Below are 115,343 nucleotides of genomic sequence, written 5' to 3' on the forward strand. Positions count from 1 at the left end.
CTTCATATTCAGAATCGTACTGAAAATATATTCCGTCTGTCACGGCTTTATCAATAAGGCCAACCTTGAAGTTGCTAAATTTCATGGTATGAAAGTCGGAAGAAATTTCAATATGCCGGACAAAATTTATTTTGGGACTGAACCTTATCTCATTGAAATAGGTAATGATGTAAATATCGCTGCAGGGGTAAGATTTGTAAATCATGGAGGTACGACTACCCTTCTGAGAAAACTTCCAGGCTATGAGGATGCCAGAATTCTTGGAAGAATTAAAATCGGGAATAACAGTACAATCGGTATTAATTGCGTAATCACTCATGATGTACAGATCGGCAACAATTGCATTTTGGGGGCCAATTCAGTTTTATCACAGTCTATGCCTGACAACACCGTTTTCATTGGCAATCCGGCTCAGTTCCTTTGCACAATAGAAGATTACGGCGACATTGTTTTGAAGAGCAGTCCTGTATATCCAAGAGAACTTGAAAAAGACAGAAAAAAATTAGATGAATATATTAAGGCTAACCTCCCCTATAAATTTAAAAAAGCCAGAAGAATAAGATAAAAACACAAAAAACATAATGAACCGAAAAAAAATTCTATTTGTATATTATCAAAATATACAAATTGGCGGGGTGGCTAAAGTACTCACAAATTTGACTTCAGAACTGGTTGAAAATGGATATGATGTGGATATTCTTTTCTTAATGGACACCCATCCGGATTTTTATCCTGTCAATACAAAAATCACCAAATATTATATAGATTCTTTTGCAAATAAATACTCAAAATTTGCCACTCATATCAATAAGAAATACAAATTCATTCCTAAAATATATAATATTCATTCCTATTTCTATGATTTAGGATCGTATGTTGTTTTAAAAGATTGGATTAGAGAAAATCATCATCATTATGACACCATTGTTTCTTGCTGGTATAAACTTTCTACAATGCTTTCCGGTGAAAAGAATATCAGTCAAAAAACTATCGCCTGGGAACACTCTTCCTTTCGTGTTGGCGGTGTATTATATGATAAATTATTAAGGAAGAACTATAAAAAGCTTAAGAGCATTATCTGTATCAATAAACCTTCTGTAGCATATTACGAAAGACTTAATAAGACTTTTTTTATTCCGAATATGATTGATGAAATTTTTGAGGAGCAAAAGTCTATTACAATTGATCAAAAAGAGAATATTATAAGTTTTGTAGGCAGATTAGATAAAACAAAAAATGTCATTGAACTGGTAAAAATATTTCATGACACCCAGAAAACGTCAGATTGGAAATTACAAATTATCGGAGACGGGCCTGAAAGACAAAACATTACACAGTATATTAAAGATAATAATTTAGAAAATACTATTTTTCTATTGGGAATAAAGAACCCCTATGAAATATCTCAACTCTTAGGAAAATCTAAAATATTTGCATTCACTTCCCTAAGCGAAGCATTTGGTTTAGCACTGGTTGAGGCCATGTTTTGCAGCAATGCTATTGTTTCCTATGACTGCGAATTTGGTCCCGCTGATATCATTAACGAAAAGAATGGATTTCTGATACCTTTGCATAACCAACAACTATTTGCTGAAAAACTTGAACTCCTTATCAATAATGATCAATTATTAGACAGTCTTATACAGTCTTCATATGCTGAATCCAATACATGGAAGAAAGAAAAAATAATACAGCAATGGGAAAAAATCCTTTAGAAAAAAGCATCCATATATCTATTATCGTTCCTGTATATAATTCTGCTGATTTTTTACATCAGTGTGTCGATTCCATTTTAGGGCAGACTTACAGAGAGTTTGAATTGCTTTTAATCAATGACGGCTCCAGTGATGATTCTTTAAAAATAATGAATTCTTTTGCTGAACAGGACTCAAGAATTCAGGTCATTGATAAAGTTAAGAATAGTGGGGTGAGCGATACAAGAAATATTGGAATTTCCCTTGCTAAAGGAAAGACGATCTGTTTCATTGATTCTGATGATTGGGTTGAAAAAAACTATCTTCAGGTTTTTATTGACAATTATGTATCATCTGACATTTTACTCCTTCAGAATGTTATTCGGGATAAGCCCAGAAACTTACACTATAAAACCTATAACCTACAAAACGACTTTACAGAATTATTTCTCAGCAATAATTTATTATATTTCGGAGGTCCGTGTGGGAAATTTTTTGAAAGAGAAATAATAACAAAAAACAATATCACTTTTAACAGCGAAGTGAGCTATGGGGAAGATTTGATATTTTTCCTGGAATATATCAAACAAATTCAGGCTATAAACATTATCAATGCAGCGCTCTATCATTATGAATTTACAGAGAATTCTCTAAGCAGAACCAAACATTCTTTTGATTCTTTATTCATATTACACTCTGCCATAGCGGATTTTATTTTTTTCCATCATCAACAAACAGGAAAAAAAATAAAAAAATATATTTATCAGGTTGATTGGGACATAATTGAAGCCTGCATAGATCAAGGCATTATAGGAAAAAAACTCAATAAGGAAGATTCATATATCTGCATGAGTAAGATAAAAGCAACTATTGATAAAAATCACTTTCTATACTCCGGCTATTACCGGAAAGTTTTATTTTTGTTACTTAAAACCAAACAGTATCAATTGCTGCTACAATTAAAAAAAAGACTAAATAAATAATATCTATTATTTTGAAGAAAAAAATATTGATCCGAATTGGTTCCCTACGCCATGGTGGTGCTGAAAAAGTTCTTATCAACTTTCTCAAAAATCTTCCTGAGGACAAATATGATGTAGACCTGCTGATTAACCTTTATACAGGAATGTATATTAAGGAAGTCCCATCATGGGTCAATCTGCACTACCTGATTAAAGGGGAAATGATCACAACCAATAAGCCTCACGAAATTCCGGTGAAAGCATTCAGAGTGCTTTATCAGAAAATGTTTCTGCTATTTCCCTCTCTACTTTATAAATTTGTACTTCAAAATAAAAAATATGATGTAGAAATAGCAGCTATTCATGGGATGTACCGGGAGTTGCTTTCTAGTCCGCAAAAGGATTCAAAAAAAATCATCTGGATACAGAATGACATTTTTAATCTGAAAGAATATACTCCGGATGTGATCAGACAGCTTTTCAAATTCGACCGAATTTTGGTTATTTCCAACAAACTGAAAGAAGAAATGCAGAAGGTGGCCCGGAATGATAAAGAAAAGAAAGCGGTTATTAAAATCTTTAACCCCATTGACAAAACAGATACACTAAATAAGGCAAATACTGCCATCGATGATTATCCTTTTTCCAATGAAATCCCAACTTTCATAACCATTGGAACGGTTTATCCACAGAAAGGCTATGACAGGCTTCTGGATGTCCATAAAAAACTGATGGATGAGGGATTAAAACATCAGATCATCATTATTGGAGATGGTTTCGATTACGAAAATATTCAGACAAAACTTAATCATTTAGGGCTTCAGGAAACGGTAAAAATGTTAGGTTTCAGAAGCAATCCTTATCCTTACCTGAAAAAAGCTGATTTTTATGTGATGTCTTCGAGACATGAAGGCTTCCCTACTATTATTGCAGAAGCATTAATTTTGAATAAGCCTGTTGTATCGACAGATGTTTCCGGAATAAAAGATCTACTTCAGGAAGGAAAATTAGGAATTATTACTCCCAACTCAGAGGACGGGATCTGTGAGGGAATGAAAAAATTCCTTACGGATCCGGACCTTGCAGGCCGTTACGAAAAAGAAATTGCGGCAGCTGATCTGCCTTTTGTTCTGCAGAAATCTGTAGCGAAACTTCAGGAAATTATTGACGAATTATAAATATTTTTAGAATGGGTTATACAGTGATACAAAAAGATTTTTACAGGGAAAGCGGAAAATGGCTCTCTTCATTTGAGATCTGGAAAAAGTGTATCAATCCGAACCTGCATTTTATTTATATTCTGAGAAAAGCTCAACAATATAGCGGCAAATCAGTTTTAGGAATATTCTGGAAACTGGTTCTCCGACATTATCAAATAAAATACGGCTACCAGATCTATCCTGAAACTGAAATTGGGGAAGGTTTTTACCTGGGACACTGGGGAAGCCTGGTCATCAATCCTAAAGCTAAAATTGGGAAAAACTGTAACCTTGCTCAAGGCGTAACCATAGGTCAGCAAAATCGTGGAAAATTAAAGGGTTTTCCCACCATTGGTGATGAAGTATGGATTGGAGCAAACGCTGTCATCGTAGGCGGGATTACGATTGGAAACAATGTTTTAATTGCCCCTAATTCTTATGTTAATTTTGATGTTCCGGCAAATTCTGTAGTCCTTGGAAATCCAGGAACAATTACCCCAACAGAAAGAGCGACAGAGGCATACATCAACAATAAAGTATAAAAGTTCTTTCTATAGATTTATATCTACAGAAGTTTTTTTTCATAAAAAGTCAATTTTTCTATTGTGGGGGAAAATTATTTTATCCATTTTTGTTAAAGAAATTTTAAACACTAAAGTTTGTCTTAAATTTTAAATATTTCAAAAACACAACAAAAACTTATAAAAACACAACACATGAAAAAAACTCACAGCTTCAACATGATGCATGTTTCTGTACTGCCTCATTTTTCATCAATGCAAAAACTTATCCGGTCAGGAATCTGGTTTAACGCACAGATATAGCCTAAAATTAAAAACAGCACTTATTTTATCTATTACAGAACGTTCAGTTGCTGATCAAGTTGGGATAAAAAAACCAAACATCATCACTAAATTTGTATTGATATCATTGACTGTTATTTCATTCGGGCTGTCGTCTCTCCTATTTCGAAAAAACACACTTTTAATTTTATACGTATGAAAAAAAAATCGACACTAAAGATTTTTGCTGCAGTCTTTTGCATTGCATCGTCTCATGCTTTTTCGGGAACTATTCTTGTCCCCAAGCTCCATGAGAGAATTACTGAGCCTGATCATAGAATACCCTTGCCTCCAAGCATTTATGATCTTGATCCACTTATCGCCATTTCACAGAATGTGAATGAAAAGGGATTAGTTACAATGAAAGGTAACTTTCAAAAGCCTAATACTGCTGGAGATGTAAAGGTAACCATCAAGTACAAAGATGCTCAAAATAACTGGGTATCTGTATGGTGCAAAACCTTTGCAGGCAATTATGATTACAATGAGGATCTTACCGCTAATTTCGAGCTTCCTGAATCAACTTCGAGTACTCACTCTGTAAAAGTTGAACTCAGTTCAGACGCAAGCATTACCAATTGGCAGTCCATCACATGGGAAAAAACAGTCAAGCACTATAAAAAGGCCAATTATACCTATGGAAACTGCGATTTAGATGAAAACCAGTATACTCTTCTCTTTACCCCTAAAAAAGACGGAACTGTTTTATATAACTCCAATGGATCTGTTTCGGGAGTTAAAGACAGGGTAACTTCTCAACATCTGACAAAAAAATTAGATAATATTGTTTTGTCTTTTCAGGGTAATGCAACATTGGATAATTCCAATACCAACTCACCTATTATTAATATCACCAATCCCAACAGTCTTTCCACGATCGCCAGTTCGCAGAAATTTATCTACCAGGATAGTGATACGAGTCCCTTTGAGTTTTCCTATCATGATCCGGTATATATGTTTGCCGGAAAATTCTCAAATGAAAGTTTTTTCATTAATTTCAGCAACTGGTTCCTACCTCCTGAAGAGGGTGGAGAACCCTGGGGCAGGGGTTATTTAGACTTTACAAATTCTAATGCTCTTCTTAACAGGTATTATAATCTCTACAATTACATCAATGAAAAGCTGGGGGATGTTTTTACCAATCAGCAACCCGTTGTCATTGTTATCAGTAAAGTCACCGGATTAAGAGTCTATAAAGGCAACGGACAATACATTTCTCTTACGGCTACAAGTAATTATAATACAACTAATGATTTTGGCTATCCTCCACTTAATAACAAACAAAGAGGGCCTGGTTCGGAAAACTTTTCGTTAAGCAATACTTCTCAGGCTTCATTGTATGGTGTTGGTGCTATTCGCAACAGAAAAGTCATCAATAGCTGGAACGGTCCATCAAGACCTTTGATCGATATAGAAACCGAAATCAATAAATTTATAAAATATGTAGGCCTTTTCGGAAACCCTACCACAGAAGACTGCCCAACTACCTGTTACACTATAAATCCGGGTGCGGAATCTGATCACGCAGACTGGACCAAAGCTCCCAACAGTTATATTTTCACAGGAAAAGATAACAACGGTAACAGCATTGACGGTTTATACATTCCTGTCAAGAAAGCCCATGCGATGTGGAAAAGCGGTGGGGAATTTATGAAAGATGACAATGAAAATTATACAGGTATTCCTGCCGGAACAGAAGCTGCAGGTTTATACTGGGAAGATGAAGCAGGTCTTATAAAATCCGTATCCCTTGAAGGCTCAGGAGAAAATGCGAGGATTAAAGTGATGATCAATAAATTACTTACCGGAAATGCATCAGTTTCCTACAAAGTAAATAATGAAATATATTGGACATGGCATGTTTGGGTAACCGATGATCCTACAAACGGAAGCGATTATCACCTTGGTTTCGAAAAAGATAAGGATGGACATCCCGTTACAGACTGGAAATGGATGGACAGAAACCTGGGGGCAACCAATGCAGGATTTCTGGGAAATAACTGGCATAAATCTCAGGGACTGCAGTACCAATGGGGAAGAAAAGATCCTTTTCCTGCTTTAGTATATAAAGACGGTACCATGTATGAAATTACCGGAGAAGTAGGAAAGATCAGAAATGAAGGAGCCGTTACTCTACCTGCAGGGTCATCAAAAATGCCTGTGAAATTCAGAGGCAGTTTGTATTCTGCTCAGGAAAATACAGGGTCCGACACTCCCAATGGAAATATCAGGTATTCTATAAAAAACCCGATCAATCTTATTATTCCGCCACTATATATAAAGAAAAAAGGGGAAACAGTTAACAATAATGATGAAGATATGTTTGTACAGAATGATAATAATTCCTGGTACCTACAGCGCCGTACAACCTGGTTCTCTAAAAAGAAATATAAGGTTTTTGATACCTCAAATTCTTCATTGAATGTTTCATGGGACCTTTGGGGTGACACCCGTGGTGGTAAAGTGAGCAACAATAACTCCAGCGATACTCTTGTTGCCAAAGAAAGTATGCGTTATGCTATGAAATCACCCTATGATCCATGCCCTTGCAACTGGAGAGTACCTTCCTACTATGCTACTATAGGTACTGCGAACAGCTCATCTCCTTGGGGAAGATTGGGAGGATCAGGCGATGAAGACAGTTTCACGTCTAACCCAGGAACCTCATCAACCAGATTTAACGGAATCAAGATATATCCGGGAATAGGATTTGATTTTAAAGGAGTTTCCGGACGCGATTTAGGACTTATTCCTATTAACGGAAACTATGAATATTACCCTAACAACGTTACAATCACAGGTGTTGCAGCAGCTTCTGCTTCAGGACTTGTAAAACCTAGCCTTTTATATCAGGATGGCTCATCGGACGGATCTTTAGGATCTTCAACTTTTTCCAGCGGATCGGGAGCAGCACCATGGTACGGACCCAGAGGTTTATCCTATATCTCCGATCCCGCGAATATCAAAGAACCGCCTTACTTCGGATGGTATAGAATTGCCTCTACATCTCATGATGGTAACACACACGAAACATCAGGAATACGATGTATTAAGGATCCTAACAATGCTTATATGCCTGCTGTATTCGCTACGGAATTCATCAGTACTCCATCGGAAGAGTATACCCTTCCGACTTTAAAAGAATGGACGAAAAGCCCTAACAGTTATGTAGAATATACAAACAGTAGTTTAAATGTAGCAGAAGCTGAAAAAGACCGTATCATTGAAATTCCTTTGAGTAAAGCCTATGCAATGCACAAGCTGCATCTAAGTACTACGGGAGATTTTCCATCAGGAAATATTAAATCTGCATCTGTAGTATGGACCACCAATGTCAATTTGATTCAGAACATAGAAATCATTGACGGAACAAAAGAAACTGCCAAATTAAAAGTTACTTTAAATCAAAACCAATCCGGTAACGGTGTTGTAGCTTTCCATTTGGGTGATTCAGGACAGTGGGCCAATGGCAAAATGCAGGATCCTGTTATCTGGAGCTGGCATATCTGGTCTCCGGAAACAGCGGTATCATCATTGGATTATGAAACGGAGACTTTATCTAACGGAGGTATCATGAATGTTGCGAACACTGCATTTATTAATCCTGTAAAAAGTATAGGCGCTCCACTGAAAACTACTTTTATGGACAGAGATTTAGGAGCATTAATGCGTTTTCCAGATGAGCCGGTAGCCGGAGCAAGTTATAACTATAGCTTTATTCCGCAGATCAGCAAAAGTGGAGGATTGCATTTCCAATGGGGAAGAAAAGACCCTCTTCCGGTTTTCTTTAATCCCGGGGGAAATTATAATTTTGTGACAGGAATTACTTTAACACAGTATGCAGGTATGGCCAGATATACCATTCGTGCACAAAATGGCGCTATCAATAATGGGATAATTCCTTATTCCGGAATTATAGATGACAATTCTTATAAGGCAAATTATTCCAAGGAATATAGTGTAGATTATTCTTCGGTTTTATCTTCTGCAGATTCTAAAAAGGATAAGATTAAAAAGATATTGCAGTATTCGGTCAATAATCCGCTGTATTACCTATACCAGAATCCTTCTACAGAAACCAATCAATTCAAGAAAGTGAAAGACTGGATTTCAGATGAAACCGGACAATTTACAGACAGATGGGGACATGGTTCAGTAAAATCGCCTTTTGATCCTTGTCCTGAAGGATGGAGAGTTCCGGATACCTTTTCTGCCGCCGTATATTCTACAATGCCACAATTATCTAATTTTTACAATTATTGGTCATTCTCTCATGGAAATAATCCATGGTATTACAATGGATATCAAACTTCAACGAAGTATGGATTGGCACCAGCAGCGGTATACATGGCAAAAAGAGACGCCTATTCTCCTGCTAACCAGTTTTATCCGGGAAGTATCTCTTCAATCTCCTACTATCCTGCTACAAGATTTGGATTTGTATTTAATAACAGCAGATTCACAATAGGCAACTTTGCAAATAATGGAATAAGAGGTTTTCAGGGAGGAAAAGATCTTACATTAGTCACAGCTGACGGTACAAGCAGATTGAGATTTAATCAATCCGGAATATGGACAGCTTCTCCTTCTGATGTTTACTCAGGAGCGGGTATAGGAATGATTTTTGATATTGCATCTTCAGGAGAGTTTAACTTCCAGACAGGATATCCGCACTATCCGCAGGCAGCAATGTCATGTCGCTGTGCCAAAATTCAATATGACGGAAATGGCAATGAGATAGGAAGATATGATCCCAATGCTGTTGCTGTCCCTAAAGATGCATTAAAAAAAGCGTCTAAAACTTTTGCTAAAACAAAAATTGAAGAAATTGTTGCAAAAGATAAGTTTACAGTATTCCCGAATCCGGTGAAAAGTGTTCTTTACATAAAACCTAATGATGTCAAGGAATACTATTATCAGATTTACAACATGTCCGGACAACTGGTAAAATCGGGTAAGTTTGAAAATGAAAAAACGGATCTTTCTTCTTTAATATCTGGAGCATATCTGATGAGAATTAACAACTCTGAAGTGCTTGTAAAAATTATTAAAGAATAGTATTTTAAGTAATATGAAACTTGAACCGCCTCAGTTTTGAGGCGGTTTTTTGATGAATTAAGAATATTTTAATCTTCAATTTTAATTTTTTCATTTATAGTTTGTAATTTTATATAGGCATTTTGAGTTTGGATTATTATTTTTTAATGGGAATTCATCCGGAAACTGCAAGTATCAGTCATTTTGAATATGATTTTAAGCATATTTTAATATTAAATATTGTTAAAACTGATTGGCTTTTCAGCAAAAACTATATTTTTGCATAGTTATCGATTTAATCTATTGAATTTGAAAATAATTTAAACGAAATAAATAATTATAAACCAATTAAAATTATGTCACAATCGTACGAAGTTATTTTCGAAAACAACAGAAAGTGGGTAGAGTCTAAAATCTCACAAGATCCTGAATTCTTCCATGAGCTTGCAAAAACTCAAAATCCTGATTATTTGTACATTGGATGTTCAGATAGCAGGGCTACAGCGGAAGAGATCATGGGAGCAAAACCTGGAGAAGTTTTTGTCCACAGAAATATTGCTAATGTCGTTAATACTTTAGACATGAGTTCCACAGCGGTCATTCAATATGCTGTAGAACATCTAAAAGTAAAACACATTATCGTATGCGGACATTATAACTGTGGCGGTGTAAAAGCAGCGATGACTCCTCAGGACCTGGGATTATTAAATCCTTGGTTGAGAAATATCCGGGATGTTTACAGATTGCACCAGGCTGAATTAGATTCTATCGAAGATGAAGGAAAACGTTATGATAAACTTGTGGAACTTAATGTTCAGGAGCAATGCATCAACGTGATCAAAATGGCTTGCGTACAGGAAAGATACATCATTGATGAGCATCCTGTTGTACACGGCTGGGTATTTGACCTTAGAACAGGTAAGATTATTGATTTGGAGATCGATTTTGAAAAAATTCTGAAAGACATCCAAAAGATCTACAACCTTACAAGTTCTGATTGGGTAATGAGCAGAAAAACAAAATAGTTTTTCTAAAATGAATGTAAGATGAAATTCTGGAGTATTATTGTATTGACCTTTTTCCTAAACTTCACAGCACTGCCAGGCATTGCTGTTGTTGCCGGCTGGGATCTTGTAAGGACCAATGTAATAATCAATGAAGAGGAACCTCATTCTCACCCATCATCTTTTATTGTTTACGAAAAGACCCTTCCTAAACCTTTAGACGTATTTGATTACGTAAAGTTTTCAGAACCTGATCTTCAGGGTGTGTCTTTTGAGCTGATAGATGATTCTTTTCATCTGTCTCCCCTACTCACCATATTTTCTCCGCCTCCGGAAGCTTAATTTTTAAGTATAGTTAGATTTTTTAATAGTATTCATATCAAAACTGATATCGGGTACGTGTGCTTTTAAATTAAATTTCCAATCTTTTATAATTGATTATCTAAGGATAGATCAGTCGGTTATAGTATTTTTCAAAACATTATGAAAAAAACATCATTCATAGGAGGAATCAAGGAGAATTTCCCTTCAGGACTCGTTGTATTCTTAGTAGCGCTTCCATTATGTCTGGGAATCGCTTTAGCATCCGGAGCTCCCCCTTTGTCCGGCATCATCTCTGGTATTGTAGGAGGATTAGTGGTAGGGTTTCTCAGTAATTCAAATATATCAGTTTCAGGTCCGGCTGCCGGACTTACCGCCATTGTTTTAACCGCTATTACAGATCTCGGAGCATTTGATCTTTTTCTTTGTGCCGGAATCATTGCGGGACTTATGCAGCTGATCTTAGGATTCGTCAGAGCAGGAAGTATATCCAATTATTTTCCTAATAATGTGATTGAGGGAATGCTTGCTGCCATCGGAATTATTATTATCTTAAAACAAATCCCTCACGCCATGGGATTCGACAAAGATTACGAAGGGCATGAATCTATTTTTGACAACGGACTCAATTTAGGATATTTCACGGAATTATTCGGAGCGATACATACTGGAGCGATCCTGGTAACCCTGTTTTCAGTAGGTATCCTTATTGCATGGGATAGAATTACGGTTTTAAAAAGAATGAAAATGCTTCCCGGAGCATTGGTAGCAGTAGTGGCAGGAATACTTCTTAACGAATTATTCAAACTGTCCGGAAGCTCTTTGGCGATTGGTACACAACACCTCGTTTCGCTACCTGTTCCTAAGTCATTGGATGATTTCAAAAATCTTGTTACGATGCCTGATTTTAATGGATTCACCAACCCTAAGGTATGGATAGTCGGGGCAACCATTGCCATTGTAGCTTCTATAGAAACACTGCTTTGTATTGAAGCATCAGACCGATTAGATAAACAGAGAAGAATTACCGACACGAATCTTGAGCTTAAGGCGCAGGGAATCGGAAACCTGATCAGTTCATTTATAGGAGGGCTTCCTATGACTTCTGTAGTGGTAAGAAGTTCCGCCAATGCCAACTCAGGGGCCACATCAAAATCATCGGCCATGATCCACGGTCTGCTTTTACTGGTATGCGTGCTGACCATTCCCTTTATATTGAACCTTATACCGCTGGCTACACTAGCAGCAGTATTGATTCTTGTAGGGTACAAACTGGCAAAACCTGCCACGTTCAAGCATTTCTGGCATCTGGGTAAATTCCAGTTTATTCCGTTTGTCGCTACGGTAGTCGCTGTAGTAGCTACTGACCTTCTCAAAGGAGTAGGTATTGGTCTGGCTATTTCCGTATTTTATATCCTTCAGGGAAATATGAAACGGGCTTATTATCTTAGCAGAGAAAAACTGGATGATGCAGACGGGATTAATATTAAGCTTGCCGAGGAAGTTTCTTTCTTAAATAAGGCAGCAATAAAAAAGACTTTGAAAAATATCAAGTCCAATTCTACCGTGATTATTGATGCAAGAGGGACTTCATATATTGCGACGGATGTACTGGAAATGATCCAGGATTTCGCCAATATACGGGCAAAAGAAGAAGACATCAATGTGGAACTGTTAGGCTTCAAAACTTCATACAAAGACTATGAAACAAACGAAGATTCTCACATTCTGATCACACACAAAAGAGCAATGTAAGCTCATTCCAATAATTTTTTTAATTTTAAATAGAAATAAATCATATGAAAGCACATACACACGAAACTCAATCTACAATTACGCCTGAAAAAGCATTAGACTTTTTAAAAGATGGAAATCAGAGATTTGTAAATAATCTAAAAGCAAACAGAGACCTTTTAGGACAAGTGAATGCAACGCGGGAAGGACAATGGCCTTTTGCCGTAGTTCTAAGCTGTATCGACAGCCGTACTTCTGCAGAACTTATCTTTGATCAGGGATTGGGAGATATTTTCAGTATCAGAATTGCCGGTAATTTTGTAAATCAGGACATTTTAGGCTCTATGGAATTTGGTTGTAACGTGGCAGGGTCCAAACTTGTAGTCGTTTTAGGACATACTAAGTGTGGTGCACTAAAGGGAGGCCTTGACGCGGCACAAATTCAGGAAATGGGAATGGATAATCTGAACCATCTGATTAATCATTTTGACCCAATTATCAATAACATTATCGAAGAAGGAGAAGAGCGTTCATCAAAAAACAGCTCACTTTTAGAAAGATTAAATCAGCAAAACGTAAAAAGTGCCATCGAAGACATCCGTGCACAAAGCTCAACACTTAAAAACCTTGAAGATGAAGGTAAAATTAAAATAGTTGGAGCCAACTATGATGTTGAAACCGGAGTAGTAACCTGGTTGTAAGAACTAAAATTTGCACATTTATAATAAACGGATATAAAAAATCAGATTGGAAATTGATTTTTAAAGCACAAAAGAAGACCACCAAAATATCGGTGGTCTTTATTTTTTGATAAATTTTCTGAACTTAATGACTGTACTCTAATGATAAAGGAAATTAAACAATCTATTCTATCTAGATCCAGAATAAGATAATCGTGAATTACTTTCCGTTGAATGCTGACATTGTATTGTTGATACCGGCAAAAACAAAAGACAGGCTGGCTTTCGAAAATTGATCAATTCGCTCACCAAGTTTTTCAGCCTCCTCTGTATTCCATGTTCCCAGCACATAATCTACCTGACGGCCTTCGGAAAAGTCTGCAGAGATTCCAAATCGAAGTCTTGCATAATTCTGGGTTTTCAGCATTTCATTGATGCTTTTCAGACCGTTGTGACCTGCATCGGAGCCTTTCATTTTCATTCTCAGGGTTCCGAACGGAAGGGCAAGATCATCTGTAATGATCAGTACATTCTCCAATGGGATATTCTCCTTCTGCATCCAGAACTTTACCGCATTTCCGGAAAGGTTCATATAGGTATCAGGCTTCAGGACGAAAACTTTTCTTCCCTTGTATTTCCCTTCTGCCATCCAGCCAAAATTGGTTGTATTAAATGAAGCTTCCAGTGTTTCCGCTATTTTCTCAGCTACTTTAAATCCTATATTGTGGCGTGTATTTTCGTATTCCGGACCTTTGTTTCCAAGGCCAACTATTAAATATTTCATTTAGAAATTTTTTGCAAAATTAAGCGATAAAAAATAAAAAAACCCAATCTTACAAAGATTGGGCCTGTATATTTTAAAGATTCTTGTTAGAATGGCTTATAAATGTAGTTCACTCCAAATCCTTTCGTCATATACGTCTGAGGATCGTAGTTATAGTTTGTTGTTCTGCTTACAGGAGATGGAATTGGTGGTATCAGGTCTGTTACAGACAATTTCTTAGGATTATTCGGAGACAAGATATGGCTTTCTCTGTCATTGATCTCTGTAGATAGAAGTCTTGAAATTTTATAAACCCCAGGCAGCAGTGTAAACGGACTGATTTCAGTATCATAATTTACAAAATCATATGCCAATCTGGTGGTAGGTCTTCCAAATGCTCCACCAGCCATAGGTCCGTAATTTCTTACTACTCTGGATACGTTATCCCCTAAATAAGTATATCCTGTTTTAGAATAGCTGATAAACACAAACGGCGTTCCGGAAACATCAGGACCATTTTTCATAATGATAGAATCCAGTTTAGCGGTAGAAGCGTTATATTTCAGATTATAAAGTGCTTTTGTTTTTCTTAAAAGCGTCTGAGGTCCAGGATTTGTTGCAGGAGGAACAGGCGGCGGTCTTCTGAAAACAGAACGGTTTTCAGAAATTGTCTCTAACCTGTCGTTGGGTCCATAAGTAAATAACTGGCTGTAAGAAACACTGTCTTTATCGAGCTTTCCGTTTCCATCAAGATCCAGAAATCCATTGAAGGAAATTTGGCTCACTTTGTTGCCACTGTAAGCAATATCCGTAATTGAAGCACTGTCCGTGATTACTTTTGTTACCAAAAGGCCACTGTAGTGATATTCTGCTAATGTATCTTTATCTGTGATTTCTCTGTATAATGCTCTAGGACCATTTAATCCTCCTGTATTATTCAGATCCAGTAATGGATCTCCGTTTTCGTCCAACATGTCCTTGCAGGAATGTATTGAAGAAACCCCTGCTATTAATAAAATAAAGTAGAAAAGTCGTTTCATTTCCAGGTAATTGTTTATTTTTTGACAAATATAACTTTTTTTTGAACAAAAGTTATGTTTTTATTTATATTCTAATAAAACCGATAATCAATTGAGGCTTATAAGGTTCTGTATGCATATTTAAGCACCTGATCCTTATCGGAAACCGGATAGTTAAATGCATCATACACATAAGTCATTGGGGTATTCACTCCAGATGCAGGACTTGGAGGCATTACAAATACAGATGTAGGATTATTGGGAGAAATTCTGTAGAAATTTTCAGGACGGATCAAGCTCCAGGCTGTGAAAAATGTTTTCGGAAGCGTTGAGAACGGGTTAACCTTAGAATCATAATTCTGAAAGCTGTACACAGTTAACTTAGCCGTAGTCATATTAGGAGCACCTGTTCCGGTAAGAGTACCATTGGTGCATTCTGCTTTAAAAATATTATCTCCATTATAAGTAAAAGTGCTTTCAGTAAATAAGCTGTATGCGGTATTTCCTGATACTTTTCTTTTTTCCAGAATTTTAACAAGCTTTTTGCCTGTAGCATCATAGGTAAATGTATAATCACTTACAAATGAATCTATGGCGGCAGCCGCTGTAGCGGTACAAGTAGCACTGTATACATTCCCTTTGCTGTCTTCACTTACGCTGAAATCATAAGCCATACTGCCTGTTAAACTTCCAACAAATTTTATTTTTCCAATTTTATTATTGATATACGTCGCTGTACCTGTATAATAATTATTGGTCACTCCATCTCTTAACATTCCTTTCTGAAAAACAGTTCCATTGACTGTATATTCTTCCTGAACATTATTGTTTAATGTAATTTTTTCCAGGACTCTGGCTGGTGGAGGGGTTGTATTCCCGTTATTTCCGCCATTATTGGCGCTTGGTTCAAATTGATCTGATGAAGAATTGTCACATGAAACCAGAAGCCCGAAAACCACTCCGGTAATGACTTTAAAAAGATAGTTTTTTCCCATGAAAAAATATTTTAGTGAGTTTACAAATATAATTTATTTTTTTGATGAAAACATTCACTTATTCAACAAATCCACAACAATGTTTATCTTTTGATAAAAAAAACCTAAAAACATAATGCTTTTAGGTTTATAATGATGATCTATTGCTTAATTTAGTAAGGCTGAAGTACAGATGTAGTCAAAACAGACTGAGACATCTCATTATTCAGAAATTGCGTATTAACGGCAGTTCCTATTCCTAAAGTCCCCGAATTCAGGTTTCTTTTGGTACAGGCTACTGACACGTTGTAATTGTTCTTCGGAGTAAGATTCGTAAGGGTTGCATTAAGATTAAAGATTTTATAACTTCCTTCCGATCCTATTAAAACATCCGTTCTAACCGCTCTAAGATTGTTATCCACAAAAATCCCGCAGGCAAAACCTGAAGAAGCATTCGTATTACCTGTTTTCTGGGCTGTCGTCTGAAAAGTAAAAACCACTTTATTGACAGCATTGGTAATAGAAAAAGTATCAACTGTTCCAGGAAGAACGGTCCAGGTATTGTTAATGGCCGTTCCCTCCGTGTAGGGAGTTGTAGCCCCATTAGGAGAGGAAAAAGTGGCACCGGTTTGATCCGAAACCGTATTCAGTGAAAACACAGACATACTACCCTGCCCATCAGCAATTTTTATACTCTTCCAGTCATTCGCATTCATTTCCGAATTGTTATGAAAAATAGTTCCGGCTGATCCGGCTGATCCTTTCAATAAATTCGTTCCTCCGGTCCTGATTTCTTTTCTTACGTTGATATCACCGTTTATATCCAGCATCGTACTAGGATTGGGAGTATTTACCCCCACCTGCGCATTGGCTACTACAGCAAACAGCAAAGATTTTATAATAATAATTTTTTTCATGCCTAGATTAGTTTATAATTGCATTAAACACCTGAGGAACCTCATATACATCTACCTTCAGAGAAGACTGAGCAATAAAGCTGTTAATGTTCGTTTCTGCATTGATTCCTATAGCCAGTACAACATCACTTGCAGTTCTGTAGGACCCAAGTCTTGAACAGGCAACACTTACCGTATGCTGTCCTTTGGAAAGATTAGCGACTACTCCAATCTGATTATGGGTAATAAAAGTACTGCTTGCACTACTTGCTTTTAAGTTTCTCTGCCTTAGATTGACAAGCTTGTTATCCACAAAAATACCACATGCATAATCTATAGAAATATCCGGTGTTCCGTTGGCCGGCAGGTTAGCCTGCACTACGGTCTCAAACTGAAAATAAGTTTTGCTTTCTGTACTGAAAACGCTGATAGGCTGTGACAAACCAGCAATACTCTTAAATCCAGGAAGGCTGGAAATATCAGCCCCTTTAGTAAATGCCGTATTTTTAGCCGCAATACTGGACTGTTCCGTACTGGTAAATTTCACTCCGGTTCTGTCTGAAAAAGAGTTATTGAATATTAAATAGAATTTGTTAGGCTCATATTCAGGAATACGAAGTGATTTCCAGATTGGAGGATAACCTTCTCCCTGAGAAACAAGAATCTGGTCGTTATTTCCCTGAGAAAGACTGTTGTCTGCAGGGTTCAGAACAACGATTTTATTTCTTAAATTGATATCACCGTTGATATCAAGTTTTGCTTTTGGAGAATTGGTATTGATTCCCACTTGAGCAGAAAGAGACAGTCCTGCTATAAAAAACAGGATTGATATAATATTTTTCATCAATTAATTGCTTTTATAAGTTACATATTCAATAACATCGATCTTCATAATCGACTCCAGTGTAAATGCATTGGAAACCGTATTCGTATCCGACACATTACGTCCTACGGTAAACTGCGAATTTACATTTGATGCATTGATTTTTCGGCACGCTACTTCAAGCTTCTGGGTGCCAATTGGAACATTCTGCTCTGTATAGTTAAGGGTAAAAATATAATCCTGAATACCGGATTTCTCTGTATTGTTGTTTGAAACAACCTTATCCGGACGTACTGCTACCAATTTTCCGTTTCGGAAAACACCACAGGTAAAAGTAATAGATTCTGAAGTAGCAGCATCGGGAGCCTTCATTTCTATCCCTGTCTGAAACTGATAAGTAAGTCTGTTTTTTCCGTTTTTGATGATAAAACTGTTTTGCAATCCATCAATTTTCGACCACTTTCCCTTTGAGGTATCGGTAATATCATCACCTACACTATTTTTATAAACATCATCTGCCGCGACACCACTTGAAAGCGTCGTAATACCTGCCTGATCTGAAGAAAGGTACGAATTGATCAATTTGTACTGTCCTTCCTCCATAAAGGAAACATTCAATGATTTCCAGACAGCAGGCAAGCCTTCTCCCTGTGAAACCAAAACCTGGCCGTTCAACCCGGCACTTCCTGCCTGAGAAGATGTACCGCCTACTCTAAGTTCTTTTCTTAACGTGGTTTTCCCGTTGACATCGAGATTAGATTTGGGAGAAGCAGTCCCAATTCCCACTTGCGCATTAGCAGAAAGCGATAAAAGCCCGGCTGCGCAACAATAGATAATTCTTTTCATAATATGGGCTGCAAAGGTATGAATTAAAATCATAAAAAAAACTTTATGACCAGTTAAACTGGTAGAAATAAAGCAATTACGTTATAGAATTAATTGTACCAAAAAGTAGAATTATTACTACAAATCATTTCTTTTTTCATGTTTTGAGCAGAACAAACCCTGGTAAACCCAATAACAGCAATAGATACAGCGTTTTCTTTTCTCATTATATGGTGATTTTAAAGCCCTTTAAGATCTACATTATATCATCCGGTTTTTAGCATTTCTACTGAAAAAAATCATAAAAAAAGATCCGAAAACTTACATTTCCAGATCTTTTTTGTTTTTTATTAAGATTTTAAAGCACATTTTATTTAATGATGCCCGATAATGGTCTTCAACAGCATATTAACCTCATCCACATTTTTCACTTTTTCTTTTCTCATCATGAGTAGATTTCCTTCTTTTCCCACCTTCTCTTTAAGTTGTGCTTCCGCCGGATTTTGGGTTAAATAGCTGATGATATGCCTGAATCTATCCGTCTGATAAAACTTATCCTGAGGATTAGCCGGAAAATATCCTAAAAATACGCCATTCTTCATAACGATTTTTTCAAACCCTATATCGGCAGCAAGCCATTTCAGCGCAACACTCTTTAACAAATTAACCGCTTCTTTAGGTAAAGATCCAAAACGATCAATCAGCTCCAATTCAAACTGATGGAGATCCTTCTCATTGTTGATCTCTGCAATTTTTTGATATAGGAGCAGCCTTTCTTCTGTATTGGAGATATAGAAATCCGGTAGCATCAGCTCAAGATCCGTATCAATATTTACATCTTTAACTGATTTGAAAAGTTTCTGCCTGTCCTCTTCATTATCGAATAGATTTTCGAAGTCCGCATCATCTTTAAGCTCTTCCAAAGCTTCCTGCATCATTTTCTGATACGTTTCAAAACCCATCTCATTAATAAAACCACTCTGTTCTGCTCCCAGAAGATCTCCGGCACCACGAATCTCCAAATCTTTCATGGCAATCTGAAATCCACTTCCAAGATCTGAAAACTGTTCAATCGCTTCCAGTCGTTTTCTGGCATCGGAAGTCATCATATCATAAGGAGGTGTAATCAGGTAACAGAATGCTTTTCTATTGCTACGACCAACTCTTCCTCTCATCTGGTGAAGATCTGCCATTCCGAATCTGTGAGCATCATTAATAAAGATGGTATTCGCATTAGGAACATCTACTCCACTTTCAACAATAGTAGTAGCCACAAGCACATCATACTTTCCTTCCATAAAATCAAGCACATTTTTTTCCAGTTGCTTGCCTTCCATCTGACCATGTCCTGTAATGACTCTTGCATCGGGGACCAGTCTCTGAATGAGCCCGGCAATATCTTTAAGGTTTTCTACCCTGTTGTTGATAAAATAAACCTGCCCGTCTCTCTGAAGCTCATAAGAAACAGCATCCCTGAGTATTTCTTCGCTAAATCCTATCAACTGTGTATCAACAGGCTGCCTGTTTGGTGGTGGAGTTTTGATCACCGAAAGGTCTCTTGCCGCCATCAGCGAAAACTGAAGGGTTCTTGGGATAGGAGTAGCAGTTAATGTAAGAGTATCAACATTATTTTTTAAGGTCTTCAGCTTATCCTTTACCGAAACTCCGAATTTATGCTCTTCATCAATAATCAGTAATCCTAAATCTTTAAATTTAACTGAAGCGCTCACTAGCTGATGGGTTCCTATTATAATATCTACCTTTCCATTTTTAAGACCATCTAAAGCTTCTGCTTTCTGCTTGGCTGTTCTGAACCTGTTTACATAAGAAACATTCACCGGAAAATCTTTCAATCTTTCTTTGAAACTTCTGAAATGCTGGAAAGCAAGAATCGTTGTAGGAACCAGCACAGCTACCTGCTTTCCATCCGTTGCCGCTTTAAATGCCGCCCGGATGGCAACTTCTGTTTTACCAAACCCCACATCTCCGCAGACCAGCCTGTCCATCACTGTATCTGCTTCCATATCTCTTTTTACATCAATGGTTGCTTTTTCCTGATCCGGAGTATCTTCATAAATAAAACTGGCTTCCAGCTCATTCTGGAGATAAGAATCCGGAGTGAAAGAAAATCCTTTTGCTGTTTTTCTTTCAGCGTATAATTTTATAAGGTCAAAAGCTATTTGTTTTACTTTGGCTTTCGTTTTCTGCTTCAAAGATTTCCAGGCCGGTGACCCCAGCTTACTAAGGACAACTTCCTTACCGTCCGGTCCATTGAATTTCGAGATCTTATGAAGCGAATGAATACTTACATATAATAAATCTCCATTTTTATAGGTTAGCTTAAAACATTCCTGGATCTTCCCATCATTATTAACTTTAACAAGTCCCATGAATTTTCCGATTCCATGATCAATGTGAGCAATGTAATCTCCAATTTTAAGGGACATCAGATCTTTCAGGGTAAGCTGTTCAGATTTTGCAAAAGTATTTTTCGCTTTATACCGCTGGTAACGGTCAAAGATCTGATGATCTGTATAGACCAAAAGCTTCTGCCCGTTATCTACGAACCCCTCATGAAGTTCAGACCTGAAGCTTTTGAAAGGAAGTTCATGTTCCAGTTCTTCAAATATAGACTCCAGCCTTTCTCTCTGCTTTTCAGTTGAAAAAGAGATCCAGGTATCGAACCCTTCATTCTGCTTTTCTTCAAGATCTTCAATTAATAATTCAAAATTCTTATGAAAAGAAGGTTGTGGAAGCTGTTCTACTTTTATTTCAGTGATTTCTTTGATTCCCTCAATAGGAGTACCCGCAAAATCTATGGTTTTAAACTTTTTAAAATCAAACAGGAATTCCTGGTCTGATATAAAAAGCTCCTGAGGTTTTCTGTGAGCAATATCCTTATTCAAAGTATCATATTTCTCCAGAGATTTCTCATAAAAAGTTCTGATCTTCTGCATTCCGACAGGACCGTTCCTTGAAATGATAAAGCTATCAACAGGCAATAGCTGCAGCAGTGAAACTCTGGTTCCAGTTACAGAAAAATTCATATTGGAAACCAGCTGAAAATCTTTCACTTTATCCAAGGAAAGCTGAGTTTCAATATCAAAAGTTTTAATACTTTCCACCTCATTTCCGAAGAATGTGAGACGGTATGGTTTTTCGTAAGAATACGAAAATACATCTACAATTCCACCTCTGACAGAAAATTCTCCGGGTTCAGAAACAAAATCTGTCTGCTGAAAGCTATAATGAGTAAGCAACTCGTCTACAAAATCGAAATCAAGCTGATCCCCTACCTTTATATGGTGTGATATCGCCTTAAAATCTTCTTTCTTTAAGACCTTTTCAGATAACGCTCCCGCATAGGCAACGATAACTTTGGGAGACTTTCCGGAATTGATCTTATTTAAGACCTCTGTTCTAAGGACAAGATTGGCATTCTGCGTTTTTTCTACCTGATAAGGCTCCAGGTGTGTTGCAGGAAAGTACAGTACTTTATCCTTTCCAATCAGGTCTTCCATTTCTGTATTGGCATACAAAGCATCTTCTTTATCATCTACCAGATAAAGGATGGTTTTCTTCCGGGTCAAAAAAAGCTCGGCCACAAAAATAGAAACCGAAGAACCGGCACTTCCCTTTACGGAAATATGCTGGCTGTTTTCTAACTGAGTAAATATTTCTTTTCCAAATTCTTGATGAAGAAGGTCCGGAAGAAATTTTTCGTGAATGGGTTTTAGCTGCATAAATAGTAATGGCATAAACGACAAAAGCGATTTCGGAAGTGATCCGAAACCGTTTATTCACAACAAAGGTAAGGATATTTTTTTCTTTAAAGGAAAATCAGGTAACCTCTACAACCTAAATAAAATCAGGTAATACATACCCAAATCTTAATTTTTTTACAAATTTATCTAATTAAAAGTTAAAAAAAATAAGGATTTATCCCATGGCATAGTGTTTGGGAATGTGACCTTATCGAAACTTAAAGAAATAATATTATGAAAAAAGCAATTAGAATCTTAGGCGTATTGATGTTGGTCGTTGTTACCACATTATCTTTTGCATCGTGTAGTAATGATGATGATCCCGTAAACAATGATTTCTTCGCAGGAACTTACAAGGGAAGTATCTCTTATAACGATGGATCTACAAACAACAGTACTGATAACGGAAGTGTATTTGTAACCAAGATTGCCAGCGGTACGAAATACAATTTTGCATTCTCCAATGGTATTCCGGATCTTAACGGAGTTGAATTTCAACAATCTGGAGACCATACTCTTGTCATGGTTGGTGGGACTGCTACCTCTTATATTAGAATTGACAATAATGACTTGAAAATTTTATATATTAAGGATGGCAAGACATGGACGGCCAACTGTACACGTTAAATCTATCATTCATATTTATATCAAGCCTGCTTCCGTTATGAAAGCAGGCTTATTTTATTTTTAAACCTTTGACTTTAAGTTTTTTTTAAGCAGTAATAAACTTTAGTTAAGGTTGTAAATACCCGTTTTTCAGCCCGTTTTTTGTATATCTTTACTTAAGAAAAAATAAACAATACACCCTCATGAAAAAATTATTAACAGCAATGTCCCTGGCATTAGGACTAGGATTTGCAACCGCACAACAGACTGCTCCGGCAACGACTGCAGCCCCTCATCCCACTACAAAAGTAGTAAAAGCTCCGGCAGCTAAAACGGCTCAGCCTGCAGCTAAAATGAAAAAGGACGGAACCCCCGATAAAAGGTATAAAGAAAATAAAAACCTTAAAAAAGACGGCACTCCGGACAAAAGGTACAAAGCCAACAAGTAAACTTTAACATATAGTTGTTATTTTCATAATCAAATTTCGAAGAACCGGTGAAACTCATTCACCGGTTTTTTTTGTGGCATATCTTAATCAAAATGATTCCATATTCTCTACTTATTTATAAATTTGAAGCATGTTAAATTTCTTCAAGAAAAATGCGGCACTGGTCTGGGCAAAAAAACATGTTCAGAAAACCGGGGATTTCAAAAAAAATTCAGAGAAAAATCAGGAAGCTCTTTTGTTGTCTCTTGTAAAGACGGCTCAGAAAACTCTTTTCGGAAGGGAGCATGATTTTGAAAATATTCATTCTGTAAAAGAATTCCAGGAAAAAGTTCCTGTTGCTGATTACGAAGATCTCAAACCCTATATCGAAAGAGTCAAAAAAGGACAAGCCAATATCCTCTGGACCGATACCCCGGAATATTTCGCAAAAACTTCGGGAACGACTTCAGGTTCAAAATACATTCCTATCTCCAAGGAAGGAATGCCTTTCCAGATTGCAGGGGCTCAGAGCGCACTGTTTCACTATATTGCACAGAAAAACAATGCAGACTTTGTGAATGGGAAAATGATTTTCCTGCAGGGAAGTCCTGAGATGGAAGAAGTTTTCGGAATTAAAACAGGGAGACTTTCAGGCATTGTAGCCCACCATATTCCGGCTTATCTTCAAAAAAACAGACTACCAAGCTGGAATACGAATATAATGGAAGACTGGGAAGCCAAGGTAGACAAAATCATTGAGGAAACAGAACATGAAAACATGACGCTGATTTCTGGAATTCCGCCATGGTTGATTATGTATTTTGAAAAGCTTACCGAAAAACATGGTAAAAAGATCAAACAGCTTTTCCCCAATCTCCAGCTTTTAGTCACCGGAGGTGTTAATTACGAGCCTTATCGCGATAAAATGGAAGATCTGCTTGGCGGAAAAGTAGATATCATCCAGACCTTTCCGGCATCCGAAGGATTTTTCGCTTTTCAGGATGACTATACCAAAGAGGGGCTTCTTCTGCTAACCAATCATGGAATTTTCTATGAATTCATTCCACTGGAAGAATATGGCAAACCCGGAGCAAGAAGATTACCATTAAAAGATGTAGAACTCAATAAAGATTACGCACTCATCCTGACTACGAATTCTGGCTTGTGGGCTTATTCTATCGGAGATGTTGTCCGGTTTATTGATAAAGATCCTTATAGAATCCTGGTAAGCGGCAGAACGAAGCATTTCACTTCTGCTTTCGGGGAACACGTTATCGCATTTGAAGTAGAGGAAGCGATGAAAGCTACGCTGGAAAAATATCCTGCCCAGATCATCGAGTTCCACCTTGCGCCGCAGGTCAACCCAACTGAAGGACTTCCCTATCATGAATGGCTGATTGAATTTGAAAAAGAACCTGAGGATATGGAACGATTCAGAAGTGAGCTGGACGACCAGCTTCAAAAAAGAAATACATATTACGAAGATCTTATTACGGGAAACATTCTTCAGCCTCTTCATATTAAAACCTTGAAAAAGAATGCTTTTCATGAGTACGCAAAATCGCAGGGTAAACTGGGTGGACAAAATAAAACCCCAAGACTGGCGAATGACAGAAAAATTGCAGATCTATTAGAAATTTACAAACTTTAAAGATATTTTTTCAATTCCGAAAACATATATTCGAAAAAAATTATAAATTTGAAAAAATAAAAAATAATAATGAGAGCATCTGTACTTTTAAAATCATCTTTACTAACGTCTTTATTTGTGATTTCATCCTGCGCTACCACAAAGTACAGCGATGATGTTTCAAAAAATAATTATTCTAATCTTCAAGCCGGAAAAACGTATGTGGTTACCATGAAAGATGGTTCTCCAAAACAGAAAATACTGTTCCGAAACATTGATGGTGATAAAATTATTGGGACTGGCGGTAAAAAAGACAGTACAGAGGTGATCATCCCAAAATCCAATGTTGCTGCTGTAAAAGACAGATCCAAAGCAAGGGTAACGGCTGGTGCTACAGTGATCGGAGCAGCTGGGGTTGCAGCTATCGTGATCAGTTCGTTGAGAGCAGACTAAATAGATTTTATCTTTCGGAAACTATTTGATTTATCATTTAAAAATCACCCTATAAAACAGCCTTAAATGAATATTTAGGGCTATTTTTGTGCATGATTTCCTTTACACCGTTAAAAACATTGCAAAATGTTGAATTCAGAAATCTTCTCACAGGAAGATTTTTTATTGTTTTAGCCTTCAGAATGCTCGCTACTTTACTGGGATGGTGGGTATATCAATTAACGAAAGATCCATTTTCAATAGGCCTCATTGGGCTTTCCGAGGTTATTCCTGCAGTAAGCTGTGCTTTGTATGCCGGACATGTTATTGATATGAATGAAAAGAAGCGATTACTGCTGATTTGTAATTATGCTTATATTTTTCTGATTGGGCTTCTGCTTATTCCAGCCTTCTTCAATGTAGAAATGCATTTTAACGGACATGAAATTACCTATTTTATATATGCAGTTATATTTTTCACAGGAATTGCACGAGCTTTCATCGGACCTATCGTTCCATCAATGATTCCCAAAATCGTCAAGAAGGAAAATCTTCCTAATGCCGTTACCCTGAATCAGGCTACCTTTCTGATATCCTCGGTATGCGGACATGCTGCAGGCGGACTTCTTATTGGTTATTTTGGAGTACAATATACTTTAATCGTTATTATTTCGTTAATATTTATCGCTTCTTTATTTTTCTGGCAGCTGAAACAGCAGCATTCAGAACATAAGAAGGAAGAAGTAAATGTTGTGGAGAGTATGCGTGAAGGCATTTCCTATATATTTAAGACCAAAGAAATTTTAGGGGCACTATGTCTTGACATGTTTGCTGTTCTTTTTGGAGGGGCTGTAGCTATGATTCCGGTATTTGCGACAGATATTCTGGATGCAGGAGCAGAAGGTTTCGGACTTTTAAATGCTGCTTCTGATATAGGATCTATGTGTATCATTACTGTTTTGGCGATTGTTCCGCTAAGAAAGAATCAGGGAAAGATACTTTTGGTGGTGGTTGCCGGATTTGGGCTTTGCATCATTGGTTTCGGACTGTCCAAGCTGTATTGGCTTTCCTTTATATTCCTTGTCATGAGCGGAATGCTTGATGGAATTTCGGTGGTTATCAGAGGAACGATTGTTCAGCTGAAAACTCCCGACCATATCAGAGGCCGTGTATTGAGTGTGAATTCTATATTCATCATGTCCAGTAATGAAATGGGACAATTTGAAAGTGGGCTGATGGCAAAATTGCTGGGCGTCGTACGCTCTGTCGTGTTTGGGGGAAGCATGACGGTACTGGTAGCTATCCTTGTAGCAAGTACCAATCCCAAGCTGAGAAAAATGAATTATTAGGCAATAATATCCTGATTCTATTAAATATATCACAAAATCTTTAAATTAACTTTAATAATTTTTTATATTTGTCTTTTTTAAATCCCCCTTTATGAAAAAAGCATTACTCGTTTTTCTAATCATCTGCTCGCGCATCTTATATGCTCAGTCAGATTGTATTAGTGCAATATCTATCTGCGGAAACTCAGATATTTCTTATACTCCTTCCGGACCAGGAAATATACTGGAAGGCATTGGAGCAAACTCTTGTCTGAGTGACACTGAAAATGAACACTTTTCCGTATGGTACTCTTTCACGGCGGCCACTTCGGGAACATTGGCATTTGTCATTAATCCGACTATCGATACCGATGACTATGACTTTGCAGTTTACGGACCTACTACCAACGGATGTACTTCGCTGAATAACAGCAACGTTTTTGTAACGCCCGTACGATGTAATTTCAACGGTACAGGTTCTTCTCAGGGAAATACAGGTTTACTCCTTACCATACCGCCACCTCCGCCGCCAAATACAAATGGAAGTGCAGGAAATCAGTCTGAATGGAGTCCACATATGGTGGTACAGGCAGGTGAGACCTATTATCTTGTTGTAGATAACTATAGAAGTTCACCGGATGGATTCTCTCTGACATGGACTGGTACTGCCAGTTTAAGTTCTGCATTCAACGACCCTGCGCTTGCTCCGTTTCCATTCATTACCCCGGGACTTCCTGCAGCTAACCCTGCTGACCCGAATGAAGTAACCGTATGCTCATTGGCTACACCATTCAACTTCCTCTCTTTGAATGCAGGAGTTATCAATGGTAACAGCGCCAATTTCAAGGTAACCTATCATAAAAACACCAATGATGCGATTACAGGAGGAAATCCTGTAACGTCAGAAATAGTTAATCTTGCGACAGTTTATTATTACAGAATTGTGTATCAGGATCCCGCCAACCCTACCAATCCTATGAATGGCTGTTTTATTACAGGAAAATTCAAATTCAGGGACGGTAGCTTCGCTTTAACCAATGCTACCCTTACAAGTTGCAGCAATAATAACGCCGGGACAGCGATGTTTGATCTTACCACTGCTACTATAGGAGCCTTACCTAGCCACGTGTTGAAGTATTATCCTACAATGTTCGATCTTAATGCAGGAACGAATGAAATCACAAGCCCGTCGATCTACCAGTTTGTCTCAGCAGAAGGAAAAATATTTGTAAAAGCTACGAACGAATTCGGATGTACAGCAACTGCAGAAATCACCCTGAAGTTCCATCCACTGGTAACCGTAACTGATGCTTCGCTAAGAACATGTTTCCTTGAAACCAATCATTCACTGGGTACTTTCAATCTGAGCAATGCTACGGTAACAACCCAACTGGGGGCGACTAAAAAATACTATCCATCACAAACAGATGCAGTAAACGGAACCAATGAAATTTTAAATTTTCTGACGTATACAGCTCCAAGCGGAGTGATCTATGTAAAAGTCATCAATGCACAGGGATGTTATAATATTGCGAAGGTAACATTAACCGTTCTTTCGCCTGTTTACTCTAACGTGTTACAGGATAAAATTATCTGTATAGAAGATAAAACAACTCTGGATGCCGGTCCTGGATTCAATGCTTATGAGTGGAGTACAGGAGCAACTACACAGGTCATCAACAGTGTAGCTGTGGGAACTTACTGGGTTAAATTGAAGACAGGTGACTGTATTACATTACAGACGGTAAAAGTATACGCTTCTGAGCAGCCTGTCGTTTCAAGCATTGATATATCAAATACAACGATCACTGTGAATGTCATTGCAGGAGCTCCTGAATACAAGTATTCTATGGATAATGTCAACTGGCAGGATTCCAATGTATTCACTAACGTATCAAGAGGAGACCACAAAATCTATGTAAAAGACGCTTATGACTGTGACCCTATTGAGATCACAGTGGTGGTCCCTAATCTTATCAATGTCATTACTCCAAACGGAGATGGTGTCAATGACTTCATAGATTATTCAGCATTATCCGGTAAAAATGGTCTTATTTTCAGTATATTTGATAGATATGGAACTAAAATCCACCAGGCCGATAAATCCAACGGATATAAGTGGGACGGAACCGTAGCCGGTAAAAAGATTCCTACGGGAACGTACTGGTATTCTGTAACGTGGAATGAAAATGATAAAAAGAATACCCCATTCAAATTCTCAGGATGGGTCATGGTAAAAAACAGAGAATAATTTCTTGTTAAAAATACAAAACCGCTCTACGGGGCGGTTTTTTTCAACATAAATGCTGATAACTTTATTTTACTTAAATCTTGTTTCACAAAAATCATTTTAAACATGAAAAAAACATTACTTCTTTTAATTTTATTTATAGCACAGGTGTTTCATGCACAGTCCGATTGTGTCTCGGCCATCCCACTCTGCGGAAACTCCGAAATCTCCTACACTCCGTCCGGACATGGAGATATCGTTGAAAATCTATCGACAAATGGATGTCTGGGCAGAAATGAAAATTACTCGGTATGGTATACTTTTACCGTTGCAACAGCAGGAACACTAACCTTTGTTATTGATCCAAATGTTAATTCCGACGATTACGATTTTGCAGTATATGGTCCAACGACCAATGGATGTACCTCTTTGAATACCAATAACGTTTTTGTAACACCACTAAGATGTAACTATAATGGTAGTACTCCGACAGGAAATACTGGTCTTACTTTAACCTTGCCTCCACCTCCACCTCCCAACACCAACGGAAACGCAGGGAATGCATTTGAATGGAGCCCTTATATGCAAGTACAAGCCGGAGAAACTTACTATCTGGTTGTAGACAATTTTAGAAGTTCTCCTGATGGATTTAAATTAATCTGGGGAGGTACTGCAAGTTTAAGTTCAGCATTCAACGATCCTGTTCTGGCACCGAACCCTTTTCTGCCACCTGGAATTCCAAATGCTGATGCTACCCAACCAAGCGACGTTATGGTATGCGGGCTTCCTTCACAGTTCAATTTCAATACACTTACTGCAGGTATCGTTAATGGAAACAATCCTAACTTCAAAGTTACCTATCATAACAATACCAATGATGTTGTTACCGGAAATAGTCCTCTTAACATAGCTACAGTAAACGGAACGACCACTTATTACTACAGAATCAGATATCTGGATCCTGATAATCCAGACAGTGTTATTAACAAGTGTTTCATCAGCGGAAAGTTCAAGTTCAAAGATGCAAGCATAACAGCAAAAAATGCAACTATTTTCGCATGTAATAATAATGGAGAAGGAACTGGAAAATTTGATCTGACTACAGCAGATGTATTTACTGGAGGTACAAAAAAATACTATCCAACCCTTGCTGATTTAAATGCTGACACCAATGAGATCACGAATCCAACCAACTATATTTCAGCTCAAAAAATAGTATATGCAAAAGTAATTTCTGCATTCGGATGTACTGCTATAGGAAATATTACCTTATCCTTCCACCCGGTAGTTACATTAAAAGATGCTTTGATACAGGAATGTTATATCGAAAACGATATCCTGCGGGCAAAATTTGATCTGACACTAGCCGATGTAGGAGCTATTGCAGGGCAAACCAAAAAATTCTATAAGACATTAACTGACGCAACAGCTGAAACGAACCCGATTGCAGCACCTGATGCTTATCTCACAGCAAGCACCGAAGTCTATGTAAGAGTTACTAATGCTAATCAGTGTTATGCTATTTCTAAGATAACGTTAAAAGTTCTTCCTCCGGTAAAATCTGCTGTCCTGAAAGACAAAACGATTTGTGCGGAAGAAAAAACGACCCTGGATGCAGGACCTGGATTTGACGGATATGAATGGAGCACGGGCGCTACGACGCAATCGATCAGTAATGCAGGAATAGGTGTTTACTGGGTAAAACTAAAAACAGGAAAATGCTTTACCCTTCAGACTGTAACCATTTTTGCATCCACACAACCGGTAATTGCCAGTGTGGAGATCAGCAACAATACCATTACAGTGAATGCGTCAGGCGGAACTCCTCCTTATATGTATTCAACTGATGGGGTTACGTGGCAGGCATCTAACTCGTTCAGCGGACTTCCTAGAGGAGAAAACAAGATATTCTTAAAGGATTCTTTCAACTGTAATCCTATCCAGATTACCGTTACAGTTCCGAATCTGATCAACGCAATTACTCCAAACGGAGATAAAGTTAATGATGAGGTTGACTACTCCGCGCTCGCTTACAAGAAAAACCTTGTATTTATAGTTTATGACAGATACGGAAACAAACTTTATGAGGCGAATAAAATGAGAGATTATAAATGGGACGGAACAGCTTCCGGCAAGAAAATCCCTACCGGTACTTACTGGTACTCTATCTCTTGGAACGAAAACGATAAGAACGGTACCGAAACGAAATATTCAGGATGGATACTGGTAAAAAATAAAGAATAAGCTATTCTAAATATCAAAAAAAAGGCTGTCACAAATGACAGTCTTTTTTTATGTATTATTTTTCATTCCACTCAACAAATCATCTCTAATAACCATAATAATCCAAAAAAATAGTAATCATTTTCAAATGAATGAATACTACTTATTGAAAATTTTCTATTTTTGATCCCCAAATTTTTATCAACATCTTTTTGGTTCTGTTTATAATACGTCCGGAGGATTGCTGATAACTTGTTAGTTATTATTTTTTTTAAATAAACTATCTTTGCATCATGGCGCAGAAAGAAACATTATCATCCCTTACGCACGGAAACTTTGCAAGAGAGCTATCTATTGCGGATGGAAAAATGCCACCCAATGCTGTAGATTTTGAAAGACTGGTTATAGGTACTTTTTTGATTGACAAAAAGGGACTTGACCACTCTATTGACCTTCTTACTCCGGAAGTATTTTATGACCCGAGACATCAGGTTATTTTTTCCACCATCTTAAAACTTTATGAAGGCAACCATCCGGTGGATCTTATGACGATCATCCAGGAGTTAAAAAAAGAAGATAAGCTAAGCCAGGCAGGAGGTGATCATTACATCATTGACCTTACGATGGGGGTAAGTTCATCCGCCCATATTGAATACCATGTACGTGTTATTCTTGAAAAATACATCTTAAGAAGTCTGATCAATGTTTCGGCCAACGTTATCGATTCTTCATATAAGGAATCTACGGATGTTTTTGAACTTTTAGATAAGGCTGAACAGTCCTTCTTTGAGATCACCAACGGAACGATTAAAAAAGGATTTGACACGGCTAACTCATTAGTAAAGCAGGCTATTGAAACGATTAAATCGTTGAAAGATAAAGAAGGACTTTCAGGAGTTCCTTCAGGATTTAGAGATATTGATAAAGAAACCGGAGGCTGGCAAAATTCTGACCTTATCATCATTGCGGCCCGTCCGGCGATGGGTAAAACAGCTTTCCTTCTGTCAATGGCAAGAAATATTGCAGTAGACCACAAAATCCCTATGGTACTGTTCTCTCTCGAGATGGCATCAGTACAGCTTATCACCAGGATGATTGCTTCTGAAACCAAAATTTCATCCGAAAAACTAAGAAAAGGAACTCTGGATGACGAAGAATGGCAGAGACTTTTCTCCAATGTATCTGAACTGGAAAACGCACCCCTTTTTATTGACGAAACCCCTTCTCTTTCTATATTCGACTTCCGGGCAAAATGCAGAAGACTGGTGATGCAGCATGGGGTAAGACTGATCATGGTCGACTACCTTCAGCTGATGACCGCAGGGGGCGGAGGAAAAGGAGTGGGTAACCGTGAACAGGAAATCTCCATGATCTCACGTTCATTGAAAGCCATTGCAAAGGAACTTAATGTACCTGTTATTGCCCTTTCACAGCTGTCAAGAAGTGTGGAAGCTCGTCCTGGAAAAAGACCTCAGCTTTCTGACCTGAGGGAATCCGGAGCGATTGAGCAGGATGCAGATATTGTATCCTTTATTTTCAGACCGGAATACTATAAAATTGCAGTTTGGGATAATGATGAAGAAGGTGCGGAAACACCAACGGAAAACCAGGCAGAGCTGATCATAGCAAAACACAGAAATGGTGCCACCGCTGATGTGAGACTGTCATTCTTAAAACATTTTGCAAGATTTGGTGATATTGAAGCTGCTTTTGACGGGGGCTTAGGAGGTTATCCTTCTAATTTCGGATCTAATGAACCTAGTGGATTTGACAAGATCAAAACAACTATTCAGCCAGGTGCGGCATTTGATCTTCCGGACAGCTCGAAGCTTTCGGGATCTTCAATGAATGATTTTGATGACGATGATGATTTCCCGTTTTAGAATTGATAGCATTTTAAATTAAATAACAGTTTAGTATTCTTTCAGTTTATTTTAAATGAACTACTAATTTATATCTCCCAAGACTTTTGAGAATAGAAATATATACCGACGGTGCATGCAGTGGAAATCCCGGAAAAGGAGGCTATGGAATTCTCATGCGTGTGCCTGAAAAGAACTATCAGAAAACATTTTCCAAAGGTTTCAGGAAAACCACCAATAACAGGATGGAGCTCCTTGCTGTAATTTCCGCTATGGAAAAACTAAAGTCTTCGGAGAATGATATTCACATTTATACGGACAGCAAATACGTCGCTGATGCAGTAAACCAAAACTGGATCGCAGGATGGATCAAAAGAGGATGGAAAAATGTAAAAAATCCAGATCTATGGAAAAGATTCATTGAGATGTACAATAAGCACACCCCGAAAATGCACTGGATAAAAGGCCACGCCGGACACTTTGAAAATGAGCTTTGTGACAAACTCGCCGTTGCTGCTGCAGCTTCTTCTGAACTTGAGATCGACACCTATTTTGAAGGGCTGGAAAACAACACTCTTTTTTAATAAATCTAAATTCACCTTCATACTATTCAATATTCACCCGTTTATCACGTAATTCATTGAAAATTTACTATCATTTTCAGTAAAATTAACACTAAACACATATTAATTAATTGGGATTTAATATATTTACAGTATCTAATTAAAAGTAATCCCAATTCAATGAATAAATTTTTACTGTCTTATATTTCCCTTCTTCTGCTTTTTTTATCAGGAGGGCTACTTTCCCAAACGTATCAGCTAACAGGAAATCCGGTAACCACTGCAGGGTGGACTTTAGTTACTCCTGCCATAGTTAATGGAGATTTTATAATGCTCACTGATGATTTAATAAATAAATCAGGATCTATAAAATTAAACGACCCCATCAATCTGAAATATTGCGATAAATGGAGAGTAGAGTTTGATTTCAGAATCGACGGAAATGGAACTTCTTCCGGAAAAGGAGATGGTTTTGCATTCTGGTATCTTGCGAACCCTCCAGTCACAAGCCAACAAGGAGCAGGATTAGGCATACCTCAAAATGCTACAGGCCTTATTACTGGTTTTGACATTTACAATAATATGGGTGGTGGTGGACTGATGAGTAAAGTTCATGTTGCCTATGGCGTGGTTCCGAATACGACAGATACAAATGGCTTAGAATATTATAATACAGCAGGAAGCTCATTCCATTCAGCGGATCTTAATTCTACCCAACCTTTTGTAGGAAATACATACAAGCACGTTGAAGTTACAGGACAAACAGATCCTGCTCTGCCAACCAATTGGATCATTACTGTAAAGGTAGACGGAAATACTATTACTTCTCAATCATTTACACCAGCAGGAGCAGCCGCCAATATGACCCAGGGATACTTTGGGTTCTCTGCATCTACAGGAGCTGCAAGTGCTAGACACTCTATTAAAAACGTTAAAATTTATACCGATAAAGTTCCTATTTTACAAAATACAGTGACACAATCTTTCTGTCCTAATCCAACGACAGGATTCGGGTCTGTAAATTTAACCACCTTTAATTCACAACTTGTAAGCAACCCTTCTAATTATACCTTCACCTACCTACAGGGCTCAACTCCCATTACAAATCCTACCAACTATCAATTCAACGCAAACACCCCAGTGACCGTTATCGTCAAGGATAATGCAGGAATACTGTGTGACAACCCCGACGGAAAAATACTGTTGGTACTCGCCCCTCTTCTGCTTACTGATAAAACTTTAACAGCATGTAACAACAATAAAGGGGGAACAGGATTATTCAACCTCAACGCAGCAGATGTAGCAGGCGGGCTTAGTGTTGTCAAAAAATACTACAGAACCCTGAATGATCTCAATTCGGGTACCAATGAAATACAAAATCCGGGAACCTATACTTCAGCAGCAGGAAATGTTTATGTAAAAGTAACAACACCGTTGGGATGTACTGGTACTGCAAAAATCACTTTAGCATTCTATCCGGACACTCCCGTGAAAGAAGCCACGCTTCGCTCTTGTTTCCTTCAAAACAATATCACAAATGCCTTATTTGATCTGACTTCCGCTAATGTAACAACACTGACAAGCGGTTTCACTAAAAAATATTACACCTCTGTTGCAGATGCTCTGGCCGGAACCAATGAAATTGTCAATCCAACTCAGTATATGTCTGTAAGCACTTCAGTATATGTAAAAGTAACAGATGCCACTGCATGTTTTGCTGTTGCAAAAGTCAATCTTGTCGTTTTACCACCTGTAACCTCTACCGTTTTAAAAGATAAAATTATATGTATTGACGGCAGAACAGATCTGGACGCAGGTCCTGGTTTTAGCAGCTATGAATGGAGCACAGGAGCAACAACCTCCTCTATTCAGGGAGTTGGCGTAGGTCTTTATTGGGTAAAATTGAAAACCGGAGATTGTATTACAACGCAGATTGTAAAGGTTATTGCCTCTGCCAATCCTGTCATTACAAGCATCGACATCAATAACACAACAGTAACCGTCAATGTATCAGGAGGAACCCCACCGTATAAATATTCTTTAAATGGTACCGACTGGCAGGATTCCAATACGTTCACGGGACTTCACAGAGGGGAAGCCCAGGTTTTCGTTAAAGACTTTTACAATTGTATGCCTGTTGAGGTACAGATCACTGTTCCCAATCTGATTAATGCAATCACCCCTAACGGAGACAATGTGAATGACTACATTGATTATTCTGCTCTGGCATACAAGAAAAATCTTGTATTTATAGTATATGACAGATACGGCAATAAGCTTTATGAGGCAAACAAAATGAGAGATTTCAAATGGGACGGAACGGCTTCCGGTAAAAAGATTCTCACAGGAACGTATTGGTATTCTATCTCATGGAACGAAAATGACAAAAACAATACAGCTACAAAATATTCAGGCTGGGTATTGGTAAAAAACAGAGAATAAAACTATATCTCAAAAAAATCACTCTTTTTCAAGAGTGATTTTTTAATAAATATAAACCAAGCAAAGCACACTGGCTTTCTTTTTACCACCGAACAACAAAAACACAATATTATTTTAATTACATTATCAATTAATCAAAATAAACCTGAAATTGACAATTTAAACCAAACAATTGACAATTATTCATTATATCCTTCCAATCAAAATAAATATATTTATATCAATAACCTCAAACCCATCGTTTCACATGAAAAGAAAACTACTCATTTATTATTTAATCATTTTATTAGGCTTTTCGGGGCAAGTGTTTTCACAAACCTATCAGCTTGCAGGAAATCCTGTTAACACCACAGGCTGGGACCTTGTTTCCAATGCAGCTGTTGACAATGATTTTATCCGTCTTACCACAGATAATACCAGTTTATATGGCGCTATAAAGCTTGCTACTCCTATTACTTTAAGCTATTGTGACAAATGGAAAGTGGAATTTGATTTTAGGATCGACGGAAACGGAACCACTCAGTTTGGAAGAGGAGACGGTTTCACATTCTGGTACCTTGTCAATCCCCCTACAGGATTCGTATCCGGAGGCGGGCTTGGAATTCCGGGAAATGCTTCAGGACTGATGGTAGGATTTGACATCTTCAATAACAGTACAGAAGGTCAGATGAGTAAAATACATCTGCTTTATGGAACCAATGACACCGCAGGAAATAATATTGAATACAACAATACTCCGGGCAGTACATTCCACTCTCCCGATCTTATAGCAACCCAGCCTTTCGTAGGACCAGTCTATAAACACGTGGAAGTAAACGGTGAAACAGATCTTACCAATCCGACAAACTGGATTATAAAAATTAAACTTGATGGAGTACTTATTGTAGACCAGTCATTTGCCCCTTCAGGAGCAGCCATAGGAATGTCACAAGGCTACTTCGGTTTTTCAGCAGCTACGGGTGGTGCCAGTGCATGACACTCTATCAAGAATGTGAAAGTTTTTGTAGATAAAGTACCCATCCTGAATGCTACAGTCAGTCCATTTGTATGTACAAATCCTGCAACCGGAACCGGAACTGTGGATCTTACGTCGTTTAATGCACAATTTGTCAATAATCCCGGTAATTACCTGTTCACTTACTATGTTTTAGGAAGTTCAACTCCTATTACCAATCCAACTAGTTTCCCTTATTCAGGCAACACAACCATTAAAGTCGTCATTAAAGATCCAAGCTCTACCCTATGCGACAATGGAGACGGAGTTATACAGCTAAATCCAACACCGTTCGCAGCAACTGATGCTACCCTTACCGCATGTAACAATAACAATGCAGGTACAGCGACATTTGATCTTACCACAGCAGCTTTAACAACGGTTCCGGGATGTACGATGCAGTTCTATAATACTATGTACGACCTTAATGCAGGAATTAACCAGATTCCGAATCCTACTGCGTATGCATCAGGAGCAGCGGTGATATTCGCAAAAGTGACGACGCCCCAGGGATGTGTAAGTACTGCAAAAGTTACGCTGAATCTTAATCCGGTTGTCGTTGTAACTGATGCTTCGCTGAGAACATGCTTCCTTGAAACCAATCCTTCACTGGGAACATTCAATTTAAGCAATGCTACCGTAACAACAGTAACAGGAGCAACGAAAAAATATTATCCGTCTCTGGCAGACGCGGTAAACGGAACCAATGAAATCTTAAATTTCTTAACCTATACAGCACCTTCAGGTGTAATCTACATCAAGGTCTTCAATGCTCAGGGCTGCTACACTATTGCAAAAGTGACCCTAACCGTTTTGGCACCGGTTTTATCCAGTGTATTAAAAGACAAAATCATCTGTATTGAAGATAAAACCACATTGGATGCAGGACCTGGATTCACTTCATATCTATGGAGTACAGGTGCTACTACACAGACAATTTCCAATGTAGGAGTAGAAACCTACTGGGTAAAACTAAAAACAGGAGATTGTACCGCATTACAGACCGTAAAAGTCTATGCTTCTGAGCAACCCGTGGTAACAACCATTGATATCTCAGCAAATACGGTCACAGTTTTCGCTAACGGAGGAACTCCGCCTTACCAATATTCAATGGATAATATCAACTGGCAGGATTCTAATGTATTCAACAATGTTGCCAGAGGTGAAACTAAGATTTTTGTAAAGGACAGCTATGATTGTGAACCTATAGAAATCAATATTACTGTTCCGAATCTGATTAATGTCATCACCCCGAATGGAGATGGTGTGAATGACGCAATTGATTATTCTGCACTTTCAAACAAAAAAAATCTGCAGATCGGAATCTTCGACAGATATGGCTACAAGCTTTTCCAGGCGGATAAATCCAACAGATACACATGGGACGGAACTACGAATGGCAGTAAGAAAGTTCCTACCGGAAACTACTGGTATTCTATCACATGGAATGAGAACAACAGCAAGAATACTCCAATCAAATTCTCCGGTTGGATTATGGTAAAAAACAGAGAATAAATTTAAATTGATTATTTTTAAATACCCCTGGATCACTCTAAATTTGGAGTGATCCTTTTTTTGTCTTTCTGCAGGTATATATTTCATTTTAAAGTCATTTTATTCGTATTCAATTCTTAAATTTGTCCTATGAATTATTTGGAAGCTTTAAGCAGAAGATATTCTGTGAAGAAATTTAATCATGAGATCATTCCTCAGGATACCTTGTACAATATTCTCGAGTCAGGAAAGTTGTCTGCAAGTTCGCTTGGACTTCAGCCCTACAGGGTATTGGTGGTAGAAAGTGATGAGATGAAACAGAAATTAATTCCAGCTTTCTATAATCCTTCACAAATTTCTACATGCTCCCATCTCATCGTCATTATTTCAAAGAAAACAATTGAGGAAAGCTATATTCATGGATATTTTAATCATATTTCTGAAGTAAGGGAAACACCTGTTGAGAAACTTGATCTGTTCAGAAAAAGTATCAACCAATATATTATCCAAAAAACACAGGATGAAATTTTCAACTGGGCAGAAAAACAATCCTATATAGTTCTGGCCAATCTGATGTACGCTGCTGCTATTGAAAACATAGATTCGTGCCCTATGGAAGGCTTCCGGCAGGACGTGATAGAAGAAATTCTCAACATCAATCCAGATACAGAAAAAGTAACCGTCACCCTCGCTTTAGGCTACCGTTCTGAGGAAGATCATTTCCAGCACATGAAAAAAGTAAGAAAACCAAACGAAAAATTGTTTAAATTTATTTAATATTAAACGATTGTACCTAAAGCAAGCATATGATAAAAGCGGATGTATTAGTAATAGGTTCCGGCATCTCGGGACTTTCCTATGCCATTAAAGTTTCTGAACAGTTCCCTGATGCCAAGATCATCATTGTAACAAAATCTGACGAAGACGAAAGCAATACTAAATATGCACAAGGCGGGCTGGCTGTAGTCACCGACTTTAAAAATGATAATTTCGAAAAACACATCGAAGATACCATGCGTGCCGGAGATGGCGAAAACAAACGCGATGTTGTAGAAATGGTTGTAAGAGAAGCTCCTGCAAGATTCAACGAGATCGTGGAATGGGGTGCGAATTTCGACATGAAAAATGGAGAATTTGCTCTCGGAAGAGAAGGTGGCCATACAGAAAACAGAATCGTTCACCACAAAGACATTACAGGATTTGAGATTGAAAGAGCTCTTCTTGAAACGGCTAAAAACAGTCCGAATATTGAAATCCTCGACCATCATTATGTTATTGACATCATCACGCAACATCACGTTCCGGGAAAAGAAGTGAGCCAGGGCGATATCAACTGCTATGGTGCGTATATCCTTGATGAAAAATCAAGAAAGATCAAAAAAATCACTTCCAAAATAACACTGGCAGCTACCGGAGGTGCGGGACATGTTTACAAAAACACCACGAATCCCACCATTGCTACCGGAGACGGAATCGCTTTTGTTGCCCGAGCAAAAGGTAAAGTTTCCAATATGCAATATTATCAGTTTCATCCTACAGCATTATACAGCAAGATTAACGGAATGCTTTTCCTCATTTCTGAAGCAGTAAGAGGGGATGGCGCCAAATTAAGAACCAAGAAAGGTGAAAAATTCATGCACAAATATGATGAGCGTGAAGAATTAGCCTCAAGAGATATTGTTGCCAGAGCCATCGACAACGAAATGAAAATTTCAGGAGATGAATATGCCGGCCTCGACTGCCGTGACATGGATCACGAAAGATTCCTGGAACATTTCCCGAATATTTATAAAAAATGCAGAGAAGAAGGAATTGATCCTTTTACTCAATTAATCCCTGTGGTACCAGCCTGCCATTATCTGATGGGGGGAATTGAAGTAGATCGTGACGGACAGTCTTCTATCAGAAACCTTTTTGCTGTAGGAGAATGCACCAACTCAGGACTTCATGGCGCTAACAGGCTTGCGTCCAATTCATTACTGGAAGGTTTAGTTTTTGGACATAATGCCGCGATAAAGACGGTTGCGCTACTCAAGGAAAACAATTTTAATTTTGACGATCTGAAAGCTGTTCCGGAATGGAATGAAGAAGGAATGAACATCATGGATGAAATGGTCATCGTCAGCTACCTGAGAAAACAGCTTCAGGAAATGATGAGTGATCTTGTGGGAATTGTGAGAAGTAACAAGCGCCTGGCAATGGCTCTTCAAAAACACCAGGAGATCGCAGCAGCAGTAGACGAAATTTACCACTACTCTATTCTTTCACCACAGTTATCCGAATTAAGAAACCTGACCACCGTTGCTCACCTTATTATTACCCAGTCTATTGAGATGACTGAAAATAAGGGCGCTTTTTATAATAAAGATTTAGCTTAATAGCAATTAAAGCAAATCAATGGAAATATTCAGTTTGAAAATTCTTACCATTATTAAACTTTTATATATTCTAAAAGTATTAATTATAGGAATGATTTTAGGAATTTTCGGACTTCTTATTTTTGTTGTTAAATTGAATAACTCAAGTGATCTTGTTTTCTGGATACTGGGAATTGTTGCTGCACTTCTGGGAAGAAACTTTTTCGATTACTTAAAGAGGATCATTATTGCAAGAGCAAAATATCCACTCCCTTTAAATTTATTGTGTAATATACTGGAATTGGGAAAGCCTTATTATTTTGGAAAAGATCAATTTGATCTGGATGAAATTATTCATGACAACCAACTTCAATTAACATTGTACTATATCAATAATCACCAACATCCGATTCTACAATTTAATAAAGAGAAAATTCTTTTTCACAGTAGGGAATACCATTGGAAAAACTTCAATTGGAAATATTTTTTTTATTCCGAAAACCCTAATGCATATAGACCTCAAGGTAAATATTTAATAGAATTTTATGCTTCAAACCAAAACAATATCCGAATAAAAAATAAAATTGAGTTTGAAAAAATAAAAGCTGATGAAAATGAAGTAATTTTGCTTTTTGTGATCCATGATTTATTATTCGGAACAAAAGCATCATACTATTATTAAAATTAAAAATATGAAAAGACCAGCATACGTTACAGATAAAGTTTTAAAACAATTCATCAAAAACGCTCTGGAAGAAGACATTCAGGATGGCGACCACTCCACCATTTCCACGATTCCAAAAGATTTGGAACAGAGTGCTAAACTTCTGGTCAAGCAGGACTGTATTTTAGCCGGAGTGGAACTGGCAGAAATTATTTTTAAAACTTTTGATAAAGACTTAAAAGTTGAGGTATTGATTAAAGACGGAGATTCTGCCAAGGTAGGAGATGTTGCTTTAACAGTAACCGGAAGTGCCCGGTCCATTCTTTCTACGGAAAGACTTATTCTGAACTGTATGCAGAGAATGAGCGGAATCGCAACCCTTACCCATGACTGGGATTCCAGATTAGTAGGGACTAAAACAAAGCTTTTAGACACCAGAAAAACGACCCCGAATTTCAGGGTATGTGAAAAATGGGCTGTCGCGATAGGTGGCGGTACCAATCACAGATATGGTCTTTATGATATGATCATGTTAAAAGACAACCATATCGACTATAACGGAAGTATTACCAATGCCGTAAAAATGGCAAAAGACTACGTTAAAACTAATAAGAAAAAATTAAAAATTGAAGTTGAAACAAGAAATCTGGAAGAAGTACAAGAAGCCATTAAAGCAAAAGTAGACCGAATCATGCTGGACAACATGAATGTAAACATGATGAAACAGGCCGTAGAAATGATCAACGGCTCATGTGAGTCTGAAGCATCAGGCGGAATTACCCGTGATATGTTAAAAGAAATTGCATCAACAGGAGTAACGTATATCTCTGCGGGAGCCCTTACCCATTCGGCTGAAAATATTGATTTGAGTCTCAAAGCGGTGAAATAGCGTTGTATTTTTAATAAAAACAGCCCCCATTTGTTAAAAATTCAATAATATGATTTTTTTCATGCCAAAATTCAATTTTTATATATAAACCTGAATTTCAACAGCTTACACATTATTAAGATTAAGTAAAAATTAACATACAGTTAATATTAGTTAAATTTTATTTCGCGAATTTTGCAGAAAATTAAATCTAACTATTACTAACGATTATGAAATTAATCAACAAATCGATACTGACTGTAGCTATCACCCTATCTACAGCTAGTGTTTATTACGCTCAACAGGTTCAGGATACGGTATCAAAGTCCAAAGATATTGATGAGGTAATTTTAAGAGGTGTTACGGATATCGCTAAAGATAGAAAAACACCAGTAGCAGTTTCTACAGTAAAAGCAGCACAAATTCTTGAAAGACAAGGAAATCAGGAACTTGTTGAACTTTTAAATGTAACACCATCTGTATATGCTACAAAAGGTGGCGGTGGTTTCGGAGACTCTCAGATTGTTATGCGTGGGTTTGAATCAAGAAACATTGCAGTAATGGTAAACGGTATGCCTGTTAATGACATGGAGGGTGGTACTGTTTATTTCTCAAACTGGACTGGATTATCTGACGTAACGAGTTTTATGCAGGTACAGAGAGGACTTGGTTCTTCTAAATTAGCGATCGCTTCTGTTGGAGGTACAATGAACTTCATTACTAAGTCAGCAGATATGAAAAAAGGTGGTATTGTAAGATTGGGCGTTGGTAACAATGACTTTCTGAAAACATCATTCGCTTACAATACAGGAAAGTCTGACAAGGGATGGTCTTCTTCATTCTTAATGAGCAGACAAACCGGAGCAACATACATTCAAAACACAGACTACGAATCTTATGCTTACTATTTCGCATTAGGATGGGAACCAAATAAAAAACACAATTTCCAATTTACTATTACTGGAGCTCCACAATGGCATGATCAAAGATCATATGCTCCTTCTATTAGTGATTACGTGAGATACAATCCGGATAATGACGGAACTCCTGACAGAACTTATAATTCAGATTGGGGATATTACACGAATTCTGAAGGAAAAAGAGTTGCTCTTTCCAACAGATCAAACTATTATAATAAGCCCGTTATCATGTTAAACTGGGACTGGACTATCAATGATAAATCCAAGTTAAGCACAGTAGCATACATGTCTAATGGTAGAGGTGGTGGTACTGCTGATCTAGGAAGAGTTAACGGTAGAGGTCTTACAACTTTAGTTAACGGACAACCTTACTTTAGAGATGCTCAGGGACTTTACAATTATGACAAAGTTTTTGCTGAAAATGCTGCAGTAAATGCGAGTACCGCAAATGCAGGATCAACATTAGTGCGTAGAGCAAGTATTAATTCACATAACTGGTATGGTATATTAGCTAATTTCCAGCATAAGATTAATGATAACTGGAACTTCTCTGTAGGTACTGATGACAGATACTACTATGGATATCACTATCAGGTTATTTCAGATCTATATGGTGCACAAGGATACAAAGATGCTAATAATAAAAACATCGCTCCAAACCTTGTTACTCAAACTTCTGACTATAAAAAATTATCATGGAATCCTTTTGGAGGAAGCCAGGTTCCTCTTAACGAAAGAGTTGGATTCAGTAATGATGGTGAAGTAATCTGGTATAGCGGATTTGGTCAAGTAGAATATACAAAAGATAACTTATCTGCATTTTTACAAGGATCAGTTTCAAATCAAGGATATCAAAGAATTGATGAGTTTGTTCAAGATGGTATTACTGTACAAAGAAACCAAACTGTAAACAGAAAAACAGGTTTCAAAAACATCTTCGGATACAACATTAAAGGGGGTGCTAACTATAATATCAATGAAAACAATAACGTTTTTGCCAATATTGGTTATTACAGCAAGCAGCCATTCATGAACACTGTATATCCAAGTAACCAGCAAGTTGTTAACCCTCAGTTAACTAATGAGAAAATTTTCTCTGCTGAAGTTGGTTATGGTTTCAGATCTGCAAAATTCAGTGCAAATGTTAACATTTACAGAACACAGTGGAAAGATAGAGCTCTGAGAAGAAATATTCAGGTTCCTGACGTAACAGATGCATACGCAGAGATGAATGGTATTACAGAAATTCACCAGGGAGTTGAGTTCGATGCAACTTACAAACTGAACAAATTTTTGGAAATTAATGGAATGTTCTCTTGGGGAGACTATTACTATAAAGGAAATGCAACAGGTACAACATTTGACGGAAATAACAACCCTCTAACGGTAGCTGGAGATTCAAACACAACTACGCTTTATATTGATAAAGTAAAAGTAGGAGGAACAAGCAGCAACAGTATTCCACAAATGACCGCATCATTAGGAGCTACTGTTAAGCCGGTAAAAGACTTAAGCATCTATGCAGGATGGAGATTTGTAGGTAAGCTTTATTCTTCTATTGACATTGCTACTTTCTCAAACATAGCTAATCAAGACAGAGGAGTATTAAAACTGCCTGACTACAATCTTACAGATGTAGGTGTTTCATATAAAATCAGATTGAGAGACGCTAACCAATTTTTCACTATTGGAGCTAACGTTTACAACTTATTTGATACTACTTACATCCAGGATGGTGCAACAAATAATTTCGTTAAAGGAGCAGGAGACTTTAAAGATATACCAAGTGGAGCAACAGCTCAACAGCAGTATAGCGCTTATATCAATAATCCAAATAACTTCTATAAAGGAATTGATACAACCAACAGAGTATTCTTCGGATTTGGAAGAACTTGGGCAGCAACATTGTCATTCAACTTCTAATAAGATTATCATATTAGATTTTATAAATATCTATCCCGGCTTTTCGCCGGGATTTTTGTTATATTTGTGTACAAAAAATTGAATATGGATTTTTACAAGATTTTGCTTAATGCACACAAAGGATTCGGGTATCTTGAACTTCTTTTGACCTCATTATTTATTATTGCCCTTTTAGCTACGATGTTTGGCTTCAGTGGCAAAGTGAACAAATTTTTAAAGAAGACGACTCTCTTTACGATGATCTTCTTCCATGTTCAATTCCTTATAGGAGTTATCATGTTGGTGATCAATTTTACAGAAGGATTGGATATGGGATCAGTAATGAAAAACGCTGACTTAAGATTCCAGTATGTAGAACACCCATTTTCTATGCTAATTGCAGCTGTATTAATGACCATCATTAATAAGAAAGTAAAATCTAATGATACCATTTCACTGGGAATTGTAATCATGGGTCTTATTGCAGTAGGTTTATTTGCATTCGCGTTCCCTTGGATGAGAGTCTTTGGGGCTTAAAAAATAAAATACAACGGTATCAATGATGCGTTGATACCGTTGTAATAGTTTAACCTTAAATTTTTAATTAAATCAATGAAAGTAGCTGTAGTCGGTTCAACAGGAATGGTTGGACAAGTTATGCTTAAAGTTTTGGAGGAGAGAAACTTCCCTGTAACAGAATTAATTCCGGTAGCATCCGAAAGATCTGTAGGAAAGAAGGTGAAGTATAAACAGGAAGAATTTACGATTGTAAGCATGAAAGACGCTATAGCTGCCAAACCGGATATTGCTATTTTTTCTGCCGGAGGAGATACTTCTCTTGAATTTGCCCCTCTTTTTGCAGAAGCCGGCACCACAGTGATTGATAATTCTTCTGCATGGAGAATGGATCCTACCAAAAAACTGGTGGTTCCGGAGATCAATGCCCATGTTTTAACCAAGGAAGATAAAATTATTGCCAATCCCAACTGCTCTACCATTCAGTTAGTAATGGTTTTGGGGCCATTGAATAAAAAATATGACCTGAAAAGAGTGGTCGTTTCTACGTACCAGTCTGTAACAGGAACAGGAAAAGCTGCCGTAGATCAGCTCAATGCTGAAATCAGCGGAGATGACAACGTTGCCAAAGTGTATCCTTACCAGATCTTCAAAAATGCTCTTCCTCACTGTGACGTGTTCAGTGATGATGATTATACTAAAGAAGAGATCAAATTAATGAAAGAGCCTAAGAAAATCTTAGGGGATGATACATTCAATCTTACCGCAACTGCAGTGAGGGTTCCTGTTCAGGGAGGACACTCAGAAAGTGTGAATATTGAATTTGAAAATGAATTTGACCTTGACGAAGTAAGAAAGATCTTATCTGAAACACCGGGTGTCGTAGTCATGGACAATGTGAAAAACAACGAATATCCAATGCCGCTGTACTCAGAAGGTAAAGACGATGTATTCGTCGGCAGGATAAGACGGGATCTGTCACAGCCCAAAACGCTGAACCTCTGGATCGTAGCAGACAATCTGCGAAAAGGAGCAGCAACAAACGCTGTACAGATTGCAGAATACTTAGCAGCCAACAACTTAGTTTAAACTAACAAAATAAAAAAGAGTCTCAAAATTGAGATTCTTTTTTTTATCAAACTATGGAAAATAAAAAAACCATCAGCAACAAAGACAAAATAGGATTTCAAAAGCTTATTGCCGTTTTCGGCGTCATCTTATTCATAGGAAAGATCATCGCATGGAAGCTTACGAATTCCGATGCAGTATTCTCTGATGCCATGGAAAGCGTTGTAAATGTCATCAGTGCATTTATGGGACTCTACTCCCTTCACCTGGCTGCAAAACCCAAGGACGAAGACCACCCTTACGGCCATGGAAAAGTAGAATTTGTAACATCCGGCATTGAAGGGGCTTTAATAGCTATTGCGGGCATTATGATCATCTACGAAGGTGTCAACAGCTTAGTCGTTGGAAAAACACTGGCCAAGATTGATCTGGGAATATGGATCATTGCAGCAACTGCTGTAGTCAACTATTTACTTGGTTATGTTTCCATTAAAAGAGGTAAGGCAGAAAACTCTCTGGTGTTGATTTCCTCCGGAAAACATTTACAGTCCGATACCGTGACCACATTTGGAGTGGTCCTCAGTTTAATTGTAGTCTACTTTACCAAGATCTATTGGCTGGATTCGGTGGTAGCTCTTATTTTCGGTTTTTATATTATCTATGTAGGCTATAAAATTGTTAGAAAGTCTTTAAGTGGGATTATGGATGAGCAGGATCCGGATCTTCTGAACCAGATTATCAAAGTACTGGAAGAAAACAGAAGAATAGAATGGATCGATGTTCACAATATGAAGATCCAGCAATTCGGAGCCAATCTCCACATTGATGCGCATATCACCCTGCCCTGGTATTACAGTCTTCGTGAAGCTCATGATGAAATGGAAAAAATGATTATCGTCCTGGCCAAAAATATCAAAAGAAACATAGAATTTAATTTTCATATGGATGACTGCAAGACCATATCATGTCCTGTATGTCAGATCAAAGACTGCCCTGTCCGCGAAAAAGATTTTGTTAAACGCGTACAATGGACCCCGGAAAATGTAACAAGTGTAGAAAAACACACTGCAGATTAGCTGATCAACACACAGGCTGACCGACTACTGGTTGATTAGCCTGTCTTTTATTAATTGCTTTCTGTAATAAAACATCGGAACAATCAATAGCAGCGCCAGCGGCTGAATAACAAACCTTCTCATATAAAACGAAAAAAGGTAGCCAATGTCAAATCTGTCAGAGATACAGTAAAGATAGATCGGGAAAGTAATGGCAAAGATGATCGTAATCAGCAATGCCCCCTGTACCGTCCACTGTTTATTTTTAAAAAGACACTGAATGATCAGGCACGAAAATAGAAGATTAAGAACAAATCTGAAGAGATGCCCAATAATTAATCTCCCCCACTCAAACTGAGGAAATTCAATATTTTTATTAGCTTCATGAAAATACGCAAGAAATGGATCATAAAAGATGCTATCTTCAATAACACGTATCCCTATAAGACCGCAGATTCCTGCTATAACCAGAAGCCCGTTAAGAATTTTCATTTTTTAAAGCAAAGAATTTAATCCATACCAACCACAGAACCACCACGGTCCCGTAAATAACTGCAGGGAAAATAAAGTCGTGAAACATTTTTCCGTATTCCTCGTAGTCCGACATCACAATATTGAGTCCAACGATCCGGAGAAGGTTCATGATATAGAGCATAACAATTCCTGCCAGTGCATAAATAAAAGTTTTCAGTCCTTTATAAAATGCAAATACAAATGCCATGAAAAGAATCATAACCGAAATTGCATTACAGCCTTCCACCATCCTTGTCACATAGTTTTTCTTCACATAAAACCAGACCTGCTCATTTTTTATATCATCATAAAGCAAGGTCGGAAATCCCAAAGCCTTCTGAATAGACGCAACCTGATCGGCAATGATTCTCGAAAAAGGATCAAGTCCTCCTGCCTTACTCACATTCAGATAAAACTGATACGCAAAAAGCAGTACCAGATAGATAACGATGAACCTCAGCAAAATGTTTAAAACTGGTTTAAAATCCTTTAGCATAATGCAAAGATAAAAATTAGGATGTAAATTCACCCGTGTTTGAGATAAGAAAATAAAGATTTGAGAATGAAATTACTATTTTATGTCTTTATAACTGAATCCCAAACGATCCCATCTCTACCCTATTCTCCACCAGATTTCATATAGTTTAAATACTTTAATCATTATAACTCTTAAATCCAATCCCAGCATCCTGGATCGCGAATCCCGAACCTGGTAACTCTTCAACTTAACAAATTCCAAACTCCCATTAAATTAGTATATTTGTTTCCATATTATGACGTCCGAAAACACAAAACAATTTTTTGAAAAGTATCTGGGTAGCCCATCTTCCGAGTTTGTCACACTGGCTCAAAGCGGATCTGCGAGGGTGAATTTTCTGGCTAAATCAGACAACAAAAAATACATTGTTACCCGCAATGAAAATATTGCCGAAAATGAAAGCTTCCTCTATTATTCTGAAGTTTTTTCCGAACTGAATCTCAATACCCCTGCTATTTTTGCCGTTTCGGACGACAGAAAAATATATATACAGGAATTTCTTGGTGAACAGACTCTTTCCGAAATTATTTCAAAAGAAGGACTTTCTCCTCATGTCAAAGCACTGGTAAAACAAACGCTGGAAAAACTTTTTGAGCTTCAGATCGGGACTCAGGGAAAAATCGATTTCTCAAAAACTTTTGAATATGAAAAGTATGATGAACTTCCCGTGATCCATGATCTTTATTATTTTAAAAACTTTGTAGCTGACGTTCTTGAACTGGAATACCGTAAATCTACACTGCTAAAAGAATTTAAACAGATTGCTACCCGTATTGAAAGCCTTGCTCCAAAAGGAATTATGATCCGTGATTTTCAGGCCAGAAATATTATGGTCAACGAAGAAAGTAAAGTTTCGTTTATCGACTACCAATCTGCTATGGAAGGACCATTGATGTACGACGTCATCTCTTTTCTATTTCAGGCTAAAGCCGACTTTCCGGAAGATTTCAAAAACGAAATGCTCAGTTATTACATCGAACAATCTGAAAATGAACAAACTAAAATTCAACTAAGAAATTCGGTAAAACCTATTCAAATGATGAGATTCCTACAGGTATTGGGAGCTTACGGTTTTAGAGGATTAATCCAAAGGAAGCATCATTTTATGGCAAGCCTGGAAAAAGGGATTCAAAATATCACCCATTTTGCTGCATCCTGGGAAGAAATGAAAGATTATCCTGAGCTGAAAAAAGTAATAGAAAAGCTTTCTGCTGACGAAGTAAAATTAAAAATTAATATCTTTTTAAACCATTAAGATTCTTTAAGTTTTTAAGAATATTAAGCTGATGACAAAGAAAGAAATTACACAGTTATCATATGAGATTACGGGCTTTGCTATTAAAGTTCACAAAACTCTTGGCCCCGGTCTTCTTGAAAGCGTTTATGAACAATGTTTAAAGATCGAACTTATCAACAACGGATATGATGTAAAGCAGCAGCTTTATGTCCCAATCAATTATGAAGGGGTAGAAATTGAAACAAAACTTGTTGTAGATTTACTTGTCAATGATTCTATTATTTTAGAATTAAAAGCAGTTGAAGAAATACTTCCTATCCATGAAGCACAATTACTAACTTATATGAAAGTTCTCAAAAAGCCACAGGGTCTATTAATCAACTTTTTTACGAATAATATCACAAAGTCATTGAAGCCTTTTATTAACGAATATTTTAAAGAACTTCCTGACTGAATTTTGATTTATCAAAATCTTAACTTACCTTAAATACTTAAAAGAATCTTAATGGTTCAAATAAAATAAAAAAAGAATGTTACACATCGACATCCACAGTTTTTCATACAAAAAAGGAGGAATCCCAAAAGACAATTCCGGAAACGGCGGAGGCTTTACCTTTGATTGCAGAGGAATTTTAAATCCCGGAAGAATTGAAGAATATAAAATCCAGACCGGAAATGACATCGGAGTTCAGGAATATCTTGAAACCAAAACAGAAATGCCTAAGTTTCTCGAATTGGTAAAATCTATCATTTCTATTAATATCGATAACTATCTGGAAAGAGGTTTTGAAGATCTGCAGATCAGTTTTGGATGTACAGGAGGACAACACAGGTCCGTCTATTCTGCCATCAAGATCGCTGAATTCATTAAAGAAAAATATCCTGACGGCATAGAAATAAGCCTTCACCACGACGAACAGCACCAACTGAATTCATAAATGATCATGGATAAACGATAAATGATTAGCGTATTTAAACATCCATTATCATCACTTATTCATTGGGGTCATTCATCAATCATCATTCATCCATTATAAATAAAAAATGAAAGCTTTAATTTTCGCTGCCGGGAAAGGCACAAGGCTGAAACCTTTTACGGATCATCATCCAAAAGCACTGGCCCAGGTAAATGGCGTCCCCCTTTTGGAAAGAAATATCAATTATCTTAAAAGCTTCGGAATAAAAGATTTTGTGATCAATATCCATCATTTTGGAAATCAGATTATTGAATTTTTGAATAAAAACAGTAATTTCGGATGCAACATTGAAATCTCTGATGAGACTAATGAACTGCTGGAAACCGGTGGCGGCTTGATTTTTGCTAGAAAGTTTCTCGATCACGGGGAAGATTTTCTGATCATGAACGCTGATATATTAACGGAGATCAACATCAATGCTCTCGTTGAATACCACAAAAAGATAAAAGATTTTGCTACTTTAGCGGTTTCCGATAGAGATAGCTCAAGAAAATTGCTTTTTAATGACGATTTGGTATTACGGGGATGGCTTAATGTACAATCGGGAGAACAGAGGCTCGCGGAATTCAATAAAGGATTTAAAGCTCTTGCTTTCAGCGGCGTTCACTGTATCAACCCTGCTATCTTTGAAAAAATAAAGAGAACCGGCAAATTTTCTGTTATGGAAGAATATCTGGATCTGATGCAGACGGAACATATCCACGGATTTGTGCACGACAGCATTCTGATTGATGTAGGAAGACCTGAATCCGTAATAGAAGCCGAAAAACATTTTAAATAATTTTTGCAATGGAAATGGATGGAACCAGGGATGAAAGTTTAGTAAATCCGGCCCTTGATATTAATGAAACAAAACTTCACAACAGTCTCAGACAGAAGACCTGGGATGAAACCATTACCAAGGACAGCTGGATGGTGTTCAAGGTTATGGCTGAATTTGTGGATGGGTACGAAAAGCTGGCCAAGATAGGCCCTTGTGTATCTATATTCGGTTCTGCAAGACTAAAGCCTGAAAGTAAATATTATGAGATGGCGGTGGAAATTGCAGAAAAGATCACCAAACTGGGTTTCGGAATCATTACCGGAGGCGGGCCGGGAATCATGGAAGCAGGAAATAAGGGAGCTTTTAACGCTCAGGGAAGATCAATAGGCCTTAATATTGATTTGCCATTTGAACAGCATTTTAATCCTTATATCAATAAATCTTATTCTATGAACTTCGATTACTTTTTTGTCAGAAAAGTAATGTTTGTAAAATATTCTCAGGGTTTCGTTGTAATGCCGGGAGGTTTCGGTACATTAGACGAGCTCACAGAAGCAATGACGCTGATCCAGACCAACAAAATCGGGAAATTCCCCATCGTCCTTGTAGGAAGCGAATTCTGGGGAGGATTACTGGATTGGTTCAAAGCAACTCTATTAAAAGAAGGCATGATTGCTGAAGATGATCTGGATTTATACAGAGTAGTAGACACCGCTGATGAAGCCGTAGCGCACATCAAGGCTTTTTATGATAAATATTCTGTGAATGTAAATTTTTAATTGGCATATTATTTGTGACCTATAAATAGCAAGAATGATTGTAAATCTATTAATTAAGATGAAAAAACTTTTATATATATCAGGAATTTTAACATTTTTTGTGTTAATGAGTTTTATGTATGCAGACTTTTTCTCTTCAATGACAAAAGTGGATTATATAGATGGAAGTAAAACATTGAAGTTCACCACAAAAATGAATACCAACCATATTTCTGATGCTATTAAAATCAATCCTAATACAGCAGGATTTGAAGCAGAGGTAAAAAAATATGTGAACAATAATTTTGATGTGTATGTCAATGGCTCTCCAAAAACTATAACCTTCACCGGAAGTCAGGTAAGCGGAGAAACTGTATGGGTATATTTTGAGACCGGTGGCGTATCCGATATCAGTGCCCTGAAAATTAAGAACACGATCCTTTTAAGTGCTTTTCCTAAGCAGATCAACATTGTTAGTATTGCTTACAAAGGAAGCCAGAAAGTAATGAATTTCCAGAGAGGAAAGGAAGTGAATGAAGTTGCTTTCTAATCGGAATAGTTTAAAAATAAAAAAACCACTGCGGATGCGGTGGTTTTTTTGTATCCCATTTTCAATTAAATTACTTATTTTATCCGCTGTTAATAAAGTAAATATGCAATGAACAGAAAATTTGTAATGCCAATAATCATAATTTGTTCAATCGGCTGCATTGCCTATTTTCTTAAATATAAAGCAACAAGGCAGCCGACAGAAGTAATTCTTAAAAATTCTAAATATACTGTAGGAGAGATTACTTCCGATGATTATGGGGACAGGAGATATGCAAAAGGTAATGATTACACATTCAGATATAGCGGAGGTACCATTAGAAAAGGGCATCAGAATGGAGAATTTATTAACGGGAGAAAATATCTTGTGGTATATGATTCTACAGATATCAGGAACGGCTATCTAATATTAGATAAATTTGACATTACAGATTCTTTGGAAAAATATCATGTCCATAAAAATTACGATTATTATGATGTGGGATGGTCATTACCCAACATCCCTTTCAAATATGACAAAAGTGATATTGAATATGAGGTAAAAGTGAATCTCAGAAGTGAATAGCTTCATATTCAAAAAACCACGAAAAATAATCCTTTAAAGTTTGAAATCTCTGATTTACAATACACATATCGCAGCCACCAGTCATTGTAGGTTTATCAATTAAAACAAAAAAGGCCGTCTCCTGAAAGACGGCCTGTATTTAAAATATCAGATTGATTATTGAACCTGAATATTATCTAACTGAATCGTAGTGGTAACACCTGTAGATGCTCCCGTATACTCAAATAAGATAAATCCATTCCCCGTTAATCCGGCAGGCAGTGTGTAAGTTCCTGCAGGAGCTAATGTCCCGTAATTAACAGCTGGAGCCTGTGGAATTGTAAATGCAGAGGTAATATCTGTTTTAGTGGCCGTTGTAATATCTCCAAGCGGAGTATAGTTGGTGGTATAGTATACTTTTAAAGCATTACCATTCCAGAATCCAACGTTAACGTCAAATTTTACGGTATTGGCTGCTGTAAAATCAACAGGTACCGCAAAATAAGTCAAATAGTTTCCAGAACCTGAATTCGCTCCCAACTGGATATACTTATTGCTGCTAAAAGTCTTTAACTGCCAGTATCTGTTTCCTAATACGGCATCATTTACATATTTAGGATACACTTCAAGGTTAGTAGGCGTCAGTGAATAACTTTCAAAGTTTTCAAGGAATGAACCAGAATAAGCGATTTCAGTACCTCCTTTTGGCGGCGTTGCATCTACTCTTGTTCCAGTGAAGTTAATATCAGATAAGCTTCTGATCAGCATCTGCCATGTAGAATTGTATCTGCTTACTACAAAAGTAACGGTACCATTTCCTTTTGGTATAAGCTCTCCTCCACTCTTGAAAAATCCTGAATTTCTGATCACTGCAGTACCTCCCAATTTATCTTCAATATTTCTGTCGGTATCCAATCCCTGGTTTCCGGCATCATAATCAAGATATTTTTTCTGAACAGGGAAGATCTCACCGATACCGAACTGTACATCAGATACCGTTACTAAAGTGTTGATCAAATTAGCCTGTTTCGCATCATTTAATGAATTAAGTTTTGTAGGAACAAGAGTCTGGACATCCAAACCGTTTCCACCACAAACTCCTGAAACATATCTTCCAACAAGGGCCTGAGGAATTCTCCCGATCGCAAAGTTCGGATCTTCAGAACCAAGTTTAATAGATCCTCTGTCAAGACCTAGACGTAATCCTTTAGCATTAATTCTGATGTGTGCTCCTACGGGATAATCAGCAAAGTTACTTGCTTTGTCTACTTCGATCTGAAGACCTACTGTAGGATTAACTGTTTTATCCTGGAAAGAGATGGTTTTATAGAAATTTCCCTGAGCATCAGAAGAAACAATATATCCGTCGAAGATCTGATCTGTAGTAATTAATTTATATCCTGTAGCAGGAGCCTGCGCTGCGAAATCTGCCATTGAAATGGTAGGCGCTTCGAATTTATTTGAACAGGCGATAGGGGGAGTTTCCCAATCATCATTCTTTACACAAGAAGACAATGCAGACAGTACACCTACTGCTACGAATGTCGTTTTGAAAAAGTTAGTGAAATTATTCATTGTTATTTTTTTATTTTTTATTAGAATCTGAATTGTAAGTTAACAAAGTAAGAACGTCCCTGAGTGTACCAGTATTTCGGTCCGAAAGAAGGTGTAGGGCTGTAATAGTCTGCCGCAAAATCTTTCGCTTTCGTTTCTCTCGTTTGCTCAAAACCTCCTGTAATGAATCTCTTGTTGTTTAAGATGTTATTCACAGAAGCAGTCAATAAGATGTAATACTTTCCAATCATGAATGATTTCCCTGCATTGGCATTTAAGAAAAATGCAGAAGGAAGTTGTACAGGCTTCAGCATATCACGTACTTGACCATCGGTAAGACCCAGGTAAGGTGTACTTGAATACGGGTTCTGAATAAAGTTATTCGTTCTTAAAGCCGGAGCCGGATCCAGATAATTGTTGTCAAAATAATTCCAGTTGGCACCTACCCACCAGTATTTCGGGTTGTTGTAACGGAACCCCAAAGAGAAAGCACGCTGAGGAGTTCCTCCTTGTTTATAATCCTTCAGATAAGCTTTTCCGAAAGAAGTCACACTGCTTCCTGAGGCATCTGAAACAAGGTATACTTCAGGATTATTTCTGTACGTATACTCTCCTAAACTCGCAAGTCCCTGTAAAGATAAAGTAGGTAGAACTTTCAGGTCAACCCCTAGTTCAACCCCCATATTTCTTTTCTCAACATTGGACATTACCTGAGTAACGAAAGCACTCTGTACCTGAGAAACAGATCCGTCAGGATTTGTGCTGCTCAATTGAATTCCGTCTGCAAAAAATCTCTGTACATTCGTCTCATTCTGGGTGTCAACAAGATATCCGGATGCTCTTAATTTAAGGAAAGGAGTATTGATCACATAACTTAAATCATTGGCCGTATATACTGTACTTCTGATGTTAGGATTTACAAGTGCATTAATTCTAGGATTGATAAATAAATCTTCCAGGAATGGTGCCTGGTTGTACATTGCTCCGTTATACACCAAGAAGTTACGCCCGTTGATACGGTAAACAACCTGTCCTTTCAGACCGAAGTTCCAGAAATTGTAATCTTTACTTTTTCCGTATGAATTCTCATATAAATAATGCTTGAAAAGACCTTCTCTGTTTGAAGAAGAATATCCCGCCATAGCAGAAACAAATACATCAAAATTACCTGTAGAGAATTTCAATCCCGGATTTACCTTTGCTTCCTGTCTTCTCAGGATATAGTTGTACGTCATACGGTCTCCTACTCTCAACTGAACGTTAGGATCCAACGTATTATATAATCCAGAAGAACCAGGCTTAGCAGATTCTTTAAATGGGTCTACACCAATAGCATAATCACCTCCTAAAAGATCTTTCATTTCACGGTAAAGCTCAGATTTATAGTTCTGATAAGATACGTTCATGATAAACTTCGTACGGTCATTAAAGTTGTACGTGTAGTGTGTACCAGCGTTGAAAATTTTATCGTCACTTACATCATCTACCAGATATATTTTAGAACGCTTTCCGGATATCCCGTACAGACGGGCCATTTCAGCCTGATCTGCTGCATCGTTCTTTTGGTTGTTGGCATAGATCTGTCCCCAGTTGATCTGAGTAACATTAGGATCCCCATTCTGCCAGCTTGCCAAACTTGTATTGTAAGCATCAATTAGAGTTGCGTACTGTAATGGATCAGATTGAGTATTGTTGGTAGCATTATAAATAATACTGTTGATAGAATAACTTGGTAGGTTTCTGTAATACGTAGGAGAAGGATTGGTCACCCCATTCCAGTCTAAACGGGAACCTTTATCTTTTCCAAACTGGTAAGATGCAGTCGTCCAAAGGCTGGAATTTTTATTGATTTTCCAGAAATCCTGAACCTGGAAAAGCGGCTGGAATCCTCTTCGAACTCTTTCGCTTCTCTTTTCTCCATCCTGCCATCCCCAGTAAGAGTTGTAATGCACTCCTCTGTAGTCATAAACTTCCTGAGTACTTGGACTGGCTGTAGATCTTCTGTATGGCGCACCGATCGCATTGAACGTAATCGTATGGCTGTCACTGAATTTCTTTTCTATACCAAGATAAGCACCATAAGCATCGTAGAAAGTTCCTTCCTGAATTCCTTCTTCTGCCCATCTTCTTGCTCCCATTACAGTAAATGCCCATCCTTTCTTGCTCATTCCTGAGGTATAACGTAAAGAGGTTCTGTTTCTGTAGTTTCTGTTGGTTAAGGATTGTGTAAACTGGAATCCTTTTCTATACTCACTTGCTTTCGTGTTTTTGTAAACCACAGAGCTGTTTCCACCGAAAGCATATTCAGACGGAGAATGGTTAGATGCGATCTCCGGATATCTCGTGATCTCGTTGAGTCCACCCCAGTTGCTGAAGTCAACATTACCATTATCAGATTTCACCATAGAAACACCGTTCAGCATAGACTCTCCGGTTCTTCCGTCGATCCCTCTCGGGCGGAACCAGTAAAATCCTAAATCAAACGCAGCAATTCTGCTGAATACATCCATTGATGATTGCAGCAATCCTACCGTAGAAGCTTGTCCACTGCTGTTGCTGTCATCATCATCGTTGTCTATAATCGCCAAACCTTGATCTGCGCTTGTAAGATTGGAATACAGGGTAACAATTCCCAGATCCTTTCTTTTCTCATCCGCTACGTCAAACTCCATCACTTTCGTTTCGAAGTTTGGTTTCGTAATCATAATTTGATAATGGCCCGGCTGCAGATCTACAAACTGGAAGTATCCAATTTTATCAGCCGTTACATCATTTTCACTCCCTTTAAGATCTACTTCTGCCCTTTCAACAGGCTTTCCGTCAGCATCCTTAAGATACGCAAATACAGTAGTCTGCGCAAAATAGAATGAAGCTGGAAGTAAAGTAAATAAAGAGACTAATGATAGTTTTTTAATCATGAGTATATTTATTTTTTTTAATACTTTTCTTATTAGTTTTCAACAGTTTAAAAGTTGGGGGCACAAATTTAGTCAAAATTTGGAATTTCCAACTTTTTTAACATTATTTTTTCTTAACATGGCAACCTTTTATGATTCATTATATAAGAGAATTATTTTATATTGTTTTAAATTTACAAATATTTAAAATGGGTTGAATTAAAAAAAGTAAATTTGTCGTTTAAATAATTTTAATACTCTAGAGGATGAAGAGATTTATGAGTTTTATGGCCATCGTTTTTTCGATCATGGCTTTTGCACAACAGGGAAAACTGCGAAAAGTTGCTGCTGTTGGTTTTTTGAATGTGGAAAACCTTTGGGATACTATACGTTCTGCCGATTATATTGATGGTACCAAAGACATCCGTAATCCCGCTTTTCACAGAAGCATCCCGATTGATTCTATCCAGTTTTTAGAAGCTGAAAAATATGACGGACAATGGAGTGACGGCGCTTTAAAGGGTAAAAAAGCAGTAAGATACCAAAGTGGTTCTGAAGAATTCACCCCAAAAAGCGGCAAAAATTATAATACTAAAATTTATAAAGCCAAGCTTGCCAATGAAGCAAAAGTAATTGCTGAACTTGGGGCACAATATACCAAAACAGCTCCTGCAGTAGTAGGACTTATAGAAGTAGAAAACAGACAGGTAATCGAAGACCTTGTAAAACAACCTGCGCTTGCCAAATATGATTACGGAATCGTTCATTATAATTCTTATGATTACAGAGGTATTGATGTAGCTCTGATCTATCAGAAAAGAAGATTTACGGTAACCAACTCTTTAAAGAAAGAACTGAAAGTTTTCGGTGATGACGGAAAAAGAGAATACACCAGAGATATCCTTGTCGTAACAGGTTTCCTTGACAATGAAAAGGTAGCTTTCTTTATGAACCACTGGCCTTCAAGAAGAGGAGGTGAAGCCGTTTCATTACCTAAAAGAAATGCTGCAGCAGCGTTATTGAAACAGCAAATGGACAGCATCAGAACAGCAGATCCTTCCACAAAACTTTTTGCAATGGGTGACTTTAATGATGATCCCGTAAGTTCTAGTTTAAAAAACCATTTAAAAGCAGTAGCAAGTCCTAAGGATTTAAGCGAAACGACTCCTTATCTCAATTTAATGTATCCTTTATATAAGAAAGGTATTGCTTCACTGGCTTACCAGGATGCCCCTAACCTTTTTGACCAGATCATTGTTTCTAAAAATTTAGTATCCGATCAGGTAACAAAAGAATACTCAGTGTACAAAGCTGAAATCTTTGCTCCGGCCTATTTGGTGAATAAAGAAGGAAATTACAAAGGCTATCCTTTCAGATCCTGGAACGGAGATCAGTTTACAGGAGGATACAGTGACCACTTCCCGGCATTTGTTATTCTTCAGAAAGAACCATAAAAAATCAACTTAGGCACTCATTTTGAGTGCTTATTTTTTATATCACTATTTTATCATGAAAAATCTCATCGTTATCCTCATCCTCGCATTTCTTCCTTTCAGCTGTTTTTCTCAAAATACGCCTAAGAAAGATGAGGAAAAGTCCGAAATGAAACCTTCTAAAAATGATGACGGCGAATGGGATCTCACCGTGATTGATACCCAGTTCGATTATTTTTTAAATGCTGTAGCCAAACCCATGAGCCAGTACTCAGAATCCTATCTGAAAACAAAAAATACATTTCTGGTCAATGAATGGAATTCTTATTACAATTCAGGAAAATACAGGAATATCATAGAATCAGGAATAGATTACAACCCACGAGAAAACTACGGGATCAAATTTGAATACAAGCTCTACCAGGTTTTTGCTTATGTAAGCTGGAAGTATGGACTGAAAATGAACGGACTTTCTGCAAGTGATGCTATGAGATAACCTAAGAAGCTATTAGAAAACTGAAAATTCAGGATAATCATTCGATTTTAAGCCATTGTTTCTTATGTTATGAAAACTTATTATACACTAAAATAGCAATAAAAAAGGTTCAGAATTTCTTCTGAACCTTTTACTTTTATAACAGCTGAAAATTATTTGTTGAATAATTCCTCTACTTTATCCCAGTTGACTACACTAAAGAAAGCTGAAACATAGTCAGGTCTTCTGTTTTGGTAGTTTAAATAGTAAGCATGCTCCCAAACGTCTAATCCTAGAACCGGAGTTCCCTTAACGTCTGCAACAGGCATTAATGGGTTATCCTGGTTTGGTGTAGAAGAAACAGACACAGATCCGTCTGCGTTTTTAACCAACCAAGCCCATCCTGAACCGAATCTTGTTTTGGCAGCATCAGAAAAATCTGTTTTGAATTTTTCAAGACCACCGTAAGCGTCGATAGCCGCTTTTACATTTCCTACAGGCTCATTGCTTCCGCCCGGAGTTAAAATTTCCCAGAATAACGAGTGGTTGAAGTGTCCTCCTCCATTATTTCTTACTGCTGGTTTGTCAGTTCCTGTCTGGCAGATCTCTTCGATGGTTTTTCCTGCTAATTCAGTTCCTTCGATCGCTTTATTTAAATTGTCAATATAAGCCTGGTGATGTTTTGTATAATGGATTTCCATAGTTTTTGCATCGATAGTCGGCTCTAATGCATCATATGCATATCCTAATTTTGGTAATTCAAATGACATAATTTTATTTTTAATGTTATATTCAAATTTAACCAATATTTAAGCTAATATCAAATATTGGGGATTACTTTAATAAATCTTTAACATTGATATCCTGATTTAGAATGAATTAAACTTTCACAGGGAAAGGATGGGACCGGGAAGAAGACAGCTATCACGGTATAAAACACTTCTGAAAGTCAATTTAAAAAAAAAGAATATAATCTCATAATACTTAGCACTATCACAATGCAACCTAAATATTTCAATATCCAAACCCTTAGAAAAGACCACAAAAAAACACGGAGATCAGATCACCGTGCTTTTTTATTAACAATTAAATTTAATCTATTTATTCATAGACATCAGGAATTCTTCATTATTCAAAGTTCCTCTGATGTTTTTATTGACAAATTCCATAGCTTCCACAGGATTCATTTCAGAAAGATATTTTCTGAAGATCCACATTCTCTGAGAAGTAACTTCATCTAAAAGTAGATCATCTCTACGGGTGCTTGAAGATACAAGGTCAATCGCAGGATAAATTCTTCTGTTGGCAATTTTTCTGTCCAACTGAAGTTCCATGTTACCCGTTCCTTTGAATTCCTCAAAGATTACTTCGTCCATTTTAGAACCCGTATCGATAAGTGCTGTAGCAATAATAGTTAGTGAACCACCGCCTTCAATCTTTCTGGCAGCCCCGAAAAATCTTTTCGGTTTGTGAAGCGCATTGGCATCTACCCCACCGGAAAGAACCTTTCCTGATGCTGGAGTAACCGTGTTATAGGCTCTTGCTAATCTCGTAATAGAGTCTAGCAGGATCACTACATCATGTCCGCATTCCACCATTCTCTGGGCTTTTGCTAAAACAAGGTTAGCCACTTTTACGTGCTTATCTGCTGCTTCATCAAATGTAGAGGCAATAACTTCTGCATTTACACTTCTTTCCATATCGGTAACTTCTTCAGGACGTTCGTCGATCAGAAGGACCATCATATATACTTCAGGATGATTGGCTGCAATAGAGTTGGCAATATCTTTAAGCAACATCGTTTTACCTGTTTTAGGCTGGGCAACGATCATGGCTCTCTGTCCTTTCCCGATTGGAGCGAAAAGATCTACAATTCTTGTTGAAAGGGTAGATCCGTTTCCGGTAAGATTGAATTTCTCTTCAGGGAAAAGCGGAGTTAAATATTCAAAGGCGACACGGTCTTTGATGAACGCAAGATCACGTCCGTTTACTTCCGTAGGTTTCAGTAATGAAAAATATTTTTCACCTTCTTTCGGTAGTCTTACAATTCCTTTTACCGTATCTCCGGTTTTCAAACCAAAATTTCTGATCTGTGCTGTAGATACATAGACATCATCAGGAGAAGAGATATAGCTGAAATCGGATGAACGAAGGAATCCGTAGTTATCCGGAAGGATTTCCAAAACCCCTTCAATGCTTACCATCCCGTCAAAACTGAATTCTTTTCTGTGTTCAGAATGATGCTCCTCATTTCTGTCAGCATGTTGTCTGTGCTGATTTTGATTAGGGTTCTGATTCTGATGTTGATTAGGATTTTGGCTCTGACCCTGATTTTGGTTTTGATGCTGATTAGGGTTCTTATTTTGGTTTCCGCTGTTTTGCGGATTGTTGTGTCCTTTTTGTTGGGATCTGGCCTGAGGTTGGGAAGTAGCAGGCTTTTCTTCTGATGGAGCAGATTCCTGAGGTTCTGCATTTTTAGGAGCTTCAGCTCTTTCTTGTGGAGTTTCTGTATCACCGGTGTTGGCAACGACTCTTTTTCTTTTTTTCTTAGCCTGTGCTGAGTTGTTTTCTTCAGGAGCGGAAACTGTTTCAGTTTTGGGTTCTTCCTGCTTTATTTCTTCGGCGACTGGTACCTTTTCCTCTACTTTTGTTTCTTCAGCCTGGGGTTTCGCTTCTGCCGGTGCTTTTACTTCTGCTTTCGGCTTGGCAGGTTGTCTTTTAGGCGCTGCTTTTTTTACAGGAGCCTTAGCAGGTTTATCTGCCGGTTTTTCTTCAGTATCCATGCTGGTTTCTGTGGCGTTGAAATAATCTTTTGCAACTTTAGGGTTAGAAGCCTGAAAGTCAAGAACGGCAAAGATCTTATCATTATCATTGCTGTTTCTAGCAACTTTAACGCCTAAATCTTTTAAGATTTTAGTCAGTTCCGTTACGGATTTTGACCTTAACGTTTCTATGTTAAACATACTTAATGTAAAAATGTAATTAATTGTGAGTAAGAAAAGTAAGTCCGGTGACTTGTATTTTCAAGTACATATGTATAATGCAAATCTACACTAATTTTTGAATTGTGCAAAATTTATGTTATTTTTGCCAGGTATTTAATAATCAATGTTACAGAGAATACAGACTATATGGACTCTGCTGGCCGTTTTAGCCGCTGTTTCCCTTTTCGTTACAGGACAGGATGTTGACGTTTTTGGCAATATTCCGGTGATAGATATAAGCTGTATTGCCCTTGTTTTGGCAGGTGCATTAAGTATTTTCAGCTTTAAAAACAGAAAAAGACAAATTTTGCTGAATACATTCAGCATCATTATAAACGTTTTGTTGATTGGTGTATTGGCGTACTGGTTACTCAACTTATCCGGAGGAATTCAGATTCCTGAGAAGGGTATTGAGCCGGTTTTCCCATTGATCGCGGTCATTTGTCTGCTTATAGCAAACGTATTGATCCGCAGAGATGAGAGGCTCGTAAAATCTGTAGACCGACTTCGATAGCCTTACAACGATTTTTTTTGAGTGAGAACAGTTCCGAAAGGGACTGTTTTTTTTTTGCGATAATGATTTAAGAAGACATCTCAGCAGATCCTTAACCCCCTAAAGCTGAATAAGTTTTTAAGGATATTAAAATGATTTTTCTTAATTTCGTTCAACAGTGTAAAGCTTATGAATGGTTATTATATACATTAATTTATATAAGTTTATGCAACATTTCTATTAACCCTACGACTGATCTTACTAAATTTAAAAAAATGAAAAAACTAACCTACATTGCCTTATCGTTCTTCTCTGTATGTACGTTTGCACAGGAAGTTTCAAAGGACAGAGTAAAGACGATCCTTTCAACACTGGCTTCAGACGAAATGAAAGGCCGTGAAATTGGAACACCTGAAAATGACAAAGCAGCCGAATACATCGCAAAGCTATTTAAGGAAAACAATCTTGAATACTGCACAGGAAACTCTTACCTGATTCCTTTTGACTATGAAGGTAAAAAGGTGTACAATGTATGTGGTATAAAAAAAGGGAAAACGGATAAGTATCTTGGATTCTCAGGACACTTCGACCATATTGGGATGAGCGACAAAACCGGAGACAATATTTACAACGGCGCAGATGATGATGCAAGTGGAATTGCCACTTTAGCAGGTATTGCGGATTATTTCAAAAATAAAAAACCTGACTTCTCCATGGTTTTCATCGCTTTCAATGGGGAGGAAAAAGGAATGCTGGGGTCAAGGGCTATTTCTACAGATGCCAGTTTAGATAAGGTATATAATAATATGACGGCACTTTTCAATTTTGAAATGGTGGCTACCGAATCTCAGTTTGGCAAAAATGCCCTTTTTATGACTGGCGACGAGTTTTCTGATTTTGATGAACTTTTCAATAAATATGCAGCGAACGGTCTAAAGATAAATCCTGATCCTTACGCAACTCAAAAATTATTCTACAGATCAGATAATGTAAGTTTTGTAAAGAAAAAGATTATCGCTCACTCATTTTCGACCGTTGATATGACGAAAGCTTCTCATTACCATAACGAAAGTGACGATGTAAGTGTTGTAGATTTTGATAATTTAACAGGCATCATCAATAATGTTGGAAAAACTCTTGAGAAATTAAATCCTCAGAATTTTGCACCCCAATATAATGACAAAGTAAAATTTTAAATAATTTCCATCATAAAAACCGTCGAAATGACGGTTTTTTTCATACGTATTCTATTTGTAACTATGAAAAATCAAGCAAGTGTTTGTAACAAAACCGATCAAATTGAAACATATTAATTAAAGTAAAACAGGATTAAGAACGTCTATTCCTTTAATTTTACGTAATTTTGCTATCCAATTTTTCATTGAATGAAACCATTACAAAGAATACTTTATTTCGCGAAACCGCACCAAAAATACCTTTTCGGAAGTATGTTTTTCAACATACTCTACTCCTTACTCAACATCCTGTCTGTGGGAACCATGCTTCCTATTTTGGGACTGATGTTCGGAACCATTGAAAAACAGGGAAGAGAGCCGATATGGAATGGCGAACTGGGTACCTATTTTAATTATATAAAAGATAAAGCGTATTACTTTGTACAGATACAAATTGATCAGCATGGTGCTGTTCAGGTACTTGCAGTGCTGTGTGCAATCACAGGGGTTTCATTTTTACTGAGAAATATTTTCAGATATATCGGGTCTTTTTTATTGGTGAACTACCGTGTGGGGATTACCAAAGATCTGCGTACTGCAATGTATAATAAATTTCTTCAGCTTCCTGTTTCTTTCTTTACAGAACAGAGAAAGGGAGATATGATGTCCAGAATTTCCAATGATATCGGAGGTGTGGAAGGCGGCATCATGGGGGTATTGGTAGATATCATCAATGCTCCGTTCATGATCATCTCTTCACTGATCGCATTATTTTTACTGTCTCCTCAGCTGACCCTTTTTTCACTGGTCGTTTTCCCGGTGATGGGCTTGCTGATCTCATGGACAGGAAAAAGCTTAAAAAAACAGGCTCATTATGCTCAGGCAGAGCTTGGAAATCTTTTTTCGCTGGTAGACGAAACTTTAAAATCGTCTAAAGTAATCAAGATCTTTAATGCAGATAAGATTCTTAAGAACAGATTCAACGAAACAACAACCAACTGGCAGAACTTCGCCATAGATATGAGCCGAAAAAGAGAATTGGCCTCTCCTATGAGCGAATTCCTTGGTTCTATTACCATTCTTATCATTACGTGGTATGCAGGAACCCAGATCTTAGAGGACCAGACGATGAAACCTCAGGCTTTCCTGGTGTTCATCGGGATGTTCTTCCAGATTCTTGATCCTGCTAAAAAACTTTCCAGTGCGATCTCTTCTATCCAGGGAGGTATGGCAAGTTTGGAAAGAGTAGCGGAAGTTCTTGATTATGATTTAAAAGTAGAAGAAATCGCAGAGCCGGTTTCTATCTCTACATTGAGCAACCAGATTGAATTCAAAAACATTGGATTCTATTATGATAAAGACAATGTTATCCTTAAGAATTTCTCACTGATCATTCCGAAAGGAAAGACGATTGCCCTTGTAGGACAGAGTGGAAGTGGAAAAACGACTATCGCCAACCTTCTGGCTAGATTCTATGACGTAAATGAGGGCCAAATCTTAATTGATGGCGTAGATATCAAACATCTAAAATTAAAAGAATACCGCCAGCTTCTTGGAATGGTAACTCAGGAATCTGTATTATTCAATGATTCAATATACAATAACATCCTGATGGGTAAGCCTGAGGCTACGAAAGAGGAAGTAGTTGAAGCGGCCAAAATCGCCAATGCCGATTCTTTCATCACCAATCTTCCGGAAGGGTATGATTCTAATATCGGTGATGACGGGAATAAGCTTTCAGGAGGCCAGAAGCAGAGAGTTTCTATTGCACGAGCTGTATTGAAAAATCCACCAGTAATGATCCTGGATGAAGCTACTTCTGCCCTGGATACGGAATCTGAAAGATTTGTACAGGATGCTTTGGATAAAATGATGGAAAACAGAACTTCTCTTGTTATTGCCCACAGATTGTCAACGATCCAGAAAGCAGACTGGATTGTGGTCATGGAAAAAGGAATCGTAGTGGAACAAGGAACCCATCACGACCTTATCGCTAAGAAAGGAATGTACCACAAACTTGTGGAACTTCAGAACTTTGACTAATCATTTGATGAATTAAATTCAATTCAATGAATCCCATACAAGAGTACTTCTACAGAATCGACGAGCCTGAAAGAAGTACTCTTTTGTTTTTACGCCAAAAGATCCTGGAATCCGATACAGAGTATATTACTGAAACATTAAGTTTCGGACTTCCTTTTTTTAAGTATAAAAAGAAAATGCTGTGCTACCTCTATTACAGTAAAAAATATAAACAGCATTATGTAAGTTTTTATCATGGGGACAGACTTGATCACCCTCTATTGATTCAGGATGGCAGAAAAAAGTTTAAAATACTTCTGATCGATATGGAAGAAGATCTTCCTGTTGAGATAATTTTAAACCTTACAGAAGAGGTTAAGAAGCATATAAAATAAAAACTGCGACATGGTTTCACCATGCCGCAGTCATCTTTAAAAACTATTTTTCCATTATTGTGTGTTAATTCCGCTGAATTCTGCCTGCTTTACGGCCCACGCAATCATATTCGCGAATAATATAGAATTCTGTACCTGCATTCCTCCTATAGCAAACCCGTTTCCTGCATATCCATACGCTGCTTTCTGCACAGGAAAAAATCCTCCTGAACTTGGTGCTACGAAAGGCTCTATCGTGTTGCTTGGATAAGGACTACCATTCGCATTTTCATTACTTAAGAAGCCACCGTCACCAAACCAAATAAAGTTCAGATTGCTGCTTCTCAATCCGGAAAGACCGGTTCTTGCTGTTGTACTGTTAATAGGCTGCGCATAACTGTAAGGAATAAATCCGCTTGTAAGACCTGACATTCCAACTGTTGTAGAAGCATCTTCACCCCAGTTTTTTCCTCTTACATCTCCAAAAGGACCGTTAAGTATCGGATCATCCGTATTCGCAAGAGCATATACTGATCCTGCCCCTCCTCCATAGGAAGCTGAAATGGTAGGATCTGAAAATATTCCTCTGAATAAGTTCTGTGCAGTTCCTGTATCATCAGTCAAAGCAATGACGATCCCTTTTTTATTAAGATAAGAAGCAATATATCCGGCGTCAGTAGCATTAGGAGTATAATTATATCCAATGATGACAATATCCGGCTTATTATTCAGAGCTGTCTGCAGTGCAGCCGAAGAAGGTGAGCTCCCTAAAGAGGTATGGGTAAAACCTTCATATTTTACGATGCTTGAGGCTGTAGTTCCAAAATTGGCAGGAGAATCCATCAGGCTTCTTGAAGGTCCTGTAAAAGCACTGTATCCATAAGCCGTTTCCAATCCTATATGAAGCACTGTTTTCCTGGGAATCACAACAATGATGCTTACATTACATGTTGTAGAAACGCCTCCCTGACTATCAGAAGTAATGGTTAATGTTTTTACAGCTGTGGAAGATGGTGTTCCTGTACCATTTAAAGTTACATTCTGATTTCCCGTCGCAGTAAATGTTCCGGAGCCACTGAATGAAATTCCATCTACCGTATTGGTTGTCATGGTATAACTTCCCAATGAAGAAACATTGACCGGCAATGTAATCGTATTGGAAGAGTTAAGAGCTGTTCCCACTTTATATACTCCATTAGGTACCGCACTCCCACAACTCATCGTATAAGTTCCTGCCGGACTGAGAATAGTTATCGATACTGCTGGTGTACAGGTCACATCAATTCCGTTGGCATTAAGGGATACGTTATCCGTCTGAATATTGACAGGGGTACCCTGACCTGCGATCTGGATGGTTTGCACTCCTGTATTAAGAAAAGTGCCTGTTCCATAGAAATTATATCCGTTGGGAGTCGTTCCCGAGATGGTATAATTCCCTGCTTTAGTTACGTTTACAGAAATACTAAGGTAGTTTGAGGTGGTTAATTCCCTGCCTTTTACATAAGCCCCCATAGCTTTGGTATTGGAACAGTCAACGGTAAACACGGCTTTTCCCAATTGTCCGCAGACACTTTTCCATTCATCGTCAGCAAAACTCCAGTAGTTAAAGCAGTCTTCAGTAGTATTGTAAATGGTAAGACCATCATCTTTAGGCTTATTAATAACTATTGCATCTCTTTGGGCTTCAGTAAGGCGGGGAATAAGTATTCCTTTATTATTACCCCCTGAAACTACATCTAAAACAGAATTGGTATTGGGTAAAGAGGTATTAATCCCTACTGCACCATTATTAGTTTGTGAATAGAACTGTCCAAAAACCAAAAGCAAAGCCAGAAGCAAAACCTTGATTTTTTCTGTTGTAAAATTTGTGTTCATCATTTTCGAAATAATTATGTTTGTTATGTTTTGAATGGATTTTTCATCCAGTGCAAAATTACTATACCAAATTATTTTTCCGTTTAAAAAAAACTACGCAATATTACGCGTGAGTAGTAAAACTCACTTTAAATCAACACTTTAAAACATTCATGTAAAATAATAGGAGATCATCTGAATTTAATTTTTTCAGATTTAAAATTAAAAACTATTAAAAAAGAATAAAAGAAAAGGATTATGATTTAAACAGAGTCTTCCATCTTGCAATGGTATTTCTGCTGATTTTGAAATGATTGCCAGTTTCAGTATTGGTAAGTTTATTTTTGCTTTGATAATCCAGAATCTCAAGGATTGACGGTTCATCATAGGAACGAAGTTTTTGACTTTTAGATAAAACAGTATATTCCGGCTCGCCAAAGATCAATATATTGAACTTCAACACATCAACCGCTGTATGCAAAGCATCCAGTTTATTCCGGATCACGGGACTATCCATTTTTTCCGGAAATTTTTCGGTGATGATATCTGTATAAATCATTTTAAAATCTGGCATCACCTATGCTTTCTTAATCCATTTATAAAGGGTTGTTTTAGGAATTTTATATTTTGTAATCACTTCAGCGACCGTCATTTGCCCTGTAATAATCTTATCAAGTATGAAAATCTTAACTTCCTCTGTATAAATACTTTTTCTAAATTCAAGATGGGAATCTCTTATCTTAATCACTCTGTCAGTTTTGGACGGAGGTGCGTACAAAATAAGATGACCAGTGTAAATTCTAAAAAAATCATACCGAAGAAGCTTACTCCATCTCAAGAGTTTATCAGTATCCATGTATTCCTGCTCATACATCGCTTCTATTTCATCTTCAGTACAGTTTAAAAAATTAGTGATTCTTTCAGGAGATATCCTGAGCTCTTCTGCTTTTGCCTTCACTAAACTTCCTATATGTATCACTTTTAAATTCATACGTGCAGCAAAAGTAACAACAACGTCACAAAACTAATGTGCGTCTATATACGTAATACTACTCACCTATGTAAAAAATTTATATTTTAAGGATAAAACTGTTGATATTTGTGTCAGAAGGAATATTCAGTTTCTTCCGGATTCTGTACTTTTTACTTTCAACCGCTCTTATACTGCTGTTTGTACACTGGGCAATTTTCTTTGTGTCAAAATCAATTTTCATGAGGGCACAGAAGTACAATTCTGAATCAATAAGATTTGGATTATTGGCTAATATGGCCGGAATAAAATGCGGGAAAAAGACCTGAAACTTATCAAAAAACAGTGGAGAATTGGTTTCTGCGAGATGATAGATTTCGCGTATGTTTTCTTCTGTAAGATGATGAATGAGCATTTGTTGTTTGAGAAGTTCTGTATTGGTTTTCTGCAGATCTTCTATGGTAGAATCCTTCATTCTGGTATCTTCAATAAGTCCGTAAATCAGGTCATCTTTCTGAGTGACAAATGAAATGTCCATCACAAATGATATAATGGAAAACAATATATTCAGGAGTTTCACTGTTATAAAGTCTTCCTGCCGGAAAAATTTGCTTTTAGGCAGAAAATCGAAATCAAAATATAAACAGGTAATAAAGTTGACACTAATAATCAAAGCCAGAAAAAGAATTGAATAGAAATCTTCTTTATAATTGAAAAAGAAAGGAATAGCAAACAAAAGTGAAAAATAAAAATATTCTACCCCTGCATTCTTATAAGTATAGATGTGAAAAAAACTGACAATAAATATTAAGAGGACAAAAACGAATATAACACTTGTTTTAAGTGTCTTTTTAAACCTGTTGGTCTTTCCCTCTACAGCCATTAAATACAGCCAAAAAAGCGTAATGATCGTAAGAAATGTTGAGATTAAAGCATCTCCAAAAAAAATCACGATAAATATGGAGTAAAATAAAAATAACAGAAAGAGAAAAAGAAGATATTTATTGATAAGGTTCAGATAATTGCGTTCATCCTTATCGTGCATTTTTTCTGCCTCATCCCCTATCATCCGAAAGAAAAATTTAAAAATCATCGTATTCTATTTTATTTTTTTTTAGATAATGCTCAGGTTGCTTTACGTACAAGCAAAGTATTCTGAATTCATATTAATGCACATCAAATTAAACAGATGGTTTCAGAACGTGGGAATTCGCCTGTTAACTATTGTGAATAAAAATCGTGAAGAGGTGTGTTTTTTGATAGTATAATCAGTCTTTAAAAAGACTGATAACTCGTATAATTTTTCAGCATAATTACGCAAAAAAATTTATGTTAACTGTCAGATAATGTTAATAATTTAAAAAAATATTATGCATAGAATATTAAATTGCAAAAATGTAATTTAATAATTTTCCACGAAGTACTGCAATTATTATAAACCAGAAATCTCAACTATTCTTAATATATGGTATTTCATAAAAAACCATATCCTTTAGCAATAAAACCGCAATAACGGCCTATCACGGTTTTCGGAAATGATTAAAACGAAAAAAGGAGAAAACTTAATTTCTCCTTTTTATATTTTAATTGTATTGGTATTACTCTTTCATTTTGGCAATCACATCCAGACCTCCTTTTGTAATATCTCCGATTTTACAAATGATCTCTGTATCCAAAGGCAGGAAAACGTCCATTCTCGAGCCAAATTTAATAAATCCGAATTCATGTCCCGCTTTAGCCTGATCCCCTTCATTACAGTAGAAAACAATCCTTCTGGCCACATATCCTGCAATCTGTCTGAATACCACTTCATGATTGGTAGGTGTTTTAATGGCTACGGTCGTTCTCTCATTCTCTGTAGATGATTTTTCATGCCATGCCACCAGATACTTACCCGGATGATACTTTTTGTAGATCACATTTCCGGAAACCGGATATCTGCAGATGTGAACATTCAGGGGAGACATGAAGATCGAAACCTGAATGGCTTTCCCTTTCAGAAATTCAGTTTCATCCACTTCTTTGATCATTACTACTTTCCCGTCTACAGGAGCAATAACGTTTTCTCTGTGTTCCAAAATATCACGTAAAGGAACCCTGAAGAACCAAAACACTAAACTGTAAATAACCAATAATGGCATAATGATCAGTAACGACCACATTTTAAGAAAATAAATAGCCAGCACACTGATGATAATAAACAGTATCGTTGCTACGGTAATCGTTCCTTTTGACTCCTTATGTAGTTTCATGAGATTAAATAAATTTTTCTAAAATAAAGTACAAATATACGACAGGAACGCAAATTAAAAAACTGTCCAGTCTGTCCAATACTCCTCCATGCCCCGGAATAATGTTTCCGCTGTCTTTTACGCCGAAATTTCTTTTAAGCTGGCTCTCTACAAGATCTCCCAGCGGAGCAAATGCTGCTACCAGAAAACCTACCATCATCCAGTTCCCGCGAAGTTCAGGCTGGTAATGTTCTATAAAGTAAGATAAAACCAATGTTAAGACAACGCCCCCGGCATATCCCTCCCAGGTCTTTTTTGGAGAGATTTTAGGCGCCATTTTATGTTTTCCGAAAAACTTGCCGGTAAGATACGCAAAGGTATCACTGCTCCAGATCAGGATAAACAGGAAAAGTACTTCCAGTGAGAATGTTCCTTCAAAACTGGAAAACTTAGGCAAGCCTAATGCAAAGCTGAAAGGCAATGCAACGTAAATAACCGTAAAAATCAGCTTTCCGCTGTCGTAATATAATTCGTTGGGATATTTGAATAAAGTAACCACGGCAATCGCGATCAGAGAAATAGCGAGTATTTCATTCAGTCTGAAGTCGAAAAAGAAGTCGTGGTGGAAATATCTTTTGGAGAAAACGTAATAAATAAAAATAACCAGTGGGAGTACGATCCATTTTTCATAGCCTTTCCCGAATTTCATGATCTTGATACATTCCCATGTACCTACCAGTAGCAGAAGGCTTATCAGCGCGAAATAAAGATATTCCTGCCTGATAAGGTCCGGATGGATCCGGTTGATCAGCTGGGCTCCCAGCGGTGTGGTGCAAAGAATGATAACGGCAACGTAAACAAGTCCTGAAATGGTTCTTTGAATGAGGTTTTTGTCCAAAATGTAAAATTTATAAGTGGATGCTTAATCTTCAAGCAGCAATAAAAAGAGTTTTGTATTCGTATGAGAAGCAGAGTCTAAACTTGACTGGCCTCCGCTAATGGAAGTGAGATTTTTGATATTCCCGTTTCTTTTTATTTTTCCCATCGCATCATTAAGGTTGTTCACTATCTGTGAAACATTGGCCATGATAATGATTTTACCAGGCAGTCTTGAAGAATGGTAATGAAGAATATTGTTATGCGAAAGCATAATCCTTCCGTCATAGGCAATAAGATATTCACAAGTAATAAAGGCAGCATCACTGGCATGCTCCATTTCTGAAGTATAAGGTACTTTCACTACATTCAAAAAGCTCTGAAGCTCCTTGTCCCAGCAAAATACATTACCGATTCCTTCTATTTTGACAATTTGATTTAAGGTCTGTAGAGCCTCCGCTTCATCTGCACAATAATTAAAAAATCCCCCTGAATGCGTAAACAATTGCGCAAACTTATAGTCAAGATCCGCATTTTTCAGCGAGTCCCCGAGTTTTTCCAGGCTCTGTTTTTCTTCTTCCTCAGGCTGGTTGGTAAGTTTGCTTACAATCCTCTTGAATAAATTCAACTTAATCTATTTTTAGTCACGTTATACAAAAATAGAAAATAAATACAATAGATTCTAAAAATGTGTGTTTAAATATGAAAAAACCTGACAATTCTAAGACTGTCAGGTTTTTTTTAGTATGTTTTTGAAGTATTTTAAAGTTGAGTCGGGCTTTCCGGAGCCTGAATTTCACTTTCTTCTTCCTTGTCTTTAATAAGAATCTGCTCATCCGGTTCTTTCGCGGTAGAAATCGTACTGGTCACAGGTCTTTCTGTTAACTCAGGATCCCATGCTCTTTTACCAAATATGTCTTCAAGATCTTCACGGAAAATCACTTCTTTTTCTAAAAGCTTATTTGCTAAAGCATCAAGCTTATCTTTATTTTCAGTAAGAATCTGAACTGCTCTCTCATACTGATTTTCAATAATGGATTTAATCTCAACATCAATCTTATTGGCAGTTTCCTCAGAATACGGTTTTCCGAAATTATATTCAGACTGTCCCGAGCTGTCATAATAAGAGATATTACCTATAGTAGGACTTAAACCATAAACAGTAACCATAGCCTGCGCTCTTTTCGTTACAGATTCTAGGTCAGACAATGCTCCTGTTGAAATATTATTAAAAATCACCTGCTCTGCTGCTCTACCTCCCAGAGTTGCACAAAATTCGTCCAGCATCTGTTCCGTAGTAGTTAACTGTCTTTCTTCCGGAAGATACCAGGCTGCACCCAGAGAGCGTCCTCTTGGAACGATCGTCACTTTTAAAAGTGGTGCTGCATGTTCTACCAACCATGAGATCGTAGCGTGACCTGCTTCATGATAAGCAACTCTTCTTTTCTCAGAAGGTTTGATGGCCATATTCTTTTTCTCAAGACCTCCGATGATTCTGTCTACCGCATCAAGGAAATCCTGTTTCGTTACTGAAGTATGGCTATTTCTGGCTGCAATCAATGCTGCTTCGTTACATACATTAGCGATATCAGCTCCACTGAATCCAGGAGTTTGTTTCGCTAAGAAGTCTCTGTCTACCGTATCATCTAATTTGATTTTCAGCAAGTGAACATCAAAAATCTCTCTTCTTTCATGTAATTCCGGAAGGTCTACATAAATTGAACGGTCAAAACGTCCTGCTCTCATTAAAGCTTTATCAAGGATATCAGCTCTGTTGGTAGCGGCCATTACGATTACGTTAACGTCTGTTCCGAAACCATCCATTTCTGTCAGAAGCTGGTTAAGCGTATTTTCTCTTTCGTCGTTTCCGCCTGAGAAGTTATTCTTTCCTCTTGCACGTCCGATAGCATCAATCTCATCGATAAAGATGATTGCCGGAGATTTTGCTTTTGCCTGAGCAAAAAGGTCTCTTACTCTTGAAGCACCTACCCCAACGAACATTTCTACGAAATCCGAACCTGAAAGGGAGAAGAACGGTACTTTGGCTTCCCCTGCAACAGCTTTAGCCAATAACGTTTTACCGGTTCCCGGAGGGCCTACCAAGAGCACCCCTTTAGGAATCTTACCTCCCAGTTTGGTATATTTTTCAGAGTTTTTAAGGAAATCTACCACTTCCTGTACTTCTTCTTTAGCGCCTTCAAGACCTGCAACATCTTTAAATGTCACCTGAATTCTTTCTTTTTCGTCAAAAAGCTTGGCTTTGGATTTCCCGATTGAGAAAATCTGTCCGCCAGGCCCTCCGCCACCGCCCATCTTTCTGAAAAGAAGGAAGTAGAAAAGTCCTAAGATCGCGATCCATATCAAAGCTGACACCAAGATATCCATGAACGGGTTTTTACCAGCTCCGTAATCTTTTGTCGTTTTGATATTAGCGTCTGCGGCTTTTACCTGATCAAATTTTTGAAGGAAAAGCTGAAGATCTCCATATTTTACAGAAAAATCTGCTTTTGGAGCCATATCGAACGCAGAAAGAGGATTGCTCTGATTGGCCGTTTTACTGACCATGGCTGTCTTTGCTGCTTTTGTCAGGAAAACATCAGCTTTCTCTGTATCTTTGTATATTATAACGTTTTGGACCTTTCCTGCCTGCATTTCCCTAAAGAAAGCATCCTCATCAATAGATTTTGCACTGTCGCCTCCTAAAAAATTGGAACCGAAAAATAACAAAAGAGCCACGATTGCAATTGGAAAAAACCAGTTGAATCCTTTATTGTTCATTTATACTTTTTAAAATTTAAAATTAATTTTCAATTTTGGTAATAGCTGCATCTCCCCAAAGTTCTTCAATATCGTAGTACTCACGCACTTCTTTTTGGAAAATATGCACTACCACGGTTACGTAATCTACCAAAACCCACATTGAGTTTTCAGTACCTTCTACATGCCAAGGCCTATCTTTAAGATCGTTTCTTACCTTCTTTTCTACACTTCCTGCCAATGCAGAAACCTGTGTATTTGAGTTTCCGCTACAAATTATAAAAGTTTCCGCTACAGAGTTTTCAATCTTCGAAAGATCGAAAATCATAATATCTTCCCCCTTTACATCCTGGATGGCTTCAACAATTTTATCTATTAGTGCCTGCTTTTCTGCTGTTTTATTCATTAAAATATCTATAATCTGCAAATTTATTGTTTTTCTTTTACTTTAGCCTTATTTTTAGCCCTTTAAAGTCTTAAAGTTTTCTTAAATGGATCAATTATTTTATTTAAAAGAGTGCTCTTCTACTAATGACGAAGTTTCAAAGTTTTTACTTTATGAAAATTCAGATTTTATTGGAGTCTCTACATTCAATCAAACTAAGGGCCGCGGACAATATGGAAATACATGGGCAGCTGCCGCCGGAAAAAATGTCGCCTATACTTTGGCGGTCAAGGCTAAAAACATTCTGCTTACAGACTTTATATTCAATTACTATACCGCAGTTGTTATCCGGGATTATCTGGCCAATTTGACTGATAAAGACGTAAAAATAAAGTGGCCGAATGATATGATCCTTAAAAATAAAAAAATCGTCGGGATCTTAATTGAAAAGAAAAAAATTAATCAAAATAATTATTTCATCATCGGAGCAGGCTTTAATGTCCTGCAGGATCAATTTGAGGAAATATCACACGCCGGATCACTTCTGACGCAGACCGGACAGGTTTTTGATCTTGAGGATTTTGTATTCAACCTGCATGAATATCTGTCCGAAAAACTAAAAACGATTCCTTCTGAACAGGACATCATTGATCAGTTTAACCTTCATTTATTCCGAAAGGATGAAATATCTGTCTTTGAAATTGGAAAAGAGAGACAAAATGGCATTATCAGAAATGCTGACGAAAAGGGAGAACTCTGGATAGAACTTGAAAAAGACGGCCTCAAGCCTTTCTACCATAAAGAGATCAAACTCCTTTACTGATTCGCTCTTTTAAGATATAGATATAATGTAAGCGGGAAGAAAACCATATTGGGCAACCACATAGCTACAGCTGGTGACAAACTTTTGTTCTCAGACACCACTTTTAACGCTTCAAAAGAGAAAACGAAAACAAATGCAAGAGAAATCCCTATGGCAAGATTAACTCCCAGACCTCCTCTTTTCTTCTGAGAAGCAAGAGACAGCGCAAGGAAGGTCAGAATAATAATAGCGACAGGCATTGAAGTCCTCTGATGAAACTCATTAAGATAGGAATTCAGATTACTGTTTCCTTTTTCTTTTTCTCTGTCGATAAATTTGATAAGTTCCGGAGTGGTTTTATTCTGTCCAAGAAGTTCGTTCGGAAAAAGTTCTTGAGGAGAATGCCCATAGCTCTTCCTCAACTCAATCCCATTCCCCAGTTTTTCTGTGTTATCTTTATTGATCGTCTTTTCCAGATAATTGGTCAAGATAAACTGTTTTTTAGCTTTATCCCAATATACTTCAGATGCTTTCAGCTCATAGGTCATCTTTCTGTCTTTATCAAATTTCTGATAAACAAACCCGGAACCTCTGGTTTCTCTTTTATTCCATGAATTGACGAAGATGTATTCTGATTTACTGAACTGGGCAGATGCGGGACCTGTTCCCAGAATCTTTTCTTTGTTGGCTGCGTTATAGGTATAAGCTTCCAGTTCATTCTTTTTAATATTGGCCCAAGGAAGTACCATATGGGTGACCACAAGGGATATCGATGCAATTAAAACAGAGGTGTATAAGTAAGGTTTTGCAAATCTGTGAAAACTGGCTCCACTGCTGATTACGGCAACAATTTCAGTATTATTGGCCATTCTGGAGGTGAAATAAATCACGGAAATAAAAACCAGGATCGCCAGAAATGTTACCACAAGGTTGATGATCCAGAACGGATAAAAATGGATTAAAAAATACATCAGATCCAGCTTCGGATCCAATGCTTTTGCATTTTCTATCCTTGGGATTTTCTGCTGAACATCGATCACAAGTACAACTATAGACAGCAATATCAGCATGAAACTGAAGGTTCCAAGATATTTTTTAATGATATACCTGTCTATAATTTTGATCATGATCTTTGTATTTTAAAGTCTCTGTCTAAGAACCGGTACCACAGTTTTTTTCCACTCGTAGAAATCCCCTGCTACAATATGTTCTCTGGCCACTTTCACCAAATCTAAATAAAAGGCAAGGTTATGGACAGACGCAATTTGCTTGGCTAAATATTCTTTGGAAACAAATAAGTGGCGTAAATATGCTTTTGAATATTCTCTGTCTACGAAACTTGTTCCAAATTCATCAAGAGGAGAAAAATCACTTTTCCATTTTTCATTTTTCATATTCATCACCCCCTGCCATGTGAAAAGCATCGCATTTCTTGCATTTCTGGTAGGCATTACACAGTCCATCATATCGATACCCAGACCAATAGATTCCAGAATATTCCAAGGTGTTCCCACACCCATCAGGTATCTTGGTTTATCTTTTGGAAGAATATCCGTCACTTCATCTGTGATTCTGTACATTTCCTCTTCCGGCTCTCCTACAGAAAGTCCACCGATAGCATTTCCTTCTGCCCCTGCTTCAGCAATGACTTCAGCTGAAATTTTTCTTAAATCTGAATAGGTAGAACCCTGAACGATCGGGAAAAGTCTCTGTTTATGTCCGTAAATCTCTTTATTTTCTTCTGTCCAGTCGATACATCTTTTTAACCATCTGTGCGTAAGCTCCATAGATGTTTTAGCCTGATTGTATTCGCAAGGATAAGGAGTACATTCATCAAAAGCCATAAAAATATCTGCTCCGATCTGTCTCTGAATTTCCATTGATTTCTCAGGGGTAAACATATGATAACTTCCATCAATATGGGATTTGAACTTCACTCCTTCTTCAGACATTTTCCTGCTTTTGGAAAGTGAAAACACCTGAAAACCTCCTGAATCGGTAAGGATAGGAAGATCCCAGTTCATAAACTGATGCAGGCCTCCTGCTTTCTGCATAATATCCATGGTAGGACGAAGGTACAGATGATAGGTATTACCCAGAATAATCTGAGCTTTAATGTCTTCTTTTAATTCTCTCTGGTGAACTGTTTTTACACTTGCTACTGTTCCCACAGGCATAAAGATGGGCGTTTGGATCTTACCGTGGTCTGTGGTGATCTCTCCCGCTCTCGCTTTTCCTTCAGAGGTTTTTTCTATATTAAAAAATTTCATTCGTATATTCTTTTAATTCACCGCAATTAACGATTCTGCTGCTTCACAGAAACGTTTCTGCTTCATCATTATTTGTCTAAAACAGGAGTACTTCCAACGTTTTTCAACTTGTCCCGGACATATTTCTCTGCTTTCGGGTCTTTCTTTAATACAATTTTCTGTGCGTCTTCTGCAATATCTTTCATCTTATCTTTGATGACATAATATTGAAAGCTATTGATAAAGTCTTCAGATTTGACGTTGTGGTTTTTAAGAACAAATCTTGTTCCTGCTTCTAAGTTTCTGTTCTGATAGATAACGACAGCCTGATCTGTAATGGTAAGATCAGCCAGGATTTCAGCCATAGCGTCCGGCTCGATCAAATTCTTGGGTTTGTCGATATAGTCGCCGCATGAGAACATGCAAAGCATAACGAAAATGAAGACCAGCTTTCTCATAATCTGTTGATTATTGATTTCCATTTTAAATTTAAAACTCCAAATACCGCTTCATGAATAATTCCTCCATTCATTTTGCTTTCTCCTAAAATCCTGTTGGTAAATATAATAGGAACTTCTACAATTTTGAAACCTTTTTTAAAAGCTCTGAACTTCATTTCGATCTGGAAGCCATATCCTTTTAATTTCACATTATTCAATCCTATCTCTTCAAGTACTTTTCTGGAGAAACAGACAAAACCTGCGGTCGTATCATGAATAGGAAGGCCTAAAATAAATCTTACATATTTAGAAGCAAAATAAGAAAGCAACACTCTGCCCATCGGCCAGTTGACTACATTGACCCCTTTAGAATACCTTGATCCTATGGCCATATCGGCATTCAGACAAGCTTCAAAAAGTTTTGGCAGATCATTCGGATTGTGTGAAAAATCGGCATCCATTTCAAAAATATAGTCATACTGATTTTCAATAGCCCATCTAAATCCATGAATATATGCCTTTCCCAAACCGTCTTTTACATGCCTTACTGACAGATGTAAATAATGAGGAAAGGTTTTTTGCAGTCTTCTAACAATCTCTGCCGTTCCGTCCGGAGAAGAGTCATCCACAACTAAAATATGAAAGTCATCCTCCAATGCAAAAACCGCGGAAATAATATTTTCAATATTTTCCTTTTCGTTATAAGTAGGGATGATGACGAGTTTTTTCATTTCAGTTTGCAAAGATAGTTTATTTAACCTTTTTATTTTATACAAAATAATCTATAATTTTGCAAAAAATAATCCTTTGCTGCTATCACAAAACTTTATCAACCACGTAAGAATACCTGAAAATAATGACTGGGTCATTTTTATCCTGATAGGATGCGTATTCCTGTATGTTTTTATGATGAATATCATAGAAAGAGATGCCAGCCTGAAAGACTTTCTCCTTCAGAAATATTTCGATGCAAGCAATAACCTTCCAAGCTGGATCATTACTTCCTGTGTAACGGCCCTTACTTTGTCTGTGCTGCTTTCACAATACATTCCTATTGTCCCGAAATATATCGCAGATCTACAGCTTATGGGTTACCAGCTGAATAAATTTGGCTACACCTTTATGGCAGTTTTGTTTTTTTATGTATCAAAATCTGCTTTGGGATTTTTATTTTACCAAAGTATAGGTGATGGCAGAAAATGGCCAATTTTTTATTTTACCTCCACAAAATTCTACTTCATTCTTTCATTTTTACTAATAATTCTGTGTATTACCCACTATTATTTCCCTGTAGACAGAAATAAAATATTTTTCTATTATTTCTGCTTCTTCGCATTTGTCGCGGTTTTCAAGATTTTCTTCTATTTGTTTCACAAAAACAACATACTTCCCGAAAAATGGTATTATAAATTTTTGTATATTTGCACCCTCCAAATCGCACCTTTATTGTTGCTATGGAAGTTGTTATTTTTTTAATAAAAGTCAATGATGAGAATAAAGTCTATATTGGTTTCTCAACCAGCGCCTAGTGAGTCTTCTCCATATCTGGATATAGCAAAGAAGGAAAAAATAAAGATTGATTTCCGTCCTTTCATCCACGTCGAAGGAGCTGACAACAAAGAACTAAGAACACAGAAGATCGATCTGACGCAGTTTACCGGGATTATTTTTACCAGTAAAAACGCGATAGACCATTACTTCAGACTTGCTGAAGAGCTGCGTTTTGCGGTTCCGGATACGATGAGATACATCTGCCAGTCTGAGGCAATTGCCAACTATCTTCAGAAACATATTGTTTACAGAAAGAGAAAGATCAGTTTTGGGGAGAAAAACTTCTCAGATCTTCTCCCTCTATTCAAAAAATTCCCAACTGAAAAGTATCTTCTGCCGTCTTCAGATGTCTTGAGTCCGGATATCGTGAAAACGATGGAAGCATCCAATGTAGACTGGACAAGAGCAATCATGTACAGAACGGTATGCAGTGATCTTACGGATATCAATGCTAAGGATTACGATATGCTGATCTTTTTCAGCCCGCAGGGAATCAAATCTTTACAGCAGAACTTCCCGGATTTCAAACAGGAGGAAACAAAGATTGGTGTTTTCGGAAACACTACTATGGCAGCTGCAGAAGAAGCAGGCCTGAAGGTAGATCTGATGGCTCCTACAAAGGAAACACCGTCCATGACTATGGCCCTTGAAAAATACATTAAAGCGCTTCACAAATAGCCTTTAACACTTAAGATAAAACAGCCGTCTTTTCGATCAGGAAAGATGGCTTTTTTTTAACTAAATTTGAACGAAAATTAATATTGAATGAAACGTCCCTATAAAAACGATTCTCAGAAAAGAGAACAGATATAAGTACGTTCCATCCGCCTCAATAAAAACTTAAAATATTCGGATGAAAGCTCCACAGGCAAAAAAAATAGAAAAAATACTGGAAATACACGGCGACAGAAGAACAGACCACTACTTCTGGCTTAACGAAAGGGAAAACCCTGAAGTCATTAAATACCTTGAAGAGGAAAATGCTTACGAAGAGCTGATGATGAAAGACACAGAAGCTTTTCAGGAAGAACTTTTCGAAGAAATGAAAGCCCGGTACAAGAAAGACGACGAGTCTCTCCCTTATTTCTTTAACGGCTACTGGTATATTGTACGCTACGAAGAAGGAAAAGAGTATCCTATCTTTTGCAGAAAGCACAAAAGCCTTGACAACGAGGAAGAAATTATTGTTGATGTCAATATATTAGCAGAAGGTGAAACTTATTTTGAAGTAGGAAGTGTAGCTGTTTCTCCCAATAATAAGCTGGTTTCTTTTTCATCAGACAATGTAAGCCGCAGGATTTATACCATCAATTTCAAAAATCTCATCACCGGAGAAATTTTCTCGGATCAGATTCTTAATACGACCGGAAAAGCGGTATGGGCGAATGACAACGAACATGTTTTCTACATCAGAAAAGATGAAAGTCTACGTGCTTTTCAGGTGTACAGACACAAATTGGGTACAGATTCTTCAGAAGACATTTTGATCTTCCATGAAGAGGATGATACTTTTGATGTGAATGTTTTCAAAACAAAGTCGATGGAATATATTTTCATTGCAAGCTCAAGCACAATTTCTGATGAACACCGGTTCATTCCTTCGGACAATGTTTTTGCAGAATGGAAGATTATCCAGCCAAGAATAGACGATCTTGAATATTCGGTAGAACATTATGAAGATGAATTTTACATCATTACGAATGCAGACGACGCTATCAATTTCAAGATTGTAAAAACCAAAATCAATAACTGCGGAATGGAAAATTGGGTGGACGTTATTCCACACCGTGCTGAAGTTTTGCTGGAAGGTTTTGAAATTTTCAGAGATTATCTGGTGCTGGAGGAGAGAGAAGAAGGATTATTACAGATCAAAATTATTGACGAGAAAACTAAAGAATCTTATTATCTTCCTTTTTCTGATCCCACCTATACTGCTTACATCGGGATCAATATGGAATTTGACACTGAAGTCCTCCGTTATGGTTATACTTCACTGACTCAACCAAGTTCAACGTATGAATACAATCTAAAAGAGAAAACCACTCACCTTCTGAAGCAACAGGAAGTTCTTGGCGGAAAATTTATTCCTGAAAATTATATTTCAGAAAGAATCTGGGCAGAATCCAGAGATGGAGAAACAAGAATTCCTATTTCACTGGTTTATCATAAAGACACCCAAAAATCTGCAGATACCCCATTGCTTTTATATGGATATGGAAGTTACGGACATACAGTAGATGCGAGTTTTTCCAATGTCAGACTTTCTATCTTAGACAGAGGATTTATTTACGCTATCGCTCATATTCGTGGAGGAGAATATCTGGGAAGAGAATGGTATGAAGATGGTAAAATGCTCTTCAAAAAAAATACGTTCTTCGATTTCATCGATGCAGGAAAGCATTTGATTCAGGAAAACTATACTTCATCTCAACATATGTATGCCATGGGAGGAAGCGCCGGCGGACTCTTGGTAGGAGCAGTTGTCAATTATGAACCTAAACTTTTTAACGGAATTGTTGCACAGGTTCCCTTTGTAGATGTAGTCACCACAATGCTCGATGAAACTATTCCTTTAACAACAGGAGAATATGATGAGTGGGGAAATCCAAATGACAAAGAATATTATCAGTACATGAAGGAATATTCGCCTTACGATAATATTGAAGCGAAAGAGTATCCACACATGCTGATCACAACTGGACTCCACGATTCACAGGTACAGTATTGGGAACCGGCAAAATGGACGGCAAAATTGAGAGAACTTAAAACAGACGACAATCTCTTATTATTCAAGACCGACATGAGCTCAGGCCACGGTGGAGCGAGCGGAAGATTTGAATCATTGAAGGAAGACGCACTGGAATATGCATTTCTCTTAAAGATTGACAAAAAATAACTTTAATTTTTTCTTCAACTTTAAAAACAAAATTATGTTATCACTAGCATTCCTCGCCATAGCCATTGTTTATTACCTCATACAAAAGGATAAAATCCGAAAGGCGGAAAAGCGAGACGTTTTTAAAGAAAAACAAGAAAAAAACTGCAACAGCTTCTTGAAAAAGCAAGAGAAGAAGATGCAAAAAAAGCTGAAGAAAATAAATGACGAATACTATGAACGAATCTGAATATTGGCAAAAGATAGAACAATTTTTTACAGACAATTTTGATACTGAAAAAAATCCTCCGATTGAAACCCTTTTGTTTCTGATCGGGTTGCAGGAACTTGGAAGCGGCCAGCAAAAATACACCAAAGAAGACAAGGTAAATTTGATCCATATTGCGGTATGCAGATTATTGGAACCATTCGGATATTATAAGTTTACCCATTATGAAGACGGGTGGCCGCAGTATGATACATTGGAGGCTCTCCCGGAACTAAGACCCAATGAGCAGTCTCTTCTAATGAAAAAAGCGATTATACAGTATTTTCAGGAAGAAGAACTGATTTGATACACACAACATAAAATTCAATATAGACGGGCCTTTGCCCGTCTTTTATTTTACAACGAAAAGGGAATAATGACAGTCTTTTAAAATTTCCGACTATTTGAGAATATCCTCCAGCTGGGTCAGCCCCATCTTAAATCCTTCCTCAAAACCCATTTCCAGCTGTTGTTTCATGGCTTCAGGTGAAGGAAAATGAATATTGATCGTTACTTTTGTTCCTTCCTCTATCCCTGTAAACCCAAACAACCATTTCGATTGTGCAAAATTTTCATTGATGTTTCCTTTTTCATCACAGAAGGCATCAGTTCCGTCAAAGCTTCTGTGCTCAGTAATTTCACCGTATTTTACCTGTCCATACATTCTTTCACCTTCCGGTCCTGCCATCGCGTAATGCCAGATTCCGTCCTCTTTGAAATTCTGTTGGAACGTTTCGCATTTCCACGGTTTTGGAGCCCACCACTGATCCAATAATTCGGATTGGGTAAAATAATCCCATACTTTTGAAGCTTCAGCGTCATAAATTTTCATGACATAGACACTGTTCAAATCAAAATCTTTGTTAAAAACGATTGTAGATTCCATAGCAGTTATTTTTAACAAAGCTAGCTATTTTATCAGTTCACAGGACTTTCCATAGGACAAGTAATTTATAATTCATAAATAAATGTTAAAAAACTCCCTTTTAAGAGAAATTAAACAATTTTTTGGCTCGTTTTTTGTTTATCAAGTCTTAAAATAATTAATTTTAACATTCATTTTTTTAATACCTATAAAATCAAGTAATGAATAACAAATTCATCCCAATAATTTCAGTGTTTATGACGATCTCACTGATTGTCTTTGTTACGCTCCAATTTTATTGGCTGAAAGGTTATTATGGAGCTCTCGAGCAGGAATTTTCGAATAAAGTATATTCTGCTCTAGAAAATACAGCTAAAAATATTGAAGAAATTGAGGCAGATAAATACCTTAATCAAAATTATAAAAACCTGAGAAGCAGCATTCTTGCCAATAAAGACCAACCTTCTTTAACAACGATTCAACAGGTAGAAGATTCCGGTACCCAACGCCAGATCATCTATTCAAAAAATATTATATCAAAAACACAGCTGCCCATATCTCCAAAAGGAGACTCTATCAAACTGACTACTTTATATACTGACAATGCAGCTTACAAGGTAAAAAAAGACACAACAAACCGCGAACTCCTTACCACAGAGATCAACAATGATATTGAAAATGGTGATTATGCTGTAAAAGAATTTGTAAAAGTACTCAGCACCAATCTTCCGATTGCTAAAAGAGTAGATGCCAATATTCTTGATTCCGTCATCGCAAGAGAGTTGAAAATAAAAGGAATTACAGCGAAATTCGGGTATGGAGTTATTGATAAAAATAATAAACTCACAGGAGTCGTCAATAAAGCATACAAAGAGAAAAAAGATAACAATACCTATAGCTACCCTCTTTTTACAGATGTTAAAAACCGGACTTTGTACAGTCTGGCTTTGGTGTTTCCTAAAAAAGAATATTCGCTTGCTATGAACAACTGGCCGATGCTTTTAGGAACCTTCCTCTCATTATTGACTATTCTTGGAATTTATATTATTTCCATTAATTATATGATGAGGCAGAAAAAACTGGCAGAGGTAAAGACAGATTTCATCAATAATATGTCTCATGAGTTTAAAACGCCACTGGCCACCATTTCTGTTGCGACAGATTCTTTAGCCAATGATAAAATTGCTACCAATCCTGAAAAAGTAAAATACTACTCGGAACTGATCAAGCAGGAAAATTTAAGGATGAAAAAGCAGGTGGAAAATGTACTGAATATGTCCAAGCTTGAAAGAAATGAGGTAGAGCTATTCTTAAAGGAAACTAACGTACGTGAACTGATCAAAAGAACAACAGAATCTTTTAACCTGATTGTAAAACAGAGAAACGGGTCGCTTACGCAGGAATTCAATGCAACGAATTATACATTCAAAATAGATGAATTCCATATCTCAAATATGCTGGTGAATTTATTGGATAACGCCAACAAATATTCGCCTGATGCACCTGAGATCCATGTGAAGACAAGAAATGAAGGAAACTGGTATGTCATCGAAATTTCGGACAAGGGAATGGGAATGGAAACAGAAAACAAGACCAAAATATTTGAAAAATTCTTTAGGGAGGAAACCGGAAACATCCACAATGTAAAAGGACAGGGACTGGGACTTTCTTACGTAAAGAAAATTGCAGAACTGCACAAAGGACAGATCATCGTAGATTCCCACAAAGACAAGGGAAGTACATTTACGATCAAACTGCCGATGAGCTAAATGATAAGGGATAAGAGATCAATGATGATCAGATTATAGCAAAGAATCATTCATCGTTTATCATTGATCAATGATAAAATATAAAACCAATAACAAAATATAGAAGATAGAGTGAGAACGTTCATTCTTAATTTTTAATCATTAATTTTAATTATTAAAATCATGAGCAACAGAATATTATTAGTAGAAGACGATCAGAGTTTCGGGGCGGTGCTGAAGGATTATTTGACAATCAATAACTTTGAAGTAAACCTTGCTACAGATGGAGAACAGGGTTTGAAAGAATTTACAGAAAATGAATTTGATATCTGTATTTTCGATGTAATGATGCCCAAAAAAGACGGGTTTTCATTAGCTGAAGACGTAAAAAAAATCGATAAAAATACCCCTATCATATTCCTTACCGCAAGAAATATGAGGGAAGATATCCTTAAAGGATACCAACTGGGAGCAGACGACTATATTACAAAGCCATTTGATACGGAACTTCTTTTGTATAAGATCAAAGCCATCCTGCAGAGAAGTTCTACTTTAGAAAATGAAGAGCAGGAGCAGTTCAAGATCAGTAATATTTTCTTCGACTCTATGCTGAGACAATTAAAAGTAGGTGATAAAGAATATAAACTTTCTCCAAAAGAAAATGAATTATTAAAGCTTCTCTGCATCCACAGAAATGATTTTATGCCGAGAGATCTTGCTTTAAGAAAGATATGGAAGAAGGAAAATTACTTTACAGCAAGAAGTATGGACGTTTATATTGCGAAACTTCGTAAGCTTTTAAAAGATGACGAGGGATTGGAAATTATCAACGTTCACGGAGAAGGATTTAGACTTTTAGTTAAAAATTAGTTCTAAAACTATATTATAAATATAAAATTAGCAAAACAATTAAAAATGTTTTGCTAATTTTGTTTCATACCGATTGGATATGAAAAATACATTCTTAGGCGTTATCGCCATTTCCTTATTAGCCGTTTCATGCAATAAAGACGAAAGAGCTACTTATTTAAAAGAAGAAGCAGGGGTTCAGCAGCCTAATGTGGCAGTTAACTCATCTCCGAAAGCTTCTCTAATGGAACAGGCCGGCATTCAATCCAAGCCTAACCTTACCGCTGTAGCGGCCCCAGCAGGAGCAATGAATCCTCCCCACGGGCAGCCAGGCCATAGATGCGACATTCCAGTAGGACAGCCTTTAAATGGAAGTCCGGCACCAGGACAGGCAGCTCCGCAAAATGTTGCAGTCAATGCCAACAATGCCATTAAAATAGATCCTAACTCCATGTCGCCTGGAAAAGTGGTGATTGATAACAATGGAAAGCAAGTAAAAACAGCTCCCGGTATGAATCCTCCACATGGACAACCTGGTCACAGATGTGATATTCCCGTAGGTCAGCCTTTAAACAGCAAACCTGCACCTGCACCGGTTCCCTCCGCTACCCCTGCACCACAACCTGTTCAAAGTGCACAAAACGTTCCCGGTCCGGTAACAGCACCAGCTCCAACGGGTCCAAAACCCAAACTGAATCCGGCACACGGAGAACCTTGGCACAACTGTGCTTTAAAAGTTGGTGATCCTTTGTCATAATTTTTGTATTTTTGCAGAGATGAAGCTGTTTCACATTCTTGCAGTTATTTTTTGTCTAGGAGTTTTTTTAGTTCCTAAAGGCAGCTTCTACTCTCAATCTATGCAGGATACATGCTGCAACAAAGCCAAGACTGAAAAAAGCGACTGCTGTAAAAATCACACTTCAAAAGACAGCAAACATGACAAAACAAAGTCTTCATGCACTGATGACTGCTGTTCAACATGTGTTGCATGCTATACTTATATAGAAACTCCTTTTTCTAAAAATTTACATTTTGAACTGTCTTACTACAAAGCGAGTAAGAATCATCAGTTCCAATATACACCGCCTTATTTATCAGACCGTTTAAAAGAGATCTGGCAACCGCCTAAATTAGGTTAATTCCAACATTGATCGTCCGTTAAGTATTTTAATGGACCGTTTTTAATTAATCTAAACTTTTAAACAAATGAAATTATATATTTCCAAGTTCATTCTTGGTCTAATGATGCTGTCTGTACAATTGATATCAGCTCAAAATCTTTCAAAAAGCCAGTTTCAAGTTAAAGGAAACTGTGATATGTGTAAATCCAGAATAGAAACTGCAGCTAAGAAAGCAGGTGCTAAAACTGCCGTGTATTCTACCGACCTTCAGACTTTAACGCTGGAAACCGACCACAAAGTTTCTACAGATGACATCTTACAAAAAGTAGCTGATGCCGGGCACGACAACGAAAAATTCAAATCTTCTGAGGCTGCTTATAACGCCCTTCCGGGATGTTGTCATTATGAAAGAGACCTTCAATCTGCTCCTGCTGAAGCTCATCAGCATCAAGCTAAAAAAGAAAATGAGTTTTACGTAAAAGGCAATTGTGCCTCATGTAAAGCCAGAATACAAAAAGCAGCCAAAGCAGCCGGCGCAGATTCAGCAGAATGGAGTGCAGAAAAGCAAACAGTAACCTTAAAGTTTGACGCTTCAAAAACCTCATCAGATAAGGTATTGAAAGCTATTGCCGATGCCGGTCATGACAATGAACAATATAAAACGTCTGATTCAGTATACAAAAATCTTCCGGGATGTTGTCTGTATGACAGGGATATTCCTTTCGGGGAAGCCAATCCAAATGTTCATTTCGAGGAGGGAACAAAAGCAGTAGACCATAAAGATCACCAGGCATCTGCCTCTCCCGAAAGCCACGAATCTTCCGAAAAAAAGATTGAAGGAGTATTGATTACAGGCTCAAAAGCAGCGACAGCATTAAGCAAAAAGGAAGCAGGCCTTGTTTTTAATATTGATAAGAAGGAATTATTAAAAGCCGCTTGCTGTAACCTTTCGGAAAGTTTTGAAACCAATGCAACAGTAGACGTTTCTTTCAGCAATGCAGTTACAGGAACCAAACAACTGAAAATGCTCGGTCTGGACCAAAAATACACCAGTTTAACCAAGGAAATTCTTCCTGAAATCAGAGGTCTCGCTTCAGCGTATGGATTAAATTTCATCCCCGGAAGATGGATCGAAAGTATTCAGCTGACGAAAGGCGGAAGTACGGTAACGAATGGCTATGAAAGTATCACAGGGCAGATCAATACTGAACTTTTGAAAAATGCTAAAGAACCTGAAACTTCATTAAACATTTTCGCTGATTTCAATGGAAGAGCGGAAGCCAATATTACCAGCGTCTCTTCCATCAATGAGAAATGGTCTCAGACCTTTCTACTCCATGGAAACGGAACTTTTGGAGATACGGATATGAATGATGATACTTTTCTGGACAGACCGAAAGGAACACAAATCAATGCAGCTTATCTCCTTAATTATAATGATCTGGAAAAATCCGGATTCGGTTCTCATTTCGGCATCAATTTTCTCAGAGATGAAAGAACAGCCGGCCAGATCGGTTTTGACAAAAATTTGGGTCAGGACAAACAGGGCGCTTATGGTGTAGGAATTGATATTTCAAGATTCCAGGTTTGGAATAAAACGGGATATGTTTTTAAAGGAAAACCTTACCAGAGTTTAGGATGGATGAACCAATATGTGTATCATCAGCAGGACAGCTTCTTTGGACTGAGAAATTATTCTGGGAAACAGCATACGTATTATTCCAATTTAATCTTTGAAAGCATCATCGGGAATACGAATCATAAGTATAAGGCCGGAGCGAGCTTTTTGTATGATGGCTACGAGGAAACGTATTTAAAGGACGACATGAAGAGAAATGAAATCGTTCCGGGAATTTTTGCAGAATATACGTTGACGGGATTAAAATATACTTTGGTAGCGGGAGCCAGAGCCGATTTCCATAACCTTGCAGGAACCCAGTTCACTCCGAGAGTTAATTTTAAGTATGATTTTACGCCTCAGACGATTGTAAGACTTTCCGCAGGCAGAGGATTCAGAACGGCTAATGTTTTTGCAGAAAACCAACAGTATTTCGCTTCGAACAGAAGTATACAGATCCTGCAAAACGGGGGAAATATCTACGGATTAAAACCTGAAATCGCATGGAACTATGGGGTCAGCTTACAACAGGAATTCAAACTTTTCGGAAGAAAATCTTCAATTGTCGCTGATTTTTTCAGAACAGATTTCCAGGATCAGGTTCTTGTTGATCTTGACCGATCTCCACAGCAGCTTACTTTTTATAATTTAGAAGGAAAATCTTTTGCAAACTCTTTTCAGACGCAGTGGGATTTTACCCCTTTTAAGAATTTTGATGTGAGATTGGCTTATAAATATTATGATGTTCAGGCTGATTATCTTGACGGCAGAAGAGAAATTCCTTTCATGGCCAAGCACAGAGGCTTTGTGAATCTGGCTTATGCAACCAATAAAAATGATAAAGGAGGATTCTGGAGTTTTGACACAACGATGAATTGGGTCGGAAAACAAAGACTTCCTGATACCTCAGGCAACCCCGCTGAATTTCAGTTGCCTGTATATTCTGATTCTTATGCGGTGCTGAATGCACAGATCTCAAGAAATTTCAATAAAAAGCTCAGAGCATATGTAGGCGGTGAAAACCTTACGTCTTATTATCAGAAAAATGCCATTGTTGATTTCAGGAATCCTTTCGGAAATTATTTTGATGGCGGGATGGTGTATGCGCCTATTATGAAGGCTAATTTCTATGTGGGGCTTGACGTAACTTTTTAAATAATATTCTACATAAAACAAAAACAGCATCAAATCGATGCTGTTTTTACTTTTTATATCAGGGATGATTATCTTCCGAAATCGTCCTGTACTCTTACAATATCATCTTCGTCCGAAGGGTTGGAAGCATCGGTGTGCTGCCAGATTTCAGCTACTACACCCCATCCGTCAAGTCCAATCAGCCTGTGTCTTTCGCCCTGCTGAAGTTTGATCTGGTCTGTTGGATGGTATTCTTTCAATTCTCCTTCTTCATCCGTATTGCTTGTTTTGATCCCAACAATTCCTTCCACTACCTGCCAGATTTCTGCTCTGCGGTGATGGTATTGCCAGCTCAAACGGGCATCCGGGGCAACCAAAAGGATCTTAGGACTCAGCTTTCCGCCTATTTTTAGACTTTCTACATCAATTCCGTCAAAATACTGATTGGCAAAATCCTGAGCCTGATTTTCATCGATCACGAAAAAGCCACCCCAAGGTCTTGTCTCATCTTTTGCCGCAATAGTAAAACCGTGATCTTCCAGCATTTTTGCTACCTTATCGAATATTTCTGTTTTCTCTGCACTCATAATTTATTCGTGTTCTAAAATTATTTTCAAATATAAAGTTTGTTAATGACTATTCCTTGGACATCGAATACGGAAAATCTTTTTCCTGCGAGCCTCTTTCTTTGTTTGGCTTATTGTCCATCTGGAATTCCAACACGGCTCCATTCATCAATTCTTTGTGGCTAAGCCAGTTTTTTGAATAAGACCGAAGGTTTACGTTTAATGATTTAACATATAAATTATCAGCACTGTTAGCCGGTGCTTTTATTTCAATATTCTTCCCGTTTTCAAGATGAATGACTGCTTCTTTGAAAAGTGGTGCTCCCAAAACATATTGGTCTGTTGCTGGTGTCACCGGATAAAAGCCTAAAGCCGAGAATACATACCAGGCAGAAGTCTGTCCGTTATCTTCATCCCCGCAATAGCCGTCCGGAGTTGCATAATAGAGTTTATCCATTACCTGTCTTGTCCAGTATTGCGTTTTGTAAGGTGCTCCTGCATAATTATACAAATAGATCATATGCTGAATAGGCTGGTTTCCGTGGGCATACTGTCCCATATTCATGATCTGCATTTCTCTTATCTCGTGGATCACACTTCCATAATAGCTGTCGTCAAAAACCGGAGGAAGTGCGAACACCTCATCCAGTTTGGCTTCGAATTTCTTTTTGCCACCCATTAATTTAGACAAACCATCGATATCCTGGAAAACAGACCAGGTATAATGCCAGCTGTTCCCTTCTGTAAAGGCATCGCCCCATTTAAAAGGATTGAATGGCGACTGGAATTTTCCGTCTTTGTTTTTACCCCGCATCAGACCTGTTTCCGGATCGAATACATTTTTATAATTGCTGGCTCTTTTTTTATAAATATCAATTTCCGAAGCTGGTTTTCCCAATGCTTTTCCTAACTGATAAATGGCGAAATCGTCGTACGCATATTCCAGGGTTCTGGCGGCATTCTCATTGATTTTAACATCGTAAGGAACGTAGCCCAAAGTGTTGTAATATTCTACTCCTCTACGTCCAACCGCATCAATCGGGCCTTCATTATTGGCTCCATGTTTCACGGCTTGCCAAAGCGTTTCCACATCATATCCGCGAAGCCCTTTGATATAAGCATCGGCTACTACTGAAGCGGAATTATTCCCGATCATAATATCAGAATACCCCGGACTGCTCCACTCCGGCAAAAATCCTCCCTCCTTGAATGAATTGGCCAAACCTTCCTGCATTTCTACATTGATGCTTGGATAGACAAGATTCAGGAAAGGATATAAAGCTCTGAAAGTATCCCAGAAACCTGTTCCTGCAAACATTTTTCCATCCAGAATTTTCCCGTTGTAAGGACTCCAGTGTTTTACTTTGTTATCAGCATCGATTTCGTATAATTTCTGAGGGAAAAACAATGTCCTGTACAGAGAGGAATAAAAGGTTCTCATCTGCTGATCGGTTCCTCCTTTTACTTCAATTCTTCCCAGTGTTTTATTCCAGATATTTTTAGCATCTGTTTTTACCTGTTCAAAATTCCTGCCTCCAATTTCTCTTTTCAGATTGAGCTCTGCCTGTTCGAAACTGATGAATGAAGAAGCTGTTCTTGCATAAACGCTTTCTTTATTTCTTAGTTTAAATCCAACAATTGCCCCGGCGTGATCGCTTGTGATTTCTAACTGATTGTTCACAAAAACGCTGTCTTTCCAGGTCGTTGTTAAATCAAAATCTTTATCAAACTGGATGACAAAATAATTCTTGAAGTTATTGTACTTCCCTCTGGAATACTTTGTGGTGTAGCCCAGAATTTTTCGTTCTTTGGGTAGAATTTTAATATACGATCCTTTGTTTAAAGCATCAATCACCACGTAAGCACTATCTGTTTTAGGAAAATCGAATTTGAAGAATGCTGCTCTTTCCGTTGGAGTAAGCTCTGTCGTCACATTGATATCAGCCAGATAAACGCTGTAGCTGTAAGGTTTTGCATTTTCGGCTTTATGGCTGAACCAGCTTGCCCGTTCTTCCTCCTTAAATTTTAGTTTTCCGACGCCCGGCATGATGGCGAAGGCTCCGTAGTCATTCATCCATGGAGATGGCTGATGGGTCTGTTTAAAACCTTTGATCTTGTCTGCATCGTAGGTATAAGCCCATCCGTCACCCATTTTTCCGGTTTGTGGGGTCCATAGGTTCATTCCCCATGGAAGTCCTATGGCAGGATAGGTATTTCCGTTGGACAGCGATGGCTTGGATTGGGTTCCCATTAAAGGATTAACATAATCCGCAGGCGATATTCCCTGGCCCAGCGCAAAGATATTGAGTACAATAAAAAAAGTTGAAAATAAAGACTTCATGATATCGTTTTGTTAATTTATCTGTTGCTTTTCTTCAAAGCATAACCTGCAGCACCCAGAATGGCCGCATCTTCAAAAATAGCGGAAATTTTAATAGGAAGCTTGATTTTATACTCTTCCAGATGCTGATTTAACCTCTTCTTAAAATAAGGATAAACTTTTGCAATATTTCCTCCTATAACCAAAACTTCAGGCTCATAGTTTCTGACATATTTTACGATAAAATCTGCAAAAGAATCTGCATAGTCCTCAAAGATTTTAGTTTGTATTTCTTCAGACTGGTCTAAAAGATCCTTTGTTCCGGATATTTCCCTACCGGTTAAAGCTTTATAATGATTTACGAACCAACGAGTGGCAAGATAATCTTCACAGATGGAATCTTTAAAAGGCGAATCCCACAAATCCTCATCCGATGCTACTTCTTCATTATAAAAAGCGGTTCCCAAACCAGTTCCCAGCGTGACTCCAAAAATCCTTTTGTAATCCCGGACACAGCCACCAAAAACTTCTCCTTCCAGAAAAGCTCCGGCATCATTCACGAAATGAATCTGATCTTTGTAAATTGAAAGTCTTTCAGCCAATTCGTTTTTAATATTGACCTGATAGATATCGATAAATTTCCCCTGCTGCATCAGTGAGATCCCGTTTTCATAATCAAAAGGACCGGGCATCGCAATACCGATGAGAAGTTCACTTTTAACCAAATCATGGGTCACTTTTTCAATGGCAGAGATCCAGGCAGAAAAAATAGTTTCCTTTGGACCGAAAGAATCCACATGTTCTCTTACATATGTAGCACTGATGATTTCACGTTTCTCCGGATCTACCTGAGCCATGGTAATATGTGAACCCCCAATGTCTATTCCTACTGTATTTTGCATTCTTTTATGATATTTTTTTTCTTTAGTTAGATACCAGATGTCAGACATCAGATATCAGAAGAGCATCTTTCTAAGATCTAAACTCTATTTTTTACTATTAAAACAGACAGACAAGAAAGCCGGCAGGCTTTCTGTCTGCCTAAAAATCCTCTAATTTATTTTTACTTTTTATACGCCTAATGAGGATTAAGTTTTTATTCCACAATCACCTTTCCGGAAGATTTAATCTTACTGTCTTTTGAATGAATTGTATAAATATAGGTTCCTGCAGATAAATTCTGAGTATTGATTACCATATCATTTTTATCAATTTTTCGGCTCACCATTAATTTTCCTGTCATATCATATAAGGTTATTTCATTGGCAGAAATGTCTTTAATGGTAAAATGAATATTATTTCCTTTTTTAACAGGATTTGGATAAGCATAGCTGATATTGTTTTTTTCAGAAGTAACCTCTTGTGCAGATAATGCCGCAGCACAAGCTACGTCAGTTCTCCAGTTGGTATTGGACATTCCGATGAGGGTAGCAAAGTGCGTATTGGGTGTAGTATCCAGTGCACCGTTTCCACTGCCTTCATTCATTTTCCAGTTGGCTTCAAGGCCTGCTGCATTGGCTGAAACATTACAGTTGTTGGCTAGAATTTCCGCCGCTGTCAACGCTCTTTTCCATACTCTGAATTCGTCTAAGAATCCATTAAGGGTCCGTGCATTTTCATAATTTCTGGCCAGATAAAGAATACCGTTGGCCGTAAAATTACCCGTCACCGGAACACTTGCATCCAGCACACCATTAACATAAATTTTCATGGCTGCACCGTCATAGGTTGCTGCGATATGATACCACGTATTGGTACTGAATGTTGTCACCGTATTCAGCTTTATCTGAGCAGAGCCAAAGCTTAATATGAATTGTAGTTTATTATTGGCCAGATTTCCGTCGCCAAATCTTAGCATTGCAGAATTACTGTCACCTACTTCAATACCCATTACAGAAGAGATATAAGGAAAATTGGGTTTGAATGCATTTACTTTCACCCATCCTTCAAAGGTCACTGCATTTCCGCTAAGGTTAAACTGTCCCGCATTCAGATAATGGGTGCTTCCGTTGAACGAAAGTGATCTGGCACCAGGACTCTGTACAGGAGCAAACCCACTGTTGAACGTTGATTCACCGGAATATACGCTGGTCGTTGTTCCACCACATACAGTCTGTACTTTCCATACATAGTTTGTATTTTCTGTTAAAGCCGGAAGGGTATATGAATTGGTAGTGATATTCGGAACATCAGTCCAGCTTGTTGCTGCGGATGTTTTATACTGTAAATTATAAGAAGCAGCAGTTCCTACGGCATCCCAGGATAATTTAGTCGTAGTTCCCAGATAGCTTTCAGACTTCATCCCTGACGGTGTTCCGCATGTGCTTCCTGAATTAAAACGGGGAGCAAACAGATAAGTACTTTTTATGGTTGCTGAACAGTTTGACTGAATTCTCCAGTCATATTCAGTATTCAGGGTAAGATTACTGATGATGGTATTATTTCCTGACAGATTGGTGGCTGCATTGACCCATGTCGTTGAATTGGCTGGTTTATAATCGACATTATAAGTTTGGGAGGCATTCCCTGTCCAGTTTAGTTTCGCTGACGTTCCGGTAGTATTCGTCACTTCAAGACCTAAAGGAGGATCGCAGGCATCTCCCTGAGTCCATGAATAAAGAGGTCCTGTAAGTAATGTATTTTCGTTGTACAGAATATTTGATCCGGTACTTAAGTAATTTGCATTATTTGCTCCATTAAGATCATACCACATAAATACGCCATACCCATCATTTTTTGTATTGTTGGCCAATGTGGTAAGTGTGGAGGCAGGTGTATTGCTGATCCATGTTGCAGCGGCAGAAAGTTTTGTATTGTTAAGCGGTGGTACTACGGGCGCATCGTAAGTTCCGTAATAGGCATTCCAGCTGTAGTTGATATAATTTCCGGCCATATCTCCGTTGTAACTCTGTCTGGTTGTCGCTGGACCAATATAGTAAAAGGTGATCAGTTTATCCGGCATCGCTAACTTGAGCTCCTGCAAGAGCATGACAAAAGAACTGTTGTTCGGCTGCCCTGTTCCGTTATTTCCATAGCCTGCATATTCATCATCCAGATCTACTCCGTCTAAACCGTAAGTGTAGACTGTGTGAGCAATCTGTTGTGCAAAATCACGGGCCGCTTCACGATTCGGGAAATTGGAAATACCTGCTCCCTGATGGTTTCCTAAGATATCCAACAGCACTTTAATTCCTTTTTGCTGTAAAGGTCTTACGTATGTGTTGACATCATTCAACACTTTTGTGACATTGTTATTATTGGAAATATAAGCTCTGTTTTTAGAAACATCATAGTTGATGTTGGCTGCAAAAATAATGGCCACATCAAAAAGCTGTCTGTTGGTATTTTGCAGTGTATAAGATCCTGCGTTCAGCATATTGTTGTTATTGACTTCTACGTAGCATATTCCAACGGGATTAAGCTGTTGCGCATGAAGCACAGATGCCGTTTGAATGACCAGGGCGGTCAGGGCAGTTAGAATAGATTTTTTTTTCATATAATTTCAATTTTGATGGCTGATAAAATCATCGGGCCGAAGCCCAATGACTGTTTTTTATTTTATAATTAATTTTTCTGTCTGTTTCAAACTGCCGTCCTGAGATTCGAACCGGATGATATAATTTCCTATTGAAAGCTTCGACAGATCATACCAATAATTTCCGGCCTGTAATGTTTTCGTTTCAACAGCACTTCCATTAAAATTATAAACCGATAATTTTCCTCTGTTGTATTCTTCAGGAACAGACAACGTAAGTGGTGACGATGCACTGACAGGATTTGGATACAATCTGATCTGTTTTTTAGCTGATGTCAGCTCTGAACCTTTTATTTTTTGATTTTCAGCACTTGCGGAAGCCTTCTGAGTTCCTGTCGGACATGGAATATCTGTTACCCAATTGGAAGCATCTACGCCTGTTAGTGTCAATGTAACTCCGTTTCCTGAGCTATCCTGAACCGTTGAACCACTGCCTTCATTAAACTTCCAGTAGGCAGCAAGAGAAGTTGCAGGAAGTGTTACATTACACATTTTCTGACTGATTTCTGTCTGACTTAATGCTCTCCTCCAAACTCTGACCTCATCTATTTTACCATTAAAATTTCTGGATGTATTGTATAAATAGCCTACATTAAATGATCCATTGGAAGCAATATTTCCGGTTTGGGATTTGGTAGCATCAAGAACGCCATTGATGTAAATCTTCATAGCAGAACCGTCATACGTTGCTGCAACGTGATACCAGGTGTTGGCATTTAGTGCTGTAACTGAAGCCAGCTTTTGCTGAACATTATTGATGCTTACCACAAACTGAAGTTTGTTATTGGCAAGATTGGCATCTCCCAATCGTAAGAATGCAGAATTACTGTCACTCACTTCCGTTCCCATAAGAGAGGAAATGTAAGGAGATCCTGACTTGAAAGATGAAGGTTTGATCCATCCTTCAAAAGATAATGCGGAACCGTTTAAATTCATATTTCCTGCCGAACCGGATTCACTGGTGCCATCCAATAAAAGAGAGGTTGATGCTGAAGGAGTTGTTGCGCCTGCACTTTTGAATCTCGGAGCGAAAATATAAGTACTTTTCACGCTGCAGTTCGTTCTGATTCTCCAGTCATACTCTGAATTGGCTGTCAATCCGGATATGGTAACAGAAGTAGCAGAAATCGATGTTGCCGCGCTTGTCCATGTGGTAGCTGAAGCTAGTTTGTAATCTACATCATAAGTATTGGTTCCTACCGCTGACCAGTTCAGTTTTGCACTTGTTCCGGTAAGGTTGCTGGTAAATAATCCGATTGGGGCATCACAATTGGCTCCAGCCGTCCATGACTGCAAAGGAGTGCTTAAAACCGTCTGCTGTCCGTATAAAGTTTGTGTTCCGGCAGAAAGCTGCGCGGTTTCATTGGTTCCGTGAAGGTCATACCAAAGAAAAAGTCCGTAGCCGCCGGTTTTGGTTTGGCTGGCTAAACTTGTTGTTGTAGAATTGGAAGTATTTCCCATCCAGACTGCTGCTGGGGAAATCTGTGCTTTTGTAAGAGGGGGAACATTGGGTGCGGAAAAAGTTCCGTACATGGCGTTCCAGCTGTAATTGATATAGTCTCCCACTCTTAATCCGTTCCAGGAAAGCTTTGACGCTGCCGGACCGTAATAATAAAATGAAATGATTTTATCCGGAAGTAAAGCTCTCAGTTCCTGAACAAGCATCACAAAAGAGCTGTCATTGGGCTGGCCTGTTCCGTTTTGTCCGTAATCAGAATATTCATCATCAAAATCGATCCCGTCCAACCCGTAGGTATTTACCGTATGAGCAAGTTGTAAGGCAAAGTCTTTAGCTGCCTCACGGGTTGGAAAATTACAAAACCCGGCTCCCTGATGATTTCCCAGAATGGTTAAAACCACCTTCATCCCTTTATTCTGAAGCGGTTTTATATAGGTATCAGCATTGGTGAGCACTTTGGTTACGTTATTGTTATTGCTCAGATAGGCTCTTCCACGACCTGTATCGTAATTGATATTGGCCGCAAAAATATTGACAACATTAAATAAATAATTCCCTGAGGTCTGCAATTTGTATGATCCGGCATTCAGGATATTGTTATTATTCACCTCCACATAGCATATTCCCGTGGGATTAAGCTGCTGTGCATTCAACACAGGTATTGCATGAATGATCAGTAAGATCAATGTAGTAATGGCTTTTTTCATAATGTTTTTTTTAAGTTATTTTGATGTATTGATATCTATTCACTCTCTCTCAAAAAGAAGAAAATGATCAGCTACGGACTGAGAATTTCACAAGGCTCTCCCTCAATGAATTTCTGGTAAAACACTGCAACTAAAAAACGGGAATAAAGGGCATGCTGCCACCTTCTGCAAATATCGAATCTAAGTCAGTAAATCCTGATTCTCGTTAAAGGTTTTCCACAACAACTCTCCGAATAATGTATTGGCCCACGCAAACCATTCTCTGGTGAATTTTTTGTCATTGTCTTTATGGAAGGACTCATGCATAAAGCCTGTTCCTCCATGGGTTTTCTGTAAAGTATCTATACACCATTTGATTTCCTTTCTGTCTTTCGTAGTAAGGGCTTTCATAATGATGCTCATTGGCCAGATCATATCAAGACCGATGTGTGGTCCACCGATTCCTTCTGCCAGTTTTCCTTTAAAAAAGAAAGGATTGTCTTCTGACCAAACGTAATTTCTTGTATTTATGTAAACCGGATCATCAGCTTTTACGGCACCCAGATAAGGAAGGCCTAAAAGGCTTGGACAATTGGCATCATCCATTAAATTATAACTGCCGAATCCATTGGTTTCGAAAGCATAAATCTTTCCATATTGAGGGTGATTGTAGATCCCGTATTTCTTGATGGCCGCGTCTACCTCATCTGCCAGACTATTCAGCTGCTGAGCCAATGTTTTTTCGTTTTTGATCTGTGAAACCATTTCCGCTGCCTGACGTAAACTCAAGACTGCAAATAAATTGGAAGGGATAAGGAAAGCATAGATCGTAGCGTCATCACTTGGGCGGAACATAGAGTTGATGAGTCCTACAGGTTTTGTCGGATAACCATAACCTCCCATCGGAATTCCATCTGTAGCCCAGGCTGTCGTTCGTTCGAATTGATAGGGGCCTAAACCTGTTTTTCTCTGTTGTTCTATAAAAGTCTGCAAAGTAAGCTTGATTCCCTGCAGCCAATTGTTATCAAAAGGTTTTGTATCTCCGGTAGTCTTCCAGAAATGATAAGCGAGGCGGATAGGATAGCACAATGAATCGATCTCCCATTTTCTCTCATGGATCCCTGGTTTCATGTCCGTATGGTCATATTCTTTCCACTTGCTTATTTTATTGTTATCATTATAAAAAGCATTGGCATAAGGATCTTTCAGGATGAATTCTGTCTGTTTGTGAATCACTCCGGAGATCAGCTTGTGAAGTTTTTCATCCTTCTTTGAGAACTGCAGGTATGGGAAAACCTGTGCAGAACTGTCGCGAAGCCACATCGCATCAATATCTCCTGTAATCACGTAGGTATCGGGTTTTCCATCCGTTTCTTTGTAAAAAACGGTGGTGTCTAAAGTGTTGGGAAAACAGTTTTCAAAAAGCCAGGATAATTCTTTATTCTTCACTTTCTTTTTAAAAGCTGCAATGGCAGTGTCTACCGCTTCACTCGTAAAATGTCTTTTATCTTTCGGTACACGGACCACCGGAAAATCTTCTATACTCAATGTTTTAGCAAAAACATTTTGAGTAAATAATAATCCTGCTCCTGCTATTGCACTTGTCTTTATAAACTTTCTCCTTTCCATTATACTTTATATTTCGTTGTTTTTTATTAATCTATTGTACAGGTTTTCTTCCCATTACAAATTTCAGTTCTCCTCCATTCATAATATCACTGTGGTTAATTTCCCAGCTTTTGAATTCTTTTCCATTCAGGAACATTTTCTGAACGTAGATATTTTTATCAGAAATCTTATCGGCAATTACCGTGAAGGTTTTTCCATTCTCCAGTTTTAAGGCTACTTTCGGAAACTGTGGTGCACCAATGGCATATACAGGTTTTCCGGGAGTCACCGGATAGAATCCTAATGACGAGAAAATATACCATGCAGACATCTGACCGCAGTCTTCATTATTGACAATGCCGTCCGGCTTTGCTGCGTACATATTATCGCGGATGAATTTGACCATTTTTTGCGTTTTATAAGGAACCCCTGCATAATTGTACAGGTAAGGGACATGGTGCCCCGGTTCGTCACCGAATCCAAGAGAACCGATGAATCCTGAAATATCCACGTGTTGCTCACCGATCATCTTAAGTTCTTCGGTAAAGGTTTTATCCAGTTTTTCTTCGAATCCTTTTTTCCCTCCATAGAGATCCATCATTTCATCGATCTTATGGGGAACAAAGAAATCATACGCCCAAATGTTTCCTGAAACCCAGTGCGGCTGAAGTTTTTTCCAGTCGTTCAAAGTAAAATCCGGTAAGAATTCTCCATTTTTCTGTTTTGGCCAGAAGTGATTATTTTCTTTGTTAAACGTATTAAGGAAGCTCAGGGAACGTTTTTTATACACTTCTGCTTCGTCTTTTTTACCTAATTTTTCGGCAAGCTGCTGAATGCACCAGTCGTCATACGCATATTCCAGCGTTGCGGAAACTGAGGCTCCGTTTTCTGATGGAGTGTAGCCTAATTTAATATAATCATTCAGGCCTCCGCCACCATCGCTGCTGCTCATTTTGTCCGTTAAAGAAGCATCTTTCATCGCCGCAAATGCTTTCTCCTGATCGATTCCCGGCACCCCTTTTGAAATAGCGTCCCAGATAACCGATACACTATGATAGCCGAGCATACAGAAGTTGTCATAACCACACAATTCCCAGATCGGCATATGGTCTTTACGGTCGGTGTATCTGCTGATCAGAGAGTTGGCAAATTCTTTGGTATGTTTATGATCCATAATGGTCAGCAATGGATGGGTTGCCCTGAAGCCGTCCCAATAGGAATAGGTACTGTAGTTGGTAAACCATTTGGTATTCATATTTTCCTGAGCAGCTACATAATCTCCGTTGGTATCCATATAAAGATTAGGCGCAATGAAAGTATGATATACTCCTGTGTAAAAGATTTTTCTCTGGTCATCCGTACCGCCGGTCACCTGGAATCTGTTGATGAGATCTCTCCAGGTGTTCTGAGCTGTTTCTTTAGCCTTTGCAAAATTCACATTCTTAGCTTCGGCATCAAAGTTTTCCTGAGCACCTTCTGTACTTACGGGAGATAAGGAAACTTTTACTTCAATGCTTTCATTCTCCTCCGTTGAAAATCTCACGTAAGCTTTGGCATCTTTTGCAAGAGCTATTTTTTCGTTCTCTTTTATTTTTCCTTCGGAATAAGTTCCATAGGATTTAAAAGGTTTTGAAAATTCCATCACGAAATAAGCAAAACGTTTTCCGCCCCAGCCGTTGCTGTAGCAGTATCCTTTAATTTTATTGTTTCCTTCTATGCTTACAAGGGTATGGTAAATATTCCCGAAGATTTTATTGGTAGGATCAATGATGACATTGGATTCTTCACTCTTTGGGAAGGTATATTTATGGAAACCTACTCTCGGAGAAGCAGTCAGCTCGGCTTTGATTCCGTAGCTGTCCAACATCACGGAATAATAGCCCGGTGAAGCGGTTTCCTTTTCATGACTGAATGTCGAACGGTAGCCACTTTCCGGCTTGTCTTCCGAACCCGGAAGCATCTTTATTTTCCCAACGGTTGGCATCACTAAAATATCTCCCAAATCTGCCCAGCCCGTTCCGCTGAGATGATTATGACTGAATCCCATGATGGTTTTACTGCTGTAATGATACCCGGAACACCAATCCCAATCGCCACTTTTGGTATTCTGATCCGGACTGAGCTGGATCATCCCAAAAGGGATAGTCGCTCCGGGAAAGGTATGACCGTGCCCTCCTGTTCCTATGAAAGGATCTACCCAGGAAAGAACATCATTCTTCCTTTGCTGGGCATTTCCAGCATGAGAAAACAGGATCAGTGATAAAATTATAAGCAGTTCTTTTTTCATAATCATAATAGGGAAATCTTAAAAATTTCTCAAGATAAGGGTTTATTCAACAATATAAAAACCATAACAATGATTTCAACAAGCAGGAAAATAAAGTTAACCAGCATATTCCTCAGATTTTAATCCATTTAAAGCGAATTCTTTTTCATAAAGTCAATGATTTCAGAAATATATCCAAATGCAATGGCCACAACGGTATCCGCCGCTCCATAATAGACGGTTACCTTATCTCCTTCTGAAAGAGCAGCACACGGGAACACCACATTGGGAATATCTCCCGTAAGCTCATACAATTCTGCCGGAGCCAGTAAATAAGGTTTCGTTCTGTACAGTACTTTTGACGGATCTTCAAGATCCAGCAGCGATGCTCCCATTGAGTAACGGAATCCTCTGCAGGTATTAATTACTCCATGATAGAAAAGCAGCCATCCTTCATCCGTTTTAATCGGAACAGGCCCCGCGCCTATCTTTGTGCACTGCCACGCACTGTCTTCAAACGGTGCTACCTTCATTACGCACCGGTGCTCGCCCCAATATTTCATATCCGGGCTGTAGCTGATGTAGATATCTCCGAAAGGGGTATGTCCGTTATCACTCGGTCTGCTCAGCATGGCATATTTACCGTCTATTTTTTCAGGGAAAAGAACTCCGTTTCTGTTGAAAGGAAGGAATGCATTTTCGCACTGAAAGAATTCTTTAAAATCAAATGTATAGGCAATTCCGATGGTTGGGCCATGATATCCATTGCACCAGGTGATCCAGTACCGGTCTTCTATAAAGGCAACCCGAGGGTCGTATTTATAATCGGATTCTATCATTTCAGTATTTCCAGATTTCATGTCAATAGGATCGTGATTGATCTCCCAATTGATTCCATCCTTACTGAAGCCTGCAAAAATATTCATCTGCACGGCTTTGTTGTCACAACGGAAAACTCCTGCGAACCCATCTTCAAAAGGAACCACCGCACTGTTAAAAATGCTGTTGGACGTAGGGATTGCATATCTGTTGATGATCGGATTTGCAGAGTAACGCCACATGATATCACGGCTGTCTTCCGGACGATCCTGCCAAGGGATCTTTGCTGGTTGAAATGTCATAAAGTATTTTTACTTTTTTATTTAATATGTTTAATAAATGATTTAGTGTTCTTTTAATTTTTCAGAATAGGAGAACGGAACAAAGAGGGTTACAATAAAAGCAGGAATCGTCGCAACGAGTACCCAGATAAAGAACATTTTATATCCTATCCAATCGCTGATCATCCCACTGAACATTCCGGGAATCATGACTCCAAGATTCATAATACCGGTGGCAAAAGCATAATGAGCCGTTTTATGTTCACCCGGTGCGATCTGCTGCATGATGTAGAGCATCAACCCTACAAAACCGAATCCGTAGCCAAAGTATTCTACCACAACGGCAACGCCTACAGGAAGCAACTCGGTTGGCTGGAAATAAGCCAGCAATGCATAAACTACAAATGGAATATTAAAGGCCGAACACAGCCAGATCAGAGATCTTTTCAGTCCTCTGCCCGCAATGAAATAACCCGCCAATACAGATCCTAAAATAAATGCTGCTGAACCATACGTTCCGTAAATAAGTCCAATATCTGATGTAGACAATCCCAATCCGCCTGACGTTCTCGGAGCTTTGAAAAATAGAGGCGCAATTTTTATTGCAAATCCTTCTGCAAAACGGTAAAGGATAATGAACAATACGGCCCACATAATATTTTTCTTTTTGAAGAAAGAAGTAATTACTTCCAGTAGCTCCTTACGGATATTCCCTGCCTTTTTGGTTGCTTTTTTTTGTTTATTTTCTTTCGGCAGAATCGCATAATGATACATAGCTAAAGCTAAAAACAGAAGGCCATAAATTCCCATGATGATCATCCAGGCATTAACAACCCCTTTTGTTTTTTCCAGAACTCCGGCGAAATAAACAAGCACCCCACTGCTGATAATTTTGGCCAGATTATAAAAAGCGCCCTGCCAGCCGATATATTTTGCCTGTTCTTTGTTTGTTAAAAAATTAATATAGGTACCATCTGCTGCAATGTCATGCGTGGCGCCACAAAATGCAACCACTGCGAATAGGGCAATGCTGTATTTGAAAAAATCCGGCAAGGGCAGCGTCAGTGCGATCAATGCAAATAAAATTCCTATAGCAAACTGAGTGGCCACTACAAAGAATTTTTTTGTTTTGTAGATCTCCAGAAAAGGGCTCCAGAGAGGCTTCAATGTCCAGGAAAACATAATGAGCGCTGTCCAGAATGTGATCTTAGAGTCTGAAACGCCCATGTCCTTGTACATAATCCCGGAGACCGCATTAATGGTCACAAAGGGGATCCCCATTGCAAAATACAATGTAGAGATCCAGAGGATTGGTTTTACCGAACGGGTTTCAGAGCTGTTGTTTTCCATATTCAATTTAAAATAGATAAAGAAAAGAGGGCCTCTCAAAAGTGGCATTCCGGATTGAAACGAAACTAAAATTGAAGAATTCTGAAACAAGTGTTTTAAGAAATTTCTCCTTCCGAAATGAAAAAAACAAATTAAATCTAACCTTTGAGACGGCCTCTATATCCTGATCATTGATCTGCTTAAAATTATTACTTTTTATCCCACCATAGTTTGGTGGCTCCGTTGTCAGGACCGCCTAACTGCTGAACGGCCTGTGCGTAATTAAAAGTTGAATTTTTGGTGTCATTTGTAAACGGAACTCTTCTGATCATCTGATCTGTATTAATTAATCCTCCACTATCATTTTTTCTGACTTTGAATAAAACCGGATATCCTGTTCTTCTCTGTTCTGTCCATGCTTCAGGACCATCCGGATAAAGAGCCAGCCATTTTTGCGTGATAATTCTTTCCAGTTTCTTTTCGTTAGAATCGCCGTTGTTCCAGGCAATTGTAATTGTACTTAATTGTGAATCCCCGGCAAGTACATTATTATCTGAATTTTTAGGATCAATATAAGGAGCTTCTGTAGAAACACTATCCGTAAGATAAGCAGCTACGTCAGCACTTTTACCCCATTCCCCAAAAGATTGGCTGACACCCGCCTGATAATTGGCTTGTATATCACCTGCACCCGAATAACCTCTCAAGGCTGCTTCAGCTTTTAAAAACCAGGTTTCAGCAGCAGTAAACAATTTGAACTTTCCGTTTACACCGGAAAAATAATCACCGCTGGCAGCTCTTGCTGCCGGTTGAGAATAGCCACCATAGGTAGGTTGTCCATTGATTAAATTAATACCCTGACGTATTCCTATATACTGAGGTTTGCCATTGATATAGGTTGCCGGATCAGTTGCCGGATTGGCATACGCAGGTAGTCTTGGATCTTTGAATCCATTCATATAAGCCATAATGGGTGCCCCTATAGAACAGTCACCCCACGAATAGATAATAAAACTTAATTCGTGTTGCCCAACATTGATTAAAGCATTGTCTGCATTATCAGATATTAATCCTGCGGATGAGGCCAGAGCTTCTTCAGCATACTGTTTTGATTTTGCGGGATCAGCATAACTCATACGCAAAGCAAACCTCAGCTTAAGAGAGTTGGCCAACTTGGCCCATTTGGCTATATCTCCACCATAAATCAAATCTGATTTTTTCACCACACTTTTATCTTCTACATTCTGCGTTGCTGAAGTATTTTGTACTTTTTGTAAATCAGAAATGGCAACGGTAAGATCATTAACAAACTTATTGTAAGCGTCCTGCTGAGAATCGAAATCTGTAATCCCGTTTGCATTAGGCGTGTCATATTTGCTGTATACTACGGGTCCGTGGCGATCTGAAACTCTTGATGCTGTAAGAATTTTCAATATTTTTTTAACTGCAAAAGTTGCTGTGAAATCTATTCCCGGATAATTGTTTTTTGCGGCATTATCAATGATAATAGAATTATTAAAAGTATCCTGCTGTCTCGCAATGATTCTATTGTTCCAGCCATCCATCATTAAGTAGGTGAGATTATTTGTTCCTCCATTAAATTGTGATGCTGTACTAAACATTCCGCTATACATATCTGCATTAAGATTGGTTGCTAACTGATAATCTGCCTGAAAACCTCTTTGTATGGATTTCATGGGATCTACAATTGCTTTAAAATCTGCATAAAAATTTTCCGGACCACCGACTTTTTCCTGATTAAACTCTTCAAAATCTCCGGTGCAACTGGAGGCAGAAAAAAACACTGCTACTCCAATTATATAAGTTTTAAAATTAATTATTTTCATTTCAGTATGGTATATTTAGAAGTTAGCTTTTAATGATAATCCGATAGATCTGGTAATTGGTATCCCAAAAGAATCCACTCCTACACCACCAGGTGTGTTTCCTGAAACCTGCTCAGGATCAAACGGTGCTTTTTTATAAAAGAAAAACAGATTTGTTCCCACTATACTTACAGTTGTGTTTCTCAGGTAGCTGGAGTTAATATCAAAAGTATAGGCTATAGATGCCTGGCGCAGTCTTACAGTGGTTGCACTGTATATATAAGCTTCATCAATTCCTGCTCCTTCCTGGTTCGCTCCTACAGCTTTATAATAAACTTTAGCATCGGTTAGCCCGGTATATGCTGCTCCTGCATTCGGAGTTCCCGGTGCATATACAGCATTCGGGATAGCTACTCCGCCTGCATCTCTGGCTGACGCACTCGTCTGGCTTACCCCAAGCATATCATTTGCTTTTTCTGTAAGAGACAGCACTTTACCCCCAAATTTCCCATCAACAAGAAAAGAAATCCCCAATTTTCCAATATTAAAAGTGTTGCCAAACCCTAACATAAATTTAGGATTCGGATTCCCCAAATAGCCGATGTTTTTCTCTGCCAAAGGTTTTCCATCAGCATCAACCAGAATTCTCCCCTGGTCATCTCTCAGGAATTTGATCCCATAGATATCGCCGAAAGATCCGCCCACTTTAAGTTTCGTATAAGCACCTCCACCAGTAAGTGCAAGAGGTAGATTTTCCGGAACTTTTAACCTGTCTGGAAATAATTCCACAATTTTGTTTTTGTTGGTAGACCCATTCAAATTAGCCGTCCAGCCGAATTTTCCTGAATCAAATATTTTATAGGACAGAGAAGATTCAAAACCTGTATTTTGTATTTTTCCAGCGTTTACATAATAGGAACCGGATGGCAAACCTCCTAAATTAGAGGAGATCGTAACTGGCAGAAGCTGGTTGGTAGCTTTTGAATTGTAATAGGTAATATCAAAATTCAATCGGTTTTTAAACAATCTTAATTCAGTCCCCACTTCAAAAGTCTTATTGAGCTCCGGTTTTACAAACAATTCACTAAAAGCAGGATCTGTCACGAGTGAATATTTAGGATATAAAATTTGACCAGCATCCACAATATATCCGTAAGCAGTATTATATGGAGTTGTTGCAGTTGTCAAATTGGCGGGTAGTCCCAATCCTACGGTAGCATAAGATCCTCTGATTTTCCAAAAATTAATAGTTTCAGGCAGTTTAAAGATGGAGGATAAGACAGCATTAACCCCTACAGATTCATAATCGTATCCATTAGTTCCTGTAAAAGCCAATGTAGAATCCCAATCATTTCTAAAGGTCATATCTACATAAAACATATTCTTATACCCCAAAGATGCACTTGCAAAAACAGACTGTATTTGTTTTTTAGTACTGTAATTTATATGATGAAACCCATCTCCTACGCTCCGGTCTACATTCCATTGAAGGTTACTGACTGTAAATAAATTCGGAGCTGACAAGTAGGCATTATCAATTTCTGTAACTGTATTTCTTGAAGTATTGATACTTCCACCAACTGTAAAATCCAGTGAAATATCTTCGCTCAGTTTCGGACTTCCTACCAATAAGACATCCCCATAAGTAGAAGAGTTTTCATATTTGTTTTGAAGAAGCCTTCCATTAATTCCGCTACTCGTTATAAGATTTGGATCTGAATAGGCTGAGACTCCTCTTTGGCTATCCGTCACATTCCAGCTATAATTCCCTCTTACCCTTGCAGATAACCAAGGATTAATCTGATAGGCAAGAGATAAAGCGCTATACGTATTTTTGTTATTAACCGTAACTTTATTTCTGTTTAATATCCAATAAGGGTTTTGCGTTGCAGGATTTCCGTTGAATTTTCCATCTGGTCCTATCGCCCACCAGTTTTGAGCAGGTAACAATCTCGTTTTGTCGATATAAGAATAGTTACTATTATTATACTGATCAAAATCTACTCCTCTTGGCAACCAATATAAACTGACTAAAGGTGAAAAAGAAACACCGGGAGTCTGTCTGTTGACACTGTTCTGTAACGAACCAATAAAATTAGCATCCAACGTTAATTTATCATTCAGATATTTGCTGGAATTTCTAAAAGAAACATTGTATTGATCAAAATAAGAAGAAGGTACAATCCCTTTATTTGTAGTATTTCCTATAGAGAAATAATTTGTTGATTTTTCTGTTCCTGACTGGAAAGAAAGGCTATTAACCCATGTCGTTCCATTTTGCAGGAAATCTTTCAAGTGATCCTTAGAAGCGCCTTTTGCCCCCCAGCTTTCATTGGAAACACCCGGCGTTTGGCCAGACACTGCAGGATCATAAGAAAGATAGCTATGTTGCAGCTTGGGAAGACTATATGCCTGATCTACCGTCAGACTGGTATTGTAAGTGATAGAGCTTTTCCCTAATTTTCCTTTTTTAGTTGTAATCAGTATAACCCCATTACCACCCATAGAGCCATAAAGAGCAGAAGCAGAAGCCCCTTTTAAGAAGTTCATGCTTTCAATATCATCCGGATTGATGGAGCTTAAAACGTCTCCTGCATCAGGCATTGTAGAATACTGGCTGGCCTCGGGAGCTTTGCCAACCCCGTTTATAATAGGTATACCGTCTATTACATATAGCGGCTGACTGCTGTTGGCTGATTTATTCCCTCTCATTAAAACCCTCACCGAACTTCCCACCCCGTTAGTTCTATTGATCTGTACGTTGGAAACTTTTCCACTGATAGAATTTAAAAAATTGGGAGTTTTCACTGCTGTAAGTTCGTCTCCACCGATCTGCTGGCTTGAATACGTTAAAGAACGGGCCTGCCTTTTTATTCCTAAAGAGGTTACAACCACCTCTTCGATTTTGGTTGTATTAGCAGTATCTGCCTTTTTAGTTTCCTGTGCGTAAGCAGACAAAGAAAAAACTAATAAAACCGGTATAACAGTTTTTCTCATAAGGTTTAGTTTTATTAAGATTTATTTAAGAATCAATTCCATCACTTTATATATTATTTACCATATAAAATAAGATGAATCTTCTTCTTTCTTCAACATTATGTTCCATATGCATTAAATAATTAAAGTTTTGTTAAGATTTAATTCATATTAGCAAATCTAAATTTTGTTCACAGCCTGATATAATGCTATTTTATCATAAAACGATATTATTTTTTCAGGTCTTTTTTAGATACCAGATTTACCCTCTGATTTGCAGCATAGTACATCCATTTCAAACTTTTGTTTTTTGCATGATTTACCTGCTGTTTTTTTAACACTTTTTGACTAAAAAGCATCTGTCCCCCATCAAAAAAAGATCCGGATAGAGGTATCCGGATCTTGGGTATATACAATGTATTTCGTTAATTTAAAATAGGTTACTCAATTTTTTTCACCCCCTTAAAAAGTTCTTTAAATTCAGTAGGAGTTGTTTTTTTAATAGATTTAAAAACTTTATTGAAATTGGCTATATTATTAAATCCAGCCTCAAAAGCGGTCTCAAAAACGGTAAGATTTTTCTCCATTAACCACCGAGCAGCATAGCTGATTCTGATTTCATTCAGATAATTCACAAAAGTTTTACCGGTTCTTTTTTTAATAAATCTGTTGAAGGTGACACTGCTCATATTGATCAGCGAAGCAGCATCATGGAGTGTTATTTTATTTTCAAAATTCTTATGGACAAAGTCATGAACAATCTTCATCCTGTCATTATCAGCGAAGGTTTCAAGTTCTATACTATAGGATGACAATACGGTTTTATCTTCTGCAATGGCCAATTCATTGAGAATTTTCATGATCTCGATAAAAGATTCAAAGCTGTTCATTTTTGATAAATTGAGAAAGGATTCTTTCACTTTTTCAGCGGTTTCCTGCGAAAATAAGATTCCCCGAATTGAGTCTTTCATGAGGTTGCTGATCGGTTTCAGAATATTTTTATCCATCATAGACTGATTAAAAAAATCCTGATTGAACTGTACTGTGATCTCATGGGTCTTGCGGTTTTTGCACTTGTGGTTGGCCCAGCAGTGTGGTAAATTGGGACCTACCAGTACCAGTTCGATGTCGCCGATCTCTCCTGTATGGTCACCGATCATACGCCGGTATCCCTTTCCTTTGATGATAAAATTGATCTCAATCTCCGGATGATAATGATAAGGGAAATCAAAGGAGGCTTTTATCCTGTCAAATACAAGAAAACTGTCCTCAGGAGATAACGGGGTGATTTCTCTCAAAATATTTTCTAGCTTGCTCATTTAATCTTTGAAGAAGTTAAAGTTATCATTCAATACAGTACTTTTTACAAAATTGATAAAAAACTAATCAACTAATATATAATTTTTATTTTTTCTCTGTTTTTAATTAAAAAAGTGAAACAAAAATTGAACATCGCCCCTATAATGGATAATAGAAACCTTATGAATCCTCTAAAATAATGCGTATAAAAACAGGTTTCATTTATTAATACTCGTAAAACCTTCTTTTTTGTATCTTTAGACTAAAGTAATTGTATGCAGAAGCAGCTTATTTTTGAAGATCACTATAAAAAACTTGGCCTTGAAATATTCTCCGAAGACAATTTGGGGATCATCAACGGAAATCAATTCAGATATGACATTAAAATTCTTTTCATTCCGGAAGGCTATGCACTTACCGTAGATTTTAATCATTATAAAATCTCAAAACCCTCCCTGTTCTTTCTTACCAGCCAGCACCTGAAGATAGAAATAGGAAAAGAGAAAGCTACACTGCTCTATTATAACCGTGATTTCTACTGTATTCAGATTCATGATAAAGAAGTAGCATGCGACGGACTTCTTTTTCACAATGTATTTGAAATTCCTTTTGTAGAGCTTAATGATACAGAAAGTTCTGACATTAAAAATTTATTTCAACATATAAAAAATGAACTAGAATGGAAAGATTCTTCTGCTGAGGAAATGATCAGAACCTATGTAAAACAGATCATCATCCGGGCTACCAGAAACTGGAAAAAGCAGCATCTTAATAATGACACCATCAAAATTCCCGGCAGCGAGCTGGATGTTTTCAGGGACTTCAGCAGGTATCTGGAAATTCATTTCAGAGAGAAGCACAATGTGGCAGATTATGCAGAGCTTCTCCATATCGCTCCGAAAACATTAACGCATAAATTTAAAAACCTAAATATAGACTCCCCGAATCAGTTGATTATCAACAGAATTTTACTGGAAGCGAAAAGGCTTCTTTTCTACACCGATAAACCCGTTAAAGAAATTGCCTACGATCTTGGCTATGAAGATCCTGCCTATTTCAACCGGCTTTTCACCAACAAAACAGGAAACACACCATCAAATTTTAAGAAAAACTACTCATCGGGAAAAAAGTACAACATTTAAGTCTTTTTATCTATTGAATCCGGCTTACAGCCACCCTATATTTGTATCATCAAAATCAATATATTAAAACAACAAAAAGCAAACATTATGAAACGTAACGCAACAGCCGTTTGGAACGGTAACATCAAAGAAGGTAACGGACATCTAACGACCCAAAGTACAACTTTAAACGAAACTCAGTATTCTTTCAACAGCCGTTTTGCTGACGGGGTGGGAACGAACCCTGAAGAATTGCTTGCCGCAGCCCACGCAGGATGTTTTACCATGAAGCTAAGTGCAGAACTTTCTCAGGCAGGTTTTACACCTGAAGAGCTAAAAACAACTTCTGTGATTACTCTTGATCCAAGCCTTGGAAAGATCACAAAATCTGAACTGACTTTAACGGCAAAAGTTCCGGGACTTTCAGAAGAAGATTTTCAAAAATATGCTAAAATAGCTGAAGAAGGTTGCCCGGTAAGTGCAGCTTTCAATTTTGAGATTACTTTGAATGCTACTCTAGCTCAATAATATTCAAACTCATTTTTTCGAAACCATTAAGGCTTTTTAAGGAATGAAGGAAAGTTAAGAAAATATCAAATGATATTTTGAGGCAGCGCACCTTATAACCGCCCGCGGATTCTTAATTCTTCTTCTGTGCTTAAAAATTCTTAATGGTTTTAAATTTTATATTCCGCACATCAAGCAGATTTCCCCAGCGAAATAAAGAAAATTAAAGATTCTAAAAACATTAAGTGTATTGATTAACTACAATCCATAAAATTTTTAATTATTAAAAACTTTAGTTCTAAAACTTTTACCATCCTGAAAAAAGGAAGACCAAATCAGTAGAAAATCAGAGATTTTCATAAGAACTTAAGTGGACTTCTGCCTACTGCATTTACCTTAAAATAACTAAAGTGTTTCAATATGCTTTTGTGACCTTTGTGCTCATAGATTAGACATACATCATGATGAAGGCAAGCAATGATTTCAAAATAAAATATACCAATCGGTATATTTTTGTATATTTGTATTGAAATTAAATACTTAAATGTCAAAAGCAGAAAAGACCAAACAGTTTATCATTGAAAAAACAGCTTCTTTATTTAATACGAAGGGCTATTTGTCTACGTCTTTGTCTGATATCACAGAGGTAACAGGTTTAACGAAAGGCAGTATCTACGGAAATTTCGAAAATAAGGATGAAGTAGCTCTTGAAGTATATAAATATAATTCAAACCTTCTAGCCAAAAA

General features: G+C 37.7%; 95 protein-coding genes (2 of these 95 running past the window's edge). 56 read left to right on the forward strand and 39 right to left on the reverse strand.

Features of this window, described 5'->3' with window-relative positions; all coding sequences use genetic code 11:
- From BUC06_RS04695 to BUC06_RS04740, 10 genes are all read left to right on the forward strand, one after another.
- Positions 1–565, forward strand: the 3' portion of a protein-coding gene (locus tag BUC06_RS04695) for an acyltransferase (protein WP_073330389.1). 5 nt of this gene lie to the left of the window's left edge; only the last 565 of its 570 coding nucleotides appear in the window; its start codon lies off the left edge, out of view; the stop codon is at positions 563–565.
- A 16-nt stretch (positions 566–581) separates the two neighbouring features.
- A complete protein-coding gene (locus BUC06_RS04700) occupies positions 582–1,715 on the forward strand; it encodes a glycosyltransferase (protein ID WP_073330392.1) in 1,134 nt (377 codons plus the stop codon).
- Positions 1,670–2,677, forward strand: coding sequence for a glycosyltransferase family 2 protein (locus tag BUC06_RS04705; RefSeq protein WP_073330394.1), 1,008 nt, complete (start codon positions 1,670–1,672; stop codon positions 2,675–2,677). Before BUC06_RS04700 ends, BUC06_RS04705 begins: the two co-directional genes overlap by 46 nt.
- An 8-nt stretch (positions 2,678–2,685) precedes the next feature.
- Positions 2,686–3,834, forward strand: coding sequence for a glycosyltransferase (locus BUC06_RS04710; protein ID WP_073330397.1), 1,149 nt, complete (start codon positions 2,686–2,688; stop codon positions 3,832–3,834).
- Between the two features lie 11 nt (positions 3,835–3,845).
- Entirely contained in the window at positions 3,846–4,397 is a 552-nt protein-coding gene (locus tag BUC06_RS04715; RefSeq protein WP_073330400.1) for a serine acetyltransferase, read from the forward strand.
- A gap of 456 nt (positions 4,398–4,853) precedes the next feature.
- Positions 4,854–9,755 carry a T9SS type A sorting domain-containing protein gene (locus tag BUC06_RS04720; protein ID WP_073330402.1) on the forward strand — a complete coding sequence of 1,634 codons (4,902 nt, stop codon included), beginning with the start codon at positions 4,854–4,856 and terminating at the stop codon, positions 9,753–9,755.
- Between the two features lie 335 nt (positions 9,756–10,090).
- Positions 10,091–10,759, forward strand: coding sequence for a carbonic anhydrase (locus tag BUC06_RS04725; RefSeq protein WP_073330405.1), 669 nt, complete (start codon positions 10,091–10,093; stop codon positions 10,757–10,759).
- Positions 10,760–10,780: 21 nt separating this feature from the next.
- On the forward strand, positions 10,781–11,080 hold the full coding sequence (locus BUC06_RS04730) for a hypothetical protein (RefSeq protein ID WP_073330407.1): 300 nt from the start codon (positions 10,781–10,783) through the stop codon (positions 11,078–11,080).
- 141 nt (positions 11,081–11,221) lie between these two features.
- On the forward strand, positions 11,222–12,814 hold the full coding sequence (locus tag BUC06_RS04735; protein ID WP_073330410.1) for a SulP family inorganic anion transporter: 1,593 nt from the start codon (positions 11,222–11,224) through the stop codon (positions 12,812–12,814).
- A gap of 44 nt (positions 12,815–12,858) precedes the next feature.
- The gene (locus tag BUC06_RS04740) at positions 12,859–13,494 is read left to right on the forward strand and encodes a carbonic anhydrase family protein (RefSeq protein WP_073330413.1); all 636 of its coding nucleotides are present in this window, start codon (positions 12,859–12,861) and stop codon (positions 13,492–13,494) included.
- A 199-nt stretch (positions 13,495–13,693) separates the two neighbouring features.
- On the opposite strand, the gene pth is transcribed toward BUC06_RS04740, so the two are convergent.
- The 7 genes from pth to mfd all read right to left on the reverse strand — a co-directional run bounded on the left by pth (position 13,694) and on the right by mfd (position 22,516).
- Positions 13,694–14,257 (reverse strand): aminoacyl-tRNA hydrolase, encoded by a 564-nt coding sequence (gene pth / locus BUC06_RS04745; protein ID WP_073330416.1) that lies wholly within the window; start codon positions 14,255–14,257, stop codon positions 13,694–13,696.
- An 86-nt stretch (positions 14,258–14,343) separates the two neighbouring features.
- Positions 14,344–15,276 (reverse strand): hypothetical protein, encoded by a 933-nt coding sequence (locus BUC06_RS04750; RefSeq protein ID WP_073330419.1) that lies wholly within the window; start codon positions 15,274–15,276, stop codon positions 14,344–14,346.
- A gap of 98 nt (positions 15,277–15,374) precedes the next feature.
- Positions 15,375–16,250, reverse strand: coding sequence for a hypothetical protein (locus BUC06_RS04755; protein WP_073330421.1), 876 nt, complete (start codon positions 16,248–16,250; stop codon positions 15,375–15,377).
- A gap of 152 nt (positions 16,251–16,402) precedes the next feature.
- The gene (locus BUC06_RS04760) at positions 16,403–17,146 is read right to left on the reverse strand and encodes a hypothetical protein (protein ID WP_073330424.1); all 744 of its coding nucleotides are present in this window, start codon (positions 17,144–17,146) and stop codon (positions 16,403–16,405) included.
- Between the two features lie 7 nt (positions 17,147–17,153).
- On the reverse strand, positions 17,154–17,969 hold the full coding sequence (locus tag BUC06_RS04765) for a hypothetical protein (RefSeq protein ID WP_073330426.1): 816 nt from the start codon (positions 17,967–17,969) through the stop codon (positions 17,154–17,156).
- A 3-nt stretch (positions 17,970–17,972) separates the two neighbouring features.
- Positions 17,973–18,827: a hypothetical protein gene (locus tag BUC06_RS04770; RefSeq protein WP_228423615.1), complete on the reverse strand. Its 855-nt coding sequence runs from the start codon at positions 18,825–18,827 to the stop codon at positions 17,973–17,975.
- Between the two features lie 320 nt (positions 18,828–19,147).
- Positions 19,148–22,516: a transcription-repair coupling factor gene (mfd, locus tag BUC06_RS04775; protein WP_073330429.1), complete on the reverse strand. Its 3,369-nt coding sequence runs from the start codon at positions 22,514–22,516 to the stop codon at positions 19,148–19,150.
- Positions 22,517–22,771: 255 nt separating this feature from the next.
- Here mfd and BUC06_RS04780 point away from each other — a divergent pair, with 255 nt between their 5' ends.
- From BUC06_RS04780 to BUC06_RS04870, 20 genes are all read left to right on the forward strand, one after another.
- Positions 22,772–23,164: a hypothetical protein gene (locus BUC06_RS04780; RefSeq protein ID WP_073330432.1), complete on the forward strand. Its 393-nt coding sequence runs from the start codon at positions 22,772–22,774 to the stop codon at positions 23,162–23,164.
- 182 nt (positions 23,165–23,346) lie between these two features.
- On the forward strand, positions 23,347–23,592 hold the full coding sequence (locus BUC06_RS04785) for a hypothetical protein (protein ID WP_073330434.1): 246 nt from the start codon (positions 23,347–23,349) through the stop codon (positions 23,590–23,592).
- Between the two features lie 130 nt (positions 23,593–23,722).
- Positions 23,723–25,222: a GH3 auxin-responsive promoter family protein gene (locus tag BUC06_RS04790; RefSeq protein ID WP_073330438.1), complete on the forward strand. Its 1,500-nt coding sequence runs from the start codon at positions 23,723–23,725 to the stop codon at positions 25,220–25,222.
- 69 nt (positions 25,223–25,291) lie between these two features.
- Positions 25,292–25,654, forward strand: a complete 363-nt coding sequence (locus BUC06_RS04795; protein WP_073330441.1) for a hypothetical protein — start codon at positions 25,292–25,294, stop codon at positions 25,652–25,654.
- 92 nt (positions 25,655–25,746) lie between these two features.
- Positions 25,747–26,982, forward strand: a complete 1,236-nt coding sequence (locus BUC06_RS04800) for an MFS transporter (protein WP_073330444.1) — start codon at positions 25,747–25,749, stop codon at positions 26,980–26,982.
- 91 nt (positions 26,983–27,073) lie between these two features.
- Positions 27,074–29,212 carry a T9SS type B sorting domain-containing protein gene (locus tag BUC06_RS04805; RefSeq protein ID WP_073330446.1) on the forward strand — a complete coding sequence of 713 codons (2,139 nt, stop codon included), beginning with the start codon at positions 27,074–27,076 and terminating at the stop codon, positions 29,210–29,212.
- Positions 29,213–29,317: 105 nt separating this feature from the next.
- Positions 29,318–31,435: a T9SS type B sorting domain-containing protein gene (locus BUC06_RS04810; protein WP_073330449.1), complete on the forward strand. Its 2,118-nt coding sequence runs from the start codon at positions 29,318–29,320 to the stop codon at positions 31,433–31,435.
- Between the two features lie 272 nt (positions 31,436–31,707).
- Positions 31,708–33,297 (forward strand): replicative DNA helicase, encoded by a 1,590-nt coding sequence (gene dnaB / locus BUC06_RS04815; RefSeq protein WP_073330452.1) that lies wholly within the window; start codon positions 31,708–31,710, stop codon positions 33,295–33,297.
- A gap of 86 nt (positions 33,298–33,383) precedes the next feature.
- Positions 33,384–33,860 (forward strand): ribonuclease HI, encoded by a 477-nt coding sequence (gene rnhA / locus BUC06_RS04820; RefSeq protein WP_073330455.1) that lies wholly within the window; start codon positions 33,384–33,386, stop codon positions 33,858–33,860.
- Positions 33,861–34,019: 159 nt separating this feature from the next.
- Positions 34,020–36,281: a T9SS type B sorting domain-containing protein gene (locus tag BUC06_RS04825; protein WP_073330457.1), complete on the forward strand. Its 2,262-nt coding sequence runs from the start codon at positions 34,020–34,022 to the stop codon at positions 36,279–36,281.
- Between the two features lie 247 nt (positions 36,282–36,528).
- Positions 36,529–37,257, forward strand: coding sequence for an L-type lectin family protein (locus BUC06_RS23730; RefSeq protein ID WP_167367400.1), 729 nt, complete (start codon positions 36,529–36,531; stop codon positions 37,255–37,257).
- 15 nt (positions 37,258–37,272) lie between these two features.
- On the forward strand, positions 37,273–38,790 hold the full coding sequence (locus BUC06_RS04830) for a T9SS type B sorting domain-containing protein (RefSeq protein ID WP_228423617.1): 1,518 nt from the start codon (positions 37,273–37,275) through the stop codon (positions 38,788–38,790).
- 129 nt (positions 38,791–38,919) lie between these two features.
- Positions 38,920–39,546, forward strand: coding sequence for an NAD(P)H-dependent oxidoreductase (locus tag BUC06_RS04835; RefSeq protein ID WP_073330460.1), 627 nt, complete (start codon positions 38,920–38,922; stop codon positions 39,544–39,546).
- Between the two features lie 29 nt (positions 39,547–39,575).
- Positions 39,576–41,147, forward strand: a complete 1,572-nt coding sequence (gene nadB / locus BUC06_RS04840; protein ID WP_073330463.1) for an L-aspartate oxidase — start codon at positions 39,576–39,578, stop codon at positions 41,145–41,147.
- 19 nt (positions 41,148–41,166) lie between these two features.
- A complete protein-coding gene (locus tag BUC06_RS04845; protein ID WP_073330465.1) occupies positions 41,167–41,808 on the forward strand; it encodes a hypothetical protein in 642 nt (213 codons plus the stop codon).
- A gap of 10 nt (positions 41,809–41,818) precedes the next feature.
- Positions 41,819–42,679 carry a carboxylating nicotinate-nucleotide diphosphorylase gene (gene nadC / locus BUC06_RS04850; protein ID WP_073330792.1) on the forward strand — a complete coding sequence of 287 codons (861 nt, stop codon included), beginning with the start codon at positions 41,819–41,821 and terminating at the stop codon, positions 42,677–42,679.
- A gap of 209 nt (positions 42,680–42,888) precedes the next feature.
- A complete protein-coding gene (locus BUC06_RS04855; RefSeq protein ID WP_073330468.1) occupies positions 42,889–45,501 on the forward strand; it encodes a TonB-dependent receptor in 2,613 nt (870 codons plus the stop codon).
- An 84-nt stretch (positions 45,502–45,585) separates the two neighbouring features.
- Complete coding sequence (locus BUC06_RS04860) at positions 45,586–46,017, forward strand: hypothetical protein (protein WP_073330471.1); 432 nt, start codon at positions 45,586–45,588, stop codon at positions 46,015–46,017.
- 75 nt (positions 46,018–46,092) lie between these two features.
- Positions 46,093–47,085: an aspartate-semialdehyde dehydrogenase gene (locus tag BUC06_RS04865; RefSeq protein WP_073330473.1), complete on the forward strand. Its 993-nt coding sequence runs from the start codon at positions 46,093–46,095 to the stop codon at positions 47,083–47,085.
- Between the two features lie 53 nt (positions 47,086–47,138).
- Positions 47,139–48,140 (forward strand): cation diffusion facilitator family transporter, encoded by a 1,002-nt coding sequence (locus BUC06_RS04870; protein WP_073330476.1) that lies wholly within the window; start codon positions 47,139–47,141, stop codon positions 48,138–48,140.
- 24 nt (positions 48,141–48,164) lie between these two features.
- On the opposite strand, the gene BUC06_RS04875 is transcribed toward BUC06_RS04870, so the two are convergent.
- A complete protein-coding gene (locus BUC06_RS04875) occupies positions 48,165–48,611 on the reverse strand; it encodes an exosortase F system-associated membrane protein (protein ID WP_073330479.1) in 447 nt (148 codons plus the stop codon).
- Positions 48,598–49,128 carry an exosortase family protein XrtF gene (gene xrtF / locus BUC06_RS04880; RefSeq protein WP_073330481.1) on the reverse strand — a complete coding sequence of 177 codons (531 nt, stop codon included), beginning with the start codon at positions 49,126–49,128 and terminating at the stop codon, positions 48,598–48,600. The genes BUC06_RS04875 and xrtF overlap by 14 nt, the downstream gene beginning before the upstream one ends.
- 277 nt (positions 49,129–49,405) lie before the next feature.
- Between xrtF and BUC06_RS04885 the strand changes: the two genes are divergently transcribed.
- The 7 genes from BUC06_RS04885 (at position 49,406) to BUC06_RS04915 (ending at position 54,019) form a co-directional block, all read left to right on the forward strand.
- Positions 49,406–50,425, forward strand: a complete 1,020-nt coding sequence (locus tag BUC06_RS04885; RefSeq protein ID WP_073330484.1) for an aminoglycoside phosphotransferase family protein — start codon at positions 49,406–49,408, stop codon at positions 50,423–50,425.
- 31 nt (positions 50,426–50,456) lie between these two features.
- On the forward strand, positions 50,457–50,861 hold the full coding sequence (locus BUC06_RS04890) for a GxxExxY protein (protein WP_073330488.1): 405 nt from the start codon (positions 50,457–50,459) through the stop codon (positions 50,859–50,861).
- A 76-nt stretch (positions 50,862–50,937) separates the two neighbouring features.
- Entirely contained in the window at positions 50,938–51,345 is a 408-nt protein-coding gene (locus BUC06_RS04895) for a RapZ C-terminal domain-containing protein (protein WP_073330491.1), read from the forward strand.
- 106 nt (positions 51,346–51,451) lie between these two features.
- Complete coding sequence (locus tag BUC06_RS04900) at positions 51,452–52,165, forward strand: nucleotidyltransferase family protein (RefSeq protein WP_073330494.1); 714 nt, start codon at positions 51,452–51,454, stop codon at positions 52,163–52,165.
- A gap of 8 nt (positions 52,166–52,173) precedes the next feature.
- Positions 52,174–52,926 (forward strand): LOG family protein, encoded by a 753-nt coding sequence (locus BUC06_RS04905; protein ID WP_083563964.1) that lies wholly within the window; start codon positions 52,174–52,176, stop codon positions 52,924–52,926.
- Between the two features lie 58 nt (positions 52,927–52,984).
- Positions 52,985–53,455 (forward strand): DUF6702 family protein, encoded by a 471-nt coding sequence (locus BUC06_RS04910; RefSeq protein WP_228423619.1) that lies wholly within the window; start codon positions 52,985–52,987, stop codon positions 53,453–53,455.
- Positions 53,456–53,581: 126 nt separating this feature from the next.
- Positions 53,582–54,019, forward strand: a complete 438-nt coding sequence (locus tag BUC06_RS04915; RefSeq protein ID WP_139263298.1) for a hypothetical protein — start codon at positions 53,582–53,584, stop codon at positions 54,017–54,019.
- Positions 54,020–54,175: 156 nt separating this feature from the next.
- Here BUC06_RS04915 and BUC06_RS04920 read toward each other — a convergent pair whose 3' ends face one another.
- Together BUC06_RS04920 and BUC06_RS04925 are read right to left on the reverse strand one after the other, a co-directional pair.
- Complete coding sequence (locus BUC06_RS04920) at positions 54,176–55,573, reverse strand: M949_1556 family lipoprotein (RefSeq protein ID WP_073330504.1); 1,398 nt, start codon at positions 55,571–55,573, stop codon at positions 54,176–54,178.
- 20 nt (positions 55,574–55,593) lie between these two features.
- Positions 55,594–58,470, reverse strand: a complete 2,877-nt coding sequence (locus tag BUC06_RS04925; RefSeq protein WP_073330507.1) for a carboxypeptidase-like regulatory domain-containing protein — start codon at positions 58,468–58,470, stop codon at positions 55,594–55,596.
- Between the two features lie 245 nt (positions 58,471–58,715).
- On the opposite strand from BUC06_RS04925, the gene BUC06_RS04935 reads away from it, so the two are divergent.
- Together BUC06_RS04935 and BUC06_RS04940 are read left to right on the forward strand one after the other, a co-directional pair.
- Complete coding sequence (locus tag BUC06_RS04935) at positions 58,716–59,903, forward strand: endonuclease/exonuclease/phosphatase family protein (RefSeq protein ID WP_073330513.1); 1,188 nt, start codon at positions 58,716–58,718, stop codon at positions 59,901–59,903.
- A gap of 55 nt (positions 59,904–59,958) precedes the next feature.
- The gene (locus BUC06_RS04940; protein ID WP_073330516.1) at positions 59,959–60,378 is read left to right on the forward strand and encodes a DUF6146 family protein; all 420 of its coding nucleotides are present in this window, start codon (positions 59,959–59,961) and stop codon (positions 60,376–60,378) included.
- A 152-nt stretch (positions 60,379–60,530) separates the two neighbouring features.
- On the opposite strand, the gene BUC06_RS04945 is transcribed toward BUC06_RS04940, so the two are convergent.
- The gene (locus tag BUC06_RS04945; protein WP_073330519.1) at positions 60,531–61,127 is read right to left on the reverse strand and encodes a superoxide dismutase; all 597 of its coding nucleotides are present in this window, start codon (positions 61,125–61,127) and stop codon (positions 60,531–60,533) included.
- Positions 61,128–61,454: 327 nt separating this feature from the next.
- A complete protein-coding gene (rho, locus tag BUC06_RS04950) occupies positions 61,455–63,320 on the reverse strand; it encodes a transcription termination factor Rho (RefSeq protein ID WP_073330522.1) in 1,866 nt (621 codons plus the stop codon).
- Positions 63,321–63,465: 145 nt separating this feature from the next.
- Here rho and BUC06_RS04955 point away from each other — a divergent pair, with 145 nt between their 5' ends.
- From BUC06_RS04955 to BUC06_RS04970, 4 genes are all read left to right on the forward strand, one after another.
- Positions 63,466–63,855, forward strand: a complete 390-nt coding sequence (locus tag BUC06_RS04955; protein WP_073171317.1) for a DUF4293 domain-containing protein — start codon at positions 63,466–63,468, stop codon at positions 63,853–63,855.
- A 254-nt stretch (positions 63,856–64,109) separates the two neighbouring features.
- A complete protein-coding gene (locus tag BUC06_RS04960) occupies positions 64,110–65,030 on the forward strand; it encodes a M28 family peptidase (protein WP_073330799.1) in 921 nt (306 codons plus the stop codon).
- A gap of 189 nt (positions 65,031–65,219) precedes the next feature.
- Complete coding sequence (locus BUC06_RS04965; RefSeq protein WP_073330525.1) at positions 65,220–67,052, forward strand: ABC transporter ATP-binding protein; 1,833 nt, start codon at positions 65,220–65,222, stop codon at positions 67,050–67,052.
- Between the two features lie 26 nt (positions 67,053–67,078).
- Entirely contained in the window at positions 67,079–67,426 is a 348-nt protein-coding gene (locus BUC06_RS04970; RefSeq protein WP_073330528.1) for a DUF1801 domain-containing protein, read from the forward strand.
- Positions 67,427–67,480: 54 nt separating this feature from the next.
- Here the strand turns inward: BUC06_RS04970 and BUC06_RS04975 are convergent, their stop codons facing one another.
- From BUC06_RS04975 to rsfS, 9 genes are all read right to left on the reverse strand, one after another.
- Positions 67,481–69,283 carry a hypothetical protein gene (locus tag BUC06_RS04975; RefSeq protein ID WP_073330531.1) on the reverse strand — a complete coding sequence of 601 codons (1,803 nt, stop codon included), beginning with the start codon at positions 69,281–69,283 and terminating at the stop codon, positions 67,481–67,483.
- A 232-nt stretch (positions 69,284–69,515) separates the two neighbouring features.
- Entirely contained in the window at positions 69,516–69,833 is a 318-nt protein-coding gene (locus BUC06_RS04980) for a transposase (RefSeq protein ID WP_073330533.1), read from the reverse strand.
- Between the two features lie 3 nt (positions 69,834–69,836).
- Entirely contained in the window at positions 69,837–70,238 is a 402-nt protein-coding gene (locus tag BUC06_RS04985; protein ID WP_317041429.1) for a transposase, read from the reverse strand.
- Between the two features lie 91 nt (positions 70,239–70,329).
- The gene (locus BUC06_RS04990) at positions 70,330–71,322 is read right to left on the reverse strand and encodes a helix-turn-helix transcriptional regulator (RefSeq protein ID WP_073330539.1); all 993 of its coding nucleotides are present in this window, start codon (positions 71,320–71,322) and stop codon (positions 70,330–70,332) included.
- Positions 71,323–71,827: 505 nt separating this feature from the next.
- On the reverse strand, positions 71,828–72,481 hold the full coding sequence (locus BUC06_RS04995) for a phosphatidylserine decarboxylase family protein (protein ID WP_073330542.1): 654 nt from the start codon (positions 72,479–72,481) through the stop codon (positions 71,828–71,830).
- A gap of 4 nt (positions 72,482–72,485) precedes the next feature.
- The gene (locus BUC06_RS05000; RefSeq protein WP_073330545.1) at positions 72,486–73,358 is read right to left on the reverse strand and encodes a phosphatidate cytidylyltransferase; all 873 of its coding nucleotides are present in this window, start codon (positions 73,356–73,358) and stop codon (positions 72,486–72,488) included.
- Positions 73,359–73,382: 24 nt separating this feature from the next.
- Entirely contained in the window at positions 73,383–73,964 is a 582-nt protein-coding gene (locus BUC06_RS05005) for an LUD domain-containing protein (protein ID WP_073330548.1), read from the reverse strand.
- A 134-nt stretch (positions 73,965–74,098) separates the two neighbouring features.
- A complete protein-coding gene (gene ftsH / locus BUC06_RS05010; protein WP_073330551.1) occupies positions 74,099–76,114 on the reverse strand; it encodes an ATP-dependent zinc metalloprotease FtsH in 2,016 nt (671 codons plus the stop codon).
- Between the two features lie 22 nt (positions 76,115–76,136).
- Positions 76,137–76,499, reverse strand: coding sequence for a ribosome silencing factor (rsfS, locus tag BUC06_RS05015; protein ID WP_034700760.1), 363 nt, complete (start codon positions 76,497–76,499; stop codon positions 76,137–76,139).
- Between the two features lie 85 nt (positions 76,500–76,584).
- Here rsfS and BUC06_RS05020 point away from each other — a divergent pair, with 85 nt between their 5' ends.
- Entirely contained in the window at positions 76,585–77,301 is a 717-nt protein-coding gene (locus BUC06_RS05020; RefSeq protein WP_073330554.1) for a biotin--[acetyl-CoA-carboxylase] ligase, read from the forward strand.
- Here the strand turns inward: BUC06_RS05020 and BUC06_RS05025 are convergent.
- The 4 genes from BUC06_RS05025 to BUC06_RS05040 form a co-directional block, all read right to left on the reverse strand.
- A complete protein-coding gene (locus tag BUC06_RS05025; RefSeq protein WP_073330803.1) occupies positions 77,295–78,404 on the reverse strand; it encodes an LptF/LptG family permease in 1,110 nt (369 codons plus the stop codon). The two genes, BUC06_RS05020 and BUC06_RS05025, sit on opposite strands and share 7 nt — an antisense overlap.
- Positions 78,405–78,419: 15 nt before the next feature.
- Entirely contained in the window at positions 78,420–79,550 is a 1,131-nt protein-coding gene (tgt, locus tag BUC06_RS05030; protein ID WP_073330557.1) for a tRNA guanosine(34) transglycosylase Tgt, read from the reverse strand.
- A 68-nt stretch (positions 79,551–79,618) separates the two neighbouring features.
- A complete protein-coding gene (locus BUC06_RS05035; RefSeq protein ID WP_228423621.1) occupies positions 79,619–80,011 on the reverse strand; it encodes a DUF4296 domain-containing protein in 393 nt (130 codons plus the stop codon).
- Positions 79,984–80,700: a polyprenol monophosphomannose synthase gene (locus BUC06_RS05040; RefSeq protein WP_073330560.1), complete on the reverse strand. Its 717-nt coding sequence runs from the start codon at positions 80,698–80,700 to the stop codon at positions 79,984–79,986. Before BUC06_RS05040 ends, BUC06_RS05035 begins: the two co-directional genes overlap by 28 nt.
- Positions 80,701–80,776: 76 nt before the next feature.
- Here BUC06_RS05040 and BUC06_RS05045 point away from each other — a divergent pair, with 76 nt between their 5' ends.
- The 4 genes from BUC06_RS05045 (at position 80,777) to BUC06_RS05065 (ending at position 84,970) form a co-directional block, all read left to right on the forward strand.
- Entirely contained in the window at positions 80,777–81,445 is a 669-nt protein-coding gene (locus tag BUC06_RS05045) for a DUF4271 domain-containing protein (RefSeq protein ID WP_139263300.1), read from the forward strand.
- 12 nt (positions 81,446–81,457) lie between these two features.
- Positions 81,458–82,198 carry a uroporphyrinogen-III synthase gene (locus tag BUC06_RS05050; RefSeq protein WP_073330563.1) on the forward strand — a complete coding sequence of 247 codons (741 nt, stop codon included), beginning with the start codon at positions 81,458–81,460 and terminating at the stop codon, positions 82,196–82,198.
- Positions 82,199–82,373: 175 nt separating this feature from the next.
- Positions 82,374–84,416: a S9 family peptidase gene (locus BUC06_RS05055; RefSeq protein WP_073330566.1), complete on the forward strand. Its 2,043-nt coding sequence runs from the start codon at positions 82,374–82,376 to the stop codon at positions 84,414–84,416.
- A 215-nt stretch (positions 84,417–84,631) separates the two neighbouring features.
- Positions 84,632–84,970, forward strand: a complete 339-nt coding sequence (locus BUC06_RS05065; RefSeq protein ID WP_073330573.1) for a hypothetical protein — start codon at positions 84,632–84,634, stop codon at positions 84,968–84,970.
- A 93-nt stretch (positions 84,971–85,063) separates the two neighbouring features.
- Here BUC06_RS05065 and BUC06_RS05070 read toward each other — a convergent pair whose 3' ends face one another.
- Complete coding sequence (locus tag BUC06_RS05070) at positions 85,064–85,549, reverse strand: SRPBCC family protein (RefSeq protein ID WP_073330575.1); 486 nt, start codon at positions 85,547–85,549, stop codon at positions 85,064–85,066.
- Between the two features lie 200 nt (positions 85,550–85,749).
- On the opposite strand from BUC06_RS05070, the gene BUC06_RS05075 reads away from it, so the two are divergent.
- The 5 genes from BUC06_RS05075 to BUC06_RS05095 all read left to right on the forward strand — a co-directional run bounded on the left by BUC06_RS05075 (position 85,750) and on the right by BUC06_RS05095 (position 92,019).
- Positions 85,750–87,297 carry a sensor histidine kinase gene (locus BUC06_RS05075; RefSeq protein WP_073330577.1) on the forward strand — a complete coding sequence of 516 codons (1,548 nt, stop codon included), beginning with the start codon at positions 85,750–85,752 and terminating at the stop codon, positions 87,295–87,297.
- A 162-nt stretch (positions 87,298–87,459) separates the two neighbouring features.
- The gene (locus BUC06_RS05080) at positions 87,460–88,146 is read left to right on the forward strand and encodes a response regulator transcription factor (RefSeq protein WP_034700772.1); all 687 of its coding nucleotides are present in this window, start codon (positions 87,460–87,462) and stop codon (positions 88,144–88,146) included.
- 79 nt (positions 88,147–88,225) lie between these two features.
- Positions 88,226–88,882, forward strand: a complete 657-nt coding sequence (locus BUC06_RS05085; RefSeq protein ID WP_073330578.1) for a hypothetical protein — start codon at positions 88,226–88,228, stop codon at positions 88,880–88,882.
- Positions 88,883–88,982: 100 nt separating this feature from the next.
- On the forward strand, positions 88,983–89,264 hold the full coding sequence (locus tag BUC06_RS05090; RefSeq protein ID WP_228423623.1) for a hypothetical protein: 282 nt from the start codon (positions 88,983–88,985) through the stop codon (positions 89,262–89,264).
- 67 nt (positions 89,265–89,331) lie between these two features.
- On the forward strand, positions 89,332–92,019 hold the full coding sequence (locus tag BUC06_RS05095; RefSeq protein WP_073330585.1) for a TonB-dependent receptor domain-containing protein: 2,688 nt from the start codon (positions 89,332–89,334) through the stop codon (positions 92,017–92,019).
- Positions 92,020–92,087: 68 nt separating this feature from the next.
- Here the strand turns inward: BUC06_RS05095 and BUC06_RS05100 are convergent, their stop codons facing one another.
- The 12 genes from BUC06_RS05100 to BUC06_RS05155 form a co-directional block, all read right to left on the reverse strand.
- Entirely contained in the window at positions 92,088–92,585 is a 498-nt protein-coding gene (locus tag BUC06_RS05100; RefSeq protein ID WP_073330588.1) for a cupin domain-containing protein, read from the reverse strand.
- Positions 92,586–92,634: 49 nt separating this feature from the next.
- Complete coding sequence (locus BUC06_RS05105) at positions 92,635–94,905, reverse strand: GH92 family glycosyl hydrolase (RefSeq protein WP_073330592.1); 2,271 nt, start codon at positions 94,903–94,905, stop codon at positions 92,635–92,637.
- Positions 94,906–94,922: 17 nt separating this feature from the next.
- Complete coding sequence (locus BUC06_RS05110) at positions 94,923–95,786, reverse strand: ROK family protein (protein ID WP_073330812.1); 864 nt, start codon at positions 95,784–95,786, stop codon at positions 94,923–94,925.
- 194 nt (positions 95,787–95,980) lie between these two features.
- Positions 95,981–98,380 carry an endo-beta-N-acetylglucosaminidase H gene (locus BUC06_RS05115; RefSeq protein WP_073330596.1) on the reverse strand — a complete coding sequence of 800 codons (2,400 nt, stop codon included), beginning with the start codon at positions 98,378–98,380 and terminating at the stop codon, positions 95,981–95,983.
- Between the two features lie 57 nt (positions 98,381–98,437).
- Positions 98,438–100,585 (reverse strand): endo-beta-N-acetylglucosaminidase H, encoded by a 2,148-nt coding sequence (locus BUC06_RS05120; protein ID WP_073330599.1) that lies wholly within the window; start codon positions 100,583–100,585, stop codon positions 98,438–98,440.
- A gap of 180 nt (positions 100,586–100,765) precedes the next feature.
- Positions 100,766–102,193, reverse strand: coding sequence for a glycoside hydrolase family 125 protein (locus tag BUC06_RS05125; RefSeq protein ID WP_073330602.1), 1,428 nt, complete (start codon positions 102,191–102,193; stop codon positions 100,766–100,768).
- 31 nt (positions 102,194–102,224) lie between these two features.
- A complete protein-coding gene (locus BUC06_RS05130) occupies positions 102,225–104,459 on the reverse strand; it encodes a GH92 family glycosyl hydrolase (RefSeq protein WP_073330604.1) in 2,235 nt (744 codons plus the stop codon).
- A gap of 128 nt (positions 104,460–104,587) precedes the next feature.
- On the reverse strand, positions 104,588–105,559 hold the full coding sequence (locus tag BUC06_RS05135) for a glycoside hydrolase family 130 protein (RefSeq protein WP_073330606.1): 972 nt from the start codon (positions 105,557–105,559) through the stop codon (positions 104,588–104,590).
- 42 nt (positions 105,560–105,601) lie between these two features.
- Positions 105,602–106,888: an MFS transporter gene (locus BUC06_RS05140; protein ID WP_073330816.1), complete on the reverse strand. Its 1,287-nt coding sequence runs from the start codon at positions 106,886–106,888 to the stop codon at positions 105,602–105,604.
- Between the two features lie 188 nt (positions 106,889–107,076).
- Entirely contained in the window at positions 107,077–108,714 is a 1,638-nt protein-coding gene (locus BUC06_RS05145) for a SusD/RagB family nutrient-binding outer membrane lipoprotein (RefSeq protein ID WP_073330608.1), read from the reverse strand.
- A gap of 15 nt (positions 108,715–108,729) precedes the next feature.
- Positions 108,730–111,690 (reverse strand): SusC/RagA family TonB-linked outer membrane protein, encoded by a 2,961-nt coding sequence (locus BUC06_RS05150; protein WP_083563970.1) that lies wholly within the window; start codon positions 111,688–111,690, stop codon positions 108,730–108,732.
- A 419-nt stretch (positions 111,691–112,109) separates the two neighbouring features.
- Positions 112,110–112,988, reverse strand: coding sequence for an AraC family transcriptional regulator (locus BUC06_RS05155; RefSeq protein ID WP_073330611.1), 879 nt, complete (start codon positions 112,986–112,988; stop codon positions 112,110–112,112).
- Between the two features lie 255 nt (positions 112,989–113,243).
- Here BUC06_RS05155 and BUC06_RS05160 point away from each other — a divergent pair, with 255 nt between their 5' ends.
- From BUC06_RS05160 to BUC06_RS05170, 3 genes are all read left to right on the forward strand, one after another.
- Positions 113,244–114,110 (forward strand): helix-turn-helix domain-containing protein, encoded by an 867-nt coding sequence (locus BUC06_RS05160; protein WP_073330614.1) that lies wholly within the window; start codon positions 113,244–113,246, stop codon positions 114,108–114,110.
- A gap of 87 nt (positions 114,111–114,197) precedes the next feature.
- On the forward strand, positions 114,198–114,617 hold the full coding sequence (locus BUC06_RS05165) for an OsmC family protein (protein ID WP_073330617.1): 420 nt from the start codon (positions 114,198–114,200) through the stop codon (positions 114,615–114,617).
- Between the two features lie 523 nt (positions 114,618–115,140).
- Positions 115,141–115,343, forward strand: partial view of a TetR/AcrR family transcriptional regulator gene (locus BUC06_RS05170; RefSeq protein ID WP_073330620.1) — the 5' end (the start) only. It continues 403 nt past the right edge of the window; the window shows 203 of its 606 coding nt (coding positions 1–203); it begins with the start codon at positions 115,141–115,143; the stop codon falls past the right edge of the window.

The organism is Chryseobacterium carnipullorum, assembly GCF_900142785.1.
Taxonomy (GTDB): domain Bacteria; phylum Bacteroidota; class Bacteroidia; order Flavobacteriales; family Weeksellaceae; genus Chryseobacterium; species Chryseobacterium carnipullorum.

What these genes read in the sequence shown, in the direction of transcription:
- BUC06_RS04700 (WP_073330392.1), top strand. Translation starts at nt 582, where the DNA reads ATGAACCGAAAAAAAATTCTATTTGTATATTATCAAAATATACAAATT.
- BUC06_RS04705 (WP_073330394.1), top strand. Translation starts at nt 1,670, where the DNA reads ATGGAAGAAAGAAAAAATAATACAGCAATGGGAAAAAATCCTTTAGAA.
- BUC06_RS04715 (WP_073330400.1), top strand. Translation starts at nt 3,846, where the DNA reads ATGGGTTATACAGTGATACAAAAAGATTTTTACAGGGAAAGCGGAAAA.
- BUC06_RS04720 (WP_073330402.1), top strand. Translation starts at nt 4,854, where the DNA reads ATGAAAAAAAAATCGACACTAAAGATTTTTGCTGCAGTCTTTTGCATT.
- BUC06_RS04725 (WP_073330405.1), top strand. Translation starts at nt 10,091, where the DNA reads ATGTCACAATCGTACGAAGTTATTTTCGAAAACAACAGAAAGTGGGTA.
- BUC06_RS04730 (WP_073330407.1), top strand. Translation starts at nt 10,781, where the DNA reads ATGAAATTCTGGAGTATTATTGTATTGACCTTTTTCCTAAACTTCACA.
- BUC06_RS04735 (WP_073330410.1), top strand. Translation starts at nt 11,222, where the DNA reads ATGAAAAAAACATCATTCATAGGAGGAATCAAGGAGAATTTCCCTTCA.
- BUC06_RS04740 (WP_073330413.1), top strand. Translation starts at nt 12,859, where the DNA reads ATGAAAGCACATACACACGAAACTCAATCTACAATTACGCCTGAAAAA.
- pth (WP_073330416.1), bottom strand. Translation starts at nt 14,257, where the DNA reads ATGAAATATTTAATAGTTGGCCTTGGAAACAAAGGTCCGGAATACGAA.
- BUC06_RS04750 (WP_073330419.1), bottom strand. Translation starts at nt 15,276, where the DNA reads ATGAAACGACTTTTCTACTTTATTTTATTAATAGCAGGGGTTTCTTCA.
- BUC06_RS04755 (WP_073330421.1), bottom strand. Translation starts at nt 16,250, where the DNA reads ATGGGAAAAAACTATCTTTTTAAAGTCATTACCGGAGTGGTTTTCGGG.
- BUC06_RS04760 (WP_073330424.1), bottom strand. Translation starts at nt 17,146, where the DNA reads ATGAAAAAAATTATTATTATAAAATCTTTGCTGTTTGCTGTAGTAGCC.
- BUC06_RS04765 (WP_073330426.1), bottom strand. Translation starts at nt 17,969, where the DNA reads ATGAAAAATATTATATCAATCCTGTTTTTTATAGCAGGACTGTCTCTT.
- BUC06_RS04770 (WP_228423615.1), bottom strand. Translation starts at nt 18,827, where the DNA reads ATGATTTTAATTCATACCTTTGCAGCCCATATTATGAAAAGAATTATC.
- mfd (WP_073330429.1), bottom strand. Translation starts at nt 22,516, where the DNA reads ATGCAGCTAAAACCCATTCACGAAAAATTTCTTCCGGACCTTCTTCAT.
- BUC06_RS04780 (WP_073330432.1), top strand. Translation starts at nt 22,772, where the DNA reads ATGAAAAAAGCAATTAGAATCTTAGGCGTATTGATGTTGGTCGTTGTT.
- BUC06_RS04785 (WP_073330434.1), top strand. Translation starts at nt 23,347, where the DNA reads ATGAAAAAATTATTAACAGCAATGTCCCTGGCATTAGGACTAGGATTT.
- BUC06_RS04790 (WP_073330438.1), top strand. Translation starts at nt 23,723, where the DNA reads ATGTTAAATTTCTTCAAGAAAAATGCGGCACTGGTCTGGGCAAAAAAA.
- BUC06_RS04795 (WP_073330441.1), top strand. Translation starts at nt 25,292, where the DNA reads ATGAGAGCATCTGTACTTTTAAAATCATCTTTACTAACGTCTTTATTT.
- BUC06_RS04800 (WP_073330444.1), top strand. Translation starts at nt 25,747, where the DNA reads ATGATTTCCTTTACACCGTTAAAAACATTGCAAAATGTTGAATTCAGA.
- BUC06_RS04805 (WP_073330446.1), top strand. Translation starts at nt 27,074, where the DNA reads ATGAAAAAAGCATTACTCGTTTTTCTAATCATCTGCTCGCGCATCTTA.
- BUC06_RS04810 (WP_073330449.1), top strand. Translation starts at nt 29,318, where the DNA reads ATGAAAAAAACATTACTTCTTTTAATTTTATTTATAGCACAGGTGTTT.
- dnaB (WP_073330452.1), top strand. Translation starts at nt 31,708, where the DNA reads ATGGCGCAGAAAGAAACATTATCATCCCTTACGCACGGAAACTTTGCA.
- BUC06_RS04825 (WP_073330457.1), top strand. Translation starts at nt 34,020, where the DNA reads ATGAATAAATTTTTACTGTCTTATATTTCCCTTCTTCTGCTTTTTTTA.
- BUC06_RS23730 (WP_167367400.1), top strand. Translation starts at nt 36,529, where the DNA reads ATGAAAAGAAAACTACTCATTTATTATTTAATCATTTTATTAGGCTTT.
- BUC06_RS04835 (WP_073330460.1), top strand. Translation starts at nt 38,920, where the DNA reads ATGAATTATTTGGAAGCTTTAAGCAGAAGATATTCTGTGAAGAAATTT.
- nadB (WP_073330463.1), top strand. Translation starts at nt 39,576, where the DNA reads ATGATAAAAGCGGATGTATTAGTAATAGGTTCCGGCATCTCGGGACTT.
- BUC06_RS04845 (WP_073330465.1), top strand. Translation starts at nt 41,167, where the DNA reads ATGGAAATATTCAGTTTGAAAATTCTTACCATTATTAAACTTTTATAT.
- nadC (WP_073330792.1), top strand. Translation starts at nt 41,819, where the DNA reads ATGAAAAGACCAGCATACGTTACAGATAAAGTTTTAAAACAATTCATC.
- BUC06_RS04855 (WP_073330468.1), top strand. Translation starts at nt 42,889, where the DNA reads ATGAAATTAATCAACAAATCGATACTGACTGTAGCTATCACCCTATCT.
- BUC06_RS04860 (WP_073330471.1), top strand. Translation starts at nt 45,586, where the DNA reads ATGGATTTTTACAAGATTTTGCTTAATGCACACAAAGGATTCGGGTAT.
- BUC06_RS04865 (WP_073330473.1), top strand. Translation starts at nt 46,093, where the DNA reads ATGAAAGTAGCTGTAGTCGGTTCAACAGGAATGGTTGGACAAGTTATG.
- BUC06_RS04870 (WP_073330476.1), top strand. Translation starts at nt 47,139, where the DNA reads ATGGAAAATAAAAAAACCATCAGCAACAAAGACAAAATAGGATTTCAA.
- BUC06_RS04875 (WP_073330479.1), bottom strand. Translation starts at nt 48,611, where the DNA reads ATGAAAATTCTTAACGGGCTTCTGGTTATAGCAGGAATCTGCGGTCTT.
- xrtF (WP_073330481.1), bottom strand. Translation starts at nt 49,128, where the DNA reads ATGCTAAAGGATTTTAAACCAGTTTTAAACATTTTGCTGAGGTTCATC.
- BUC06_RS04885 (WP_073330484.1), top strand. Translation starts at nt 49,406, where the DNA reads ATGACGTCCGAAAACACAAAACAATTTTTTGAAAAGTATCTGGGTAGC.
- BUC06_RS04890 (WP_073330488.1), top strand. Translation starts at nt 50,457, where the DNA reads ATGACAAAGAAAGAAATTACACAGTTATCATATGAGATTACGGGCTTT.
- BUC06_RS04895 (WP_073330491.1), top strand. Translation starts at nt 50,938, where the DNA reads ATGTTACACATCGACATCCACAGTTTTTCATACAAAAAAGGAGGAATC.
- BUC06_RS04900 (WP_073330494.1), top strand. Translation starts at nt 51,452, where the DNA reads ATGAAAGCTTTAATTTTCGCTGCCGGGAAAGGCACAAGGCTGAAACCT.
- BUC06_RS04905 (WP_083563964.1), top strand. Translation starts at nt 52,174, where the DNA reads ATGGAAATGGATGGAACCAGGGATGAAAGTTTAGTAAATCCGGCCCTT.
- BUC06_RS04910 (WP_228423619.1), top strand. Translation starts at nt 52,985, where the DNA reads ATGAAAAAACTTTTATATATATCAGGAATTTTAACATTTTTTGTGTTA.
- BUC06_RS04915 (WP_139263298.1), top strand. Translation starts at nt 53,582, where the DNA reads ATGCCAATAATCATAATTTGTTCAATCGGCTGCATTGCCTATTTTCTT.
- BUC06_RS04920 (WP_073330504.1), bottom strand. Translation starts at nt 55,573, where the DNA reads ATGAATAATTTCACTAACTTTTTCAAAACGACATTCGTAGCAGTAGGT.
- BUC06_RS04925 (WP_073330507.1), bottom strand. Translation starts at nt 58,470, where the DNA reads ATGATTAAAAAACTATCATTAGTCTCTTTATTTACTTTACTTCCAGCT.
- BUC06_RS04935 (WP_073330513.1), top strand. Translation starts at nt 58,716, where the DNA reads ATGAAGAGATTTATGAGTTTTATGGCCATCGTTTTTTCGATCATGGCT.
- BUC06_RS04940 (WP_073330516.1), top strand. Translation starts at nt 59,959, where the DNA reads ATGAAAAATCTCATCGTTATCCTCATCCTCGCATTTCTTCCTTTCAGC.
- BUC06_RS04945 (WP_073330519.1), bottom strand. Translation starts at nt 61,127, where the DNA reads ATGTCATTTGAATTACCAAAATTAGGATATGCATATGATGCATTAGAG.
- rho (WP_073330522.1), bottom strand. Translation starts at nt 63,320, where the DNA reads ATGTTTAACATAGAAACGTTAAGGTCAAAATCCGTAACGGAACTGACT.
- BUC06_RS04955 (WP_073171317.1), top strand. Translation starts at nt 63,466, where the DNA reads ATGTTACAGAGAATACAGACTATATGGACTCTGCTGGCCGTTTTAGCC.
- BUC06_RS04960 (WP_073330799.1), top strand. Translation starts at nt 64,110, where the DNA reads ATGAAAAAACTAACCTACATTGCCTTATCGTTCTTCTCTGTATGTACG.
- BUC06_RS04965 (WP_073330525.1), top strand. Translation starts at nt 65,220, where the DNA reads ATGAAACCATTACAAAGAATACTTTATTTCGCGAAACCGCACCAAAAA.
- BUC06_RS04970 (WP_073330528.1), top strand. Translation starts at nt 67,079, where the DNA reads ATGAATCCCATACAAGAGTACTTCTACAGAATCGACGAGCCTGAAAGA.
- BUC06_RS04975 (WP_073330531.1), bottom strand. Translation starts at nt 69,283, where the DNA reads ATGATGAACACAAATTTTACAACAGAAAAAATCAAGGTTTTGCTTCTG.
- BUC06_RS04980 (WP_073330533.1), bottom strand. Translation starts at nt 69,833, where the DNA reads ATGCCAGATTTTAAAATGATTTATACAGATATCATCACCGAAAAATTT.
- BUC06_RS04990 (WP_073330539.1), bottom strand. Translation starts at nt 71,322, where the DNA reads ATGATTTTTAAATTTTTCTTTCGGATGATAGGGGATGAGGCAGAAAAA.
- BUC06_RS04995 (WP_073330542.1), bottom strand. Translation starts at nt 72,481, where the DNA reads ATGAAACTACATAAGGAGTCAAAAGGAACGATTACCGTAGCAACGATA.
- ftsH (WP_073330551.1), bottom strand. Translation starts at nt 76,114, where the DNA reads ATGAACAATAAAGGATTCAACTGGTTTTTTCCAATTGCAATCGTGGCT.
- rsfS (WP_034700760.1), bottom strand. Translation starts at nt 76,499, where the DNA reads ATGAATAAAACAGCAGAAAAGCAGGCACTAATAGATAAAATTGTTGAA.
- BUC06_RS05020 (WP_073330554.1), top strand. Translation starts at nt 76,585, where the DNA reads ATGGATCAATTATTTTATTTAAAAGAGTGCTCTTCTACTAATGACGAA.
- tgt (WP_073330557.1), bottom strand. Translation starts at nt 79,550, where the DNA reads ATGAAATTTTTTAATATAGAAAAAACCTCTGAAGGAAAAGCGAGAGCG.
- BUC06_RS05035 (WP_228423621.1), bottom strand. Translation starts at nt 80,011, where the DNA reads ATGGAAATCAATAATCAACAGATTATGAGAAAGCTGGTCTTCATTTTC.
- BUC06_RS05040 (WP_073330560.1), bottom strand. Translation starts at nt 80,700, where the DNA reads ATGAAAAAACTCGTCATCATCCCTACTTATAACGAAAAGGAAAATATT.
- BUC06_RS05050 (WP_073330563.1), top strand. Translation starts at nt 81,458, where the DNA reads ATGAGAATAAAGTCTATATTGGTTTCTCAACCAGCGCCTAGTGAGTCT.
- BUC06_RS05055 (WP_073330566.1), top strand. Translation starts at nt 82,374, where the DNA reads ATGAAAGCTCCACAGGCAAAAAAAATAGAAAAAATACTGGAAATACAC.
- BUC06_RS05065 (WP_073330573.1), top strand. Translation starts at nt 84,632, where the DNA reads ATGAACGAATCTGAATATTGGCAAAAGATAGAACAATTTTTTACAGAC.
- BUC06_RS05070 (WP_073330575.1), bottom strand. Translation starts at nt 85,549, where the DNA reads ATGGAATCTACAATCGTTTTTAACAAAGATTTTGATTTGAACAGTGTC.
- BUC06_RS05075 (WP_073330577.1), top strand. Translation starts at nt 85,750, where the DNA reads ATGAATAACAAATTCATCCCAATAATTTCAGTGTTTATGACGATCTCA.
- BUC06_RS05080 (WP_034700772.1), top strand. Translation starts at nt 87,460, where the DNA reads ATGAGCAACAGAATATTATTAGTAGAAGACGATCAGAGTTTCGGGGCG.
- BUC06_RS05085 (WP_073330578.1), top strand. Translation starts at nt 88,226, where the DNA reads ATGAAAAATACATTCTTAGGCGTTATCGCCATTTCCTTATTAGCCGTT.
- BUC06_RS05090 (WP_228423623.1), top strand. Translation starts at nt 88,983, where the DNA reads ATGCAGGATACATGCTGCAACAAAGCCAAGACTGAAAAAAGCGACTGC.
- BUC06_RS05095 (WP_073330585.1), top strand. Translation starts at nt 89,332, where the DNA reads ATGAAATTATATATTTCCAAGTTCATTCTTGGTCTAATGATGCTGTCT.
- BUC06_RS05100 (WP_073330588.1), bottom strand. Translation starts at nt 92,585, where the DNA reads ATGAGTGCAGAGAAAACAGAAATATTCGATAAGGTAGCAAAAATGCTG.
- BUC06_RS05105 (WP_073330592.1), bottom strand. Translation starts at nt 94,905, where the DNA reads ATGAAGTCTTTATTTTCAACTTTTTTTATTGTACTCAATATCTTTGCG.
- BUC06_RS05110 (WP_073330812.1), bottom strand. Translation starts at nt 95,786, where the DNA reads ATGCAAAATACAGTAGGAATAGACATTGGGGGTTCACATATTACCATG.
- BUC06_RS05115 (WP_073330596.1), bottom strand. Translation starts at nt 98,380, where the DNA reads ATGAAAAAAAAATCTATTCTAACTGCCCTGACCGCCCTGGTCATTCAA.
- BUC06_RS05120 (WP_073330599.1), bottom strand. Translation starts at nt 100,585, where the DNA reads ATGAAAAAAGCCATTACTACATTGATCTTACTGATCATTCATGCAATA.
- BUC06_RS05125 (WP_073330602.1), bottom strand. Translation starts at nt 102,193, where the DNA reads ATGGAAAGGAGAAAGTTTATAAAGACAAGTGCAATAGCAGGAGCAGGA.
- BUC06_RS05130 (WP_073330604.1), bottom strand. Translation starts at nt 104,459, where the DNA reads ATGAAAAAAGAACTGCTTATAATTTTATCACTGATCCTGTTTTCTCAT.
- BUC06_RS05135 (WP_073330606.1), bottom strand. Translation starts at nt 105,559, where the DNA reads ATGACATTTCAACCAGCAAAGATCCCTTGGCAGGATCGTCCGGAAGAC.
- BUC06_RS05140 (WP_073330816.1), bottom strand. Translation starts at nt 106,888, where the DNA reads ATGGAAAACAACAGCTCTGAAACCCGTTCGGTAAAACCAATCCTCTGG.
- BUC06_RS05145 (WP_073330608.1), bottom strand. Translation starts at nt 108,714, where the DNA reads ATGAAAATAATTAATTTTAAAACTTATATAATTGGAGTAGCAGTGTTT.
- BUC06_RS05150 (WP_083563970.1), bottom strand. Translation starts at nt 111,690, where the DNA reads ATGAGAAAAACTGTTATACCGGTTTTATTAGTTTTTTCTTTGTCTGCT.
- BUC06_RS05155 (WP_073330611.1), bottom strand. Translation starts at nt 112,988, where the DNA reads ATGAGCAAGCTAGAAAATATTTTGAGAGAAATCACCCCGTTATCTCCT.
- BUC06_RS05160 (WP_073330614.1), top strand. Translation starts at nt 113,244, where the DNA reads ATGCAGAAGCAGCTTATTTTTGAAGATCACTATAAAAAACTTGGCCTT.
- BUC06_RS05165 (WP_073330617.1), top strand. Translation starts at nt 114,198, where the DNA reads ATGAAACGTAACGCAACAGCCGTTTGGAACGGTAACATCAAAGAAGGT.